Genomic DNA, 111590 nt, shown 5'->3' with positions numbered 1-111590 from the left:
CGCTCCGGCTCCCGGCCGGCGACGAGCCAGGCGGCGCGGGTGGGCTCGTGGCCGGGCAGGGCGGGCGGGCAGCCGAGCGCGGTGGGCTCCAGGCCGGCCGCGGCGAGGATGCCGGCGGCGCGGTCGCGGTGGCCGTCCTCGCCGACGTGCGAGCCGGCCGCGATCGCCAGCTCCTCACCCGAGCCGGGCCGCCACCCGGAGGCCAGGTACGTGGTGGCCTGCACCGGCTTGTTCGCCGAGCGGGGCAGGACCGTGCGGGTGACGTCGCCGGCCGACCAGCGCACCTCGCCGTCGGGCCCCACGACCACGACGGCACCGCGGTGCACCGACTCGAGGAACCCCGAGCGCACGACCTCCACGAGCACCGGCGCGTCCGGCCACGCGGGCGGGCCGCCGGGACGGTCGCGCGCACCAGGCGGGGTGGAGGAGGTCATCGCCCCTCGTCGGCGAGCAGGGCGGCGACGTCGGCCTCGCCGTTGCGGTACCGGCGGGCCAGCTCCCCGGCGAGCGCGTCCATCACCTGCTGCACGCCGCGGCGGCGCTCCGACAGCGCCCCCTCCGCGGCGGCGAGGGCGCGGGCGGCCCGTTCGAGGTCGGCGTCGGGGAGCGAGGCGACGTCGGAGAGGTCGACGTCCGGCGTCAGCGCGTGCACCCAGGACTCGTAGACGCCCGGCGCCGCGGGCTGCACGGTCTGGTGGCGGCCCAGGCCGTGTGCGGGGCCGCGGCCCTTCTCGGCGAGGATCTCCGGCAGCAGGTCCACCAGCGAGCGGCCGTCGTGCTCGGCCCGGCGCTGCAGCTCGCGGCGGACGATGTCGAGCCGGCCCTGCAGCAGCCGCCGCGTGTAGGAGAGGTTGACCTCCTCCTGCTCGGCCCGGCGGCGCAGCACCCGCACCTCGGACATGACGCGCTGCTCGAGGCCGTCGAGGAAGGCGGGGTCGAGCAGCTCGTCGACGGCCGCACCGCCGGCGGGGACCGGGTCGGGAGTCGTGGAGGTCACCGCCCGATGGTGGCAGACCGCACGGCGCGGACCCGGTCGCGGGCGGCGGCCCGGGTGTCGTCGAGCGCGGCCGCGTCACCACGCGCGGCGTCGTCGGGGTCGACGACGGCACGCGAGCCGCCCACGGTCAGCTCCGCGTCGGGGCGCACCGACTGCTTGACCAGCGCCAGCGCGACGACGCCGAGCTCGTGGTGGCGCACCACCGTGCCGGCACGGCCGACCTCGCGGGCACCGGAGAGCACCGGCGTGCCCGGAGTGGACAGGTCCTCGCTCACGCCGTCGAGGTGCAGCAGCACCAGCCGCCGCGGCGGGCGGCCGAGGTTGTGCACCCGGGCGACGGTCTCCTGACCCCGGTAGCAGCCCTTGGCGAGGTGGACGGCGCTGGTCAGCCACTCCAGCTCGTTGGGGATCGTGCGGTGGTCGGTGTCGACGCCGAGTCGCGGCCGGCGGGCCTCCACCCGCAGCGCCTCGTACGCGTCGAGCCCGGCGGGACCGGCACCGGCGGCGGTGAGCGCGTCGGCGCGCGCGGCGACGTCGGCGCGGGGCACCAGCAGGTCGAACGCCGTCGCACCGCCGTCGCCGAGCGGCGGCATGCGGCGCACCCAGCCACCGTCGGGCAGCGCCGCGACGGCGTGGGGCTCCCCGGGAGCCGGGAGGCCCGCGGCGGCGAGCACCTCCGGCGCACGCGGGCCGACGAGCGACAGCAGCGCCCACTCCCCGGTCACGAGGACCGGCTCGACGCGCAGCATGAAGACCATCCGCTGCAGGAAGGCGTGCAGCGCGGCGCCGGTCCCCGGCTCCACGTCGGCCCACGTGGTGCCGGCGAGCTCGGTCAGGGCCAGGTGGTGCTCCACGTGGCCGTTCGGGGACAGCACGAGCGCCTCGGTGCCGGTGCCGTCGGCGAACTGCTCGAGGTGCTGGCTGGTGAGGCTGTGCAGCCAGGTCAGACGATCGGCGCCGGTGACCGTGAGCACGTCGCGGTCGCTGCGGTCGACGACCCCGGCGCCCTCGGCGAGGAGGCGCTGCTCGCGCAGGGGGTCGCCGTGGTGGGTGGCGACGGTCGCGCCCTCGGCGACGACGGCCCCCGCTCGGGTGGCCAGCGGTGAGGTGGTGGTCATGACTGCTCCGTCACTCCTGGGGTGTCCCGGACTCTCGGCAGCGGCGGCACGTCCCCGACAGCGCGACGTGCCCCACGTCCAGGGTGAAACCCAGATCGGCGGCCAGACGTTCCGCCGCCGCCTCGAGCAGCGCAGGGTCGGCCGAGGAGATCTCCCCGCAGGAGGCGCAGACGACGTGCAGGTGCGGGTGCTCGGAGGCGTGGTAGACCGGCGCGCCCTTGCCCAGGTGGGTGTGCCAGACCAGGCCGAGGCGCTCGAGCAGCTCGAGCGTGCGGTAGACGGTCGAGGTGTCCGGCGCCGCGCCGCCGGGCCCGGCCTGCTCGCGCAGCCGCGCGCCGATGGCCTCGGGCGTGGCGTGGTCGAGCTCGGCGACGGCGGCCAGGACCTGCTGGCGCTGCGGCGTCAGCCGCAGGCCCTGGGCCCGCAGTCGCTCGGCCAGCGGGGCCGGACCGTGCTCGGTCGTCACGGAGCGAGCCTAGTTCCGGTCCCGCCGGTCGGAGCCCGGGTCGCCGTCAGTCCACGGCGCTGCGGGCGCCGGCCAGCACCCGCTGCAGGGACTCGAGGTACCGCGGCGGGATGCCGTGCTCACCACGCGGCGGCAGGAATCCGGCGACGGTCGCGCCGGTCACCTCCGCCGCGGCGGCGGCCTCGGCGCCGAGCAGGCGCACCACCGGCGCCTCACCCCACGAGCGGCTCGCCGCCAGGTGGGCCATCGCCGCGGCGCTCTCGGCCCGCTCCCCCACGCAGTCGAACGGCTTCTCGGTCGCCCAGAGCCGGCGGAACCCGTCGGCCAGCGAGGGGTCGGCGAGCGGGTTCCCGCCGAACACCTCCTCCGCCTCGGCCGGCGTCAGGAACACCGCGAACACCAGGAAGGTGAACAGGCACTTGTCGCAGTGCAGGCACCAGCGCTGCTCGGCCTGCCCGCCCACGTGCCGCTGGGTGTAGGAGCGGTTGCAGCTGAGGATGTCGGTGCGCAGCGGCAGCGCCGCGACGGCGGCGACGGTGGCCAGCTCCGACAGCTGCCGGGTCAGGCTGAAGTAGCCGGTGCCGAGCTCGGCGGCGGCCGCGGTGAACAGCCGCTCGAACGCGTGGGACTTCGAGTACTGGTGGTTCACGCTGACGCCCTCGACGGTGAGCGTCTCCTCGTCGGCGGAGCGCTCGTTGGCGAACACCACCGGGCTGTGGCCACCGAGGACGGCGACCAGCGCGGCGATCGCGGAGTTGATCGCGGTCACCGGCACGTGCCCGTTGAGGCCGCCCTGCGCGGTCCGCCCGGCCAGCAGCGGGTCGAGGCGGCGACGCACCTCGACCAGCGGGACCCCGGCGGCGCGGGCGACGTCGCGCTGGGCGCCGGTCGGGTTGATCGCCAGCGCCGTCCCGTCGGGGACGACGACGAGGGCCAGCGCGGAGTCCTTGCCGCCGCCGACGGGCAGCAGCGCGCCCCGGGTGCCGGCCGGCGGGACGGGGCCGGCCGGCCGGACCTCGGCGTCGAACGCGACGCGGTGCGGCACCGGCAGCCGGTTGACCGCGGCGAACTCCCCGAGCCCGTCGGTGTAGGCGGCCTGCGCCACGGCGAGCTGCGCGGCGGTCACCGGCCGCTCGACGACGACCCGGCCGGGCGCGGCGAGCTTGTAGTAGCTGGTGCCCATGACGAGGTGCACCAGGTCGAGGGCGGCGTCGAGCCGGTCGGCGTCCACCTCGCCGCCCAGCAGCACCGGGTCGAGGGTCAGCCGCTCGGTGAACTCGTCGTCGCCGAGGCGGTAGGTGAAGGCCGCCTCACCGGTCGCGGGGTCGAGGGAGCGGCCGGCGACGACGAAGACACCGGTGCCGGGGGCGCCGACGTCAGGACGCCCCGACACGCTCGGCGCCGGCGTCGACGAGGATCTGCTCATAGGTGGCTGCCAACTCCTCGTAGTCGCGGAAACGGTTGTAGCTCGGGGCACCGGGCGAGAGCAGGACGACGCCGCCCGGCGCGGTGGTCGCGACCGCCGTCGCCACCGCCTCGGTCAGGGACGCGGTCTCGGCCAGCCGCACCGCCGCGCCGCCGGCCTCCCGGCGGACGTCGGCGGCCAGCCGCGCCCCGGTGTCGGGGACGGTGACCAGCGCGACGGTGTCCCGTCGCTGCACCAACGTCCGCGCCAGGCCCGTGTAGTCCAGGCCGCGGTCCTGGCCTCCGGCGATGAGCGTGACCGGCCGGTCGGCCAGCGCGTCGAGCGCGGCGAGCACCGACACCGGGGTGGTGGAGAGCGTGTCGTCGACGAACGTGACGCCGTCGAGCGTGGCCACCGGGGCGAGCCGGTGCGGCAGCGCGCGGAAACCCGCGACGGCGGCGACGACGGCGTCGGCGGTGGCGGTCAGGTCGAGGCCGAGCAGCGCGCAGGCCGCCAGCGCCACCGCCACGTTGCTGAGGTTGTGCGCGCCGGGCAGGTGCACCGGCTGCGCGCGCCCCGTGAGGCCGGCGGGCAGCACCTCGGCGGGGTCGACGAGCTGCGCGGGGTCGAGGTACCGCTGCGCCAGCGGCCGCGCCTGGGCGCTGACCACGACCGAGCGCTCCGGGCAGCCGGTGAAGACGCGCAGCTTGTCGCGGAAGTAGGTCTCCTCCGACCCGTGCCAGTCCAGGTGCTCGGGCGCCAGGGAGGTGAGCGCGCCGCGGCCGGTGAAGTCCGGGACGGCGGCGGCCTGGTAGCTCGAGACCTCGACGACGAGGGTGCGGTCCCCGACGCCGTCGAGGACCGCGTCGAGCAGCGGGGTGCCGATGTTGCCGGCGTGCACGGCCGGGCGGCCGGCGGCGGTGAGGACGGCGGCGGCCAGCGCGCTCGTCGTGCTCTTGCCCTTGGTGCCGGTCACGCACAGCACCGGGACGCCCTGCGCCGCGGCCTCGGCCAGCGCGATGCCGGTGCCGGTGGTGACCAGCGTGCGGTCGGCCAGCGACCGGGCGTCCTCGCGGTAGGGGCTGATCCCGGGCGAGCGGACGACGACGTCGCAGCCGGCGAGGTCGGCGACGTCGGCGGTCGCGGCGACGCCGAGGGGCAGCGCCGCGGGGTCGACCGGGCGGCTGTCGGCGACGAGGACCCCGGCGGCCCCGGCGGCCAGGGCGGCACGGACGGCGGCCCGGCCCTCGCGGCCGTGCCCCCACACCCCCACGCGGCGGCCGGCCAGCCCGGCCAGCCGGAGGGAACGCTCCCGCGGGGGCGGTGCCGGGCGGGGGTCCACGGCGCCCACTCTACGGACCGGTCCCGTCCACGGACGGCGACGACGGGCCCGCGCCGGTAGGGTCCACGGCGGTGTGCCGGGAAGTCTGGTCGGCGGCGTCCCACCCGACCCCCCACCCCGGAGCAGCCCCGTGAACGCACCCCACGGCTCCACCCGAGTCTTCGCCCGCGGGTCCTGGACCGAGGCCCGCCGCATCGCCGCCGTCCTGCGCAGCGAGACGGTGGGCGGCGTCCTGCTGCTGATCGGCACCGTCATCGCGCTGGCGTGGGCCAACTCGCCGTGGGCCGCGGCCTACGAGGCGCTGCGCGAGGTCCGGGTGGGCCCGGCGTCGCTGCACCTGGACCTGACGCTGGGCACCTGGGCCGCCGACGGCCTCCTGGCGATCTTCTTCTTCGTCGCCGGACTCGAGCTCAAGCGCGAGTTCGTGGCCGGTGACCTGCGCGACCCGCGGCGGGCGGCGCTGCCGGTCGCCGCGGCCGTCGGCGGGATGGCCGTGCCGGCGCTGCTCTTCGTCCTGGTCAACCTCGGCGGCGGGGACGCCCTGCGCGGCTGGGCCATCCCGACGGCCACCGACATCGCCTTCGCCCTCGCCGTCCTGGCCGTGATCAGCACGCACCTGCCCAGCGCGCTGCGCACGTTCCTGCTCACCCTCGCGGTCGTCGACGACCTGCTGGCCATCACGATCATCGCGCTCTTCTACACGACGTCCCTGGCCGCCGGCTGGCTCGCCCTGGCCCTCGTGCCGCTCGCCGCCTTCGGGTTCCTGGTGCAGAAGCGGATCCGCTCGTGGTGGCTGCTGCTGCCGCTGGCGGCACTCACCTGGGTGTTCGTGCACGAGTCCGGGGTGCACGCCACCGTGGCCGGGGTGCTGCTCGCCTTCACCGTCCCGGTGGTGCGCAGCGACGCGGCCGGCGGGCCGGACGCCGGGCCCGGCCTCGCCGAGCACCTCGAGCACCGCTTCCGGCCGATCTCCGCCGGCATCGCGGTGCCGGTGTTCGCGTTCTTCGCGGCCGGCGTCACCGTGGGCGGCCTCTCCGGGCTGGTCGAGTCCCTCGGCGACCGGGTGGCCCTGGGCATCGTCGTCGGGCTGGTCGTGGGCAAGGTCGTGGGCATCGTGGGGGCCAGCTGGCTGGTCACGCGGTTCACCCGCGCCGAGTTCGCCGACGACCTCGGCTGGCCCGACCTGATCGGCGTCGCCCTGCTCGGCGGCATCGGCTTCACCGTGTCGCTGCTCATCGGCGAGCTCGCCTTCGGCCTCGGCAGCGAGCGTGACGACCACGTGAAGGTCGGCGTGCTGGTGGGCACGCTGCTGTCGGCGCTGCTGGCCGGCGTCGTGCTGCGGCTGCGCAACCGCCGGTACCGCCGCATCGAGGAGCTGGAGACGGCCGACGCCGACCTCGACGGCATCCCCGACGTCTACCAGCGCGACACCGACACGCCCGGCGGACCGGCGGCACGCCGCGGTTCCGCTGACGGCTGAAGAACGTCGTTGCCGAGCCCGGAACGGCGTCGTACCGTCGAGGTACACGAGAGGGGAGGTGGTCCGAACAATTGAATTCTTATCGGACTCGTGAGGTGGCTGTCCGCTAGCCGCCGTCCAGATGGGCCGCCCGTTCGGAGTGGAATCCGAGCGGAGGCACTCTTCGCCCGTCCGTCGCACGGCGGCGAGCGAGAACCGGACAGTCACCCGACCCCCGGGCCGCCGACACTTGTCCAGTCGGCCCGCGCGCAGCCTCCCGTACCGGGTGGGCGCCGCGGAACAGCCCGGGGGTTGTCCGTTCTCCGGGGAGGGAGCAGCGGCCGTGTCGACCGCTGGGCGCACCGCGCCGGCCGGCCGCTGGATCGCCGACGCCGTCCGCACCGCTCCCCCTGACACCGTCGCGGCGCTCGTGCCGGCCGGCTTCGCCGCCCACGCCCGCGTGTTCCACCCCGCCGTCCGCTACGACGGCGACGACGACGTCCACGTCCGCTGGGACGAGGTGGCCGCGGCCAACGGGACGACGCCGCACCGGCTGATGCAGTGGCCGGGCATCACCGGCTCCTGGGAGTACCTCGGCGAGGCCGACCAGCCCGGGGTGTGGAACGACGCCCCCGCCGAGGGGCACCTGGCCGCGCACGTCGCGCGCGAGGTCGCCGCGGTGCTGGCCCGGCACACCACCAGCCCGGCCGAGTGCTGGTTCGGCTGGGACGACGGCGGCGCCGCCGACCTCCCCCGCCTCACGCTCCCCCGCACCGACCTGCTGCTCGTCCGCGGCCCCGTGCAGCACGCCGCGGTGAACTTCGCCCCCGAGCCGCAGGAGCAGAGCGCCGCCCTGTGGTGGCCGGCCGACCGGGCCTGGTGCGTGGTCACCGACCCCGCGCTGACCAGCACCTACGTCGGTGCCGGCGTGGCCGCCGTCGACGCCCTGCTCGCCAGCCGGCTCGAGGTCGCCCCCGCTCTCCCCGGCGACCCGGTGACGCCCGACAGCGACCCGGTCAACGTCGTCGACCGCCTCGCCTGACACCCTGCCGGCAGCCGGCCGGGCACTCAGGCCCGGGACGCCACGGGAGCACCCGCCGTCGCGGCGAGGACCTCGTCCCACGGGGTGGCGGTCAGGCCGAACGTCTCGGTGGTCGCCGTGGCGTCCAGGACGTACTCCTGGTCGAACTGGTGCCGGATGTCGACGATCTCGCGCATCCTCGGCGCGACCAGGCCGATCGCCGACAGCGCGGCCCACGGCAGCCCGCTCACCGGGACCGGCGGCCGGCCCATCGCGGCGGCCAGCTCGGTCAGCGCCTGGCGCTGGGACCGCGGCGGACTGCTCGGCACGTGCCAGGCCCGCCCCAGTGCCCGCTCGTCGGTGCCGAGCACGGCCAGCGTCGCGGCGACGTCGGGCAGGTAGCTCCAGCTGCGCGGCACGTCCGGGTCGCCCACCACCCACGCCCGCCGGCCGCGGCGCAGCGTGTCCAGCTGCCGCACCAGGTGCGAGTGCGCGGGCGGGACCTGCGGGCCGACGAAGTCACCGGCGCGCGCCTCGGTCATCCTGATCCGGCCGGCCTCGTGGGCGGCCAGCGCGTCGCGCCACATCGCCAGCCGGACCCGGCCCTTGGTGTCGGTGGCCGCCAGCGGGCTCTCCGGCGTCATCGGCCCGCTCGGGCGGCCGTAGACGTAGAGGTTGCCCATCGTCACCAGCACCGCGCCGGTGCGCTCGGCGGCGGTCAGCAGGGCGGCCGCGACGGGCGGCCAGTCGGTGGCCCACCGGTGGTACTCGGGGTTGACGGCGTTGTAGAGCGCCGCGGCACCGGTGGCCGCGCGGGTCAGTGCGGCGGCGTCGGCGGCGTCGACCCGGACGTGCTCGACCGCGTCGGTGGAGACGCCGCCGCTGCGCGACAGGACCCGCACCCGGTGTCCCCGCGCGGCCAGCAGCTCCGCCGTCGTCGTGCCGACCGGCCCCTTGCCCACGATCACGTGCAGTGCCATGACGACTCCTCGTCCTCTCGACGAGAGCGGTGCTCTCGTTCGAGTACGACGATCTCGCCGAGTGGCCGCCATGTCAAGAGCAGTGCTCACAGTTGCGTGCACTGCTCTCGACAGGTCATCATCGACGGGTGCCCACCGCCCGGGAACGCGTCCGCGCCGAGCTGACCACCGAGATCGCCGACGCCGCCCGCCGTCAGCTGGCCGAGGTCGGGGCCGCGGCGCTGTCGCTGCGGGCGGTGGCCCGCGAGGTGGGGATGGCCTCGTCGGCGGTGTACCGGTACTTCCCCAGCCGCGACGACCTGCTGACCCGGCTGATCATCGACGGCTACGACGCCATCGGCGCGGCGGTCGAGGCGGCCGACGACACCGCCGCGCCGCCGGAGGAGCGCTGGTCGGCCGTGTGCTCCGCCGTCCGCGACTGGGCGCGCGCCCACCCGCACGAGTACGCGCTGCTCTACGGCTCCCCCGTGCCCGGCTACGTCGCGCCCCGCGACACCGTCCCGGCGGCGTCGCGGGTCGGGATCGTCCTCGGCCGGATCCTCGGCGACGCCGCCCGCGCCGGCCGGCTCACCGGCGACGGCGGCGGCCGCGAGCCCGGGCTGCTCGGCGACGCCGCCGTCGAGGTCCTCGGCCAGGGGCACCCCGCCGTCGACGACGCCGTCCGGGTGCGCGCCCTGCTCGCGTGGAGCGCGCTGTTCGGCACGGTCAGCTTCGAGCTGTTCGGGCAGCTGGTGGGGTCGGTGGAGGACGGCGACCGCTACTTCGCCCTGGTGACGGCCGAGCTGGCCCGCCTGGTCGGGTTCCGCCCCGCCTAGAGCTGCGCGAGCTCGTCCTCGAGGTCGTCGAGCCCCAGCGAGCCCTGCGACAGGGCGGCCATGTGCCACGCCTTGAGGTCGAAGTCCGCGCCGCGGGCCCGCTGCGCGGCGGCACGGCCGGCCAGCCAGGCGCGCTCGCCGAGCTTGTAGCTGATCGCCTGCCCGGGCAGGCCGAGGTAGCGCACGATCTCGCTGTCGAGGAACGCCGGGTCGCTGCCCAGGTGCTCGCCGGCGAACGCGCGCGCCAGCTCCGGCGTCCACGGCTGCCCGCGGTGCCCGGCCAGCACGCCCTCGGCGTCGCCGGGGACCGGCAGCCGCAGGTGCATGCCGATGTCGACGACCACCCGGATCGCGCGCAGCTGCTGGGCGTCGAGGTAGCCCATCCGGGCGCCCGGCTCGGTGAGGTACCCCAGCTCGTCCATGAGCCGCTCGGCGTAGAGCGCCCAGCCCTCGACGTTGGCGCTGACCGAGCCCAGCGACGTCTGGTAGGTCGACAGGTCACCGGAGACGTACGCCCACTGCGCGAGCTGCAGGTGGTGGCCGGGGACGCCCTCGTGGTACCAGATCGAGACGAGGTCCCACAGCGGGAAGCGCTCGCGGCCCAGGGTGGGCAGCCAGGTGCGGCCCGGTCGGGAGAAGTCCTGCGCGGGGCGGGTGTAGTACGGCGCCGCGGCGCTGCCGGGCGGCGCGATCATCGCCTCGACCCGGCGCACCGGCTCGGCGAGGTCGAAGTGCGTGCCGTCGAGGGCGGAGATCGCCTCGTCCATCATCGCCTGCAGCCGCTGCCGGATCGCCTCCACGCCGTCGACCGCGGGACCGTGCTCGTCGAGCCAGGCCATGGCCTCCTTCGGCGTCGAGCCCGGCCGCAGCGCCCCGGCCTCCGCTCGCTGCTCGGCCAGCAGCCGCCGGTGCTCCTCCCAGCCCCACGCGTAGGCCTCCTCCAGGCCCTGGCCGGCGCCGAGGTCGGAGCCGTTCCAGCGGCGGGCGGCGAGCGCGTACCGGTCCCGGCCGACGGCGTCGGGGGTGCCCTCGGCCTGCGGGAGGTAGGTGTCGCGGAGGAAGTCGCGCACCTCGGCGACGGCGTCGTCGGCCTCCCTGGCGGCGGACTCGAGGTCCCCGCGCAGCGCGTCGGGCCCCGAGCCGGCCAGGCCGCCGAAGAACGGGCCGCTCAGCCACTCGCCGAGCTGCCCGACGACGGTGGACACCTGGCGCGGCGCGGCGAACACCCCCCGCCGCGCCCCCTCGCGCAGGGTGTCGAGGTAGCCGCGGTAGGCCCCGGGCACCCGGGCCATGCGCCGTGCCACGACCGCCCAGTCGTCCTCGGTGGCGGTCGGCATGAGGAGGAAGACCTGGCGGATCGAGTGCACGGGGCTGAAGAGGTTCGACAGCGCGCGGAGGCCCTCACCGGCCTCGTGGGCGGCGAGCTCGGCGCCCAGCCGCTCGCGGAGCAGCCGGGCGCAGCGGCGCTCGACGGCGTCGTCGGCCAGCGCGGGGTCGGCGGCCGTGACGGCGTCGAGCTCGGCCAGGGTCCGCCGGGCGAGGTCGGCCTCGGCCTCCAGGCCCGCCGGGCTCGGGTCGGGCAGCCGGTCGTCGCCGGGCCGCGTGCCGAGCATGGTGGCGACGATCGGGTCGAGGTCGGCCACGGCGTCGACGTAGCGGTCGGCCGTCCGGCGCGGCGTGTCCACCGAGCCGCCCACCGGGACGCTCACCGGAGCCGCTCCAGCCGGGCCGACATCGTGGGCCGCAGCGGGGTGTCGGCACCCGCCCGGTCGATGGCGTACATGAGCGCCCCCTCGACGATCCCGTAGAGCCGCACGGCGCGGGTGGTCTCCGGCGCGTCGGGCGTGCGCGCCACGACGTCGCTGGTCAGCTCCCAGCTCGTGGTCGTCCGCGCCCGCCCGACGTAGAGCTCGATCAGCCCGTCGGGGCTGGTCACCAGCAGCTCGACGTCGTCCTCGCCGCGCGGCCGCCAGAAGCCGGACTCGCGGACGGCGGGGCCCTCGACCCGGCCGTCGCCCCCGATCAGCCAGGTGCGGGACTCGTAGGCGAGGAAGTCGCGGCCGTCGTGGGCGAAACGGGCCCACTGGCCGAAGCGCCGGTCACCGGCGTCCCCGCCGGCGAGGACCCCCTCGCCGTGCCACTCCCCGAGCAGGGGCAGCAGCGACAGCAGGCCGTGCGCCACCTCGGGTCCCGAGCGGACGTCGACGGTGTCGGCGACGGGCAGGTCGGTCGGGCCGGTCACCGGCCGGCGTCCCGGGGAGGCATGCCCCTCACGCTAGTCAGCCGTGCCGGTGGCCCGCGGCCCCGGTGGTCAGCGGCCCGGTGGTCAGCGGCCCGGTGGTCAGCGGCCGCGCGGGCCGCGGCGGGACCGCTCCCGGCGGGGACGCCGCCCCGGCCGGGTCAGCCGCCCGACGGCGACGAGACAGGCGAGCGCCGCCAGCGCGGCGAGCGCGACCAGGACCCACGCGGCGACCACGCCGACACGGTAGGCGGGCACCCCGGCAGCGGCGGCCGGACCCGCCGGGACGGGAGGATGGGGCCGTGCCGTTCACGGGAAGCCACCCCGCCGCGGTGCTGCCGTTCCTGCGGACCGGCCTGCCGGCGTCGGCGCTGGTGGCCGGGAGCCTGGCGCCCGACCTGCCCCTCTACCTGCCGGGCGGGCCGGACTGGCCCACGCACGGCCTGCTCGCGGTGGTCACCCTCGACGTCGTCCTCGGCGCCGCGCTGTGGACGGTGTGGCACGGCCTGCTCGCCCGGCCGGCCCTGGCCGCCGCGCCGGCCGGGCTGCGCCGCCGCGTGTCCGCACCCCCGGGGCTGCGCGGGCGCCTCCGTTCGCCGCGGGCGGCGGGCTCCGTCCTCGCCGGCCTGGCCGTGGGGGCGGCCACCCACGTCGGCTGGGACCAGTTCACCCACTGGTGGGGCTGGGGCACGCGGCACGTGCCCGCGCTGAGCGCCCCGGTGGGCAGCGCGCTCGGTGAGGACTGGTACGGCTACGACGTCGCCCAGCACGCCAGCACGGTGCTGGGTGCGGCCGTCCTCGCCGGGTGGCTGGTCGCCTGGTGGCGCCGGACGCCGTCGCGGCCCGGCGACCTGCGCGACACCGCCTGGGCGGTGTGGGCCGGGCTGCTGGCGCTGGGTGCGGTCGCCGGCGTCACGGCCGCCACGGGTGCGCCCGACGTGCTGCAGGCGGGCTTCCTCGGGGCGACGGCGGGTGGTGCGGCGATGGCCGTGGCCGCCGGGCTGGGCGCCGTCGCGTGGCACGCCGCCCGACACCGCCGCGGCCGGGTCCCGCTCAGGTCTCCTCGGGGTCCGGACCCCGCACGGCCCGCCCGCCGTCGACCGGGAGGACCGCCCCGCTGACGAACGCCGGGGCGCCGGACAGGAGGAAGGGCACCACGTCGGCGACCTCCTCCCGGGGTGCCCACCCGCCCGAGCGGGGGCAGCGCGGCCATCTGCGCCTGCGTGCGGGCGGCCAGGTCGGGGCCCTGGTCGGCCAGCAGGGCCGGTGGCGCTCGGTGTCCACCGAGACGAGCGCCACCGCGTCGACCCGGACGCCGGCCGGCCCGGCGTCGTCCGGCGGGTCCCGGTCGACCCGTCCACCCCGGCATCGTGGCCCAGGACGGACGGCAGCGCCCCTCCCGGCCGGAGCCGGGAGGGGCGCTGCCGCACCGTGCCGGTGCTAGTCCAGGACGACGGTGGTCTCGGTCAGGCCGACCTCGGCGTCGACGACGCGCTCACCGCGGCCGACGGGTGCCAGCGAGCGCAGCTTCCACTTCCCGGGGGCGGCGAAGAAGCGGAACTCGCCCTCCGGGCTGGTGACCACCTCGGCGGTGAACTCGTCGGTCTCGTCGAGCAGCCGCACGTAGGCACCGGCCACGGGGGCGCCGTCGTGCCACACCTGGCCCTGGATCACCGTCTGGGTGGTCAGGTCGATCCCGGCGAGGGCGCCGCCCTGCTTCGGGGCTCCGCACATGCTCAGGCACCCTTCTCGATCGGGACGCCGACCAGGGAGCCGTACTCGGTCCAGGAGCCGTCGTAGTTCTTGACGTTCTGCTGGCCGAGCAGCTCGCGCAGGACGAACCAGGTGTGGCTCGAGCGCTCGCCGATGCGGCAGTAGGCGATGGTGTCCTTGGACTCGTCGAGGCCGGCGTCGGCGTAGAGCCTGCGCAGCTCGTCGTCGCTCTTGAAGGTGCCGTCCTCGTTGGCCGCCTTGCTCCACGGCACGTTCACCGCGGTCGGGATGTGGCCGGGGCGCTGCGCGCCCTCCTGCGGCAGGTGCGCCGGGGCGACCAGCTTGCCGGCGAACTCGTCGGGCGAGCGGACGTCGACCAGGTTCTGCTGACCGATCGCGGCGATGACCTCGTCACGGAAGGCGCGGATGGAGGTGTCGGCCTCCTGCGCCCGGTACTGCGTGGCCGGGCGCTCGACGGCGTCGGGCGAGAGCGAGCGGCTGTCGAGCTCCCACTTCTTGCGGCCGCCGTCGAGGAGCTTGACCTGGTCGTGCCCGTAGAGCTTGAAGTACCAGTAGGCGTAGGCGGCGAACCAGTTGTTGTTGCCGCCGTAGAGCACGACGGTGTCGTCGTTGGCGATCCCCTTGGTCGACAGCAGCTGCTCGAACTGCTCGCGGTCGACGAAGTCGCGGCGCAGCGGGTCCTGCAGGTCGGTCTTCCAGTCCAGCTTGACCGCGCCCTCGATGTGGCCCTTGTCGTAGGCGCTGGTGTCCTCGTCGACCTCGACGAAGACGATGCCGGGCTGGCCGATGTGCTCCTGGGCCCAGTCGGCGGTGACGAGCACGTCGTTGCGGCTCATGGGGGGTGTTCCTCCCTGTGGTGGTGTGCGGTCGGGTCAGGCGGTGCGCGCCGGACGGACGCGGCGCACGGGTCGGATGCGGCACACGGCCCGGGCACACGTCGGCCGTGGGCGCGGGCTGTCGATCATGGGGATGGGCTCTCCGGACGGCGGTCAGGGCGCGTCTGGGCGGAGCGGGGCCGCCCTCAGGAGGCGCGACACAGGCAGCTGCCGACGCGGCACAGGTCCACTGTGCGGCGCGAGGTCAGCAGGGTGCCCACGTGACGAGGGTAACCGATCAGGACCGTGCCCCCGTGTGGGCGTCGACGAGGGCGGTGAGCTCCTGCGGCCGCGGGGCGCCGTCGCTGCGGCCCAGCAGACGGCCCTCCCGGTCGAGGTAGAGCAGCGTCGGCGTGCGGCGGACGCCGAGCGCGCGGACGGCGTCGAGGTGGCTCTCCGCGTCGACCTGGACGCAGGCCAGCCCCGGCCGGGTGGCCTGCAGGTGCTGCAGCCGGGCCCGCGTGGCCCGGCAGGGCCCGCAGAACGCGGAGGAGAACTGCACGACGGTCAGGTCGGCGTCCGCCGGCCGCACACCGAGCCCCTCGAGCACCGCGGTGGGTCCGCCCATGCCACCTCCTCGCACCGGTCCCCGGGAGAACCCCCTCGGGTCCCGGGGGCATTCCCTCAGGGCGTGCGCAGCACCGTGTCGGCGGCCTCGGCGGTCACCACGACGCCGGCGTCGCCCGGCCGGACGCCGGTCAGCCGCAGGCCGAAGGGCAGCTCGACGGGGTAGCGCAGGTCGAGCAGGCCCTCGGTCCGGTCGACGACGGAGCCCGGGACGTCGACGCCGGCCGCCTCCGCCCGGTCGACGTCGACGACGACGTCCTGCCCGTCGAGCGACACCCGGCCCACCGCGGTGAGGGGCACCGTGTACCCGAGCAGCTCGACGGTGCGCGTGACCCGCAGCCCGTCGCCCTCGCGCTGCAGCACCGTGTCGGCGCCCAGCTCGGCCGACAGCAGGGCGTAGGACAGCGTGGCGGTGCCGTCGATCCGGTCGACCGGGACCTCCCGGACGGTGCCGGAGAGCGCGTCGGACAGCGGCACGTGCACCCCGCGCAGGACGACGTCGGCGGTCGTGCCCGCGGGGCGGCCCAGGTCCTCGGCGGTCAGGGAGATGCGGACGTCGTCGTAGGTGCCCGACACGGCCTGGGTGAGGAAGGGCCAGCCGGTGACGTCGACCTCCGGCGTCCCGGCCAGGCCGCCGCCGTCGCGCAGGGCGACGGCGACCCGCTGCTCGGCGGCGCCCTCGGCGATCGGGTCGGCCACCAGCCCGGCCACCACCCCCAGCACGAGCAGGAGCGCGAGCAGGCCCAGGAGGGTGCGCACGGTCAGCCGACGGTGAGGGCGAGCAGCGCCGGCGCGCAGGCGGCCAGCGGGAGGAGCGCCTCGACCGTGACCCCGGCGGGCCACGGGACGCGGCGGCCGGCGTCGGCGAGGACGGAGGAGGCGACCGTCCCGGCGAGCGCGGCGACCAGGCCGAGCACCAGGCCGGTGGTGACCCCGGAGAGGACGTCGACGAGCTCGCCGGTGCCGCTCTCGAGCAGGGAGACGGCCATGCCGGCCGCCACCGCGGCCAGCAGCCCGGGCACCCCGCGGCCGACGCCCTCGGCGATCGCGGGACGGGGCAGCACGGCGTCGAGGACGTGCGCGGCAGCGAGGGCGGCCGCGACGACCAGCAGCGGCGAGGTGGCCGGGGAGTCGGCGTCGCCGGTCACCCCGGGCAGCAGGAGCAGCGACAGCGCGCAGGCGGCGGCCACCACGGTGGCGAGCGAGCCCAGCGAGCCGACGACGTCCGAGCGCGGGGGACGGCGCAGCATCTGGTGCACCACGGCGGCCAGCAGGGCCGGGCCCGCCACGACCAGGAGCAGCCCCGGGCCCGGGTCCTCGGCGGAGGCGACGAGGAGGTCCGCCCCGGCGGCTGCCGCGACGGCCAGCACCGCGATCCCGGCCGCCCCGGCGGGGACGAGCGCGAGCAACCACCCGACGACGAGCGCGACCTGCAGCAGGAACACCGCGGCCCCCCGGCCGGCGTCCCCAGCCACGCCGGCTCCCAGGACGACGGCTGCCGCGGCGGCGGCCCCGACGACGGCCGCCGCGAGGTGCCGACCGCGCGTGGCGGGCCGGGTCTGCAGCGCGGTGGTCACGTCGCCTCCTGCCCGCGGACGGCGGGTCCGCGCACCGGTGCCCGCTCGGACCCGATCGTCTCAGACACCCTCCGCGCGGACCGCCCCGCGCGCGGAGCCGCCCCGGCGTGTCCGCCCGTCCGGAGGACGCGCCCCGCCGGCCACCGGGCGGGCCGGAGGGCGTCGGTTATCCTGCGATCTCGGTTCGACAGCGCCGTCGACGCCCTCCCCGAGGAGACGACATGCGACTCGTGCTCATGACCGCGGCGCGTCAGGCCACCACCGAGGTGCTGCCCGCCCTCGGCCTGCTCGGCCACCAGGTGCGCGTCGTCGCACCCGAGCTGTCCAGCCTGCTCGACGGCGACTCCGGCGACGTCGTCCTGGTCGACGCCCGCCACGACCTCGTCCAGGCCCGCACGCTGTGCGGCCTGCTGTCCTCCACCGGGGTCGCCTCCGCGCTCGTCGCCGTCCTCTCCGAGGGCGGACTGGTCGCCCTGTCGGCCGACTGGGGCGTCGACGACGTCCTGCTCGACACCGCCGGGCCGGCCGAGGTCGACGCCCGGCTCAAGTGGGCCACCGCCCGCCGGCTGGCCGCCACCACCCCGGCCGACGGCGCGGACGGCGGGGTCACGCAGGCCGGCGAGCTGGTCATCGACGAGCACAGCTACTCCGCCAAGCTCCGCGGCCGCCCGCTGGACCTCACCTACAAGGAGTTCGAGCTCCTCAAGTACCTCGCGCAGCACCCCGGCCGGGTCTTCTCCCGCGCCCAGCTGCTGCAGGAGATCTGGGGCTACGACTACTTCGGCGGCACCCGCACCGTCGACGTCCACGTCCGCCGGCTGCGCGCCAAGCTCGGCACCGAGCACGAGGCGCTGATCGGCACCGTGCGCAACGTGGGCTACAAGCTCGACCAGCAGGTCGCCGACGCCACCGCGGCCGCCGCCGCGCGGGTCGCCGCCGAGCGCACCGAGCCCCTCGCCGACGGCTCCCGCAGCACCGCGCCGCTGCCCTGAGCGCACCGGCCGTCCGCGACACCCCGCGGCTCGTCCCCGCCGAGACCGCGGCCGTCCTCGCGTTGCTGCGCACCGCGGCGGCGGTCGACGGCGTCCGGCCGCTGTCGGAGGAGGCCGAGCTGCGGCTGCAGCACGGCGGCCCGGCGGGCGGGCGGGACGTGCTCGCCACCGACCCCGACGGCGTCCCCGTGGGCTACGCCCGCCTCGAGCTGGGCGACGCCGGCACGGCCGACGACGCCGAGGCCGAGCTCGTCGTCGTCCCCTCCGCGCGTGGCCGCGGGACCGGACGGGCCCTGCTGACCCGCCTGGAGGAGCTGGCCGGCCCCCGGCCGCTGCGGGTGTGGGCGCACGGCGACCTGCCGGCCGCGACCGCGCTCGCGACCGCCCGCGGTTACTCCCGGGCGCGGGTGCTGCTGCAGATGCGCCGGCCGCTGTCCGACGCCGACCTCGACCCCGGCGTGGCGCCGCCCGACGGCGTCACCGTCACCGCCTTCCGGCCCGGCCGCGACGAGCCGGCGTGGCTGCGCGTCAACGCCCGCGCCTTCGCCACCCACCCCGAGCAGGGCTCCTGGACACCCGCCGACCTCGCCCTGCGCGAGGCCGAGCCCTGGTTCGACCCGGCCGGCTTCCTGCTCGCCTGGCGGGGCGACCCCGACGGCGGCGGCACGCTGCTCGGCTCGCACTGGACGAAGGTGCACCCGCCCGGCGACGCCGGCCCGGACCCCGTCGGCGAGGTGTACGTGCTCGGCATCGACCCGGACGCCCAGGGCCTGGGTCTGGGCCGCGCGCTCACCGCCCTGGGGCTGGCGCACCTGCGCGCCGCCGGGCTGGCGCAGGTGCTGCTCTACGTCGAGGAGGACAACGTCCCGGCGGTCGCGCTCTACGAGCGGAGCGGCTTCACCCGGCACGCCGTCGACGTCTCCTGGCGGCGCGTGCCCTGAGCCGGGGCGTCCTCGGCACAACCGGCCATTTGTGCCGTACCGGTGTGCCCGACGCCACCCGAAACGCACTCGTTCACCTGCCGGACGTGACCTCGTTCTCACCCGGTCGGGAAAGGCTCCGTCGGCGTTCACCGCGCGTTCACCGGACCACCCGGGACCGGCCACCTCGGCTGCCTACCGTCCCTGTCCGTTGGTCCCCGTGTGCCCGGCATCGAGGTCCGGGTCCCTCTCCCGAAAGGCACTGAGTTGAAGCTCAGCACCAGGTCGCGCGCCGTCGCCCTCTCCGCGGCGCTCGCCGGCACCCTCTCGCTCGCTGCGTGTGGGGCGTCCAACGAGACCGAAGGAACCAGCGGCGGCAACGGCGGCGGCGGCGGGAGCGCCGCTGAGCTCAGCGGTGACCTCGTCGGTGCCGGCGCCAGCAGCCAGCAGGCGGCCATGGAGGCCTGGCAGGCCGGCTTCGAGGGCGAGTACCCCGACGTGCAGTTCAGCTACGACCCGGCCGGGTCCGGCGCGGGCCGCGAGCAGTTCATCGACGGCCGGGCCGACTTCGCCGGCTCCGACGCCGCGCTCGACGAGGAGGAGCTGACCGCCGCGCAGGAGCGCTGCGCCGGCGGCGAGGTCTTCGAGCTGCCGAACTACATCTCGCCGATCGCGGTGATCTTCAACCTCGAGGGCGTCGACTCGCTCAACCTCACGCCCGACCTGATCGCGCGCATCTTCACCGGCCAGATCACCACCTGGAACGACCCGGCGATCGCCGAGGCGAACCCGGACGCGCAGCTGCCCGACACCGGGATCACCCCCGTGCACCGCGGTGACGACTCCGGCACCACGGACAACTTCACCGACTACCTGTTCCAGACGGCGCCCGACGTGTGGACGTCCGAGCCCGACGGCGTGTGGCCGCTGCCCGGTGGCGAGGCCGCGAACGGCACCTCCGGCGTCGTCGGCGTCGTCGAGAGCACGGCCGGCGCCGTGACCTACGCCGACGCCAGCCGCGCCGGTGACCTGGGCGTGGCCAGCGTCGCCGTCGGCCAGGAGTTCGTCGCCCCGTCGGCCGAGGCCGCCGCCGCCATCGTGGAGAACTCCCCGCCCGTCGAGGGCCGCGGCGAGTACGACTTCGCGATCGAGCTCAACCGCCAGACCGAGGGCTCGGGCGAGTACCCGATCGTCCTCGTCAGCTACCACGTGGGCTGCGTCCAGTACGACGACCAGGCGGCCGCCGACAACGTCAAGGCCTTCATGTCCTACGTGATCAGCGAGGACGGCCAGGCGGCCGCTGCCGAGAACGCCGGCAACGCGCCCATCTCCGACACGCTGCGCGAGCAGGCCCAGACCGCGGTCGACGCGATCACCGCCGGCTGACACAGGGCACCACACCGGGTGGCCCGGGGCGTCGACGACGTCCCGGGCCACCCGTCCGGCCCGGCGACGGGCTCCCCCGCACCACACCGATCGACCACCCGGAGCAGCGGTGACCGCCACGAAGGCCCCGACCGAACCCCCCTCGACGCCGCGCGTCGTCCGCCGGGCGGGTGACCGCATCTTCGCCGGCAGCGCCAAGGGCTCGGGCATCTTCATCCTGCTCGTGCTGGCCGGCGTCGCCGCCTTCCTCATCAGCGAGGCGATCCCCGCCCTCACCGCCCCCGCCGAGGACATCCCCGGCGGCGAGGGCCTGGCGAGCTACATCGCCCCCCTCATCCTCGGGACGCTGCTCGGCGCCGTCCTCGCGCTGCTGGTCGCCACGCCGCTCGCGGTGGGCATCGCGCTCTTCGTCACCTACTACGCGCCCCGCCGGATCGCCGCCGGCCTGGGCTACGTCATCGACCTGCTGGCGGCCATCCCCAGCGTCGTCTACGGCTTCTGGGGCCTGGCGGTCCTCGCCCCGGCCCTCGTGCCCTTCCACGTGTGGGCCGAGGACAACCTCGGCTGGATCCCCCTGTTCGCGGGCCCGGCATCCACCAGCGGCCGCACGATGTTCACCGTCGGCCTGGTGCTCGCCGTCATGATCCTGCCGATCATCTCGGCCATCGCCCGCGAGGTGTTCAGCCAGGCCCCGGCGCTGCACCGCGAGGCCGCCCTGGCCCTCGGCGCCACACGCTGGGAGATGATCAAGATGGCGGTGCTGCCGTACGGCAAGTCCGGCGTCATCGCCGGCGCGATGCTCGGCCTGGGCCGCGCGCTGGGCGAGACGATGGCCGTGGCGATCGTGCTCTCCGGCGGTGCCGGGGCCACGCTGAACCTGATCAGCAGCTCCAACCCCTCGACGATCGCATCGAACATCGCCCTGCGGTTCCCGGAGGCGACCGGCCTGGGGATCAACACGCTGATCGCCAGCGGCCTGGTGCTGTTCGTGATCACGCTGGGGGTCAACATGCTCGCCCGCTGGATCGTCAACCGGCGCGCCGACTTCTCCGGAGCCAACTGATGAGCACCTCGACCCAGTCCCCCGTCCGGGTCGCCGAGGACCCCCGCGGGCCCATCCGCCCGCAGCGCCGGCTCCCCCGTTACGCCGCCCTCGGCCTCTACCTCGCCGGGATCGCCCTGGGCGCCGCGCTGTCGGCGCTCACCGGCTTCAGCATCGCCCTCACCGTCATCTACGGCGTCATCCTGGGCACGCTGGCCGTCTACGTCGGGGCGCGGGCCGTGGAGGGCCGTCGCAAGGCCACCGACCGGCTGGTCACCGCGCTGGTCACCACCGCGTTCGCGATCGCGATGGTCCCGCTGGTGTCGCTGGTCTACACCGTCCTCGACAAGGGCCTGGCGCGCTTCGACGCCCAGTTCTTCACCAACTCGATGTTCCGGGTCGTCGGCGAGGGTGGTGGCGCCTACCACGCCATCCTCGGCACCGTGATCATCACCGCGGTCACCGCGGTCATCTCCGTGCCCATCGGCCTGCTGACGGCGATCTACCTCGTGGAGTACGGCTCCGGGCGCCTGAAGAGGGCCATCACCTTCTTCGTCGACGTCATGACCGGCATCCCGTCGATCGTCGCCGGCCTGTTCGCCTTCGCGCTGTTCACGCTGCTCTTCGGCAACGACGTCCGGCTCGGCCTGATGGGTGCCGCGGCCCTGTCGGTGCTGATGATCCCGGTCGTCGTCCGCTCGTGCGAGGAGGTCCTCAAGCTCGTCCCCAACGAGCTGCGGGAGGCCAGCTACGCCCTGGGCGTGCCCAAGTGGCGGACGATCGTCAAGGTCGTCCTGCCGACCGCCATCGCGGGCCTCGGCACCGGCATCACCCTCGCGGTCGCCCGCGTCATCGGTGAGACGGCGCCGCTGCTCATCACCGTCGGCCTCATCACGGGTACGAACCTCAACCCGTTCGACGGACGGATGGCGACCCTCCCGGTGTTCGCCTACTACCAGCTGACGCAGCCGGGCACCGCGACCCAGGCCTTCCTCGACCGAGCCTGGACGGCGGCCCTGGTCCTCATCATCCTGGTGATGGTCCTCAACGTCGTGGCCCGCCTGATCAGCCGTCTGTTCGCCCCCAAGACCGGTCGCTGACCGACCCGACCCGGAGGATCCCCCCGTGGCCAAGCGCATCGAGGTCTCCGACCTCAACATCTACTACGGCAACTTCCTCGCCGTGGAGGGCGTCAACGTCTCCATCGAGCCGCGCAGCATCACGGCGCTGATCGGCCCCTCGGGCTGCGGGAAGTCCACCTTCCTGCGCTCGCTGAACCGGATGCACGAGGTCATCCCCGGCGCCCGCGTCGAGGGCAAGGTCGTCATGGACGGCCAGGACCTCTACGGCGCCGACACCGACCCCGTGGACGTCCGCCGGCAGATCGGGATGGTCTTCCAGCGGCCCAACCCGTTCCCGACGATGTCGATCTACGACAACGTCATCGCCGGGAACCGGCTGAACAGCAAGAAGATGAAGAAGTCCGAGTCCGACGACCTGGTGGAGCGCGCCCTGCGCGGCGCCAACCTGTGGAACGAGGTCAAGGACCGGCTCGACCGGCCCGGCTCGAGCCTGTCCGGCGGCCAGCAGCAGCGGCTGTGCATCGCCCGCGCGATCGCCGTCGAGCCCGACGTGCTGCTCATGGACGAGCCCTGTTCGGCGCTGGACCCGATCTCCACGCTGGCCATCGAGGACCTCATGGCCGAGCTCCGGGACCGCTTCACCATCGTGATCGTCACGCACAACATGCAGCAGGCGGCCCGGGTGAGCACCTCCACCGGCTTCTTCAACCTCAACGGCGTCGGGCAGCCCGGGCGGCTCATCGAGTTCAACCCGACCGAGAAGATCTTCAGCAACCCCGACCAGAAGGCCACCGAGGACTACATCTCCGGCCGCTTCGGATAGACGGGGGACGCTCCTGCCCCCGCGGCAGGGTCGTTCCAGCACGTTCGTGAGGCCGCCGCGAGTCCGCTCGCGGCGGCCTCGTCGTGTCCGCCCCGTGGAGCGGTCAGCCGCAGCGGACGGGGCCGGTGCCCGTCGCGGGGTCCGCCGGCGGAGTCGTGGTGTCGACGACGGCCGTCTCGGCCGCCGGGGCCTCGGCAACGGCGGCGGGCGCCGGGGCCGGCACCGGGACGACCTGGGTGAAGCCCGGCCCGATGACGAGCTGGACGGTGTCGCCGATGGCGTCGCTGGGCTGCAGCACCGCTCCCGGGACGGCGGCGGCGACGGTCCGCGCCGGCTCGAGGACGCCGGGCCCGTGGCGCACGACGGTCTCGTTGACCGTGCCGGTCTCGTTGCCCACCTGGCCCACCGTGAAGCCCTGCGCGCGCAGCTGGTCGGCCACGGTCGAGGCCAGCCCCTGGGTGGCGGTGCCGTTGAGGACGTCGACGGTCACCGCGGCGCTCGCCACGGTCAGCGGCTGCGGGCCCGGCGTCGTGGCCGACGGCTCGGCAGCGGGCTGCGCGGCGGGCTCGGCCGCCGCGGTGGCGGCCGCGACCTCGGCGGCGGCGAGCTCCTCGGGGACCCGGGTCTTCTGGATGACGTCGTCGAAGAGCGAGCGCACCCGCGCGCCGTCGAGCAGCACGTAGGCGTGGTCGCTGCCCGCGGGCACGTAGCCGACCTGGGCGACCGGCAGGCCGGCGCGCTGGACGGCGCCGCCCTCGAGGTCACCGAGCGCCGCCGCGAGCGTCCGCAGGTCGCCGAGCGTGGTCTGCTCGTCGACGGTCAGGGCGTCGGCGGCCCGGGTGAGGAAGCGGGTGAGCTCGGGGGTGTTGGCCAGCGTGCCGGCGCTCACGGCCGTGCGCAGGGTCGCCGACAGCAGCAGCTGGGCGCGCTCGGCGGCGGCGGCACCGGTGACGTCGGAGCCGGCGTCTCCCGGGGTCAGGTAGCGGGTCGCGCGCTCGCCGGTGAGCCGGGAGCTGCCGGCCGGCAGTGGGGCGGCGGAGGCGGCGTCGGCCGGTCCGGCGGTGGGCAGGCACACGCTCACCCCGCCGACGGCGTCGACCAGGGAGGGTAGCCGGCCGAGGTCGACGGAGAGGTAGTGGTCGACCCGCAGGCCCGACAGCTGCTGCACGGCGCGGACCATGCAGGCCGGCCCGCCGGTCAGCAGCGAGCTGGCGAACGCCTCGGACACCGCCTCGCGGACGTCGCCGTCCCCGGTCGGGCAGGCGGGGGTGTCGACCATCGCGGTCGGCGGCACGCTGACGAGCACCGCGCGCTCCTCGTCGGCGGCCACGTGCACCAGCAGGCTGGTGACCGACGCCGGCCCCTCGGTGCCGGGCAGGTCGGTGCCGACCACGAGGTAGGTGGTCGTGCCCTCCTGCCACTGGGGGGCGATGACCTCCGGCCCGTCCGGCGCGAGCGCGGCGACCCGGGCGATGTCCCGGTCGACGTAGGAGTAGAGACCCAGGTGGTAGGCGAGCGCGAGGCCGAGGACCGCGGCCAGGGCGAGGCCGGCACGGACCAGCCGCCGGCGGGCCGGGCTGCGCGGCGGGCGGGCCGTCACGGGGCGCCGGGTGCTCCCGCTGCCCGACGGCGCCGAGGGGTCGCGCCCGGGGATCGGTGGGAGCGGGGCGGGACGGCGGGACGAGCCGGCCCCCGAGGACAGCGGCGGGAACAGCGGCGTCGACGGCCGGGCACCGTCGGTCCCGGGCAGCGGCGGGACGGGGCCGGACCGGTGGACGCCGGGCAGCGGCGGCACCGGCGCCGACGGGTGGACGCCCGGCAGCGGTGGCACGGGTCCCGAGCGGTGGGTGCCCGGCAGCGGCGGGACCGGCGCCGACCGCTGGACCCCGGCCGGGCCACCGGGGACGGGCGGCAGGCCACGGCGGGCTGCGGGCGTGTCGTCGAGGGCGCGCGGTGGGCTCGGTGCCGGTGCCGGTGCCGGTGCCGGTGCCGCGGGCACCGGCGGGCGGGGACCGCGGTGCGGCGGGAGCGACTCACCGGGTTCGAGCGGGATGGGCACCTCGCCGGTGCGGCGGGCGGCGCGGCGGCCGGTGGCGTTGCCGGACCGGGCGATCAGCTGCTCGACGGTGAGCGGACCGGGTGCGTCAGGACCGCGCCCGTCGTCTCTGCCGTCCCGCCCCCGTCCCTCGCCCACCGGTGTCGACATCCCATCGTCGTCGTCCGTGTCGTCGTCCGCGCCGCAGCGCCGGGCCGTCGCTCCCCGCATGTGCAGCAGCACGCAACGATACGGCCCGCGAGCCCTCCCGAGGGGCGACGCGCGGGACGACGGCGCGGCGGACCTCCGCCCGTGCCTACCCGACCGGGTGGCCGGACAGTCCCCGGCCGGGCGACCCGCCGTCCACGGACGTAGCGTCGGCGCGTGAGGCTGCCGACGATCCCCGGTCCGTCCGACGTGTTCTCCGCCGTCGAGAGCCTGCGCGACGGCCTCGCCGAGGCGCTCGCCCTGCTGCCGCGGGTGGCGGCCGCGGTGAGCCGGTTCGAGGGCCTGCTCGACCGGGTCGACGGGGTCGTCGGCCGGGTGGAGGACCTCGTCGGGCACGCCGAGGGCACCATCGAGGCGGCCGACCGGGCCATCGGGGGCGTCGGCGAGACGCGGCACCGCGCCGACGAGGCGATCACCGCCGTCCAGGCCACCCGGCAGCGGGCCGACGACGCGATCACCGCGGTCGGACGCACGCAGGAGCGGGCCGACGGGGCCATCGACGCCGTCGGGGACACCCAGAAGCGGGCCGACGCGGCGATCTCCGCCGTGGAGGGGACACAGGTGCGGGCCGACGCTGCCATCGGCGCCGTCGGACGGACCCAGCAGAAGGCCGACGAGGCGATCGGCGCCGTCGGACGGACCCAGCAGAAGGCCGACGAGGCGATCGGCGCCGTCGGACGGACCCAGCAGAAGGCCGACGAGGCGATCGAGGCGGTCGGGCGGACCCAGCAGCGGTCGGACGCCGTCATCTCCGCCGTGCAGGGCACCCAGCAGCGGTCGGACGCCGTCATCTCCGCCGTGGAAGCCACCCAGCAGCGGTCGGACGCCGTCATCTCCGCCGTGGAAGCCACCCAGCAGCGGTCGGACGCCGTCATCACCGCCGTGCAGGCCACCCAGCAGCGGTCCGACGAGGCCATCGAGGCGGTGAGCGCCACCATCGGCCGCTCGGCCGCCGTGATCGACCGGGCCGACGGTGCGGTGGGCGCCGCGGAGGGCCTCGTCGGCCGGGTCGACCCCCTGCTGGCCGGCTACGAGGGGCCGCTGGCGCAGCTCACGCCGAGCGTCCGGCGACTGGCCGAGACGCTGGACCCGCACGAGGTCGAGGCGCTGGTCCTGCTGGCCGACCGGCTGCCGACGCTGGTCGACTCCCTGGACCAGACCGTGATCCCCGTCCTGGCCTCGCTCGAAGGCGTCGGGACCGACGTGCACGACCTGGTCGACACCATGCAGGACCTGCGGCACGTGGTGAAGGGCTTCCCCGGCTCCAAGCTCTTCCGCCGACGCGGCGCGGAGGAGATCGCGGGGAACGACAGCGCCCAGGACGACGACGAGGAGGCCCAGGAGCGCGTGGGCTCCTGAGCCTCCTCCGGGGTCGGGCCGGTCAGGTCTCGGTCGGGTACCCCAGCGCGCGGACGACGTCGCCGATCCGCTCGTAAGTCTCGCCCTCGGGCAGCCGCTCCAGCTCGGCGACGACGGCGTCGGGCGCCCGGTGGTCGAGCGCGGCCTCGACCAGCTGGGGACCGGTGTTCGGGAAGTCGGCGCGCACCAGCCAGCGCGCCAGTTCGGCGCGGGCCACGACGGCGTCCTCGGTCATGCCCACGGGGACGCCGCCGATCAGCGTGCTGTTGGGGCTGTCGCCGGTGTCCGGCTCGCCCTCGGCGACCGGCTCGACCTCGCGGAACTCCTCGGACCGCGTCGCGTGGTTGCTCTTGAGCATCCCCTGGATCTCGTGCTCGAGCTCCTCGTCGAGGCGCGGGTTGTGCTTGTTGCTGCGTGAAGACGCTCCGGCGAAGCGGTCGTCGGTCTCGCTCACGGTCTCTCCCCTCGGCGGGTGTCTACTTCTTCTTCTGCAGCGCGGAGGGCTTGTGCACCGCCGTCTTGCCGCTCTTGTCGCTCGTCACCTCGTACTGCGGGTCGTCGGAGCTGGCCCTGACCGTGCGGCCGCCGGCCTCGGTGTCCTCGGTGATCTCCTTCGTCACCGTGCCCTCGACCTTGCTGCCGTGGCTGTTCCAGGTGACGTGGTCACCCTTCTTCACGTCGTCGGCCATGCGTCCGTCCTCCCTCGCCCCGCTGGACCCACCCCCGGTGCCCGCCCCGTCGCGGGGGCACACATCGGGCCCCGGCGGCCCGGCGCACGGCTCCGGCGGTGGCCGCGCGCGACCCAGCTCACCCCCGCAGCGGGGAGCACCACCCGATCGGGCAGTGCCAGGACCTCGATCGTCACGTAGCGTTCCCGGTGACGGGGGCCCACGGAGCAAACTGCCTGCTGAGAGTCGAGCAGCGGTAACGCTCGGTGATGCCCCCCCGTCCTCGATCGCCGGCCCGGTCGACCCCATTCCCCCGGGGTCGGCCGGGTCGGCCCGCGTCGACACCCGGTCCCTAGGCTCGCGCTCGTGTCGGAGGCCGGAGATGTCCGCAGCGTCGACGTCCTCACGGTCGTGTCCGTCGCCGACGTGACCCCCTCGGTGCGCCGGGTGGTGCTCTCCGGCACCCCGGACGCCGTCGCGTCCGCCGGGCCGACGGTCAACCTGCTCGTCCCGCGCGTGGGCGACGCCGCGCCCCGCTGGCCGGCCGTGGCACGCGACGGGCGGGTGGTGTGGCCGGTCGGCGCGCACGGGGTGAGCCTGCGCAGCTACACCGCCCGGCGGCAGGACCCCGCACGCGGCGAGGTGGAGATCGACTTCGTCCTGCACGGTGACGGCCCGGCCGCGGCCTGGGCCGGGGCCGCCGCGCCCGGCGCGCTGCTGGGGGTGGCCGGCAGCGGGCCCCTCGGGGACCGGCCGGCCGGCACCGTGCTGCTCGCGGGCGACGAGACGGCGCTGCCGGCGATCGCCCGCATCCTCGGGGCGGCGGCCCCGGACGTCGTGGGCACCGCGCTGCTGGAGGTGGCCGGACCCGAGGAGGAGCAGTCGCTCGCCGCGCCGCCGGGTGTCGAGGTGCGCTGGCTGCACCGCGGCGGGACGCCGCCCGGGGAGAGCACGGTGCTGGCCGACGCCGTCGCCGCGCTCGAGCGCCCCGCCGGCGAGGACCTCTTCGCGTGGGTCGCCGCCGAGTCCGCGGCCGTGCGGGCGGTCCGCGCCGACCTGCGCGGCCGGTGGGGCCTGTCGCGGGCGCAGCACCACGCCATCGGCTACTGGCGGCGGGGCCGCGCGATGGCGCCCGCCGGCTGAGGACCGCACCCGCCAGCCGAGGACCGCGCCCGCCGGGCTGGGGACCGCGCCCACCGGGCTGGGGACCGCGCCCGCCGGGTGCGGAGGACCCTCCCGTCCAGCGTCCTCACAGGTACCGTCCAGCGGAGCAGCAGCAGTGCCGGGCACCGTGGGGACCATGACGACGGTGACCAGGCGTCCGACGGGAGACGTGGTGACGGGTACCCGCACCGCTCGAGGCACCGGCCCGGAGGCCCGCCTCCTGGTGGTCGACGACGAGCCCAACATCCGCGAGCTGCTGTCCGCGAGCCTGCGGTACGCCGGCTTCGACGTGGCGACGGCGGCCGACGGCCAGCAGGCCCTGGCACTGGCGGCGACCTTCCGCCCCGACCTGCTCGTCCTCGACGTCATGATGCCGGGGCTCGACGGCTTCGGCGTCGTGCGGCGGCTGCGCGAGAGCGGCCGGCACACGCCGGTGCTGTTCCTCACCGCGCGCGACGCCGCGGAGGACAAGGTCTCCGGCCTCACGCTCGGCGGGGACGACTACGTCACCAAGCCCTTCAGCCTCGACGAGGTGCTCGCCCGCATCCGGGCGGTGCTGCGGCGCAGCACCGGGCAGCAGCGCGCCGCCGAGAGCCCCCGGCTGACCTTCGCCGACATCGAGCTCGACGAGGAGTCGCACGAGGTCGTGAAGGCCGGCGAGGTCGTGTCGCTGTCCCCCACCGAGTTCAAGCTGCTGCGCTACCTCATGGCCAACGCCGGGCGGGTGCTGTCGAAGGCACAGATCCTCGACCACGTGTGGAACTACGACTTCAACGGCGAGGCGAACGTCGTGGAGTCCTACATCTCCTACCTGCGGCGCAAGGTCGACACCACCGAGCCGCGGCTGCTGCACACCATCCGCGGGGTCGGCTACACGCTGCGCCTGCCGCGCGGTTCGTGAGCACCTCCCCCGGCACCCCTCCCGGGACCCGCGGCGGCTCCCGGCTGCCGCGGGTCCCGCTGCGCATCACCCTCGTGGCGCTGCTGCTCGCCCTGGTCACCGTCGCCCTCGTCGTCACCGGGGTGACGGCGACGTCGCTGCTCAAGCGCTACCTGGCCGAGGAGCAGGACCAGCAGCTGCAGAGCACGCTGCGGGGGATCCTGCAGCGGGACGACCTGGTGACCGCCTGCCTGTTCGGGGGCCGGCAGCCTTCCGTCACACCCGGCAGCTACCTCGCCTGCGTCCTCCCGAGCGACGACGAACCGATCGTGCTCATCGGCCCGCCCTCCGACGACGCGCTGCCCGACCTCGACCGCGAGGACGCCGTGGCCATCGCCGCCGACTCCGGGCCAGGCGGCCCCGGCCGTCCCGGGAGGCTCCCGACCCACACCGTGCGCTCGGAGGACGGCGACACGTACTGGCGGGTCACGGCGGTGGGACTGCCCGGAGACCTCGTGCTCGTCGCGGGCGGCGACCTCGGCCGCGACGACAAGGTCATCGGCCGGCTGGTGGCCATCGAGGTCGTCGTCGGCCTGGTCGTGCTGGTGGCGCTGGGACTGGCCGGCTACGGGCTGGTGCGCAGCAGCCTGCGCCCGCTCGCCGCTGTCGAGCGGACCGCCCAGGCCATCGCCGCCGGTGACCTGTCCCAGCGGGTGCCCGCCGGGGACGGCCGCACCGAGGTGGGCCGGCTGTCGCAGGCGCTCAACGGCATGCTCACCCGCATCGAGAGCGCCTTCCGCGCCCAGAAGGCCTCCGAGGAGCAGGCGCGGGCCTCCGAGGAGCGGATGCGCCGCTTCGTCGCCGACGCCAGCCACGAGCTGCGGACGCCGCTGACGTCGATCCGCGGCTTCGCCGAGCTCTACCGGCAGGGCGCGGTCGGCAGCCCGGCGGAGACCGCGCGCCTGATGCAGCGGATCGAGAGCGAGGGCGCCCGGATGGGCGTGCTGGTCGAGGACCTGCTCCAGCTGGCGCGCCTGGACCAGCAGCGCCCGCTGTCGCTGACCCCGGTCGACCTGGCCGAGATCGCCGGCGACGCGGTGCACGACGCCCGCGCGCTCCAGCCCGACCGGCCGATCTCGCTGCACCTGGACGAGTCCCTCACCGAGGTGCCGGTGGTGCTCGGCGACGAGGCCCGCCTGCGCCAGGTCGTGGGCAACCTGGTCTCCAACGCCCTGGTGCACACCCCCCGGACGGCGCCGGTCACGGTCCGGATCGGCGAGGACACCAGTGACGGTGGCGACCGGGTGGTGGTGCGGGTGGCCGACGAGGGCCCGGGCATGGTGCCGGAGGACGCCGCGCGGGTGTTCGAGCGCTTCTACCGGGCCGACGCCTCGCGCAGCCGCGTCGCCGGCGGCACGGGCCTGGGCCTGTCGATCGTGCGCGCGCTGGTGGCCGCGCACGGCGGCGACGTCGCCCTGGACACCGCGCCCGGCCGCGGTGCCGCCTTCACCGTCCGGCTGCCCCGCTCCGGCCCGGACCTCAGCGGCCCGCCCGGCGTCCTCGCCGCCGCTCCCCCCACCGCGGCCGAGGACGGTCCCGGGGAGGCGACCGGACGGCCGGACGTACCGTCCGCGGGTGACCACTGACGACGACGGCGCCCCGTACGACCCCGACCTGATGGCGGCCGTCAGCGACCTCGGGGACGCGCTGCGCGGGCTGGTGGACGCCTCGGTGCGCACGACCGTCCCGGCCGGTGAACTGCACGAGGCCGCCGCGACGGTGCGCGCCGTCACCGCCCGGCTCGGCGCCTCGGTCCGCCCGCTCACCCGGTTGCCCGTCCTCGACGACCCGGTGCGCTTCCGGCGGGTGTTCAACCCGGTCACCGGGGTCGGCAGCGCGCTGGCGCCGCCGCTGGTGCTGCGCGAGGAGCCCGGCGGCGTCGTCGGCGAGGTGACCTTCGGCCCGGCCCACGAGGGACCGCCGGGGTTCCTGCACGGCGGGATGAGCGGCATGGTCATGGACCAGGTCCTCGGCGCGGCCACGATCCGCGCGGGCCTGTGGGGGATGACGGCGCGGCTGGAGCTCGACTACCGCCGTCCGGTCGCGCTGGGCGTCCCGGTCGTCTGCCGGGGCCGGGTGGTCGAGCACGGCGGCCGCAAGTCCCTCGTCACCGGCTCGATGGCCCTCGCCGCCGAGCCCGACCGGCCTCTGGTGGAGGCGCGGGCGGTGTTCGTGCTCCCCCGGGAGGAGCTGCGCGCGGCGTACTTCGCCGAGGTCACCGACGCCGCTGGCCGACACGCCCCGCCGTCGCGGCCCACCGACGCGACCGCGCCCGCCGCCGCGCGGGAGGACCGGCCGTGAGGGACGTCGAGGTCGCCGCGTCCGCCGCGCGGGCGGCCGCCGCGGTGCTGCTCGACCTGCGCGGCGGCGGGCTGTCCGGGCGGGCGCTCGGCGACGCCGGGGACGCGGCAGCGCAGCAGGCGATCACCGCGGTCCTCGCCGAGCACCGCCCCGACGACGTCGTCTTCAGCGAGGAGGCCGCCGACGACCGCAGCCGCCTGGAGGCCGGACGGGTGTGGATCGTCGACCCGCTCGACGGCACCCGCGAGTACGGCGAGGCCGGCCGCCCGGACTTCGCCGTCCACGTGGCGCTGTGGTCGGCCGGCGGGCTGGGCGCGGCCGCGGTGGCGCTGCCGGCCGTCGGCGAGGTGCTGGTGACCGACCCGGCGCCGCCACTGCCCCCGGCCGTGGCGCGGCCCCCGCGGATCGCCGTCAGCCGGACCCGCCCGCCGGCACAGGCGGAGGAGGCGGCGGCGGCGGTCGGCGGTGAGCTGGTGCCGCTGGGCTCGGCCGGCTGGAAGACCACGGCGGTGGTGCGCGGCGAGGTCGACGCCTACGTGCACGCCGGCGGCATGTACCAGTGGGACTCCGCCGCGCCGGTCGCCGTCGCCCTGGCCGCCGGCCTGACCGCGCTCCGGCTCGACGGGTCGCCCCTGCGCTACAACGAGCCCGACCCCTCGCTGCCCGACCTGCTGGTCTGCCGCCCGGAGCTGGCCGCCGCCCTCCTGGCCGCGGTGCGCTGACCGGCGTGCCCGACACTGGAGGGGTGACGACGACCGCCCACCGGCTCACCCAGCTGGAGACGCTCGAGGCCGAGTCCATCCACGTGATCCGCGAGGTGGCCGCCGAGCTCGAGCGCCCGGTGCTGCTGTTCTCCGGCGGCAAGGACTCCATCGTCATGCTCGAGCTGGCGCGCAAGGCCTTCGCGCCGGCCCGCATCCCGTTCCCGGTGATGCACGTCGACACCGGCCTGAACTTCCCCGACGTCCTGGAGTTCCGCGACCGCCGGGTGGCCGAGCTCGGCGTGGAGCTGGTCGTGGCCTCGGTGCCGGACGCGATGGCCCGCGGCCTGGTGCGCGAGGAGCCCAACGGCTCGCGCAACCGGATCCAGACGCCGGTGCTGCTCGAGGCGGTCGAGGAGCACGGCTTCACCGCGCTGTTCGGCGGCGCCCGCCGCGACGAGGACAAGGCCCGCGCGAAGGAGCGGGTGTTCTCCTTCCGCGACGAGTTCGGCCAGTGGGACCCGAAGAACCAGCGCCCGGAGCTGTGGGACCTCTACAACGGCCGGATCCACCTCGGCGAGTCGATCCGGGTGTTCCCGCTGTCGAACTGGACCGAGCTCGACATCTGGCAGTACATCGCCTCGGAGGACATCGCGATCCCGCCGCTGTACCTGGCGCAGGAGCGGGAGGTCGTCGAGCGGCAGGGGATGCTCTACGCCGTCAACGAGTTCGTGCGTCCCCGCGAGGGCGAGCGCGTCTTCCGGGAGACGGTGCGCTACCGCACGGTCGGCGACGCCAACCTCACCGCCGCGGTGCGTTCGGAGGCCACGACGGTCGCCGACGTCATCGCCGAGATCGCGGTGACCCGGATGACCGAGCGCGGCGCCACCCGCGGCGACGACAAGGTGAGCGACGCCGCGATGGAGGACCGGAAGAAGGAGGGCTACTTCTAGGAGGGCCTCGGTGCAGCTGCTGGTCGGCTCACCGCGGGGGCCCGGCAGGAGGGCCGCTCCAGCTCTCACCGCGCTTGCGGCGAGCCGCCACGGGGAGCCGGCGCGCCCGCGCGCGACGGTGGCGCCGGTAGCGCAGCAGCGCGACGACGGTGACGGCGAGCAGCAGGAAGCCGGCCGGCCAGCCCACCGCCTCCGGCTGGGCCACACCGAGCGCCTCGGCCGCCACGTAGCCGACCGCGTACCCGGCCACGACCACCAGCAGCACCGGCACGAGGAACACCAGCCCGCCCACCGCAGCCCCTCTCCGCGGGCCGGGTGGCCCTGCTCACACCCAGCGTCCCCTCCTCCGGCCCCGCACGCCCGCGGCACCGGCCGCTGGGGATGATGGAGGCATGGCCGAGCCCGTCGTCGACGTCCACTCCGCCGCCGCCGAGCAGGCGGCCGAGATCGCGACGGCGCGCCGGGACATCCTCCGCATCGCCACCGCGGGCTCGGTCGACGACGGCAAGAGCACGCTCATCGGGCGGCTGCTGTTCGACAGCAAGGCCGTCTTCGAGGACCAGTACGCGGCGATCGAGCGGGCCAGCCGGGGCGACTACGTGGACCTGGCGCTGCTCACCGACGGCCTGCGCGCCGAGCGGGAGCAGGGCATCACCATCGACGTCGCCTACCGCTACTTCAGCACCCCGCGGCGCACGTTCATCCTGGCCGACACCCCCGGGCACGTGCAGTACACCCGCAACATGGTCACCGGCGCCTCGACGGCGGACCTGGCGATCGTGCTGGTCGACGCCCGCAAGGGCATCCTCGAGCAGAGCCGGCGGCACGCCTACCTCGCCGCGCTGCTGCGGGTGCCGCACCTGGTGGTCGCCGTCAACAAGATGGACCTCGTCGACTGGTCGGAGGAGGCGTTCGCGGCCGTCCGCGACGAGTTCCGCGCCTTCGCCGCCAAGCTCGAGGTGCCCGACCTGACCGTCGTCCCGATCTCGGCGCTGCGCGGCGACAACGTGGTCACCCGGTCCGACGCCGCGCCCTGGTACGACGGCCCGGCGCTGCTGGAGCACCTGGAGTCCGTCGAGGTGGCCGGTGACCGCAACCTCACCGACGTCCGCTTCCCCGTCCAGTACGTCATCCGGCCGCAGTCGGACGCCTTCCACGACTACCGCGGCTACGCCGGCACGGTCGCCAGCGGCGTCCTGCGCTCCGGCGACCCGGTGCAGGTGCTGCCCAGCGGCCGGACGACGACGATCGCCGGCATCGACGGCCCGCGCGGTCCGGTGGAGGAGGCGTTCGCGCCCATGGCGGTCACCGTGCGGCTCGCCGACGACCTCGACGTCTCCCGCGGCGACCTGCTCTGCGGTCCGGAGGGGGCCCCCGAGGTCACCCAGGACCTCGACGCGCTGGTCTGCTGGATGGCCGACGAGCCGCTGCGGCCGCGGCAGCGGCTGGCGGTCAAGCACACCACCCGCAGCGTCCGGGCGGTGGTCAGGGAGGTCGTGCACCGGCTCGACGTCAACACCCTCGACCGCGAGCAGGAGGCCGGCGAGCTCGGCCTCAACGACATCGGCCGGGTGCGGCTGCGCACCACCCAGCCGCTGTTCGTCGACGACTACACGCACAACCGGGCGACCGGCCGGTTCATCCTCGTCGACGAGGCCACCAACGCGACCGTCGGCGCGGGGATGCTCGTCCCCCACTAGGAGCCGGTCGCGGGGGTGCCGCCCACCTCGTCCCGCCAGCTGTGCACGGGCGTCCACCCGAGGACCCGGCGTGCCTTCTCGCTGCTCATCAGCGCCTGGTGGCGGCCCAGTGGGCCCCGCACCGGGACGCCCGGGAAGTGCTCGGCGGCGAGCTCGGCGCTGGGCCGGCTCATCACCGTGTCGGTGTTGGCGATGACGAGGACGTCCGCACCGCGACCGGGGTGGTCCAGGGCGGCCAGGACCGCCGCGGCGCCGTCCCGGGCGTCGATGTAGGACCACGCGTTCCACCGCCGCAGCGCCGGGTCGGCGTCGAAGGACGGGAAGGCCGCGTAGTCGGCCGGCTCCATCACGTTGGAGAAGCGCAGCCCGGTGATCGACAGCTCCGGCCGCCAGCGGGCGAACTGACGCGCCATCTCCTCCTCGAGCGTCTTCGACAGCGAGTAGGACGTGGTCGGCGCGGGCCCGCAGTCCTCGTCGAGGGGCAGGTGCGGCGGCGGGGTGTCGAAGGGCAGCCCGAGCACCGTCTCGCTGGAGGCCCACACCACCGTGTCGACGCCGGCCACGCGGGCTGCGGCGAAGACGTTGTAGGTGGTCGTCACGTTCGCGGCGAACAGCGCCGCGTCGGGCCGGAGGCCGGGCGCCGGGAGGGCGGCCAGGTGGACCACGGCGTCCGGGGCCGGCCACCGGTCGTCGACCCCGGTCAGCACCCCGACGGCCTGGCCGTAGTCGGTGAGGTCGGCCCGGGTCCAGGCGACGTCGGGGCGGCCGGGCGGCACGAGGTCCACGACCGACACCCGGTGGCCGCGCCGTACGAGCAGGTCGACGACGGCGCGGCCGAGCTTGCCGCTCCCCCCGGTGACCAGGACGTGCCGGGCGGGGGCGGTCACCGGCCCCGGCCCTCGGGTGCGACGGCGGGCAGGGCGGTCATGGCTCTCCGATCCGGGTCGTCGTCACCGGTGCCACCACGGGCCGGTGCCGGGCGGTCGGCCCGCCGTCCGGGACGTGCCGGACGGCGGGCCCGTGCGTCAGGACTCGGTGTCCGGGGGTGCCGGCGTCTGGGAGGCGTCGCCGTCCCAGTCCTTGCCGGCCTGGTAGGCGTGGCCCGAGGCGCTGTCGGTCTGCTCGGCGACGGTCTGCACCATCTCCTCGTCCGACAGGCCCTCGCCGGCGGCCTCGGTGTGGCTGGTGGGCTCGCTCATTCCGTCTCCTCCGTCTGGCGGCATCGGTCCCCCCAGCCCTCCCCGGCGGGCCCGCGGGACAAACGCGACCGATCCGGGCCGGCGCTCAGCGCAGGCCGGGGCGCAGTACGAACCAGACCCGCTTGCCGCCGTCGGCGTCCTCGACGCCCCAGTCGTCGGCGATGGCGGCGACGATCTGCATGCCGCGGCCGCGCGGCTGGTCACCGCACAGCTGACCGACCACCGGGCGCACCGCGCTGCCGTCGGCGACGGCGATGCGCAGCCAGCCGTCGGAGTACTCGAGTTCCAGCGACAGCACGCTCTCGCCGCCGACGTGGTCGACCACGTTCGCCACCAGCTCGGTGACGAGCAGCTCGACGTCGGCGACGTCCTGCGGCGCCTGCCAGGCCCGCAGCAGCTCGCGCGCGAGGTGTCGCGCGGCGGGGACGCTGCGCGCGGCGGGTGGCAGGTCCACCCGTGCGGTGAGTGACGACATCGGTTCCCCCGTGACCGGCACCGGGGGCACCGAATCGGTTGTGCACTACCTATCCGGGTTCACGATGACAGCTCGGCGCGCAGGACGCAAGGCCCGTTGCATGCCAGGGCCGTTGCATGCCAGGGCCGTTGCATGTCACGCCCGTTGCATGCAACCCCCCTTCACCACGGTATCGTGCAACCGACCCCGACCGGGGACGCCGGCGAGCTGCGGGAGGACCGACCGTGACGGCAGCACCGGGGCGGACACCCGGCGGACCCGAGCCCACCGACACCGCACCGCGCGACGACGACGCACCGCCCGCCGACGACGCACCGCCCGCCGACGACGCACCGCCCGCCGACGACGCCCTGGCCGCGCTCGAGGACCTGGTCCGCGAGATCGACCGGTGTGCCGCCGAGCTGCAGCTGGCCCGCGAACGCGCCGAGCTGCTCCTGACCCGCCGCCGCACCGGCAGCGCCTGGCACGACATCGTCAGCGCCGAGGCCCGCCCGCTGGTCGTGGAACGGATCAGCACGGTGCTCTCCGGACTGGCGGGGGCCGGGTCGGCCTGGCGGAAGGCGCAGGCGCACGCGCTGCAGGACGAGCAGGTGAGCATCAACCGGATCGCCACCCTCTACGGCGTCACCCGGCAGCGGATCTCCGCCCTGCTGCGCGAGGAGCGGGCCGCTAGGCGGTGAGCGCGTCGATGGCCTTGTAGAGGCGCTGCTCCGACACCGGGCGCGGCGTGCCGATCTGCTGGGCGAACAGCCCGACGCGCAGCTCCTCGACCATCCAGCGGATCCGCGTGACCGGGTCGTCGGGTGCGCCGGTGGGCGGCACCTCGCGGCGCAGCTGCTCGTACTCGGCGGTGACCGCGGCGACCTGCTCCGTCCACAGCGCGTCGCGCGCCGCGTTGGCCGGCAGCTTCTCCAGCCGGTACGCCATCGCCTTGAGGTAGCGCACCAGGTCGGGCAGCCGCCGTCGTCCGGCGGCGGCCACGAAGCCGCGGTGCAGCAGCCCGCCCATCTGCCGGCGCAGGTCGGCGACGGCGGCCTCGGGCACCCGCCGGCCGGGCGCCGCGCCGATCGCGACGGCGACCTCGCGGGCCTGGGTCAGCACCGCCTCCACCCGCCGGACGGCGTCCTGGGTGAGCGGCAGCAGCTGCTGGCGCGCGATCGCGACCAGCGCGTCGAAGGACGCCTCGTCGCGGGGCGGCCCGCCGGCGGCGGCGACGAGCTCGTCGGCCGCGGCGTCGACGCAGTCGTCGACCAGGGCCGGGATCTCGCCGTCGGGGTTGAACTGCAGGGCCAGCCGGCTGCGCGGGCCGAGGCCCTTGACCACCTGCCGGGTCGGTGAGCCGGCCACGAGCACCAGCAGGCGGCGCGCGCCGCGCCAGCTCAGCCGGGTCGCCTCGGCCTCGGTGGACACCACGCGGACCCCGGCGGTGGCCCCCTCGTCGACCAGCGCGGGGTACGCGGTGACCACGTGGCCGCCGCGGCGGACCTCGACGGTGCGCGGCAGCTCCCCGATCGTCCACGCGGTCAGGCCGGTGCGCTCGAGGTCGGAGGCGGCGCGCGCCAGGCTCGCCCGGGCCTGCGGCGCGACCTGCGCGCGCAGCTCCCGCAGGTCCTTGCCCGTGGCCAGCGCGCGCTGCCGGTCGTCGACCACGCGGAAGGTGGCCCGCAGGTGGCCGGGCACCTGGTCCGGCTGCCAGGCATCGGGCGGGACGACGACGCCCGCGGCCCGCCGCAGCTCGCGCTCCAGCGCCGGCAGCAGCGGCTCGGTCGGGGCGACGCGCGGCAGCACCTCGCGCACGCGGTCGGGGATCGGCACGAGCGCGCGCCGCAGCTGCTTGGGCAGCGTCCGCAGCAGCGCCGTCACCAGCTCCTCCCGCAGACCCGGCACGGTGAAGGCCAGCGACTCCCCCGACGTCCGCTCGACGACGGCGTCGAGCACCGCGAGCGGGACGTCGACGGTGACGCCGTCCTCCGGCGCGCCGGGAGCGAAGGCGTAGGACAGCGGCAGGGTCAGCCCCTGGGTGAGCGGCACCTCGTCGGGGAAGTCCTCGGCGCGGACCTGCCCGGCGGCGGCCGCGTTAGTGAGCATCTCGGGCGTGAACGTGAGCAGGTCGGGGGTCTCCCGGCGCGCGGTCTTCCACCACCGGTCGAAGTGCCGGGTGGAGACGACGTCGGCCGGGACGCGGGCGTCGTAGAGCTCGAAGACGGTCTCGTCGTCGACCCGGATGTCGCGCCGGCGGGCCCGCTCCTCCAGCTCGGCCACGCGCTCGAGCGCCCGCTGGTTGTCGGCCCAGAAGCGGTGGTGCGTCGTCCACTCGCCCTGCACGAGGGCGTGCCGGATGAACAGCTCCCGGGAGACGACCGGGTCGATGGAGCCGTACTGCACGCGCCGGCCGGCGACCAGCGGGATGCCGTACAGGCTGACCCGCTCGCTGGCCACGACCGAGCCGCGCTTGGCGTCCCACCGCGGCTCGGAGTACTCCCGCTTCACCAGGTGGCCGGCCAGCCGCTCGACGTCGTCGGGGTCGACGCGGGCCACGGTGCGGGCGAACAGCCGGCTGGTCTCCACCAGCTCGGCGGCGACGACCCACCGCGGGGGCTTCTTCGCCAACGGGGTGCCGGGGGCGATGACGAAGCGGGCGCCCCGGGCGCCGAGGTACTCACGGCTGCCGCGCCGCCGGGATGCGTCCTTCCGCCCCGCGGGGTCCTCCACCTGCAGGCCCACCTGCGACAGCAGCCCGGCCAGCAGCGCGGTGTGCACGCCGCGCTCGTCGGGCTCGGCGGCCAGGTCGCCGACGGTCATGCCCAGCCGGCGGGCGGTGCCGCGCAGCTGGCCGTGCAGGTCCTGCCACTCGCGGATGCGCACGTAGTGCAGGAACTCGCGCTTGACCGTGCGCCGGAACGCGCTGCCCGACAGCGCGTCCTGCTGCTCGGCGAGGTACCGCCACAGGTTGAGGAGCGCGAGGAAGTCGGAGTGCTCGTCGGCGAAGCGGGCGTGCAGTTGGTCGGCGGCCTGCTGGTGCTCGGCGGGGCGCTCGCGGGGGTCCTGGACCGTCAGCCCCGCGGCGATGACCAGCACCTCCTCGAGCACGCCGCGCCGGTCGGCCTCGACCACCATGCGGCCCAGGCGCGGGTCCAGCGGCAGCTGGGCCAGCGCCCGGCCGGTGTCGGTGAGCCGCCCGTCCTGCAGCGCGCCGAGCTCCTCGAGCAGCGCCCGGCCGTCGGCGATCGCCCGCCGGTCCGGCGGGTCGACGAACGGGAAGTCCTCGACCGCGCCCAGGTCCAGGGCGGCCATCTGCAGCAGCACCGAGGCGAGGCTGGTGCGCAGGATCTCCGGGTCGGTGTACTCCGGCCGGCCCTCGAAGTCCTCCTCGGTGTAGAGGCGGATGGCGATGCCCTCGGCGACGCGGCCGCAGCGGCCCGAGCGCTGCCGGGCCGAGGCCTGGCTGATCGGCTCGATCGGCAGCCGCTGGACCTTCGTCCGGGCGCTGTAGCGGGAGATGCGCGCGGTGCCGGGGTCGACCACGTAGCGGATGCCCGGCACGGTCAGCGACGTCTCGGCGACGTTGGTGGCCAGCACGACACGGCGGCCGGTGTGCGGCTGGAACACCCGGTGCTGCTCGGCGACCGACAGCCGCGAGTAGAGCGGCAGCACCTCGACGCCGGGGAAGCGCTCGGTGAGGGAGTCGGCGGCGTCGCGGATCTCGCGTTCGCCGGCGAGGAACACCAGCACGTCGCCGGGACCCTCGGTGGCGAGCTCCTCGACGGCGTCGCCGATGGCGGTGACCTGGTCGCGGTCGGGGTCGGCGTCCGGGTCGTCGGGGTCGACGACGGGCCGGTAGCGGACCTCGACCGGGTAGGTGCGGCCGCTGACCTCGACGACCGGCACGTCCGCGCCGTCGACGGCGAAGTGCTTGGCGATCCGGTCGACGTCGATGGTGGCGGAGGTGATGACGACCTTGAGGTCGGGCCGCCGGGGCAGGAGCTGGGCGAGGTAGCCCAGCAGGAAGTCGATGGTGAGGCTCCGCTCGTGCGCCTCGTCGACGATGATCGTGTCGTACTGGCGCAGCAGCCGGTCGTGCGCGATCTCGGCCAGCAGGACGCCGTCGGTCATGAGCTTGACCAGGGTGCGGTCGCCGACCTGGTCGGTGAACCGGACCTTCCAGCCGACCGCCTCGCCCAGCGGGGTGTCGAGCTCCTCGGCGATCCGCTCGGCCACCGTGCGCGCGGCGATCCGGCGCGGCTGCGTGTGCCCGATCCGGCCCCGCACCCCGCGGCCGAGCTCCAGGGCGATCTTGGGCAGCTGGGTGGTCTTGCCCGAGCCGGTCTCGCCGGCGACGACCACCACCTGGGAGTCGCGCAGCGCAGCGGCGATGTCGTCGCGGCGGGCGCTGACCGGCAGCCCCTCGGGGTAGCCGATCGGGGGGAGGGCGGCGCGGCGGCGGGCGATGCGCTCCTCGGCGGCGGCGACGTCGGTGGCGATCTTCTCCAGGGCACGGGCCCGCGCGGCCTCGTCGCGCGTGCGGCGCAGGCCCTCGAGCCGCCGGCCGAGGCGGTGCTCGTCCTCCAGCGTCAGCTCGGCGAGCCGGGACCGGAGATCCGGGAGGGTCGCGGTCACGGCGGTGCTCGGCTTCCTTCCAGGGGACGGGGGCGCGGTGCTCCCGCGTCAGGATCGCACCGGGGGCCTGCGCCGTCGGGCGCCCGGGCCGGAGGGCACAACGCCCGCGGCGGCGCGACTGTTCCGGAGGACGGCGGCCGGGGTACCGGCACCGGCGGGTGCCGCTGGTCGCCCGCGTCATAAAGGTGCAGGCTGCAACTGGTTGCGTGTATTGCGCAACGGCTTGTACGATGCATCTACATCCCCTCATCCTCCCGGAGCCGTCCCATGTCCTCTCCCGCCACCGGGAGCCCGACGCTGCCCACCGGCCGGGCGGCGGAGGTCCGCAGGCTCTCCGAGCAGTTCCCGCGCTTCCTGCGCGTGCTGCACGCCTTCAAGAGCCTCGCGACGGCCGGTGACGCCCGGGAGCGCGCCGCGCTGGTGCTGCTGTTCCCGCTGACCCGGCTCGGCCCGGTGCGCCAGAGCGCGCTCGCCGAGGCCGTGCACGCCGACCCCTCCACGATCAGCCGGCACGTCGCCTGGCTCGTCGAGCAGGGGCTCGTGCAGCGCGTGGCCGACGAGAGCGACGGCCGCGCGACCCGGCTGGTGGTCACCGACGCCGGCGGCGCTGCGGTCGAGCGGCTCGCCGAGGAACGCACCGCCCAGCTCAGCGGGATGCTCGCCGGCTGGTCCGACGCCGACCTCGCTGCGCTCACCGGCCTCTTCGGACGCCTGCTCGACGACCTGACGGCAGCGCTGCCGTCCGACCCCCGTCTCCCCTCCGTTCCCCCCGTCCCGAGAGAGAAGCCATGAGCCAGAGCACGGCCCGCCCCACCGGTGGGGGCAGCGGCGCCCGCGCCGCGGCGAGCGCGCCGGACTCCTCCGGCGCGTTCACCCACCGGCAGATCCTCACGATCGTCGCCGGCCTGATGGTCGCGATGTTCCTGGCGGCGCTGGACCAGACCGTCGTGTCCACCGCCATCCGCACCATCGCCGACGACCTGCAGGGCTACGACCTGCAGGTCTGGGCGACGACGGCGTTCCTCATCACCTCGACGATCTCCACGCCGCTCTACGGCAAGCTCTCCGACATCTACGGCCGGCGGCCCTTCTACCTGTTCGCCATCACGGCGTTCGTCGTCGGCTCGGTGCTGTGCGGCATGGCCGACTCGATGTACCAGCTGGCCGCGTTCCGCGCGGTCCAGGGCATCGGCGCCGGTGGCCTGATGTCCCTGGCCCTGGCGATCATCGGCGACATCGTCCCGCCGCGGGAGCGTTCGCGGTACCAGGGCTACTTCATGGCCGTCTTCGGCGCCTCGAGCGTGCTGGGTCCGGTCATCGGCGGGTTCTTCGCCGGCCAGGCCTCGCTGCTCGGTATCACCGGCTGGCGTTGGATCTTCTACGTCAACGTGCCGCTGGGCCTGCTCGCGTTCGCCGCCGTCTTCCGGGTGCTGCACCTGCCGCACGAGCGCCGTGAGCACCGCATCGACTGGCCCGGCGCCCTGGCCCTGGTCACCTTCGTCGTGCCGCTGCTGCTCATCGCCGAGCAGGGCCGCATCTGGGGCTGGACGTCGCCCCGCGCCCTGCTCTGCTACGCCATCGGCGCCGTCGGCTTCGTCCTCTTCCTGCTCGCCGAGCGGGCCTACGGGGACGAGGCGCTCCTGCCGCTGCGGCTGTTCCGCAACCGCAGCTTCACCGTCGCCACCACGGGCAGCGTCGTGATCGGTGCGGCCATGTTCGGCGGCCTGCTGCTGCTCCCCCAGTACCTGCAGATCGTGCACGGCTCCAGCGCCACCGTCGCCGGCCTGCAGATGATCCCGCTGGTCCTCGGCATCATGATCGGCGCGATGGGCTCGGGCATCGCGATCTCCAGGACCGGCAGGTACCGGGTGTTCCCGCTGGCCGGCACGGTGCTGATGACCACAGCCCTGGTGTCGCTGTCGTTCGTCGTCGGCGCCGAGACGTCGATCTGGGCGCTGGTGCCGTTCATGGTGCTGCTCGGTGTGGGACTGGGGTTCAACTTCCAGCCCGCCGTCCTCGCCGTGCAGAACGCCGTCCCGCCGAGCCAGCTGGGCGTCGCGACCTCGTCGGTGACCTTCTTCCGGCAGATGGGTGCCACGATCGGCACCGCCGCCTTCCTCTCCGTGCTGTTCAGCCGGCTGCCGGGGGCCATCGAGGAGTCGGTCGCGACGGCGGCGGCGTCCGACCCGCGGGTCGCCGGGGCCCTGCAGAGCGGGCAGCTGCCGGTCGGCGGGGACCTGTCGGACACCTCGTTCATCCAGGCGCTGCCGTCCTACCTGGCCCTGCCGTTCAAGACCGGGTTCTCCGAGTCGATCGACCTGGTGTTCCTCATCGCCGCGTGTGCGGCGGCGATCGGCTTCCTCGTCTTCCTGTTCCTGCCGCAGCTGGCGCTCAGTGACAAGTCGGGCATCCAGGCACGTCAGGCGGCCGCCCGGCAGACCGCCGGTGCGCCCACGGGCGAGGACGCCGGCGAGCAGGTCACCCAGGCGGCCGGTGCGGCGGCGCCGACGTCGACAGCTCCCCCGGTCGGGCGCCCCGGTGACGGGGAGACCGCCACCCGGCGCTGACGGAGGGCCACCACGACGACGGGCCCTCCTCGCATCTGCGAGGAGGGCCCGTCGTCGTCTCTGCGCCGGTTGATCGCCGGACCGTTGCCGCCGACACGCGCCGACGCGCCGCGGCGGACGGCCACGCGCCGGTGATCACGACGGGTACCCGGTCGGGACCCGCCTCGGCGCCGTCAGCCGTGGGGCAGGAAGACGGCGCGCACGCAGCCGTCCTCCTTCGCCTTGAACATCTCGTACCCGCGGGCCGCGTCCTCCAGCGGCATCACGTGGGTGGCCAGGTGCTCGGTGGTCAGCTCCCCGCGGGCCATGTGCTCGAGGATCCGCGGCGTGTAGCGCTGCCCGTGCACCTGGGCGCCCCGGATGATGAGCCCCTTGTTCATGGCCGCACCGAGCGGGAACTTGTCCACCGGCCCGGCGAAGACACCCAGCACGAACACGCTGCCGCCCTTGCGGCAGGCCATGATCGCCTCGCGGACGGCCGACGGCCGGTCGGTCTGCAGCCGCAGCTGCTGCTTGACCTGGTCGTAGACGTTCTGCACCCCGGTGCTGTGCGCCTCCATGCCGACCGCCTCGATGCAGACGTCGGGCCCGCGGCCGCCGGTGCGCTCGCGCAGCTCGGCCATGACGTCGGTGGTCGAGTAGTCGATCACCTCCGCGCCCACGTGCTGCCGCACCTGCTCGAGCCGCTCGGGGAGCCGGTCGACCACGTACACCTGCTCGGCGCCCAGCAGCATCGCCGCCCGCGCGGCCATCTGCCCGACCCCGCCGGCACCCCACACGGCCACGGTGTCCCCCGGCTTCGTGCCGGCCAGGTCGGCGCCCATCCAGCCGGTGGAGACGGCGTCGGAGGCGAACAGCGCGCGGTCGTCGGAGACCTCCTCGGGGACGACGAAGGTGCCGACGTCGGCGAAGGGCACCCGGACGTACTCCGCGTGCGACCCGGCGAAGCCGCCCATCGCGTGCGAGTAGCCGAAGCACCCGCCCGGGCTCTGACCCCACAGACCCTCGGTGATCCCCGGGTTCGGGTTGCCGTTGTCGCAGAGCGAGTACAGCTCCTGCCGGCAGTACCAGCAGTTCCCGCAGGCGATGAAGGAGTTGACGACGACACGGTCGCCGACGCGGCGGTCGCGCACGCCCGAGCCGACCTCGACGACCTCCCCCATGAACTCGTGGCCGAGCACGTCGCCGACGCGCATCGCCGGGATGTACCCGCCGAGCAGGTGCAGGTCCGAGCCGCACGTCGTCGTCCGGCTGACCCGCAGGATCACGTCGCGGTCGTTGAGGATCGCGGGGTCGGGGACTGTCTCCACCGACACCTCGTTGACGCCGGTCCAGGTCGCGGCCCTCACAGCACTCCCTCCCGCGGGGCCGCAGCCGCGGCACCCTCCAGTGCGGCCCCCTGCGGGGTGGCGGCCCGCCTCCCGTGCGGCTGCGGCTCCATCCGCAGCACCTCGCCGACCTCGAGCAGCGCCTTCGACTCGCGCAGCGCGGCCCGCAGGTCGCCGACCTGCTGCTCGGTGGGTGTCCCCCGGTACCGGGCCGCGAGCTCGGCGCCGCGGTCGCCCGGCGCGGGCGTCACCCGCACCTCGACGCGGTCCCCGAGGGCGGCCAGCGGCGCGGGCAGCGACGCCGACACCTCCGCCGGGTCGCGCAGCACGGTCACCGCCCGCCAGCGCTGCGCGGCGCGCTCGGGGTCGTCGGTGGCCGACGCCTGCCCGGCACCGGGTACGCGGACGTGCTGCAGCTGCTTCAGCAGCGCCGCACCCGCTCCGCCGGCCAGGCCGGTGGCCCGTCCGATCAGCTGGTTGAGGTCCATGAGGGAGCTGCTACCCGGCCGGCACCGCGGCCTATCGTGGGCCGGTCGGGCTCGCGCCCGCTCTCCCCGCCACCGTCGCCCGTGGAGGCCGTCGTGTCCTCGCTGATCCTGTCCCGCCGCGACCTGGAGTTCCTCCTGCACGAGTGGCTGGAGGTCGAGACGCTGACCAAACGGCCGCGCTACGCCGAGCACTCCCGCGAGACCTTCGACGCGGTCATGGAGCTCGCCGAGCAGATCGCCACCGAGCACTTCGCGCCGCACAACCGGAAGGCCGACGAGAACGAGCCGCGGTTCGTCGACGGCCGGGTCGAGATGATCCCCGAGGTCGGGAAGGCCCTGGCGGTGTTCCGCGAGTCCGGGATCATGGCCGGCACCTTCGACGAGGAGTACGGCGGCATGCAGCTGCCGCAGACCGTCGGGCAGGCGGCCTTCGCCTGGTTCAAGGCGGCCAACGTCGGGACGTCGAGCTACCCGTTCCTGACCATGGGCAACGCCCGGCTGCTGCTCGCGCACGGCTCGCAGGAGCAGAAGGACACCTGGGTGCGGCCCATGCTCGAGGGCCGCTGGTTCGGCACGATGGCGCTGTCGGAGCCGCAGGCCGGGTCCTCCCTCGCCGACATCACCACCCGCGCCGAGCCGCAGGACGACGGCACCCACCGGCTCTTCGGCAACAAGATGTGGATCTCGGCCGGCGACCACGAGCTGACCGAGAACATCGTCCACCTGGTGCTGGCGAAGATCCCCGGCGGTCCGCCCGGCGTGAAGGGCATCTCGCTGTTCGTCGTCCCCAAGTACCTGCTCACCGCGGACGGGGCGGTCGGCGAGCGCAACGACGTCGTCCTGGCCGGGCTCAACCACAAGATGGGCTACCGCGGGACGACGAACACGCTGCTCAACTTCGGCGAGGGCGTGCACACACCCGGCGGGCGGGCCGGCGCGGTCGGGTACCTGGTCGGGGAGCCGCACAAGGGGCTCTCCTACATGTTCCACATGATGAACGAGGCCCGGATCGGCGTCGGGATGGGCGCCACGGTGCTCGGCTACACCGGCTACCTGCACGCGCTCGAGTACGCCCGCACCCGCACCCAGGGCCGCCCGGCGGCGGCGAAGGACCCCGCCTCGCCGATGGTGCGGCTGGTCGATCACCCCGACGTCCGCCGGATGCTGCTGGCCGCCAAGAGCTACGCGCAGGGCGGGCTGGCCCTGGGCCTCTACTGCGCGCGCCTGGTCGACGAGGAGCGGACCGCCGAGACGCAGGAGGAGCGCGACCGCGCCCACCTGCTCCTCGACACCCTCACGCCGATCGCCAAGGCCTGGCCCTCGCAGTGGGGGCCGGTGGCCGACGACCTGGCCATCCAGGTGCACGGCGGCTACGGCTACACCCGCGACTACCCGGTCGAGCAGTTCTACCGGGACAACCGGCTCAACCCGATCCACGAGGGGACCAACGGCATCCAGGCCCTGGACCTGCTCGGCCGCAAGGTGACGGTGCAGGGCGGGGCGGGCCTGGCGCTGCTGGCCGAGACGATCTCGGCGACGACGGCCCGGGCGGCCGGCACCCCGTTCGCCGACCTCGCCGCCGACGTCGACGCCGCGCTCGCCCGGCTCACCTCGGTCACCGCGACGCTGTGGGGCACCGGCGACCCGGCGCTGGCCCTGGCGAACGCCAGCGCCTACCTCGACGCCGGCGGGCACCTGGTCGTCGGGTGGCTGTGGCTGGAGCAGGCGCTGGCCACCCGCGACGAGACCAGCGACTTCCACCAGGGCAAGCGCGCCGCGGCGCGGTGGTTCCAGCGCTGGGAGCTGCCGAAGGTGCACACCTGGCTCGACCTGCTGGAGTCCCTGGACCGCACCGTGCTCGACACCCCGGAGGCCCACCTCTAGCGGGAGGGGCCCGGACACGACCGCGCCCCGTCGCTCCGGCAGGAGCGGCGGGGCGTGCGTCGTGTGCGGTGCCGCGACTAGGCGGCCCGGACGGCCTGGGCGGTCTGCGGGGCCCGCACGTGCTCGGTGGCGGAGGTGGGGGTCACGGACGCGCGGGCCGCCGCCCGCTGCTCACGCTCGTAGCGCGCCGTCGTCGAGGTGCCCATCAGGATCACCAGCCCGGTGAGGACCAGGAACCCGACGAGAGCGACAGCCGGCCACAGAACCATCTGGATGTTCCCCTTGCTCGTCTCGTGTCGTGCCGCCGGGTTGTGCCCCACGGCTCGTCGTCGGGGACTGTGTCCCCAGCTCGGGGCCGTCTCAACCGTCGCCACGTACTGTTCACCTGACGGCCCGTGACCGGTTGCACATCCGGGGCAGGCCGATGGCCCGGAGCGGTGCAGGCGGTGCCCGCATGGTGTCATCGGCACGTGTCCGCTGGTGCCGAGGCCTCGCCGTCCGGTACCGCCACACCGTCGCGCCCGACGCGTCCGGCGCTCCTGGTCCTCACGCTGTCACTCGCCGTCACCACGCTGTCGTTGCTGCAGAGCCTCGTGGTGCCCGTCCTGGGGCCGATCGGCGAGCAGCTCGGCGTCTCGCCCGCGGCGGCCGGCTGGGTGCTGACGGCCAACCTGCTGGCCGCCGCCGTCCTGACCCCGGTGCTCGGCCGGCTCGGCGACATCCACGGCGAACGACCCGTCGTGCTCGGGATCCTCGCGGCCGTCGCCGTCGGCACCCTGCTGGCGATCGTCACCCGCTCGCTGCCGCTGCTGCTGGTGGCCCGGGTGCTGCAGGGCTCCTCCTACGGGCTGTTCCCCCTCTCGATCAGCCTGCTGCGCCGGGAGCTCCCGCCGGAGCGGCTCAGTGTCGCGATGTCGATCGTCAGCAGCACCCTCGGCGTCGGCGGCGTCGTCGGCCTGGTGGCAGCCGGGCTGCTCACCGGCGACGGCGGCGACTACCACCGCCCGTTCTGGATCGGCCTCGGCGTCACGCTGGTGTCGCTCGCGCTGGGCGCCGTCACGCTCCCCCGCCGCGCGGTGACGGTCACCGGCCGGGTCGACTGGGCCGGCGCCGTGCTGCTCGGGATCGGCCTGGTGCTCCTGCTGCTGCCGGTCTCGCAGGGCAACGGGTGGGGCTGGACCTCGCCGGCCACGCTCGGCTGCGCGGCCGGGGCGGTCGCCGTCCTGACCGGCTGGGTGCTGTTCCAGCAGCGGCGGGCCGAGCCGCTGGTGCGCCCGGCACTGCTGGCCGACCCGCGGATGCTCGTGCCGAACCTGGCGGGGCTGGCGACCGGGGTGGGCCTGTTCGTCTCCTTCCTCGCCGTCATGCAGTACGTGCAGACGCCGCCGGACGCCGCGGGCTACGGGTTCGGCGCGCCGGTGCTGGAGGCCGCCGTCGTGTACCTGCTGCCCGGCGGCGTGCTGGGCATCGCGCTCGCGCCGGTGGCCGGGCGGGTGGTCGACCGGATCGGCCCGCTGCTCACGCTGCTCAGCGGGTCGGTCGCCGGGGTGGCCGGCTTCGTCGTGCTCGCGGCCGGGCGGGCCGAGCCGTCCCTGGTCGTGGTGGCCGGCCTGCTGACGCAGGCGTGGGTGACGGTGGCCTACGCGGCGCTGCCCGCGCTGGTCGTGTCGGCGGTGCGCAGCAGCGAGACCGGGGTGGCCAACGCGGTGAACTCGATCGCCCGCGCGGTGGGCCAGGCGGTCGGCAGCACGGTCACGGTCGCCCTGCTCGCCGCGACGCTCGACCCGGCGACCGGCTTCCCGCGCGCCGCGGCCTTCACCGCCGTGTCCCTGCTCGGTGCCGGCGCGGCCCTGGTGGTGGTGCTGGTCAGCGCGGGCGGCATGGTCCGGGCCGGGCGCCGGGGCCCGCGCGACAGCGGGCACACGGCCGACGGGGGGACGGCCGGCGCGGAGCGGGCGACGGCCTGCGCCGGGGAGTGGTCCCCGGTGTCGGGGATCCGCTGACCTGACGCGCCCGGGTGATCACGCCGGTGCATGGAACGGGACCGTCCGGGGCACTGATCACCCCGGTACACCCGCCCCCAGCCCCGGAGGACCCCGATGGCACGTCCCCAAGGCTCACGCGCCGCGAGCACCGAGGCGTCCAAGCCGACGCGCTTCTCCGGCAACAGCACCGGTGACCCGGCGCCGCACGACGACAAGGTCAACTCGACCCGCTTCGACAACGCCCCCAAGGGGCACGACCGCACGCCCACGGCGATGGGCACGGTCAAGAGGACCCTCAAGGAGTTCAGCGAGGACAACCTCACCGACTGGGCGGCCGCGCTGACCTACTACGGCGTCCTCGCGCTGTTCCCGGCGATCATCGCGCTGGTGTCGATCGTCGGGCTGCTGACCACGCCCGAGCAGCTCACCACCGCGCTGACGACCGTGGTGCCGGGGCAGGCGGCGAACACCGTCGGCCCGGTCATCGAGCAGATCGCCGGCAACCAGAGCACCGCCGGCCTCGGCCTCGTCATCGGTCTCGCCGCTGCCATCTGGTCGGCCTCCGGCTACGTGGGCGCCTTCACCCGCGCGGCCAACGTCGTCTACGAGACGCCCGAGGGCCGCAAGGTCTGGAAGCTCAAGCCGCTGCAGCTGCTCGTCACCCTGGTCGGCGTCCTGTTCGCCGCCCTGATCGTCCTGATGCTGGCTCTCAGCGGTCCGGTCGTCGACGCCGTCGGCGAGGCCATCGGCCTGGGCAGCACCGCCCTGACCGTGTGGAACGTCGTCAAGTGGCCGGTGATCCTCGTGATCCTCGCGCTGATGATCGCCGTCCTCTACTACTCGACGCCGAACGTCAAGCTGCGCGGCTTCAAGTGGGTCAGCCCGGGTGCGGGCGTGGCCATCCTCGTCGCGATCGTCGCCTCGGCCGCGTTCGCCTTCTACGTGGGCAACTTCGGCAGCTACAACAAGACCTACGGCGCGCTGGCCGGCGTCGTCGTCTTCCTGATCTGGTTCTGGCTGATCAACCTGGCGCTGCTCTTCGGCATCGAGTTCGACTCCGAGATGGAGCGGACGAAGGAGATGAAGGAGGGCGTCCCGGCGGCCGAGAAGGAGATCCAGCTCGACGCCCGCGCCGAGCCCAAGGACCGCAACACCAACTAGCGGTCCGGCCCGCAGGGGCCACCGACACGGCAGCGGCCCCCTCCCACAACCGGGAGGGGGCCGCTGCCGTGTGCTCAGCGGGAGGTGGGCGGGCGGTCGCCGCGGCGCGCGGGCGGGGTGCGCTCGACCAGCCCGGCGAGGACGGCCAGCCCCCGGCTCACCGCCTCGCCGACCGGCACCAGCCGCGCCGGCGCCCGCCGGACCCCGGCGTCGACGGCGTCGCGGCTGCGGTCGAGCAGGGACAGCGGCAGCGCCGACAGGGCGTTGCCCGGCGGGCGGCGCGAGACCGTGGGGTGCGGCCGGGTGGGCGAGATCCGCCGGACCAGGTCCCACCGGCGGCCCAGGCGGCGGAGCTCGGCGACGTCGAGGTGCTCCTGCAGCCGCGGAAAGAGCACGTCCTCCTCCTCCCGGACGTCGGCCTGCAGCGCCTCGACCAGCCGGGCGAGCAGGGCCGGCCGCTGCGGGTCGTCGAGCCCGCCCCGCTCGAGCGCGGCGACCAGCTCGTTGACCTCCTGGTGCTCCTCCTCGATCTGCAGGGTGATCGCCTCGCCGTCGGGCAGGACCCGGCGCACCACCGGCCAGATCACCGTCTCCTCGGCGAAGGCGTGGCTGAACACCAGGCGGTCGATGCGGGTGAGCACCTCCTCCTGCGTGCGGCCGGTGCTGCCGTCGAGATCCTGCAGCAGGCGGTCGAGCTCGACGTGGTCCTTGCGCTGGCGCACCAGCACGCTGCCGGGCCCGCCGAGCTCCTCCTCGGTCTGGTCGGCGATGGATCGGGGCACGGGGACTCCTCGGGTGGTGCGGACGGAACCGTCCGTCCCTTGCCCGCCGGCGGTCCCGGCCACACCGGTTGCCCCGGCGGCCGGGGGGTAGGTCGATCCCACGGGACAGCGGTGTCCCGCCCGGTGAGGAGGCAGTCCCATGGCCGACCGGCCCCCCGTCACGTCGGACTTCTACGACCTCGAGGCGCTGCTCGACGAGCAGGACCGCGCGGCGCTGCACCGCGTCCGCACGTTCATGGACGAGCAGGTCGAGCCGATCATCAACGAGTGGTGGACGCGGGCGCAGTTCCCCCGCCACCTCATCCCCGGCCTGGCCGAGCTCGGCATCGCCGGCGCCCAGTACTCCGGGTACGGGTCCCCGGGCCGCTCCTCGCTGTTCGACGGCATGGTCTCCATGGAGCTCGGCCGCGGCGACCCGTCGGTGGCCACCTTCATGGGCGTCCACGGCGGCCTGGCGATGGGCACGCTGCACCTGTGCGCCTCCGAGGAGCAGAAGGAGCGCTGGCTGCCGGCGATGTCCCGGATGGACCTCATCGGCGCGTTCGGCCTCACCGAGCCCGACCACGGGTCCGACGTCGCCCGCGGCCTGCAGACGACGGCCCGCCGCGACGGCGACACGTGGGTGCTCGACGGGCAGAAGAAGTGGATCGGCAACGGCAGCTTCGCCGACCTGGTGGTCATCTGGGCGCGCGACGTGGAGACCGACCGGGTGCTCGGGTTCGTCGTCGAGACGCCGGCCCCTGGCTTCAGCGCCGTCGACCTCGAGGACAAGATCGCCCTGCGCGCGGTGCAGAACGCCCTCATCACCCTCGACGGCGTCCGGGTGCCGGAGGAGGACCGGCTGCAGAACGCCAACAGCTTCCGCGACACCGCGAACGTGCTGCGTGCGACCCGGGTGAGCGTGGCGTGGTCGGCGGTCGGGTGCTCGCGCGGCGCCTACGAGCACGCGCTGCGCTACGCGATGGAGCGCGAGCAGTTCGGCCGGCCGATCGCCTCGTTCCAGCTGGTGCAGGACCTGCTGTTCCGGATGCTCGGCAACATCACCGCCTCGGCCGCGCTGTGCGCCCGTGCCTCCCAGCTGCAGGACTGCGGGATGCTGCGCGACGAGCACGCCTCGATGGCCAAGGGGTACTCGACGATGCGCATGCGCGAGACGGTCGGCTGGGCCCGGGAGCTGATGGGCGGCAACGGGATCCTGCTGGAGAACCACGTCGGCCGGTTCGTCGCCGACGCCGAGGCGATCTACTCCTACGAGGGCACCCGCGAGGTCAACAGCCTCATCGTCGGCCGCGCGGTCACCGGCACGAGCGCCCTGACCTGAGGGACCCCTCTGCAGGGGCCGTCATCGGCCGTCCCACCAGCGCAGCGCCGCGTCGCGTGGCGAGAGCCCGTCCACGGCGACGGCGCGGTTGAGCGTGATCAGGTCGATCGTCGTCAGCTGGGCGCTGACCGCGTCCAGCGCGGCCGCCAGCCGGGGGCCGGCCTCCTCGGCCACCTCGGTCCGGACGACCGGCACCACGTTCTCGCGCGGCTGAAGCGCCCGGTCGTCACGCAGCAGCAGCAGGGCGGCGTCGGTGAGCCGGGCGTCGGTCGTCTCCAGCATGCCGACGTCGACCTGCCCGCTGAGCAGCGCCTCCACGGTGGCCGACCGCGACGGCATGTTGCGCACCTCGGCGAACTCGATGCCGTAGACCTCCTGCAGCCCCGGCAGGCAGAACCGCCGCTCGGCGCACTCGGGCGGGCCGCCGAAGACCAGCCCGGGCGCCACCGCGGCGAGCTGGGACAGCGTCGTCATGCCGTGCTGCTCGGCGAGGTCGGTGAGCACGACGAACCCGTTCTGGTCCTCCGCCTCGGCGGCGGCGAGCACGGTCAGCCCCCGGGGCTCCAGGGCCGCCGCGAGCAGCCCGCGGAGCGGGTCGGGCTCCGGCTCCTCCCCGGCCCCGGCGGCCACGAACTCCGCGGCCGCCCCGAGGTACTCGACGACGACGTCGACCACGCCCTGCTCCAGCGCCGGGAACACCACCTCGCGGGTGCCGATGCCGTGCTGCACCGTCACCTCGAACCCGGCCCGCCGCAGCGCCTCGGCGTAGACCTCGGCCAGCGTCTGGTTCTCGGGGAAGTCGTAGGAGGCGATGCGGACCCCCGGGTCCGGCGGCGGGCCGGGATCCGCGGGGACGCCGGCACAGCCGCACAGCACCGCTGCGACGACGAGGGACACGAGCAACGGACGACGACGCATCGCGGACCCTCCGTGCAGGAGGTGGCACCACCGGGTCAGGACTGGCGCGGGCACGGCCACGCTAGTCCCCGCCGGGGACCGGGTCGATGGTCGCGGCGGCGCATCGGGTGGAGCATCCAGCGCCATGGCGGCCACGACGCGGGCCCCGGCGTCACAGGCGCGAGCTGCGGCGCCCGCAGCGCACGCTCCGGCGGGAGGTCGGGTCCAGCGTCCGGACCCCCCGCCGCTTCACCGCGTCGGCAGCCGGCGCCGGCCCTCGGGTGAGCCGCCGCCCCTCCCCCGGCACCTCAACGCCTCGGGCAAGTGGTGGCTGGCGCTCAGCGGCGCCGTGCTCGTCAGCTGGGTCGTCGTCGTCCTCACGCACAGCGTGGCGTTCTTCGACCTCGTCGACACCCGGGTCCTGCAGGGCCTCGCCTCGGTCCGCTCCCCACTGCTGACCGACGTCGCCGAGGTGGCCGGGGTGCTCGGCACCGGCCGCGCCATCCACGTGCTGTGGCTGGTGAACCTGCTGGTCCTGGTCGTGTCCCGTCGCTGGCGGCACCTGTTCGTCTGGATCGGCGTCGGGCTGCTGGTGACCAACACCGCGACCGCGCTGTCCCACGCGCTGCAGCGGCCGCGGCCCTACGAGGTCGAGGTGCTCGGCACCTGGTCGGGCTTCTCGATGCCGTCGGTGCCGATGACGGTCCTGGCGACGTTCCTCATCGGCAGCCTGTACTCGCTGGTGCCCGCCGGTCGCCTCCGCGACGCCGGCAAGTGGGTCGTGTGGGGGCTGCTGCTGGTCACCGCGTCCTCGCGGCTCTACCTGGCCCAGGACCACCCCACCGACGTCCTCGCCGGCGTCGTCCTGGGTGTCGCCGCCCCGCTCGCCGCCTTCCGGATGCTGACCCCGAACGAGGTCTACCCCGTCACCTACCGGCGCGGCAGCCCGGCCCACCTCGACGTCTCGGGCGCCCGCGGGGAGGCCGTCGTCCGTGCCCTGCGCGACCAGCTCGGCCTGGTGGCGACCTCGGTGACCCCCTTCGGCCTGGCCGGCTCGGGCGGCTCCACGCCGCTGCGGATCACCGTCGAGGCAGCCGACGACGCCGGGCAGGAGGAGAGCTACGTCTTCGGCAAGCTCTACGCCGTCACGCACCTGCGCTCCGACCGCTGGTTCAAGCTGGGCCGCACGCTGCTCTACGGCCGGCTGGAGGACGAGAAGCCGTACCACAGCGTGCGCCGGCTGGTGCAGTACGAGGACTACGTGCTGCGCCTGCTCCACGACGCCGGGCTGCCGGTGCCGCACCCCCTGGGGATCGTCGAGATCACCCCGGAGCGGGAGTACCTGCTGGTCACCGAGTTCCTCCAGGGCGCGCGCGAGATCGGCGACCCCGAGGCCGTCGTCGACGACGCGGTGATCGACCAGGGCCTGGCCGTCGTCCGGCGGATGTGGGAGATCGGCATGGCCCACCGCGACGTCAAGCCGGCCAACGTGCTTGTACGCGACGGCACGCTGTTCCTCATCGACTCGGCCTTCGCCGAGGTGCGGCCCAGCCCGTGGCGGCAGGCCGTGGACCTGGCCAACATGCTGCTGGTCCTCGCGCTGCGCACCGACGCCGCCCGGGTCCTCGCCCGGGCCCGCCTGCAGTTCTCCGACGAGGAGCTCGCCGAGGCCTTCGCCGCCACGCGCGGCCTGACCATGCCCTCCCAGCTGCGCCGGATGCTGCGGGCGCAGGGCCGCGACCTGCACGAGGACTTCCTGGCCCTGCTGCCCTACCGCCTGCCCCCGGTGCGGATCCAGCGGTGGTCCTGGCGCCGCGCGGGGCTGTGCCTGGTCACCGCGCTGGCCCTCGCCGTCCTGCTCGCGGTCACCGTCGGCCTGCTCGGGTCGCCGCTGTGACCGCCGTCCGGCGCGCGGCCGTCACCGCGCTGGTGGGCGTCCCGCTGCTCGCGGCCGGCTGCGGCGCCGGCGCCGCGGGGACGATCGGCGCGGTGCCGGCGTGCGCGACCGGTGACGACGCGCGGGCGGCCAACGCGGTCGTGCTGATGGCGCAGGCGGTGCCGACGGCGACCTGGGTCCCGTGCGTGGAGAGCGTGCCGGTGGGCTGGACCTTCGCCGGCCTGGAGGCGCAGACCGGCTCGGCCCGGTTCTGGCTGGACTCCGACCGCGACGGCGTGCACGCCATCGAGGTGCGGCTGACCGCCGGCTGCGACACCGACGGCGCCACCGAGATCCCCAGCGAGCGCGACGGCCTCCGCCGCTTCGAGCGGGTGACCCAGGTGACGCCGCAGTACCTGGGCCGTCGCCACTACGTCTTCCCCGGCGGGTGCGTGACGGTGGTCTTCCGGCTCTCCGGGGACAACCGCGGTGAGCCGCTCGCCCTGGCGACCCAGAGCCTGGGCGTCCTCGGCCGGGAGGAGCTGGCCGCGCAGGTGCACGAGGAGAGCGGCGGGCGTCTGCAGCTCGACCCGCCGGCCGCCGACGCCGCCGAGGGGGACCCGCCGTGACCGCCGTCGCCCCCCAGGCCCCGCCCGCCCGGCCGCCGCGGCGGACCCCGCTGTGGCGCCGGGTGCTGACACCGGTGCTGTCCCTCGCACTCGTCGGGGGCGTCTTCTTCTGGTTCCTGCCGCAGTTCACCAGCCTGTCCGACGTCCGGTCCGCGGTGCTGTCGATGTCGTGGTCGGAGCTGGCGCTGCTGGGTGCCGTCACGGTGTGGAACCTCGCGACGTACCAGTTCGTGATGGTCGCGACCATGCCGGCGCTGCGGCTGCGCGAGGCGACGGTCTCCACGCTGACCACCACCGCCGTCTCCAACACCGTGGTGGGCGGCGCGGCGATCTCCCTCGGGCTGACCTACTCGATGAACTCCTCGTGGGGCTTCTCGCGGTCCCGGACGTCGGTCTCGCTGCTGCTGTCGGGGCTGTGGAACAACTTCGCCAAGCTCGCCCTCCCGGTGCTCGCCCTCGCCCTGCTGGCCCTCTCCGCCACCCCCACCACCGGCCGGGTGGTGGCCGGGCTGGCCGGCATCGCCGGCCTGCTGGTGGCCGTGGTCCTGCTCGGCTTGCTGCTGCGCAGCCGGGAGAGCGCAGCCCGGATCGGCCGGGGCGCGGGCCGGGTGGCGTCGGCCGTCATCCGGCCCCTCGGCCGGCCGCCGGTGTCGGGCTGGGACCGGGCGACGACGAAGTTCCGCGACCGGACGGCGCTGCTGCTGCGCGCCCGATGGCACTGGCTGACGCTGGCGACCGTCGTCAGCCAGCTGTCGCTGTTCGCGGTGCTGCTCGTGGCGCTGCGCGCGGTGGGCGTGGACGCCGGCGAGGTGGGCACGGTGGAGGCGCTGGCGGTCTTCGCCTTCGCCCGGCTGCTCACCGCGGTGCCCTTCACCCCGGGCGGCCTCGGCGTCATCGAGCTGGCACTGATCACCGGCCTGGCCGCGGCCGGCGGCGACCGGGCACTCGTGGCCGCGGCCGTCCTGGTCTTCCGGGGCCTGACCTACGTGCTGCCCATCCCCCTGGGCGTGGGCACCTACCTGTTCTGGCGGCACAACCGCTCGTGGCGGCGGGAGCCGAACTCCGCACCGCGCACGGAGCTGGTGCCGGAGACCACGTGAGGGGCCGCGCGGACACCCGTCCGCGCGCCCCCGTGCGGCGGGCCCGCGACGTCGTCCCCGCGCTGGTCGGCGCGCTGGTGCTCGTGCTGGCCGCGCTGCCGGTCGAGCGGACGTCGGTGCCCGCGGCCGAGGCGGCGGTGTTCCGGGCGGTCAACGGCGTCGACGTGCTGCTGTTCGTCCTCGTCTGGCCGGTCATGCAGCTGGGCAACGTCCTGGTGGTCCCGGCGAGCGCGCTGGTCGCCGCCGCGCTGCGCCGCTGGCGGCTCGCGGCGGGGCTGCTGCTCGCCGGCGCCGGCACCTACCTGGCGGCGAAGGCCGTCAAGGACGTCGTGGTGCGCGGCCGGCCCGACGGGCTGCTCGCCGACGTCGTCGTCCGCGGTGCCGCCGCCCAGGGCCGCGGGTTCCTCTCCGGGCACGCCGCCGTCGCCGTCACCGTGCTGACCGTCGCCTGGCCGTGGCTGGGGCGCCGGGGCCGGGTCGCCGGGGTCGCCCTGGCGGCGGCGGTGTGCCTGGCGCGGGTGCACGTCGCGGCGCACCTGCCGCTGGACGTGGTCGGAGGTGTCGGGCTCGGGCTGCTGGTCGGCTCACTGGTGCTGCTCCTCGTCGGCCGGCCGCGCTGATGCTGGTCGACGTGCGCCGCGGCCTGCGGGTGAGCGCGGTCCTGCTGTCCGGTGCCGTCATCGTCGGCGTGCTCGTGGCGCTGCCGGCCACCCGCCCGGCGGTGCAGGCCGTGGACGACGCGGTGTGGCGGTGGGTGGGCGGCCTGCGCAACGACCCGGCCGACGCGGTGGCGGTAGGGCTGTCCTGGCTGGGCGGCGTGTGGGTCAACTGGCCGCTGCGGGTGGCCGCGGCGCTGCTCATCGCCGTGCGGCGGCACTGGGTGCGCCTGCTGGCGTTCACGCTGGCCGTCGTCACCAGCGAGGCCGCGATCGGCCCGGGCAAGGCGGCGTTCGACCGTCCGCGCCCGCCGGGGTCGCTGATCGAGACCTCGGCGGCGTCCTTCCCCTCCGGGCACGCCATCGCGGGGGCGGTGACCGCCGTCGGACTGGTGCTGGTGCTCGCCCCGCCGGGACCGGCCCGGTGGCGCTGGGAGGTGTGGGCGGTGGTGTTCTCCACCGTCATGGCGCTCTCGCGCGTCTACCTGCGCGCGCACTGGCTGTCCGACACCGTCGCGGGGGCGCTGCTGGGCGCCGGCCTGGCGCTGGGCTGGCCCGCGGTGGTGACCGCCGTGCGCGACCGCCGCGCCCGCCGGCACGAGCAGGCCGGCGGGCCGGGACCGCCCCCGTGACCCCCTGCCCCCTGCCGGACGCCGGGACCTGTGCTTGAGTGAAGCGGGTCACAGGATCCGACGACGACCAGGAGTCCGGATGACCACCACCGCGCCGCGCAGAGACCGCGACACCCCCCGCCCCCGGCCGGCCGCCGCGCCCGACGGCAGCGCCGAGGAGGCGGCCGGCGATGCCGTCATGGGGCTCGACATGGTGCTCGTCGACGCCGCCCGCGGGCCGCTGCGGCGCATGGTGCCGCCGGCCCGCACCCTCGCCGCCCTCGGCACGGCGCTGGCCCGCCACCCCGAGGTCGTGGTCCGGCGCGGCGGCGAGCTGGTGCGGGAGGTGGGACGGATCGCCGTCGGCCGCTCGGAGATCGCGCCCTCGCCCAAGGACCGCCGCTTCGCCGACCCGGCCTGGTCGGGCAACCCGCTGCTCAAGCGGACGATGCAGGCGCACATCGCCGCGGCGCAGGTCGCCGCGGGACTGATCGAGGACGCCGACCTCGACTGGCAGGACGACGAGCGGATCCGCTTCGCCCTGACCAACGTCGTCGACGCGCTGGCCCCCAGCAACGTGCCGTTCCTCAACCCGCTGGCGCTCAAGGCGGTCATCGACACCGGCGGCCGCAGCGCCGTCACCGGGCTGCGCCGGTTCGTCTCCGACGTGACGTCCCCGCCGCGCGTCCCCACGATGGTCGAGCCGGACGCCTTCACCGTCGGCGAGGACCTCGCCGTCACCCCGGGAGCGGTGGTGCTCCGGACGCCGGTGTTCGAGCTGCTGCAGTACCGGCCGAGCACCCCGACGGTGCGCCAGGTCCCGCTGGTGATCGTGCCGCCGACGATCAACAAGTTCTACGTCACCGACCTCGCGCCCGGCCGCAGCATCGTCGAGCACTACGTCGCCGCCGGGCACCAGGTGTTCATGATCAGCTGGCGCAACCCCGACGAGCGGCACGCCGAGTGGGGGCTGGACACCTACGGCCAGGCCGTCCTCGACGCCGCCGACGCCGCGCGGCGGATCACCGGTAGCGAGCACACCGCGTTCCAGGGCTTCTGCTCGGGCGGGATCATCCTGTCCATGGTGCTGGCCCACCTGGCCGCCACCGAGGGCCTGGACCGGGTGGCCGCCGCCAGCTTCGCCGTCACCGTCCTCGACTGGGGCCGGGCCGGCACGATCGGCGCGCTCATGGACGAGGAGGCGGTCCGGGACGCGACGGAGCGGTCGCGGAAGAAGGGCTATCTCGACGGCGCCATGCTGGCCGAGGTGTTCGCCTGGCTGCGACCCAACGACCTGGTGTGGAACTACTGGGTCAACAACTACCTGCAGGGCAAGACGCCGCCGGCCTTCGACATCCTCTTCTGGAACGCCGATACGACGCGGATGAGCGCGGCGCTGCACCGCGACTTCATCGACGTCGCCATCGGCAACCAGCTCACCGAGCCCGGGCGGGCGACCATGCTCGGCACGCCGGTCGACCTCTCGACCATCGACGTGGACACCTACGTCACCGCCGGGATCGCCGACCACATCTGCCCGTGGCAGTCCTGCTACCGCACCACCCAGCTGGTGGGCGGCCGGAGCCGGTTCGTGCTCTCCACGGCCGGCCACATCGCCTCGCTGGTCAACCCGCCGACCAACCCGAAGGCGTCGTTCCAGGTCGCACCGGAGACGCCGGCCGACCCCGAGAAGTGGCTGGCGAACGCGCACAAGGAGAAGGGCTCGTGGTGGCCGGACTTCGCCGCCTGGCTGGCCGAGCGCGCCGGCGAGGAGGTGCCGGCTCCGGAGTCCCTGGGCAGCGCGGAGCTGCCGGTGCTGGGCGACGCCCCGGGGACCTATGTCTTCGACAAGTGAACCGCAGCCCCGCCGGGGCCGCGCGGACACCGTCCGGACGCTGACCGCCGGCGGCCGGACGCTGCGGGTGGCCGAGCGGCGCGGCGACGGGTCGCGTCCCCCGCTGGTGCTGATGAACGGCATCGGCGCCAGCCTCGAGGTGCTGCAGCCCCTCGTCGACGCGCTCGACCCCCGCCGCACCGTCGTCCGCTTCGACGTCCCCGGCGTGGGCGGCTCGCCCCCGCCCGTCGTGCCGTACGTGCTGGCCACGCTGACGCCGGTGGTGTCGGGGCTGCTGCGCCGCCTCGGCCACGACGACGAGGTCGACGTCCTCGGGCTGTCGTGGGGCGGGGGCCTGGCCCAGCACTTCGCCGTCCAGCACCGCCGCCGGTGCCGCCGGCTGGTGCTGGCGGCCACCGGCACCGGGTCGCTGATGGTGCCCGCCTCGCCACGGGTCCTCTCGCACATGCTCACGCCGCGGCGGCACCGCGACCCCGGCTACGCCACGCGGATCGCCGGCGAGCTCTACGGCGGCAGCGTGCGGACCGACCCGGCGCGGGCGGCGCGGACGCTGCACGCGCACAGCCGGCTGGGCCCGCGGCGCGGCTACTACTACCAGCTGGCCGCGTCGGCGGGCTGGAGCAGCCTGCCGTTCCTGTCGCTCATCCGGCAGCCCACGCTGGTGCTCTCCGGCGACGACGACCCGATCATCCCGTCGGTCAACGCCCGCATCCTGGCCCGCGGCATCCCGCGCGCCCGGCTGCACCTCTACGGCGGCGGCCACCTCGCGCTGGTCACCGAGGCCCCCGAGCTCGCCCCGGTGGTCGACGGCTTCCTCGACGAAGCGGGCTGAGCCCCCTCAGCGCCGCAGACCGCAGGCGTCCCCGCCGTCGGTGAAGCCCTGCCGGAAGGCGTCGACGAGCTCGAAGCCCGACGGCCCCGAGCCGGGGACGACGGCCGGGCCGGTCGCGTACCGCAGCAGGACGACGGCGGCCTCGTCGACGTCCCCCGGCGCGAGCCGCAGCCGCGTGCCCGTCAGGTGGCCCAGGTGCATCTCCCGGGCCAGCCACCCGGCGACGCACACCGCGGCCCTGACCGCGGCGGGGTCGTCGACCGGGAGGCCGAGCTGCCCGCGGACGGCCAGGGCGTAGGGCAGGGCGAGCAGCGTCGTCACCGCGAAGTCGCCGACGTCGTCGTGGGCCGGCCGGAGCAGACCGGCGGAGTCGTAGCGGACCGACCCGTCGGCGGGGCAGAGGTACAGGTCCAGCGCCTCCCCGGCTGCCGGGCAGGGCAGGCCGCCGACGGAGCGGACGGCGGGCTCGCGGAGCCGGCCCCCGAGCGGGGCGGTGCCGGGGAAGCCGGTGGTGAGCGCCCGCCGCCAGAAGGTCGCCAGGAGGTCGTCGGTACCGGCGACCATCTCGCGGTGGGACCGGTCGCCGCCGTCGGACGGGTCGGCCGCCCGCTCGGTGTAGACCCGGGACCGGTCGAAGGCGGCGCACGTCCGTGGCCCCTCGGCGTAGCCCTCCTGGAACGCGGAGAGCTGGTCGAACAGCGAGCCGTGCGCATCGGGGTCGTCGGGCGCGGTGCCGGCGGCGTCGCCGAAGTACAGGTAGCCGAGCAGGTAGGGGTCGAGCTCCTCCTCGCGGACGGTGACGTGCGCGGCGGAGCCGTCGGCGACCCACCGGGTCCAGGCGCCGGCGAAGCACTCGGCCTGGGTCTCGGCGACGATCGAGGGGGCGTCGATCCCGGCGTGCGCCTGGACGGCGTGGGCGATCTCGTGCGCCATGATCTCGGCGACCATGAACGGGCCGTACTCGTCGGCCAGGCCCGCCACCCAGGCCCGGTCGTAGACCACGACGTCGTCCTCGCCGCAGTAGTAGGCGTTCCCGGCCAGGTCGGCGACGTCCTCGCCGAAGCAGCCGCCGTCGGGCAGGTCGCCGGGGTCGGTCTCGTCCGGGTCGACGGACCAGAAGCCGCCGTCGATCGCGCCGAGGTCCCCGCCGAAGAGCTCGGGGAAGGTCCGTTCCCACCAGGTGAGGACGTCGGCGATGGCGTTGCGGGCGATCCGGTCGGTGTCGTCGCCGGGGTCGGCCAGGTGCACGCGGACGTCGGCGTCGGTGGCGTCGGTGCGCGGGCCGCCGGGCGGGAACGCGGTGCCGGCGATGACCGTCGCGCAGCCGCTGAGCGCCGGCCCGGCCGTCAGGCCCGCGGCGAGCAGCGCGACGACACGACGCGGGACGCGCACGGCAGCCCCCCTCCGGTCGGGCGGAGCGCGCGGGCGGCGTCCGGGGCGGACGGCAGGAGGCTGCCCGGCCGGGCGGTGCGGGTCAACCGGGACACGCGCCGCCCCCGTCGGCTCAGGACGTGGCCGCGGCCTGCGGCGTCCCGGCCGGCCGCGGCGCCGGGAGCGCGGGCGGGGTCGCCGGCCGCAGCAGGGCCCCGGCCGCCTCCGCCGGCAGCGGACGGTGGAGGAGGTAGCCCTGTGCGTGGTCGCACCCCTGCTCGCGCAGGCGCTCGAGCTGCTCGGGCTCCTCCACCCCCTCGGCCACCACGTCCAGCCCGAAGGTGTGCGCGGCCCGGATGACCAGCGCCACCAGCTCCCGCTGACCCGGGTCCGGTGACGTGACGAAACTGCGGTCGATCTTGAGGGTGTCGACCGGCATCTGCCGCAGCTGCCCGATGGAGGTGTAGCCGGTGCCGAAGTCGTCGATCGCGATCGCCACCCCCAGCGCCCGCAGCTCCGCGAGGTGGGTCAGGGCGACCGGATCGTCGACGAGGACGGTCTCGGTGACCTCGAGGACGAGCAGGTGCGGCGGCAGCCCGGAGGCGGCCAGCGCCCCGGCCACGTCGGCCACGACCCGGCGGTCGGTCAGGTGCCGGCCCGACACGTTGACCGCCATGGTCGGCTCCGGCGCCCCGGGCGGCGGGGTCGTCCGCGCCCGCCAGGCGGCGAGCTGGCGGGTCGCCTCGTGCAGCACCCACCGGTCCACGTCGCAGATGAGCGAGGACGCCTCGGCGACGGGGATGAACTGGTCGGGCGGGACGGGGACGCCGTCGCGCTCCCACCGCAGCAGCGCCTCGAAGCCGTGCAGCCGCCCGCCGGCGACGTCGACGACCGGCTGGTAGACCAGCCGCATCCCGCCGCCGTCGAGCGCCGCGGCGATCGCCGCCTCGGTCTCGGCGCGCGCGGCCAGCTGGCGGCGCAGCGTCTCGTCGAAGATCTCGGCGCGGCCGCGGCCGTGCTGCTTGGCGCGGGAGGCCGCGGTCCCGGCCTCGGCGAAGAGCACGTCGGCGTCCGCGCCGCCGTCCCGGCCGACCGCGACCCCGATGCTGGCGCCGACCCGCACCCGCCCACCGGGGACGTCGACGGGCTCACCGATGCCGGCGATGAGCCGGTGGGCGAGGTCCATGAGGTCGCGCTCGGCGCGGACGGGCTCGACCAGGACGACGAACTCGTCCCCGCCCAGGCGGCAGACGACGTCGCCCGGGCGCACCAGGGACCGCAGGCGGGCGGCGACCTCGCGCAGCACCGTGTCACCGGCGGCGTGGCCGTGCCCGTCGTTGACCGCCTTGAAGCCGTCGAGGTCGACGAACAGCAGACCGGTCATGGCGCCCGACCGGCGGGCGCGGTGCAGCGCGGAGGTGACCAGCGTCAGGGCCTGCGTCCGGTTGGGCAGCTCGGTGAGCGGGTCGTGCGTGGCCTGGTGCGCGAGGGCGAACTGCAGGTCCTCGCGCTGGCGGACCGAGGTCACGATCTGCCGGATGGAGGCGTGCACGACCTCGCCGAGCGGGCCGGGCAGCGGCTGCTCGAGCAGGGCGTCGCCGAGGTCGCCGCGGGCGACGGCCTGCGCCTGGTCCTGGATCCGGCGCAGCCCCCCGACGGCCTCCCCGAGCGCGGCGGACACGGTGCGGACCTCCCGCGGCCCGAGGACCTCCACCTCCACCAGCTCACCGCGGCTGATCTGGGTGGCCTGGCCGGCGAGCAGGCCCAGCGAGCGGGCCACCGTGCGGCCCAGCCACCAGGCGCCCAGCGCGGACGCCGCCAGCAGCCCGATCCCGAGGGCGAGGGTGCTGCGCAGGTCGTCGGCAGCCTCCTCCCGGTCGGCGGCGGCCAGCGAGAGCACGCTGTCGACGGCGGTGTCGACCAGCTCCCCGAGCATCGCGTCGCGGTCGCTGCTGCGGAAGAGGACGTCGGTCATCCGGTCGATGTCGGTGACGAACACGACCGGGTCGTCGGAGGGGGTGAGCAGGGCGTCCATCTCGGCCATCAGCTCCGACCGCTCCACCCGCTCCCAGGCGGCGCGCAGGGACTCCTGCGACAGCTCCCCCATCTGCCGCTTGGCGTCGGTGTAGGACAGCCAGCCGGTCTCCCACGCCAGCCGCGCCCCGATCAGGGTGTTGTCGGTGGCGAACAGGGAGCCGAGGTACAGCGGCATCTGCCGGGCGGCGTCCTGTGCCAGCTGGGCGACGGTCTGCACGTCCTGGACGGCGCGCACCGTCCGGGCCGGCACGCCCTCGGAGACGGCGGCCGAGGCGGCGGCCCGCTCGGCGGTCATCACCTCGTTGGAGACGCCCATGTAGCCCAGGTACATCCGGTTGAGACCCAGCTCCCCCGCGTCGATGCGCGTGCGCAGCCGGGACAGCGTCTCGCCCACCCGCGCGGCGACGTCGGCGCCGAGGGAGCCGGCGGGGACCGCGGCCAGGGCCCCGTCGGTGACGGCCCGGGCGTCGGTGACGGTGGCCAGCGCGATGCCGCGCGCCCCACCCAGCACGACCGGCGAGACGCCGAGCTCGTCGGCGGCCGCCGGGTCGTCGATCACCGCCAGCGCCAGCGCGGGCAGGATCTCCTGCTCGGCGGCCGCGCGGACGGCGTCGAGCTGGGCCACCGTGCGGATCGCGTCCTCCGCGCGGGCGGCGCTGCCGACCTGGGCACCCCGCGTGACGACGACGAGCGTGGCCAGGACGCCCACCCCGACCAGCGGGACGGCGACGAGGGCGGTGAGGTACCACCACAGTGCGACGCCGCGCCGCTTCGTCCGGGTCGTGGGGTCAGCCGTCATGACCGTTCCGTCGGCCCGCCCCGCGGCGACCTTGACCGCTCGGCACCGCTATCCCGCCGAGGGGTGAGTGCGGATCGCGGTGACCAGGGAGCAGCCGGCGTCGCCGAACCCCTGGACCACGAAGCCGAACTGCACGAGCAGGGTCTGCAGGGTCTCGTTCATCGTCCGCTGCACGGCGGTGTCGAGCGCGGCGCCGCGCACCTGCTGGACGCTCATCCGGTCGTGCTGGCGCCAGCTGACCAGGATGCCGCCGTGCAGCGGCTCCGGGGTCAGGCAGACCCCGCCCGACGGCGCCCCGCCCTCGGCCGCGCCGCAGTCGTGCAGCGGCAGACCGGCCTCGACCAGCGCCGCGGTCACCTCGACCGCCAGCGTGGTGAGCGCGTCCTCGTCGGTGAGCAGCTCGTCCCAGTCGTCGGCGAGCCGGTCGAGCTGCTCGCCGAGCTGGGCCAGCCAGGCCCGGTCCTGGGCCGAGGGGCGCCGGGCGACGGTGCCGTCCTCGCGGAGGGTGCCGTGGACGGCCCGGGCGTCCTCCTCGATCCCGCAGGCCAGGGCCACCCACTCGGCCTCGACCCGGTCGCCGAAGGGGCCCGCGAGCGCAGCCGGGGCCGAGCGGTCGCCCTCCCCGTCGACGAGGTACCAGGCGGCCGGCGCGCCGGCGTCGGCGATCCGCCGGCCCGCGGGGTGCGCGGTCGGGGCGGGAGCCGGGTGCGGCGCCAGGCCGACGGCGGCACGGGCCGCGGGCGCGGCGGCGGACGGGCCGTCCGCGGGGACGGTGCCCGGCACCGGGACGTCGGCGCGCGCCCGGGCGAGGTCGCCGCCCGCCGGCGCGCCGGCGTCGGCGGGGACGGGGGCGGGCGCCTGCTGCTGCGCCCGGACCCGGTTGCGCTCGAACTCGTAGCGGGCGGTCGAGGCCCGGCCGAGCACGACGACCAGGGCGGCCGCCGCGACGAAGCCGACCACCGCGACCACGGGCCAGAGGAGGACCGGCGCGGTCACCAGGCGCACCAGGAGCGCTGGGGGCCGGAGCCCCAGTCGGCGGCGCGGCGGACCCAGCCCCGGACGACGGCGACGGCGTCGGCCGGCCGGAGGACGGCGGCGGGCTCGTCGTCGCGGACGTCGGCGGAGGGCTCGAGGCCGAGCAGGTCGAGGAGGTCGGCGATGCCCAGCCCGTCGTCGGTGGCGAGCGGGGTGTGCAGGGACGGTGCCGGTGGTGCGGGCGCGCTCACGGTGGGTTCCTCCCGTACGGACGTCCCGGCCGGGGAAGTGCCGGGGACGTGCAGAGCATCGGGTCTGGCGGGCCGCGATCCGGCCGGTTCGCGGCACCCGCGGCGGCGGCGTCATGCGATCGTTGTGTCCGCCCTGGTCAGGGGCCGGTCACCGGCTCCTGCGGTCGCCGTCATGTCGATTCGCGGTCAGCGTCCCCGCGTGGCGGGCCGCGGGAGGCGCGTGGTCACGCCGGACGGCCCTGCCGCCGCGGCGTGTCGGCGGTCAGCCGAGGGAGGTGGTCCTGTACGGCGCGCCGGACCGGTCGTACGTCGTCCACCCGCCGGTCTGCCGGCCGGCGTCGGAGGTGCCCGAGCGCAGCAGGGTGCCGTCGAGCCGGAACCACTCCCGGTAGCCGTGCGGCTGTCCGCCCTCGACGGGACCGCGGGCGCGCAGCGACCCGTCGCGGTGCCGCTCCTCGTGGATCCCGTCGCCGTGGATCCCGTCGCCGTGGATCCCGTCGCCGTGGATCCCGTCGCCGGGGAGCGCGGCCTCGGGCATGCGCGCTGAACCTGCCACGGGGTACCGCCCCCGGGAACGCCACAGGGACGCCGTCGGGGTCGACGGCGTCCCTGGGGACGTGCGGGACGGCCTCCCCGCGGGGAGGTCCTCCTCCTACTCGGCGTAGCGGACGACGTGCCCGCCGGCCTCGCCGCCGAGCGGCGTGACGTCGAGGCCGCGCAGCCACAGCACGTCGGCCAGCGCGCGGTTCATGACGGCCTGGATGGAGATGTCGGCGACCAGGCCGTGCACCTGCTCGACGCTCATCCGGTCGTGCTGACGCCAGCCGACGACGACGCCGTCGAGGCCGGGCTCGGCGCTCAGGCACGCGCCGCCGAGCGCGCTGCCGGCGCCGGCGGCGTCCCACAGCGGGAGGCCGGCCTCGGTGAGCGCCGCCGCGACCTCGACGACCAGGGTGGCCAGCGGGTCCTCGGCGTCGAGGGCGGCGTCCCAGTCATCGGGGAGCCGGTCGAGCTGGTCGCCGAGGTGCGCCAGCCACGCCAGCTCCTGCGGCGAGGGCCGGCGGTGCAGCCCGCCGTCGGGCCGGCGCAGCCCGTACACGGGGCGCAGGCTGCAGCCCGGGTCCGCCTCGTGCCCGGCCGCGGCCCACGCCGCACCGGCGCGGTCCGGGAAGGGACCCTCCACCGGCAGGCCGGGGCCCGACCCGTCCTCGCTCACCAACCACCAGCCCAGACGTGCCTCGCCGTCGAGCCGGACCTCACTGCTGCGCAGAACCACCGTGCCCACCGTTCGTCCCGTCCATGGGGCCGTCGAGGGGAAGTGCGACGGCGACCGGACCGCCGGGGAAGGGCGGTGCGGATGGCAGAAAGGTAGGGCTGCGCGACCCGCGCGACGCCGCCGTGCGACACCTCCGGTACACGGCGTTCCCGGATCGTTGCGAAGGCCATCCGCCGAGCCGGTGACCGGCTTCTCCAACCGCCCACATGTCGACCGTTCCGTGCGCCCGCGAGCGTGGGGATGTGCCGAACCCGGACGGCGACCCGGTTTCGGCTCAACGCCCCGGCGCGTCCGGCGGGAGGACGGACGGCACGCAGGACCGACCCGTCCGGTCCCCGGGGTGGACGGGCGGGCGGGCCGTGCGCAGGATGGCGGTGCCCGGCCGTACCGAGCGGTACCGGTGCCGGGGACGGCGAGGAGGACGACGGGATGGCAGCGCGCAGTGCGGTCCGCTGGGCCGCGACGCACGGGGTGATGCGACTGGCGATCCGCGCCCGGGCCCGCGCCGGCAACCCCGACGCCGAGGTGCTGCGCGACCCCGCCGTCCGGGAGGACCCGTTCGCGCACTACGAGCGGCTGCGCTCGTCCCGGCCGCTGGTCGGCGGCGCGTTCTCGAAGATCAGCGTCCACCACGCCGTCTGCACCGAGGTGCTGCGCAGCCCCGACTTCGGCCAGATCGGCGGCGCCCGCGCCGAGGGCCTGCCGCCGGTGCTGCGGACGGCGCTCCGGCTGGCCGGCCCGCGCCCGAGCGTCGGGCCGATCGACCCGCCGTCGATGCTCGCCGTCGACCCGCCGGAGCACGCCCGCTACCGCCGGCTGGTCAGCCGCGCGTTCAGCGCCCGCGCCGTCGCGCGGCTGCGCGAGCGCACCCGGGCGATCGCCGACGAGCTGCTCGACGACCTCGAGCGCGAGGCGGCCGCCTCCGGCGGGCGGGTCGACCTCGTCGCCCGCTACGCGAGCCTGCTGCCGGTCACGGTCATCTCGGAGGTGCTCGGCGTCCCGGTGTCGATGCGCGAGCAGTTCCTCGCCTGGGGCGACGCCGCCACGCCCAGCCTCGACATGGGCCTGGACTGGCGCACGCACCGCAGCGTCGAGCGCAGCCTCGGCGAGCTCGACGCGTGGTTCCGCGGCCACCTGCGGCGGCTGCGCCGCGAGCCCGGGGACGACCTGCTGTCCGCGCTGGTCACCGCTGCCGCCGAGGACGAGGACGGCCTCACCGAGCAGGAGCTGCTGTCCACCGCGCTGCTGGTGTTCGGCGCCGGGTTCGAGACGACGGTGAACCTCATCGGCAACGGCGCCGAGCGGCTGTTCGCCTCCCCCGACCAGCGCCGGCTGCTCGCCGGGGACCCGTCGCTGTGGCCCAACGTCGTCGACGAGGTCCTGCGGGTCGAGTCGCCGGTGCAGCGGACCGGCCGGCGCGCGCTGCGGGACACCACCGTGGCCGGCGTCCCGGTGCGCCGCGGCGACATGGTGATCCTCGTGCTGGCCGCGGCCAACCGCGACCCGCTGGTGTTCCCCGACCCGTCCGTCTTCGACGTCACGCGGGCCAACGCCCGCGACCACGTCGCCTTCTCCAGCGGCATCCACTTCTGCCTGGGCGCGGCCCTGGCGCGCATGGAGGGCGAGGTCGCGCTGCAGGCGCTGTTCGAGCGCTTCCGGCACCTCGCTCCGGCCGGCCCGGCGCGCCGTCGCGGCACGATCATCCTGCGCGGCCACGCCTCCCTGCCGGTGACGCTCGGCCCGGCCGCGCCGGCGGTCCCGCACGTCTCCGCCTGAGGCCCCTCCCGCGGCGGCGCGATCTGCGCGACCATCGGCCCGACGAGCGGAGGTCCCCGTGTCCGGCAGCGCAGCACAGGTCGTCGACGACGTCGCCCGGAGCCGCTTCGAGGTGCTCGTGGACGGCGAGGTCGCCGGGTTCGCCGAGTACCGGCGGACGCCGACGTCGGTGTCGTTCACCCACACGGTGATCGAGCCGGCGTACGAGGGCCGCGGGCTGGGCTCGGTGCTCGCCCGCCGGGCACTGGACGCCACCCGCGAGTCCGGGGCGCAGGTGCTCCCGTACTGCCCGTTCATCCGCGCCTGGATCGCCCGCCACCCCGAGTACCTCGACCTCGTCCCGGCCGGGCGCCGGGCGCAGTTCCACCTGCCCGCGGCCGGCGACCGGCCCGCGCCCGACCCGAGGGAACCCGCGCGATGACCGAGACCCGCGACCTGACGGCCCTCGCGGCCGAGCGCGACCGCATCCGCGCCGCGCACCTCAGGCCGGCCGGCGAGCGGCCGGCCTCCACCGCCCGCGGCCTGCACCACACCGCCCTCATCAGCAGCGACGTCGAGCGCACCGTCCGGTTCGTCCAGGACGTGCTCGGCTTCCCGCTGACCGAGCTGGTCGAGAACCGCGACTACCCCGGCTCCTCGCACTTCTTCTTCGACATCGGCCACGGCAACCTGCTGGCCTACTTCGACTTCCCCGGCCTCGACCTCGGCCCCTACGCCGAGGTGCTCGGCGGCCTGCACCACATGGCGATCAGCGTCGAGCCGGAGCGCTGGCAGGAGCTGGTGCGGCGGCTCACCGACGCCGGCGTGCCGCACGAGGTGCACAGCGGCGTCTCGGTCTACTTCCGCGACCCCGACGGCGCCCGCATCGAGCTCATCGCCGACCCCCTCGGCGAGATGTACGGCTCCACGGTGCTCTGACCGCTCAGACCACCGCGGGCGCGGGGACCCGGACGGCGTCGGGGAAGGACCGGTCGCCGAACAGGACGTGCCGGGCCGCGGCACGCCCCGGCGGCGTGCGCAGCAGCGCGAAGGCCGCGGTCGCCATGGCAGGCGTGCGCACCTGCGCCAGGCCCCGGCGCAGCGCCAGCCGCCCCCGGAACGAGGTGCGCAGCGCCGCGCCGTCGTAGTGCGCGAGCACGTCGGGCCGGCCGGTGCGCAGGGCCTCGTCGAGGACGTCGGCGGCGTGGTCGGACAGCCGCAGGCAGGGGTCGAGGCCGCCGGCGGTGAGCGGGGAGACCGCGCCCGCCGCGTCGCCCACGAGCAGCCCGTCGGCGCAGGCGATCCGGCGCAGCAGCCCGCCGACGGGGATGGGGCCGCCGCGCAGCTCGACGTCCTCGGGCGGATCGCCGGCGGGCAGCCCGGGCGCGGCGGCGCGGAACCGCCGGACGGCGCGGCGCAGCCCGTCGGGGAAGCGGTCGGCGTAGCCGGCGACGCCGACGTGCGCGTGCTCGCCGTCGTTGACGACCCACGCCAGGTAGCCGGGCGCCAGCGAGGGGTCGAGCACGCAGTGGAAGGCCGGCGGGCCGTCGACGCCCGGCACCGCGAAGACCTCCTCCGCGCCGACGAGCAGACGGGTGTTGCGGTCGAGGCCGAGGTCGCGGGCCACCCGGGAGCGGGTGCCGTCGGCGCCGACGACGAAGCGGGCCCGCACGCCCAGCGGCCCGTCCGGGCCGCTGAGCAGGCTGACGCCGTCGCGGCGGCCGGCGTACCGGGTGCCCAGGGCGATCCGCACGCCGGCGTCGGCGGCGGTGCGGGCGGCGGCCGCGTACAGCGGCCCCATGTCGCCGACGCGGTACTCGTCGCGGTCGCTGTCGAGGACGACCGGGCGGTCGAGCCGCGGCGGGTAGAGCACCGTGCGCCGGATGGGCGGGCCGAGGTGCTCGGCGGGCAGCGGGAAGTCGTCGAGGGTCTTGCGGACGAAGATCCCGGTGGTGCGGATGGCGCCGGTGAGCGTGGTCCGGCGGTCGGCCAGCAGGACGTCGTGGCCCCGCCGGGCGAGCTGGGTGGCGGTGTGCAGCCCGGCCAGGCCGGCGCCCACGACGAGGACGTCGGCGTTCACCGGACGTCCGAGCGGGACAGCCGGAGCCAGCCGAGCAGGAGGGCGCCGGCGGCCCACGCGAGCAGCACCGTCACCGACGACGCCCGGGACATGCCCGGGAGCTCGCCGCCGAAGAGCAGGTACGCCGCCCCGGAGCCGGGCAGCGCCTCGGCGACGGAGGTGGCCCACGCGAGGCCGAACTGCGGCAGGACGAGCGGCAGGACCAGCACCAGCAGGAAGACCGCGACGAGCGCCCCCGCGGTGCTGCGCAGGAGGAACCCGAGCCCCGCCCCGAGCGCGGCGCCGGCCGCCACGACCAGGGCGACGGTGCCGAGCGCGTCGAGGCCCTCGCCCACCGGCAGCGTGAGGTCCGGGTGCGCCGTGTGCGCCGCCAGGGCGGAGGCCAGGACGAGCACGACCCCGGCCGCCGTCGCCGTCGCGACCGCGACCCCCGCGCGGGCGAGGAGGAGGACGCCGCGGCGGGGCGTCCACTGCAGGGCGGGGACGATGCCGCCGGTGGCGTGGTCGGAGGTGACCGCGGTCAGCGCCAGGCCGAACAGCGCGAACTGGGCCGGCATGACGAACACGGTCACGCCTGCCCAGACCGGGTCCCCGCCGGACTGCGCCGGGTCCCCCGCCGACTCGACGCCGGCGACGGTCCCGAGGCCGACGAGCACGACCGCGGCCGCCAGCAGGAACCACCAGCTCGTCCGGACCGTCCACAGCCGCGTCCACTCCGCCGCGCAGGTGCGGGCGAGGAGGCGCGGGAGCGGCACGCGGGCGGCACCGGCCGTCCGGGTCGCCGTCACCGGTCCGCTCCGGTCGGGACCGGGTCCTGCCCGGCGAACTCCACGCTGCCGGCGGTGAGCGCCAGGTAGGCCTCCTCGAGGGACTGCTGGACGTCGGAGAGGTGGTGCAGCGGGACGCGCACGGAGTCGGCGACCTCGCCGACGTCCTCGGCGGACAGGCCCTGCACCTGCAGCTCGGCGTCCCCGACCTCCTCGACGGTGGCCCCGCGCCGCCGGAGTGCGGGGGCGAGCAGGTCGGGCCGGACGCACCGGACGCGGACTCGGCGGCCCCCGAGGCCGCGCAGCAGCTCCTCGGTCGTCGTGTCGGCGACGAGGCGGCCGCGCCCGACGACGACGAGCCGCTCGGCGGTCTGCTCGACCTCGCTGAGCAGGTGGCTGGAGACGAGGACGGTGCGGCCCTCGTCGGCGAGCCGGCGCAGCAGCCCGCGGATCCAGCGGACGCCGTCGAGGTCGAGCCCGTTGACCGGCTCGTCGAAGAGCAGGACCCCGGGGTCGCCGAGCAGCGCCGCCGCGATGCCGAGGCGCTGCCGCATCCCGAGCGAGTAGCCGCCGATGCGGCGGCGCGCGGCGGCGCCCAGGCCGGCCTGCTCGACCACCTCGTCGACGCGGCGCAGCGGCAGGCCGTTGGTGCGGGCGGCGATGCGCAGGTGGGCACGTCCGGTGCGGCCGGGGTGGACGGCGCCGGGGTCGAGCAGCGCGCCGACCTCGCGCAGCGGCTCGTCCAGCGCCGCGTAGGGGCGCCCGTTGACCAGCGCCGTCCCCGCCGTCGGGCGGTCCAGGCCGAGCACCGCCCGCATCGTCGTGGACTTGCCGGCCCCGTTGGGTCCGAGGAAGCCGGTGACCTTCCCCGGCTCGACGTCGAAGGTCAGGTCGTCGACGGCCAGGACCGTGCCGTAGCGCTTGGTGAGACCCCGGACGGCGATCACCGGTGCGCCTCCTGCGGGGCGTGCGGCGCGTCCTGCTCGTCGGGGACCCACTCGAGCAGGTCGCCGGGCTGGCAGTCCAGCACCCGGCACATGGCCTCCAGCGTGCTGAACCGGACGGCCTTGGCCCGGCCGTTCTTGAGCACGGCCACGTTCGCCGGGGTGAGCCCGACGCGCTCGGCGAACTCCCCGACGCTCATCTTGCGGCGGGCGAGCTCGACGTCGATGCGGACGACGATCGGCATCAGATGACCGACTCCAGGTCGGTGCGCAGCGACGTGGCCTGCCGCAGGAGGGCCCGCATGACCACCATGAGGAGCCCCACCACGGCGCCGACGAGCAGCAGCACCAGCAGGATCGCCGTCAGCGCGGCGTCGTCGCTGACCTCGTCGACGATGAAGTAGTAGGAGCAGACGAAGGTGCCCAGGAGCATCACCCAGCCGGTGGCCATCGCCGCCACGATGGCGTTCACCCACGGCAGGGCGTCGGCGCTGAAGATGCGGTCGTGCGTGACGAGCGTCAGCAGCTGCCAGGTGCAGGCGATGACGGCCTGGACGCACAGCAGCGCCAGCACCGACGCCGCCAGCATCACCGCCTGCACGACCGACTGCTCGAGGGACGGGCCGGCGATGTCCGGGACCATCCGCGGCACGGCCCACACCTGGGCGGCCACCAGGGCCGCGAACACCGACACCAGCAGGACCCGGAGGGGCAGCACCACGCGGCGCACCAGCGACATGCATCGACTCTCGCGTGACATCTATCGAATGTCAATCGACCACGCGGTGGAGTGATCCGCCGTGCCACCCGCCCCTGGTGTGTCGTGTGCCACAGCTGAACCTTGAGGTTCCGTAAGTATCCCCGGAGCGCCAGGGTGGTGCCCATGGGTCAGGACACGCCGTTCCTCCGGATCGCCGGCCAGCTCGACCGGGTCGCCGACGCCCTCGCCCTGTCGCCGAACGGCCTGCCGCAGCGCCTGGTGACGGCGCTGGGGGCCGAGTAGCCTCCGCTGGACCGGCACGTCGCCGACCTCGTCGACCGGCCGCTGGCGGCTCCGGCGCAGGAGTTCCTGCTGGCCCTCCGGTGGCTGCTCCAGCGGGCCCTCGACGGCGGGAGCCACCGCGCCACGTTCGCGACCATGCGCCGCGAGCAGGTGCAGGCCTACCTCCGCGACGTCCTGCGCCTGCGCGCGGAGGCCGCCACCCACGTCGAGACGGCGTAGCCCCGGCGACGGGCGCGACGGGTCACGGCCACCCGGTCGGGCGCGGGACACCGCGGCAGGACGACCGACGCCCGCCGCCGGGCCGGCTCGTCCGGTGATCACGTCGCGGGGACGCACTACGGTCCCGACGAGCGGTCGCCGGACACGAGCGGAAGGAGCTGCCCGTGCTGACACAGGTGGCGGAGGGCGTGCAGGTCCACCGGAGCGAGCTGCTCCAGAACAACACCGTCGTCGTGCGCGGCCGGACCGGCGTGCTGCTCGTCGACCCCGGGATCACGAACGACGAGATGGCCTGCCTCGCGAGCGACCTGTCCGCTCTGGGCCAGCACGTCGTGGCGGGCTTCGCGACGCATCCCGACTGGGACCACGTGCTCTGGCACGCCGCCCTCGGCGACGCGCCCCGTCACGGCACGGCCCGCTGTGCGGACTCCGTGCGAGATCTGCTGTCGGAGGCGGACTGGAGGGCCCGCGTCGTCGAGGGGCTGCCGCCGGAGATCGCCGAGGAGGTCCCGCTGGACTCGTTCGGCCTCGTCACCGGTCTGCCCGCCGGAACAGCCGAGATCCCCTGGGACGGCCCTCGAGTCCGGATCATCGAGCACCCGGCGCACGCCCCGGGCCACGCGGCGCTGCTGATCGCCGAACGCAGGGTCCTCGTCGCCGGCGACATGCTCTCCGACGTCCTGATCCCGATGCTCGACGATCCGGACGTGGACGGCACCAGCGACCCGGTGGAGGACTACCTCGTCGGACTGGAGGTGCTCGAGGGCGTGGCGGGCGACGTCGACGTCGTCGTCCCCGGCCACGGGTCCGTCGGCGGAGCCGGTCAGGTGCACGCACGGATCACGCTGGACCGCGCGTACGTGGAGGCCCTGCGGGACGGCCGGACACCCGACGATCCGCGCATCGGCCCCTCGGCCAGGCCCGGCTGGGAGTGGGTGGGCGACCTGCACGACGGGCAGGCCGAGAGCCTGGCCCGGAGGAGCGGGCGCGACGGGACCCGGGGATAGCGATCCGCCCGGCCGCTGTCGTGCGTCCGCCGGTCCCGGGCCCGGCGGTGACACGTCAGCCGACCCCGCGGATCAGCAGCAGCCGCAGTCGCAGGTCTCGTCGCAGTCGCAGTCGGACGTCATCTCGCGCACGTGGGATCACCTCCTCCCGCTGGTGGGCACCACACGCCGGGGCTCGGCGGCGGACAGTCGGCGGAGGGCAGCGCATCGGCCATGGCCGCCATCTCCGCCCGGAGGGCGACCAGCCGCGCGATCTCCGCGTCGACCTCGGCCAGTCGACGGCGCAGCAGGTCCTCGGCCGGCTCGCACGGACACGTCCCGGTGTCCCGGACGGCGAGGAGAGCGCGGATGTCGGCGAGGCGCAGGCCGAGCCGCTGGGCGCCCTGGATGAACCGCAGCCGTTCGACGGCGTCGTCGCCATACGTCCGGTACCCCGCCGGAGTGCGCGACGGCGGGTGCAGGAGACCGGTGCGCTCGTAGTAGCGGACGGTGTCCGGTGCCACGCCGACGGCGGCGGCCAGCTCGGCCACACGGAGTCCCCGGCGCTGCGTGGTGGTCATGCGGCGGACGCTAGACCTGGGAGTGCGGTCCAAGGTCAACCTGCGGCGACCATGAATCCGTGACCGGCCCCACCCTCCGTTCACCCGAGCGACAGCGATCCTTTACACAGTGACGCTCATCTATAAGATGGTCATCGATACCATGACCGTCGATGCATTCCGATCGAGGAGACACCGTGGCCGACCCGGGCTTCGCCTGCTGCACACCATTGACCGGCACGGCCATGTCCAGTGAGCAGGCCGAACAGGTCGCTCCGCTGCTCAAGGCGCTGGCCGATCCGGTCCGGCTGCGGCTGGTCAGCCTCATCGCGTCCGCCGACGGCAGGGAAGCCTGCGTGTGCGACCTCAACGAGGCCTTCGACCTCACCCAGGCGACGATCAGCCACCACCTCAAGGTGCTGCACTCCGCGGGGATCCTCGACCGCGAGAAGCGCGGCGTGTGGGTCTACTACGCCGTCCGGGCCGAAGCGCTCACCGCCGTGGCGAACCTCTTCACCTCCCCGGCTCTCGCCGGTGCGGACGCATGAGCGACACCGTCGGCGAGGTCGCTCGCTCCGGCACCAGCCTCGAGGCCCCGGTCCTCCAGCGGCTCTCTCCCCTCGACCGGTTCCTGCCGGTGTGGATCATCGCCGCGATGGCCGCCGGCCTGCTGCTCGGTCGGCTGATCCCCCGCCTGGACGACGCCCTCGACGCCGTCCGGATCGGGAACGTCAGCCTGCCCATCGCGATCGGGCTGCTGCTGATGATGTACCCGGTGCTGGCGAAGGTCCGGTACTCCGAGCTCGACCGGGTCACCGGCGACCGCCGTCTGGTGGGCGCCAGCCTGGCGCTGAACTGGCTGGTCGGCCCCGCGCTGATGTTCGCCCTGGCCTGGCTGCTGCTGCCCGACCTGCCCGAGTACCGCACCGGGTTGATCATCGTCGGGCTCGCCCGGTGCATCGCGATGGTGCTGATCTGGAACGACCTGTCCTGCGGCGACCGCGAGGCCGCAGCCGTCCTGGTAGCGATCAACTCGGTTTTCCAGATCGTCGCCTTCGCCGCGCTCGGCTGGTTCTACCTGCAGGTACTCCCAGGCTGGCTGGGCCTGTCGACGACGTCCGCCGAGTTCAGCGTCTGGGCGATCGTGCTGTCGGTGCTGGTCTTCCTCGGCATCCCGCTGCTCGCCGGCTTCCTCACCCGCACCCTCGGCGAGCGGGCCCGTGGCCGCGAGCACTACGAGACGCAGGTCCTGCCGCGTATCGGGCCGATCGCGCTCTACGGGCTGCTGTTCACGATCGTCATGCTCTTCGCGCTGCAGGGCGACGCCATCACGTCCAACCCCTGGGACGTCGTCCGGATCGCGCTGCCGCTGCTGGCCTACTTCGCCCTCATGTTCGGCGGGAGCTTCCTGCTCGGCATGCGGTTGGGCCTCGGCTACGCCAAGACCGCGACGCTGGCCTTCACCGCCGCCGGCAACAACTTCGAGCTGGCCATCGCGGTGGCGATCGGCACCTTCGGCGTCACCTCCGGCCAGGCGCTCGCCGGCGTCGTCGGCCCGCTCATCGAGGTCCCCGTCCTGGTGGCCCTCGTCTACGTCTCCCTCTGGGCCGCCCGCCGCTGGTTCCCCGGCGACCCCACCGTCCCCACCGTCCCCGCTGCCATCAGGAGTGCGCGATGACCGCCGACCACAAGGCGCTGCCCGGCTTGCTGACCCCCGAGGCGACGCCGCACCGCCTGGCCGACCACCTGGCCACCCGCTTCGCCGGGGTCTTCACCCGCGAGACGATCGACCGCTACGTCTTCGAGTCCTACACCGCCCTGGGGCGCACCGCGAAGGTCACCACCCACCTGCCGGTGCTGGCCGAGCGCTTCGCCGTCGAGCGCCTCACCGCGCTCGCCCAAGCCATGGGCGCCATCGAGACCGACACCTGCGAGGTCCTCTTCGTCTGCGTCCACAACGCCGGGCGCTCGCAGATGGCCGCCGCACTCATGGCCCACCACGGCGGCGACCGGGTACACGTCCGCTCGGCCGGCTCGCAGCCCACCGCCAGCATCGACGACGCCGTCATCGAGGCCATGGCCGAGGTCGGCATCGACCTGGGCGCAGAGTTCCCCAAGCCGCTCACCGACGACGTCGTCCGAGCCGCCGACGTGGTCGTGACCATGGGCTGCGGCGACGCGTGCCCGGTCTATCCCGGCAAGCGTTACCTCGACTGGCAGGTCCGCGACCCGGCCGGCCTGTCCGTGGGCGAGGTCCGTGCCATCCGCGCCGACATCGACGCCCGCGTGCGCACCCTGCTCGCCGAACTCCACCCCGCCACCGCCGCGCACTGAGCGCGTCCCGACTCCCGAGAGGCTCCCGTGCCCGACAAGCCCAGCGTCCTGTTCGTCTGCGTCCACAACGCCGGCCGCTCCCAGATGGCCGCCGGTTGGCTGCGCCACCTCGCCAGCGACGCCGTCGAGGTCCGCTCGGCCGGCTCGATGCCCGGCGACCGGATCAACCCGTCAGCGGTGCAGGCCATGGCCGAGGTCGGCATCGACATCACCGACCAGCGCCCCAAGGTCCTCACCACCGAGGCCGTCGAGGCCTCCGACGTCGTCATCACCATGGGCTGCGGCGACGCGTGTCCGATCTTCCCGGGTAAGCGGTATCTGGACTGGGCGCTCGAGGACCCCGCAGGCAAGGGCGTCGAGTCCGTGCGGCCCATCCGCGACGAGATCGAGACCCGCATCCGCGGCCTGCTGACCGAGCTGCAGGTCGAGCCCGCCACGTCCCGGTGAGCGAGCGCCCCAGGGTCTTGTTCGTCTGCGTGAGGAACGCCGGCAAGTCCCAGATGGCGGCCGGGCTGATGTCCGACTACGTCGGCGACGCCGTCGAGGTGTCCTCTGCCGGCACCAAGGCTGGAACATCGCTCAACGAGCTCTCGGTCCAGTCTCTCGCCGAGGTGGGCGTCGACCTCTCCGCGGAGCAGCCGAAGGCTCTCACCGAGCAGATGGTCCGGGACGCCGACGTCGTCATCATCCTCGGCCGGGAGGCTCACGCGGCGCCGGTCGAAAGCACCCGGGTCGAGCAGTGGATCACCGACGAGCCCTCCGAGCGGGGCATCGACGGCATCGAGCGCATGCGCCTCGTGCGCGACGACATCGCCGCGCACGTTCGCAGACTCGCCTTCGACCTCGGGGTCACCCTCGACGGGTGACCGGGGCGCTCGCGAGCCGCCGTCCTGCGCCCCAGGCCAGCACGGCGGCCGCGAGGACACCGGCCGCCAGGAGCCCGAAGGCCGCCGCGTAGCTGCCGAGCGCCTCGGCCAGAGCAGTGCCCGCCCAGGGGGCCAGTGCGGTCGCCGCGGTGATCGGCGCCGCGAAGTACCCGGACAGGGTGCCGTAACGGGCGGTGCCCCAGCGGTCGGCGACCGCGGTGGCCTGCAGCAGCGTGCACGCCCCGCGCACGGCGCCGAGGGCGATGGCCGCGGCGACGAGCGCGACCGGCGGGCCGGGGAGCACACCGAGCAGCCCGATGGTGAGCGCCGAGGCACCGATGAGGCCGACGGTCCGCCCGGTCGGGGTGGTGCGGGCACTGAGCGGCCCGTAGACGACGCGGCCGAGGAGCTGCCCGGCGCCCAGCAGGCCGAGGGTCGTGGCCGCCAGGGACGTCGAGAGCCCCCGCCCGGTGAGCAGCGGGATCACCGTCAGGCTCGCGGCGTAGAGCCCGAACGCCGTCAGCGTCAGCGCCGCGGACAGCGCCAGGAACTGGCCGCTGCGCACCTCCGCCGGCACCCGGGAGCGCCGGCGGCCCGCGGAGCTCTCCCGGTGGTCGACCCGGGTCCAGGGCGACGTGAGCGTGGTGGCGTGCACGGGGATCGTCACCACGGCCAGCACGCCGGCGAGCACCAGGTAGGCCCCGCGCCAGCCCAGTGCCTCGACCAGCGCGTGGGTCAACGGCGCGAACAGCGTGCTGGCCAGGCCCGCGACGAGGGTCAGCGTGGTGAGCGCCCGGACCCGCCGGTCGCCGTACCAGCGGGTGAGGGCCGCGAAGGCGGCCTGGTAGAAGACCGCGGACATCGCCGCCCCCGCGACCAGCCAGGCCGCCAGGAACGTCGGGTAGGTCGGCGCCAGCGCGATCCCCACGGTCGCGGGGACCGCCAGCACCGAGCCGGCCGTCATCACCGGCCGCGGCCCGAGGAGGTCCAGCCAGCGCCCGACCGGGATCCCGGCCAGCGCCGAGACGACCAGGCCGGCCGAGAAGGCCGCCGTGGCCGCGGTGGCCGACCAGCCGGTGTCGGCGGTGATCGCCGCGAGGGCCACGGGGAAGGCGTAGTAGAGGACGCCCCAGCTGGTGATCTGGGTGATGCAGAGGCCGACCAGGGCCCGCCGTGGCGGGCGCCGGGGATCCCCGGCGCCCGCCACGGCGGTGGAGCCGACGGCTCGCTGCTCAGCCGCCATGCGAGGACGGCGACACCGGCACCGGTGCGGCGCCGCAGCAGCCGGCCGTCGGTGACGGCTCCTCGGCCGAGTAGCCGTGCTCCGAGCCGGTCGCGAAGCCCACTCCCCCGGTGCCACAGCTCGCCGCCTCGGCGGCCTCGCGGTCACCCAGGTCGGTGGAGCACACCCCGGTCTCGGGCAGCGCGAGCTCGACGCGCGCGGCGGCGTCGGTGTCGCCGGCGAGGGCAGCGGCGATGGAACGGACCTGTTCGTAGCCGGTGGCCAGCAGGAACGTCGGCGCGCGGCCGTAGGACTTCGTGCCCACGACGTAGAAGCCCTCGTCCGGGTGCGCCAGGAGGGCCTCGCCGTGCGGCGGGACGGTGCCGCAGGAGTGGAGGTTGGGGTCGATCAGCGGTGCCAGCGCCGCCGGCGCCTCGACGGCGGGGTCGAGGTCGAGGCGGACCTCGCGCAGCATCTCCAGGTCCGGGCGGAAGCCCGTGGCAGCCACCACGGTGTCGACCTCGAGGCGCACGGCAGCGCCGTCGCGGGCCGTGCCGGTGACGGTCACCCGGCCGGTGCCGTCGTCGGGAGGCGTCAGCGACGTCATCGTGAACTCGCGGACGAGCGTGATCGCGCCGCCGGCCACCGCAGCCCTCAGCGACGAACCGAGCAGGCCACGGGCGGGCAGTCCGTCGGCATCTCCCCCGCCGTAGAGGCGAGCCGGCGAGCGGCCGCGGATGGCCCAGGTGACCTCGGTGCCCGGCTCCTCCTCCTGCAGTCGCACGAGGGCCAGCAGCGTGTTGGCCGCTGAGTGGCCCATGCCGACGACGAGGGTGTGGCGCCCGGCGAAGCGCTTGCGGTCGGCACCCAGGACGTCGGGCAGCGGACCGGCCAGCCACGTGCCGACCCGGTCCTCACCGATCGCCGGCAGGCCTGCCGCGCCGAGGGGGTTCGGCCTCCCCCACGTCCCGGAGGCGTCGAGGACGGCGCGGGCGAGGACGTCGACGACCTGGCCGTCGCGCACCGTGCGCACGACGTAGGGCCGCCCCGCGCGGCCGACGGTGCGGGTCTTGTCGACGCCCTGACGGCTGACCGCGAGCACCCGGGTGCCGGTCCGGATGCGCCCGGCGAGCTGGGGCGTGGCCGCCAGCGGAGCCAGGTAGGACTCGACCAGCTCGGTGCCGGTCGGCAGAACGTCGGCAGCGGGCGACTCCCAGCCCTGGGCCTCGAGCAGGCGCAGCGCCGCCGCGTCGACGTCGTACTCCCACGGCGAGAAGAGGCGGACGTGGCCCCACTCCCGGACGGCGGCACCGACCTGGTCCCCGGCCTCCAGGACCAGCGGGTCGAGCCCGCGCTCCAGCAGGTGTGCGGCCGCAGCCAACCCCACCGGGCCGGCTCCGATCACCACGACCGGGAGGTGCGTGTCCGCTGTCATGCTGTCCATCCCCTCGACGTATCGATGTCCGTCTATGGGCTCAACGTAACAGCGAGCGCTGTTGACGGCAATGGACGAGTGTCATACTGGTCGACGTGCGCCAGGACCTCGACGTCCGACTCCTCGATCCGGACCCCTCCACCGCCGCCGACCGGGCGCGCCTCCTGGCCCCCCAGCTCAAGGCCCTCTCCGACGCCAACCGGCTGCACCTGGTGCTGCTGCTCGCCGAGGGCTCGCGCTCCGTCCGCGAGCTCACCGAGCTCAGCGGCATGAGCCAGACCCTCGTCAGCCACCACCTCACCCCCCTCCGGGAGCAGGGGCTCGTCACCGTGACGCCGAGGGGCCGGAGCAACGTCTACGCCCTGTGCTGCGAGGCCCTCGCCGGACCCGTAAAGCTGCTCGCCACGCTCGCCTCGCTGACGCCGGAGGGCGCGGACGCCTGCTGCAGCGACTGAGCAGCCGGCGCACCGGCACGGGCGGACCAGGTGGCTCGGTGCACGCCGCCCACCTGCACGTCCACGGTGGGCCCCGTGGGGATCGAACCCACAACCCGCGGATTGAAAGTCCCATCTCGGACATGTCGAACGGTGCCGCATGATGACGTTTGCCCAGCTCGCAGCCGCCACGCATGTCGCGGGCTCGTGCCCAGTCACACTGATTGCCGCGCCGTACGCGACCACAGTGCGACCACTACCGACGTACTGTCGGCGACGCTGATCCGGTCGCACTGGCCGCCAGACTCAGCGCGCCTGAGCTTGACCGACGCTCCTCTGCCTGGCTCGCCGGCACACCATGCGTCGATCCCCCACCCAACCGGTCACGCTCCGTGACAGCAGCCCGCGCTCTGGCGTGTCTGTCCAGGCGGGTGTCTGCTCCTGATCGTGAAGGTGACGGCGAGCGAGGAGACGAAGCCGCGGGCCGGCTTCACCGACCGGGACGAGGGTCGGCCGACGGCCGAGAGCGTGGGCGAACGGCTGCTGGGTGCCTTGCTCGACCGGGTGCACCTGATCGCACCCCGGCTGGCCGGCCAGCTCATCGCGCAGGAGGCGCGGACCGCCGGGGCCACCGACGTCAGCATCCACCTGCAGGACCTCGCGCAGCTGACGCTGCGGCCGCTGACCGGGCCGGGCCTAGTTGGCGATCCGCTCCCCATCGCCGACAGCCTGGCCGGGCAGGCGTTCAGCAGCGAGCAATCGGTCGAGGAACCGCTCCCCGACGGCTCGGTCCGGCTGCACCTGCCGATGCTGGACGGGTCAGACCGGCTAGGGGTGCTCGGCCTGACGCTCCCCCGACTAGACGACCACGACCGGCAGCTCGCCCAGCGACTGGCCGGCCTGGTGGCGGACATGATCGTGACCAACGACAACTACACCGACGCGTTCTTTCGGGTGCGGACCGTCGGGCCGCTGACCCTGTCCGCGCACATGCAGTGGCAGACCCTGCCGCCGCTGTCGATGATCACCCCGGACGTCGACCTCGGGGGGATCCTGGAGCCGGCCTACGAGGTCGGTGGCGACAGCTTCGACTACGCATTCAACGACCACGTGCTGCACGTGGCCGTGTTCGACGCGATGGGCCACGGCCTGGAGGCCGCGACGATGGCCACCGTCATCATCGCCGCCTACCGGCACGGGCGGCTGGCCGGGCTCCCGCTGACCGAGCTGTACCCGGCGATGGACGCAGCGGTGGCCACCTCCTTCCCAGGGCGTTTCGCGACCGCTCAGCTCGGTCGGCTGGACACCGAGACGGGGGTGCTCAGCTGGGTCAACGCCGGGCACCCGCCCGCGATGTGGGTACGGGGCAGCCGGGTGATCGGCGAGCTCACCGGTCCGGTCAGCCGGCCGGTCGGCTTCGGCACCGGCACCCCTGTCGTACAGACGGCTCAACTGGAGCCCGGGGACCGGGTGCTGTTCTTCACCGACGGGGTGGTCGAGGAGCGGCTAACCGGCGGGGAGCAGTTCGGCGAGGAGCGATTGCGGGACCTCATCGAGCAGACGACCGCGGCCGACTTGACCTGCGCGGAGTCAGTGCGGCGGCTCTCGCACGCGCTGATGGCTGCGCGCTCCGGCCGCACCAGTGACGACGCCTCGCTCCTCCTCCTGGAGTGGAAGCGCCCACCCCGGGAGGACGAGCTCGACCGCGACATCCCCGAGGCGACCCCGACCGGCTGATGCGCAGCCGGTGGCCCGCCGCCAGGGGAACGCCCCTCCCCCCTCGACAAGCTGTGTCTGTCCGGTGCCAATGTCATGGGTCTACCCACGGCACCGCCGAGCAAGGGATCCGTAATCCCTCGCTCAGAGGAGGCGGCCGGGCTCGAGGCACGGACCCCCTGAAGCGCATCCGCCTACGAGGGGCCGTGCCGGTGCCGGTCAGCTGTCGCGGCGGCCGTTGAGCCAGGCGACCATCGCGGGGTCGCGGTGGTCGAAGAACAGGCTGGCACCGGTGTCCAGCGTCGCGATGCGGGCCATCTGCTCGTCGGTGAGCTCGACGTCGAAGACGTCGAGGTTCTCGGCCATGCGCTCGGGCCGGACGGACTTGGGGATGGCGACCACGCCGCGCTGGGTGAGCCACCGCAGGACGACCTGGGCGACGGACTTGCCGTGGGCCTCACCGATCTCGCGCAGCGTCGCGTTGGTGAACAGGTCGTTCTTGCCCTCGGCGAACCCACCCCAGGACTGGATCTGCACGCCGTGCTCACGCATGAGTTCCTGGTCGGCGGTGCGCTGGAAGAACGGGTGGGTCTCGATCTGGTCGACGGCCGGGGTGATCTCAGTGTTGAGGATGAGGTCGACCAGCCGGTCGGGGTAGAAGTTGGAGACCCCGATGGCCCGGGCCAGGCCCTGCCGGTTGAGCTCCTCCATCGCGCGCCACTCGGTGTAGTAGTCACCGAGGGGCTGGTGGATCAGGTACAGGTCGACGTAGTCCAGCCCGAGGCGCTGCAGCGAGGCGTCGAAGGCCCGCCGGGTGTTGTTCGCGTCCGCCTGGATCCACAGCTTGGTGGTGACGAACAGTTCCTCGCGGGGGATGCCGCTGACGGCGATGGCGCGGCCGACGGCCTCCTCGTTGACGTAGGCGGCGGCGGTGTCGATGTGCCGGTAGCCGGCGGCCAGGGCGTCGGTGACGGCCTGCTCGGTGTCCTCCGGCGGGATCTGGAAGACGCCGAAGCCGAGGATCGGCATCTGCACGCCGTTGTTCAGCGTGACCTGGGGAGTCGGTGCGGTCATGGTGATGGGTTCCCTTCGTGCTGGGGTGTGGCCCGGGTCAGGGCCGGGGGATGCGCGGCGGGCGGTGGCGTCCGCCGGGGTGCTGACCGGTGGCGCTGGTCAGGTGTCAGCGGTCGATCCACCGCTGCATGTGCTCCGGGTAGCGCTCGCCGTGGACGTCGACCCGGTCGGCCGCCGCGGTGATCTCCTGCAGGTCGGCGGCGGTGAGCTCGACGTCGGCGGCGGCGGTGTTCTCCCGCATGCGGTGGGTCTTCGTGGTGCCCGGGATGGGCACGATCCACGGCTGCTGGGCCAGCAGCCAGGCCAGGGCGACCTGCGCGGGCGTCAGGCCCGTGCGGGCGGCGATGGTCGACAGCAGGTCGACGAGGGCCTGGTTGGCCAGGCGGGCTTGCTCGGTGAACCGCGGGAGGGTGTTGCGCAGGTCGGAGTCGGCGAAGGACGTCGAGCTGTCGATGGCGCCGGTGAGGAAGCCCTTGCCGAGCGGGCTGAAGGGGACGAAGCCGATGCCGAGTTCGGCCAGCGTGGGCAGGATCTCGGCCTCGGGCTCGCGCCACCACAGGGAGTACTCGCTCTGCAGCGCGGTGACCGGCTGTACCGCGTGGGCGCGGCGGATGGTGTCCACGCCGGCCTCGGACAGGCCGAAGTGCTTGACCTTGCCGGCGGTGATGAGGTCCTTGACCGCGCCGGCGACGTCCTCGATGGGCACAGCGGGGTCGACGCGGTGTTGGTAGAGCAGGTCGATGCTGTCCACGTTCAGCCGGCGCAGGGAGTCCTCGACGGTGGCGCGGATGTGCTGCGGCCGGCTGTCGAGACCGGTGGAGCGGCTGCCGTCGAAGGAGAAGCCGAACTTGGTGGCGATGACCACCTGCCCGCGCACCGGCGCCAGTGCCTGTCCGACGAGTTCCTCGTTGGTGAACGGGCCGTAGATCTGAGCGGTGTCGAAGAAGGTGATGCCGGCGTCGACGGCGTCCCGGATGAGCGCGATGCCGTCCTGCGGGTCGACCGGCGGGCCGTAGCCGTGGCTCAGGCCCATGCAGCCGAGACCGAGCGCGGACACCTGGAGTCCGCTGGCGCCGAGCGTGCGCGTGTTCATGCTGTTCTCCTCGCGGGCTGGTTCCAGGGTGGAGGGCAGGGATGGCCGGGCTTCCCCGGTGTCCGGCGGGCGGCCTCCGGGAGGCGGAGCTCCGGGAGGCCGCGGCTCACAGCGCCTGGTTGGTCGGGCGGAGCAGGATCTCGTTGAGCGTCAGGTGCTTGGGGCGCTCGACCGCGAACGCGATGACCTCGGCGACGTCCTCGGCGGTGACCGGCACCGTGTCGTAGGCGGCGGTGACGCCCTCACGGGTCTGGGCGTGGGTGATGTGGGTCGGCAGCTCGGTGGCGACCGCCCCGGGCTCGATGACCATGACGCGGATGTCGGGCTGCAGCTCCTGGCGCAGCGACTCCGACCAGCCGCCCAGGCCCCACTTGGTGGCGGCGTAGACGCTGTTGCCGGGGCGGGCGGTCCGCCCGGCCACGGAGGAGATGTTGACCAGGTCGCCGCCGCCGTCGCGCAGCTGGCCGAGGAACACCTCGGTCGCGGTGATCGCGCCGAGCAGGTTGACCTCGACCATGCGCGTGAAGTCCTCGCGCTGCTCGGGGATGAACGGGCCCAGCAGCATGATGCCGGCGTTGTTGACCAGCACGTCGGCACCGCCGAGCTCGTCGGCGACCCGCGCCGCGGCGGCGACGAGGGAGTCGCGGTCGGTCACGTCGGCGGCGATGGCGATCGCGCCGTCGCCGAGCTCGGCGGCCAGTGCCTCGATCCGCTCGACGCGGCGGGCCAGCAGCGCGACGCGGTAGCCCTTCGCGGCCAGCGCGCGGGCGGTGGCCGCACCGATGCCCGAGGACGCGCCGGTGATGACCGCGACGCGGCCGGTGGACGGGGTGCTCATGGACAACTCCGGGAACTCGTGGGGACTGGGGCGCATCCGCGACCTCGGAGGACCTCGCTGGGTGCGTCGTGAGCTCCACGATGCGCGCCTGTCCGCGGGTGTGTGAGGCCCTGTGTGAGGGGGACCGACAGGACCCCTCACCTCCGGCCCGCGGCGCCTACCGTCGATCTCCGAACCCGTCCCCGCGGCGGCCCGGCGCCGCCGTCGGGGCATGCGCGACCAGCGAGAAGGAGTCCGGAACCGTGGACGCCGCAGCGGACATCGCCGAGTTCCTGGCCAGCCGTCGCGCGCGGATCACCCCGGAGCAGGCCGGGCTCCCGACGTACGGCCAGCGGCGGGTGACCGGGCTGCGCCGCGAGGAGATCGCGGCGCTGGCCGGAGTCAGTGCCGACTACTACCGGCGGCTGGAGCGCGGGCAGGTGAGCGGCGTGTCCGAGCAGGTCCTCGACGCGCTGGCGCGGGCGTTGCAACTCGACGACGCCGAGCGCACGCACCTGTTCGACCTCATCCGCGCCACCAGCCCGGTCGCCCGCAGGCGGGCCCGCCCGGCCGGCCGGCGCGTCCGCCCGGTCGTGCAACGCCTGCTCGACCAGATCACGGCACCGGCGGTCGTCGCCACCGACCACGGCGACCTGCTGGCGGCCAACGCACTCGGCCGGGCCCTGTACGCGCCGGTGTTCGACAGCCGCGAGCGGCCCGCCAGCTTCGCCCGGTTCACCTTCCTCGACCCGGCCGCCGCCGACTTCTACCCCGACTGGCCCCAGCTGGCCTCCGAGCTCGTCGCCGTCCTGCGCTCCCAGGCCGGCAAGAACCCCTACGACCGAGCCCTGCAGGACCTCATCGGCGAGCTGTCCACCCGCAGCGCCGAGTTCCGCACCCGCTGGGCCGCGCACGACGTCCGGTTCCACCGCACCGGCCGCAAGCGGCTGCACCACCCGCTCGTCGGCGACCTCGACCTCAGCTACGAGACGCTCACCCTCGACGCCGACCACGGCCTGGCCATGTCGCTGTACACCGCCGAGGCCGCGTCGCCCTCCCAGCAGGCCCTGGACCTGCTGGCCAGCTGGACGGCGACTCCCGACCCGCTCGAGCAGCGCCCGGTCGGCGAGGTCCGCGGCCACTAGGCGTCGGAGCGGTCAGCCCTGTGGCACCGGAGCGAGGCCGGGTGACGGTCGCCGCGTGGTCCGAGCAGTGGCTGGCCGCGCAGACCGGCATCAAGCCCAGCACCCGCTACCGCTACGGCTCTCTCCTGCGCACCCACGTGCTGCCTCTCTGGGGCCGCTACCGGCTGGCCGACGTCACCCATGCTGAGGTCGCCGCGTGGGTCGCCTCGCTCCGCTCGAAAGCCTCCGCACCATCCACCGTCCGGCAGGCACACCGCGTCTTCTCGCTGCTGCTCGAGCTCGCCGTGCGAGACGGCCGCATCCCCGCAATCCGGCCACCCGCGTTCCCCTGCCGAGGGTGACCCACGACGAGCCGAGGTTCCTCACCCATGACCAGGTCGAGCGCCTCGCCGAGGCAGCCGGCGACGACGATGTAATCCGGCTGCTCGCCTACACCGGACTCCACTTCGGCGAGATGGCCGCGCTGAAGGTGCGCCGCGTCGACTTCCTCCGCCGACGACTGGTCATTGCCGAGTCCGCCACCGAGGTGGCGGGCAAGCTCGAGTTCGGCACGCCCAAGACGCATCAACAGCGGACGGTGCCTCTGCCGGCCGCAGCCACGGAGTCACTGGCCCGGCCGTGCGAAGGCAAGCGCGCTGACGACCTGGTGCTCACCGCGCCGAAGGGCGGTCCGCTCCGTCTGCGGAACTGGCGCCGAGAGGTGTTCGACCCCGCCGTCCGCGCAGCCGGACTGAGCGACGTCACTCCGCACGACCTGCGCCACACCGCGGCCTCCCTCGCCGTCGCCAGCGGCGCCACCGTGAAGGCCGTTCAGCGGATGCTCGGCCACGCCTCAGCGGCCATGACCCTCGACGTCTACTCCGGCCTCTTCGACGACGCTCTCGGCGATCTGGCCGCGCGAATGGACGCAGCGGCGCGGGCGGCCGCGAAATGTCGTGTGGGCGCCGTGTAGGCGCCGACCCCCGCGGAGAAGCCGCGAACCGGCAAACGTGCTGGTCAGCGTGGTGGGCCCCGTGGGGATCGAACCCACAACCCGCGGATTAAAAGTCCGCTGCTCTGCCGGTTGAGCTAGAGGCCCGGCGGCTCCGATCCTCTCAGACGCGGCCGCCGGTCACCGGTGGCCGGACAGCGCGGTCAGAGCACGTCGAGGACCAGCAGGACGACGATCGTCAGCACCGCCGAGACGAGCAGCGAACCCAGGCAGCCGAGCCGGTTGGAGAAGAAGAGGAACACCCACCCGGGGTGCCCACGGCAGTCGTTCCGGAACCCCGTGTGAGCACCGTCGCCACTCCGACGGGGACGTCCACCCCATCGGGGGATCGTGGCCAACGCCGCCGACTACCTACGGTCATCCCCGGTGCGGCGCCCGACCGCGGCCCGCACGCCAGACCCCGGTCCGGCCGCCCCGTTCCCCCCGGGCCGGCCGGACCGGTCCTGTCTCCGGGGTCAGCGGCAGGCGGCGTCGACCAGCGCGAACAGCACGTCCCGCTGCGCCTGCTCCAGCGGCAGGTCCACCGGCACCTCGGCGTCCTCGCCCACCTGCACGCCGAGCAGGAACCGGTAGGGCTGCTTGACCTCGGCCAGCGCGTGCGGGTCGCAGCGCGCCATCGTGAACTCGACCGGCACCCGCAGGGACGCCGCTCCCTCCTCCAGCGTCCGCGGCAGGTCGGCCCCGGTGCCGTACAGGACGTTGCCCTCCAGCCGCGTCACCGTCACGGCACGGTCGTCGTCCCCGGTGCGGGTCAGCACCAGCGACCCGGTGGCGGCCTCGCCGTCGACGGCCAGCCCGGTGACGGTGACGCCGGCGACGGCGAGCGCGGCCCGGGCTCCGCACGTGTCGGCGTGGATCTCGGTGAGGTCCTCGGCCGCCAGCGGCACGCGCAGGACCTCACCGGCCCCGTCGGGGCGGACGACGGTCAGCCGGGCGGCCGCCGGCTCCGCGGCGCGGTCGCACACCACCTCGCCGAAGGGCGTGGGCAGGTCGATCGTCTGCCCCGGCGCGTACGCGGCGTCTACCACCCGGTCGGGCAGCGGCGCGAACCCCGGTGAGTCGATCGCGACCGAGGTGACGGTGAACGGCTCGCCGCCGGTGTCGGTGACCCGGACCTGCACCTGGCCGCCGACCGCCGCGTCGGTGCGCAGCTGCACGGCCTCGGCCTCGATCCCGGCAACGGGCGGCACGGCCGGTCCCGGGGGCGACGCGGAAGACGAGGGCGACGCGGAAGACGAGGACGGCGCGGGAGACGAGGACGGCGCGGACGCGGACGACGGCGCTCCGCCGCACGCGGCGCACAGCAGCACCGCCAGCGCGGCCGCCGTCCCCCTCATGCCGCGAGGGTAGGGCGGACCGCCCCGCTACTGGTGCCGCGCGGGCAGCCTCGCCATGACGTGCCCGGCGTCCATGCGCACCTCGAGCTTCTCCTGCGGGTTGGCCGCCGGCCCGCGCCGGGGCTCGCCCTTCTCCAGGTCGAACGCCGAGTCGTGCCACGGGCACACCAGGCAGGCACGCCCGCGCACCTCCTCGACGGTGCCCTCGTACAGCGGCCCGGCCAGGTGCGAGCAGGACCCGACGAAGACGTCGACCCGCGCACCCCGCCGGACGACGGCCAGCGGGGCCGCCACGCCGCTGCCGGTCCCGGTGCGCAGCGTGGGGCGCCCCTCGGGCAGGTCGTCGAGCGGGCCGAGGTCGATCCAGTCGGAGGTGAGGCTGCGGGCCGCCGTCGCGGCGTGCGAGGCGCCCGAGGACTGCGCGTAGGACATGTGCCCGCCGACCGCCGCCGACCCGCCGGCCACGCCGAGCCCGGCGTAGGCGAGCACCCGACCGAGCGTCCCGCGCCCCCGTGCCCGGGCGGCCAGCGAGCCGACGTAGAGGCCGAGCGCCACGGTGTTGGCCACGGCGTGCAGCGCGCCCAGGCGGCGGACGCCGATCTCCTGCTCCGACCAGTCGGCCGCGCCCGACAGCGCCGCCGGCACCGACATCGCCACGCCGGTGCCGATGAGCACGGTGGCGGCCGGCCGGAGCGGCGGGATCGCGTCGAGCAGGCCGGCGGAGGCCCAGCTGCCCACGGGAACCTGGACGAGGACCGGGTGCAGCGGGTGCCCCAGCCACGTGCCGTGGAGGGCGTCCTTGACCGCACCGGGCTTGAGCACCGCCTGGACGGCCGTGCGGGCCGGCTCGATGGCCTTGTCGAAGGTGCTCACGTCCGCGAGTCGGTCCAGGAAACCCATCAGGCTCATGCGCGGCTCCCTACCCCCGGCGGCGGGCCGTGATGCCGCGTCCGGACCCCGGACAGGCCGCCCACCAGCAGGCCGACGAGCACCGCGCCGGCCGTGTTGAGCACCGCGTCCACCGGGGAGACGACCCGGCCCAGCGGCAGCACCCACTGCAGCGTCTCGATCGCGGCGCCGGCCGCGAGGGCGGCGGGCACCAGCAGCGCCGGACGACGCAGCACCGGCCAGCGCAGGACGGCGACGGCGGCCAGCGGGGTGAGGAGCAGCAGGTTGCCCAGCAGCTGCAGCACCGTCCTCCGGGAGTCCAGCCCGGTGAGGTACCAGCGCACCTCGACGGCGGGCGAGCCCCACTCCCATCCCCCGCTCCCGGCGGGCAGCAGCGTCAGGGCGGCCACCGCGGCCAGCGCGGCGACGGCCCCGGTCGTCAGAACGGGTCGGGTGTGCATGACTGCCGAGGGTGACGCACCGCCCTGTGAGCAGGCTGGACGCGCCCGGGAGTGACCCGCTGGACACCATCCGTCCGGGGTGTCGGGGCGTATACCAGTGGCTGACAGGAAACTGTCAGGGGCACCCTGGACGCTGATCCCACTTCACCCCCGGCCCCGCCGACGAGGAGACGCCGTGACCTGCCCGTCGCTGCTGCACCGCCCCGCCGCGGGCGAACGGGCGGCCCGGGTGGTGCACTCCGACGGCGTCGTGGGGCAGTTCTCCCGGTTCGTGTTCGTGGGCGGCGTCTCCAGCGCCGTGTACGCGCTGCTGTACTGGCTGCTCAACGGCCTGGGCGACGTCCCGGCCAACGTCGTCGGGTCCGTCATCTCCTCGATGCTGGCCAACGAGATGCACCGGCGGGTCAGCTTCCACGCCGGGCAGTACGTCGGCTTCTTCACCGCCCAGTGGGAGGGCGGCGCGCTGGCCGTGCTCGGCCTGGTCGCCACGAGCCTGGCCCTGAGCTGGTTCAACTCGGTGGTCTCCGACCCCGCGATCCTCACCGAGGTCCTGGTCATCGGCGCGGTGACGGCCAGCATCGGCACCCTGCGCTTCATCGCCCTGCGCTGGGTGTTCCGGCCCCGTCCCGTCTGACACCGCCGCCGGGTTTCGTCCAGGGGTCTCCGGGGGCATGCTCGTGTGCGGGTGGTTGAACACGCAATCAGAAACCCGACCGTCCGCCCCACGAGAACCGAGGAAGACATGACCAAGATCGCCGTCATCTACTACTCCTCCACCGGGAACGTGCACCAGCTCGCGTCCGCGATCGCCGAGGGCGCCGAGGAGGCCGGCGCGGAGGTGCGGCTGCGCCGCGTGCCCGAGCTCGCCCCGCAGGAGGCCATCGACTCCAACCCGCTCTGGCGGGCGCACGTCGACGCCACCGCGAACGAGGTGCAGGAGGCCAGCCCCGCCGACATGGAGTGGGCCGACGGGTACGCCCTGGGCAGCCCCACGCGCTTCGGCACGCCCGCCGCCCAGATGAAGCAGTTCATCGACACGCTCGGCGGCCTGTGGTTCACCGGCAAGCTCGCGAACAAGGGCGCCACCGCGTTCACCAGCGCGCAGAACACCCACGGCGGCAACGAGACGACGATCCTGACGTTCTTCAACATCTTCTCGCACTTCGGTGCCGTCATCGTCCCGCCCGGCTACACCGACCCGCTGCTGTTCGAGGCCGGCGGCAACCCCTACGGCGTCTCCAACGCCTCGGGCGGCAAGTCGGCCACGGTGACCGACGCCGAGCTGGCCGCCGCCCGCTACCAGGGCCGCCGCCTGGCCGAGGTCACCGCCAAGCTGGTCGGCTGACCCCGGGGGTCCGGCGCCGGGATCAGGTGACCTGATCGTGGCGGGTCCTCCCGCACCGCCCACCGTGCGGGAGGACCCGCTGCGGTGCGGGAGGACGACCCCGACACCCACCCGTCCGGGGCAGGCTCGCGCACCGCGTCGTGGCTAGCCTCGGCGGGATGAGCGAGCCGACGCCGCCGGACCGGCCGGGTCGCCGCCGGACCGCCGTCCGCTGGCTGGCCCGCGTGGCGCTCACCGTCGCCGGCGCCCTGCTCGGCGTGGTGCTCCTCGGCCGGGTCGAGGCGCCGCTGGGCCCGTTCGACGCCACCTTCGCCCTCACCCCGTCCGGCGGGGGCGCCACGGTCGAGATCCCCCCGCTCGGCGCCCTCGACGTCGACGCCTTCGACGGTCCGCTGGGGCTGGACGTGCAGCTCACCCGGGTCGACGAGGCGCGCGTCCGGGCGCTCGTGGCCGACCCCCGCCGCATCGACGGCCTGGTCGACCAGGTCAGCGCCGACCTGCAGGACGCCGTCGTCCGGCTGGTCTGGGTCTCGGCCGCCGCCGCGGTCGGGGGTGCCGCCCTCACCTCGCTGCTCGTCCTGCGCCGCCGGCGCGAGCCGCTGCTGGCCGCCGGCCTGTCGGTGGTGCTGCTCGCCGGGACCGCGGGCCTCGGCGCGGCCACCTGGCGGCCGGAGGCGCTGTCCTCCCCCACCTACACCGGGCTGCTGGTCAACGCCACCAGCCTCATCGGCGACGCCCGCGACGCCGTGGCCCGCTTCGACGCCTACCGAGCCTCGCTGGAGGACCTCGTCGGCAACGTCAGCACGCTGTACGCGACGATCTCGAGCCTGCCCGCACCGGCCCGCGCCGACGACACCGTCGCCCTGCTGCACGTCTCCGACCTGCACCTCAACCCCGCCGGCTTCGACCTCGTGCGCCAGGTCGTCGCCCAGTTCGACGTCGACGGCGTCCTCGACACCGGCGACATCACCGACTGGGGCAGCGAGCCGGAGAACCAGCTCGTCGCCTCGATCGGGGAGCTCGGCGTGCCTTACGTCTTCATCCGCGGCAACCACGACTCCGCGATCACCGCCGGGCTGGTCGCCGCCCAGCCCGGCGCCACCGTCCTCGACGACTCGGCGACGACGGTCGCGGGGCTCACCGTCGTCGGGGCGCGCGACCCCCGCTTCACCCCCGACCAGGACGCCACCGGCGGCACCGAGTCCCTCGAGCAGACCGGCGAGGACCTGGCCGAGGTGGCCGAGGACCAGCCCGAGCCGCCGGCCATCGCGATGGTCCACGACCCGGAGCAGGCGCCCCCGCTGGACGGCGTCGTGCCGCTGGTGCTGGCCGGGCACACGCACGAGCGCGAGGTCGACCAACTCGACGGCGGGACGCTGCTGATGGTGCAGGGCTCCACCGGCGGCGCGGGCCTGCGGGCGCTGCAGGGCGAGTACCCCGAGCCGCTGACCTGCACGGTCCTCTACCTCGCCCCCGGCACCGGCGAGCTGGTCGCCTACGACGACATCACCCTCGGCGGCCTCGGCGAGACCGAGGTGACCATCGTGCGGTCGGTCGCGCCCGGCGCCGCGGCGGCCGGCGGGGCGGGCGGGGACACGGGGGACGGCACCGGCGCCGGCACCCCGGCCTCCCCGACGGAGTGACCTCCCCGTCCTACGCTCGCCGCCATGCACCAGACGTCACGCACCCGCCTGGCCGCCGGCCTCCTCGCCGGCTCGCTGGCCCTCGTCCCCCTCGCCGGCTGCTCGTTCACCTCGAACGGCTTCTCGTGCTCCGGGTCCTCCTGCACCGTCACGCTGGACGGGGAGGGCAGCGAGGTCGAGATCCTCGGCCAGACGGTGACGCTCGGCGGGGTCCAGGACGGCCGGGCCACCATCAGCGTCGGCGGGGCCAGCGTCTCCTGCGGGGAGGGCGAGAGCGTCACCGCCGGCCCGCTGGCCCTGGAGTGCACCAGCGTCACCGACGGCGGCGTCGAGCTGCGCGCCAGCCTCAACTAGCGGCGTCGGCCACCTCGACGACGACACGCGCCGGGTCCTGCAGCGCGTAGACGCGGAACGGCGCCTCGGCGCGGGTGCCGACGAAGGCCACCGTCGTCCCCTCGAACGTGGCGTCGAAGACCACCTCGGTGACGTTCGCGGTGCCCTGGCCCGGCAGCGGGTCGGGGCCCGCGTACTCCTCGACGCCGGTGTCGAACGGGTAGCCGGCGCCGGTCACGGTCACCTGCAGGACCGCCTCGCCGGCCACCTCGACCACGTCGCCGCGGCCCTGGGAGCTGGCGACGTCGACGTAGCGGACGTCCCAGCCCGGCGTCCCGGTGCCGCCGACCTGGAACACCACCCGGTCGAACCCGTCGTGGCGGCCGGTGCGGATGTCGGTGACGGTCACCAGGGCGCCGGCAGAGGCCTCGGCGGTGTCGGCAGCCGTGTCGGCGGGGAACGGGGGTGCGGCCGTGCCGGTGTCCCCGGCGGTGTCCCCGTCGGCGCCACCGGTCGCGTCCCCGCCGCCGCCCTCGTCGCCGGCCGTCCCGGTGGGCCCGGCCGGGCTCGGCGTGCTGTCGGGGGCCGACGTCGCCGTGGACGACGACGAGGCCGGTGCCGTCCCGCCGCCGCACCCGGCGAGCAGCAGGCAGGCGGTCAGCGCGGCGGAGACGGGCAGGAGGGCACGGCGGGTCACGCGGGGATCGTGACAGCCGGGACCCCCGGGTCCGGGGAGCGGCGCGCGGTGCCCGACGCTCCGGGACCGGGGTGGTGTCGGAGCCGCCGCCGGGGCCATGTATCGTTCTCCCTGCCCCCGGCGAGCACGAGCCCCCATCGTCTAGCGGTCCAGGACGCCGCCCTTTCAAGGCGGTAGCACGGGTTCGAACCCCGTTGGGGGCACGCACCACAACAGCAAGGCCCTGTAGCGCAGTTGGTTAGCGCGCCGCCCTGTCACGGCGGAGGTCGCGGGTTCGAGTCCCGTCAGGGTCGCTCTCCGGTGGAGACACCGGGAGGGGCAGGTAGCTCAGTCGGTACGAGCGCTCGCCTGAAAAGCGAGAGGTCGGCGGTTCGACCCCGCCCCTGCCCACACACTCCCCCGAGCCCGCGGCCGTCCGCCCGGGTCGGTCCCCGCACGGCGTAACGTGTAGGTGTCGGTCCCCTCTCGCGCACCCGCTCCCGCGGTGCCGGATCCGGCGGACCACCAGCCCGCCCTCCGGGGCGGAGTCAGGCGCCCGTGATGTCCTCCTCGCCGTCCCCCACCACCGCACCCCCGACCACCTGCGCCGCCTGCCCGCACCCCGCGGCGGGTCACGACGCCATCGGCCGGCGGTTCTGCACCGCCACCGTCGACGCCTCGCTCAGCCGCGGGTGCATCTGCCGGTGACCACCCGGGGCGTCCCCGGCCGGACCGGGACGCCCCTACCCTGCCGCGGTGGTCATCGAGCGCCGTGACCCGGCATCCGACCCCGTCCTCGCCGCCCGCCTGCTCGAGGTCCAGCACGCCGCCTACGCCGTCGAGGCGCGGCTGATCGGCGACGACCGCATCCCGCCGCTGTCCGAGGACGTCGCCGCGCTCGTCGCCGCGGGCCTGGACTGGCTGGTGGCCACCGACGGCGGCGTCGTCCTCGGGGTGCTCGGCCGGCGGGACGACGGGGAGGCCGTCGACATCGACCGGCTGGTCGTCGACCCCGCTGTCGCCCGCCGCGGCGTCGGCCGGGCTCTCGTCGCCGCCGTCCTCGCCGACGCCGGCGGCCGCCGGGTGACCGTCTCCACCGGCCGCGGCAACGCGCCCGCCCGCCACCTCTACGCACGGGCGGGCTTCCGGGAGACCGGCGAGCGGGAGGTGCTGCCCGGGCTGTGGGTGGTCGACCTGGTGTCCGGCCGGCCGCCGGCAGGGTCCCGCCGCGGGCGTGCCGGCGGTGGGGAGTAGGAGGTCCGTCTAGACGCCGACGCCCCGGTCGGCGAGCACCTGCTCGTACACCTGCCCGTGCACCGCCTGCACCGCTTCGCGCTGCCCGGCGCGCCACGCCCGGTCGGCCGGCCGCGGCATCGGCCGGGTCAGCGCCGCCCCGAGCGCCGCGCCGAGCGACACCGGGTCGAAGCCGGAGGCCTCGTCGTTGCCGTAGACCACGACGTCGCACCACTGGTCGGCGAACCAGCCGCAGCTGGGGGCGACCACCCGGGTGCCCACGTCGCGGCAGATCTCCAGATCCCGCGAGTGCGTGCCGCAGCGCTCCGGCAGCACGGCCACGTGCAGCTCCTGCAGCTGCCGGGCCCAGTGCGCCGGGTCGCGGGTCACGACCTCGAGCCCCTCGGCGCCGGTCAGCTGCGACCCGCCGGGCAGCCGCTGCCCCGGCTCGAGGAACACCCGCAGCCGGCCACCCCCCGACACCGCGCCGGACAGCGCGGCGCGGACGAGGGCCGCGGGGTCGGGCACCGCCACGCCGGGCAGGCCCGGGGCCAGGCCGACGAGGCCGCGCTCGGCGCCGGTGGCCGGGTCGGGCTCGGCGACCGACGGGTGGGCGACGACGATCGCCGTCCGGCCGAAGCGCTCGGCGATCTCGTCGGCGGCACCCGGCGTCAGCGTGAACACGACCTCGGCCGTGGCCAGCAGCGCGGCCAGGTGCGCGTCGTGGCGGTGCCGGGTGGGCTGCGCCGGGTCGCGCAGCTGGTGCACGGTGACCACCAGCGGCACGCCGGTGCGCCGCAGCGCCTCGGTCCAGCTGACGACCTCGTCCTCGGGCAGGTGCCCGTAGCCGGTGTGCACGTGGACGACGTCGACCCGGTGCGCCCAGGCGGTCAGGTAGGCGGGGTCCAGCCACGGGCTCGGGTCGTGCTCGGGACCCATCCGCACCGCGTTCCCGGGCAGCACGGCCTCGACGTAGGGGTCGCGGTGCGGGATCGTGGCCACGCGCACGCGGGCGCGGGACGCTGACGGCGGTAGGGCGTGGACCACGCGGACGAGCACTCCTCCTGCGGCCGAGCACTGCGACAGCAGGGCGGCGCTCCTCGATGAACTCCGGCCGCCCGGTTACCCGAGGACGGTGCCGCACAACCGTGTGCGACCTCACCCGGTGGCCCGCATCACTCCTGCGGGTGTCCGCCCCGCCCCTCGCGGGCAGCCGCGTAGGCCGGAGCACGGAAGCGGGCCATCGGCCCGTCGGCGACCAGGCCCGGCGGCGGGTTGCGCACCGCGTCGAAGCGCACGTCCGGGTCGACCTCCCCCGCCGGGGCACCGAGCTCCAGCCGGCCGAAGGGCACCCACTCCCCCAGGGCCCCGCGCGCCACGAGGAGCGTGAACGCCGTCCCCGGGGCGTCGGCGGCCAAGGGCCCGGGGTCGGACGGGATGCGCGCCGGTGTCTCCGGGACGGCGGCCAGCCGCAGCGTCCCCGCCGCCGACCGGTAGCCCATGATCGACGAGTACGCGGCCGCGGCGTCCACGCGCGGCACGGGGAGGAAGCGGGTCCACCGGCCCCGGCCGGTCGTCGACAGCAGCAGGTCCACGGGCCGGTCGCCGTCGGGGAGCCGCACGGCGAGGCCGAGGAGGTCCGGCAGCGGGGCCGGCAGGCCCGCTCCGCGGGAGAGCCGGACGACGGCGGCCTCGCGGGCCGGGCCGGTCAGCCAGGGCACGCCCCAGTCCGGCACCGCGCCGGTGCGGACGACGGCGGCGCCGAGGACGGCACCCCGCGGGTGCATGGGCTTGCCCGGGCGCCGGCGCGCCAGGGTGCCCAGCGGCACGGCCGCCGCCCGTCCGGCCAGCCGCGCCAGGTCCGTCATCCCCTCCTCGTACCCGTGCGCCACTTCCGCGGAACTGCACGGTGCACGTCCGCGGAGGTGCACGCGCCGACGCTCCGGGGACACGCCCGGGGTGGGCAGGACCTGCCGGACTCCCGCGCGATGTCCGTCGTTCCTTGCCCTGTGGTGGGGACCGGTCCGCTGCTTACCGTCTGTGAGTGCTCACGACGCTCCTGGTCATCGGCGGGGTCCTCCTCGGCCTCCTCGCGCTGCTCGCCCTGATCGTCAGCCTGAGCGCCCGGCCCGCGACCCGCACCGGCCGCGCCCCGGGCTGGGTGGCCGACGCCGGCCGGCCGCACCCCGACGCGTGGTCGCCGCTGACCGGCACGACCACCACGGAGATCCCCACGGTCCGCTGACCGTCCCCTGATCCGCCGTCCCGGCGGCTGCGTCCAGCGCGCCGCCGGGACGAGTCGTCCCCGCCTCCGGGACCCACCTCCGGGACCCGCGTCAGGTCGTCCCGAGCTCGGCGGCGCGCTCGCCCACCATCACCGCCGTCGCCGCCGGGCCGCGGGTCGGCACCTCCGGCAGCACCGACGTGTCGGCCACCCGCAGGCCCTCGACGCCCCGCACCCGCAGGTGCTGGTCCACCACGGCGCCGGGGTCGCCCTCGGGTCCCATGCGGGCGCTGCCGGCCAGGTGCACCGTGGTCGTCAGGTGCGCGGCGATCCAGCCGTCGAGGGCCGGGTCGTCGGCGAGGACGCCGTCGGCCGGCTCCGGGCGGGCCGCGACCAGCGGCGCCAGCGCGCGGGTGCACAGCAGCGCGGCGGCCAGCCGCACCGCCTCCCGGAGCCGCCTGCGGTCGGCCGCGGTGGCGAGGTAGCGGTGCTCGATGCGGGGCGCGGCGGCCGGGTCGGCGGAGACCAGCGACAGCCGGCCGCGGCTCTCCTGCCGGTAGAGCCCGGCCGCGACCGACAGCGTGCGGAGGTCGCCCCCGCCGCCGGGGACGACGGCGCCCCACGGCCGCAGCCAGGGCAGCACCTCGAGGTCGCCCGGCACCGGCGAGTCCGACGACGTCGCGTGGAGGACGCCGTGCAGCGGCAGCGGCCGGTCGCCCGCCGGCGGGTCCTCCACCGGCACCCACGGCAGGTACACGAGCGGATGGTCGGAGAGCCCCGCACCCACACCCGGCGCGTCGACGACGACGTCGACGCCGTGCGCCCGCAGGTGCGCGGCCGGGCCGATGCCCGACAGCAACAGCAGGTGCGGCGAGCCGACCGCACCGGCGGCCAGCACCACCTCCGCGGCGCGCACCGGGCCGGCGTCGGTGTCGACGCCCACGGCCCGGCCGCGCTGCACCAGCACGCGGTGCACCCGCACGCCGCCGCGCACGGTCAGCCCCGGCGAACCGCGCCGCGGCGAGAGGTAGGCCATCGCGGTGTTGACCCGCAGACCGCCGTCGACGGTGAGGGGTACCGGTCCGTAGCCGGGCGGGCCGCCGGCGTTCTTGTCCGGCTCGTCCGGGACGCCGAGCTCCGCGGCCGCGGCCGCGAACGCGTCGCCGAGGGGGGACGCCCCGGCCGGCCGGGTGACCGGCAGCGGGCCGCCGGCGCCGTGGCCCGGGCGGTCGCCGTACTGCCGGTCGTCCTCCAGGCGGCACCAGGCCGGCAGCGTCGCCGTCAGGCTCCACAGGTCGTTGCCCGCGGCGGCCCAGCCGGCGTGGTCGGCGGGGGTGGCCCGCACGAAGTAGCCGCCGTTGACGGCGCTCGACCCGCCGACCACCCGCCCGCGTGGCAGCGGCGCGGTGCGGCCCGGGGTGAGCTCGGTGGTGAGCGCCCAGTTGGCCGGGTGCCCGGGGACGGTCGCCGCGAGGGTGGCGGCGTCGCGCAGGTCGGCCGGGAAGTCCGCGGGCCGGGCATGGTCGGCGCCGGCCTCCAGCAGCAGCACCCGGCGGCCGGCGTCGGCCAGCCGCGCGGCCAGGGCGCACCCCGAGGACCCCGCCCCCACCACGACGACGTCCCAGTCGCCGCTCACAGCCCGAGCGCCTCCGGCAGGTCGAGCCGGCGCACCTTGCCGGTGGAGGTGCGCGGCAGCTCGCCCACGCGGTGCAGGCTCTTGGGCCGCTTGGCCGGGGCGAGCCGCTCGCGGGCCCAGGCGCCCAGCTCGGCCGGGTCGGCGACGCCCACGTAGGCGGCGACCACCCGCTGACCCCACTCCTCGTCGGGGACGCCGACCACCGCGCTCTCCAGCACGCCGGGGTGCGCGTCGAGGACGGCCTCGACCTCGGCCGGGTAGACGTTGACCCCGCCGGAGATGACCAGGTCCTCCCGGCGGCCGTCGAGCCACACGGTGCCGTCGGCGTCGACCCGGCCGAGGTCGCCGACGGTGACCCGGTCGCCACGCCAGGCCGCCGCCGTCTTCTCCGGTGCCCGCCAGTACTCGAAGCGCGCCCAGCGCGGCACCGTGCACCACAGCTGGCCGCGCTCGTCGGTCTCCAGCCGCCGTCCCGGCCGCGCGCGGCCGACGCTGCCGGGGCGCGCCAGCCAGTCCTCCGGCGCGCAGACGGTGAACTGCGCCTCGGTGGAGCCGTAGAACTCCCAGACGCTGCCCGTCGGCAGCGCGTCGAGCGCCGCCCGCTTTAGCGGCTCCGGGCAGGGCGCACCGGCGTGCACCAGCCGGCGGAACGACGACCAGTCGACGTCGTCGCGGGCGAGCAGCCGGCGCAGGTGGGTGGGCACGCAGAACGTCGTCGTGGGGGCGAGCGTGCTGACCACCGCCGCGGCCCGGGCGGCGTCGAACGGGCCGGGCAGCAGCACCTCGCCGCCGGCCAGGAGCGTGGAGACGGCGAAGCGCAGCGGCGCGGAGTGGTGCAGCGGGGAGAGGACGAGGTGCCGGTCGGCGGCGGTGAACCCCCAGAGGTCGATCTCCTCGGCGGCCAGCGCCCGTGCGTCGTCCTCGGCCAGCACCCCCGACCACACGCCCTTGCGGCGGCCCGTGGTGCCCGACGTGTAGTGCACGGGCCGGGCCAGCGGCACGTCGGCGAGGTCGGCCTCGTCGGTGCCCGTGAGCAGGGCGGCGGGGTCGGCGTCGAGGGCCGGGTCGGCGTCGGCGGCCAGCGCGGCCCGCTCGGCCGCCGGGAGGGCGGGGTCGAGGACGACGGGGACGACCCCGGTGCGCAGCGCCCCCGTCACGACGGCCAGCAGGGCCGGGGACGACGCGGCCGACAGCAGCAGCCGGTCGCCGGCGCGCAGCCCGGCCGAGCGCAGCGCCGCCGCGGCCCGCCGCTGGTCGCGCTCGGCGTCGGCGGCCCGGACGACGGCGACGCCCTCGGTCACGGCAGCCCCACCCGGTCGCCGTCGAGCTCGACGTGCCCCTCGGCGGCGAGCTTGGCCAGCGTGGCGCGGGTCGACTGCGCGGCCGCCGGCCACAGCGCCCGGGGCACCTCGGCGTAGACGTCGGCCACCAGCGCGTCGACGGTGCCCGCCCCGCGCACCAGCGACGCCAGCAGCTGTGACTCCCGGAAGGCGCGGTGCGCCAGGTAGTAGTCGAGGACGGCGCCCGGGTCCTCGGTCAGCTCGGGCCCGTGCCCGCAGTACAGCGCGCTGGGGCCCAGGTCGTGCACGCGGCGCAGCGACTCCAGGTAGGCGACGACGTCGCCCTCGGGGTGCGTCACCACCGACGTGCCACGGCCGAGCACGTGGTCGCCCACCAGCACCGCCCCGGACTCCAGCCGGAAGGCCAGGTGGTCGGCGGTGTGCCCGGGCGTGGGGACGACGCCGAGCACGGTGCCGGCCAGCCCCAGCCGCTCGCCGGCCCCGAGGACCCGCCCGCCCGGGCCCGCCACGGCCGCGTCGGCCGCGGCCACCTGCGCCCCGAACCGGGCGCCCCACGGCAGGGCGGCCTCGGCGTGGTCGCCGTGGTGGTGGGTGACCAGGACGGCGACGCAGCGCGCGTCGCGGGCGGCCAGGGCCTCCTCCACCGCGGCCAGGTGGGCGGGGTCGTCGGGCCCGGGGTCGACGACGACGGCCCGCCCGCTGCCGGGTGCGCCGACGAGGTAGGTGTTGGTGCCGTCGAGGGTCATCCCCGACGGGTTGGGTGCCAGCACGCGGGTGACCAGGGGCTCCAGCTCCGCCGTCCGGGGGAGGCTGCCGGGGGCGGGGAGGTCCCAGGTGGCACGGGGGTCTGCCGGGGCGCGCACGTCCGGCACGGTAGCCGCGCGGCGGGGCGGGCCGCCTGCCCGGCGGTTAGCCTCGGCGCATGCGCTCCCTGACGTCCCGGTCCCGATCCGGTCTGGTCGCCGCGGCCGCCGCCGTCCTGCTCACCGCCTGTAGCGGCGGCGGCCCCGAGGCCGAGGAGGCGGCCGAGTCGACCAGCGCCGACACCAGCAGCTCGAGCGCGTCGGCGTCGGGGACGACGAGCGAGGAGAGCAGCTCGGCCCCCGCGCCGAGTACCAGCGACGACCCCGCCGTCGCCCAGTTCTGCGCCCAGGCCGCCTCGTTCAACGAGCTCGGCAACCAGCTGACCAGCGCCACCCCCGAGCAGCTGCCGCCCCTGCTGCAGCAGGCCGCCGGCGCCTTCGACAGCGTCCAGCCGCCGGCCGAGATCGCGTCGGCGTGGCAGGCCGTGGGTGACGCGGTGCAGGCGTTCGCCGACACCGCCGGCTCCGTCGACGTCACCACCCCCGAGGGCCAGACGCAGCTGCAGGGCGCCGCCCAGCAGTTCGTCTCGGTCGCCAACGGCCCCGACGGCACCGCCGTCCAGGAGTTCGGCGCCGCCAACTGCGGCACCGGCACCCCGGCGCCCACCACCTGAGGGACGGACCCCCTGCAGGGTCCCGCCGCGAGCACGAGTGACGGGGCAGGGGTCCTCCCTCAGCAGCCGCCGATGCTCACCCCGCGGCCGCGCAGCCACGCCACCGGGTCGACCTGCCCGCCGTGCAGGGACCCCGACGGGTGCACCTCGAAGTGCAGGTGCGGGCCGGTGGACTGGCCCCGGTTGCCGACCTCGGCGATCAGCTCGCCGGCGGTGACGCGCTCGCCCTTGCGGACGTACTCGGCGTTGACGTGGCCGTACACGGTCACCGCGCCGTCGTCGCCCCGGATGTAGACGGCCAGGCCGAACCCGGTGGCCGGGCCGGTGCGGGCCACCGTGCCGGAGGCGGCGGCGTAGATCGGCGTCCCGATCGGGGCGGCGATGTCCACGCCGCCGTGCAGGGTCCCCCAGCGGAAGCCGAAGCAGCTCGACGTCCGGCCGGAGGTCGGCTTGACGTACGCGCCCGACCCGCCGGACGACCCGGCCGACCCGGCCGACGTCCCGGCCGCGGAGCCCCCGGAGCTGCTCTCCGAGGCGGCGGCCCGGCGCGCGGCCGCGGCCAGGGCGGCGGCCTCCTCCGCGGCGCGGGCGGCCGCGGCTGCGGCGGCGGCCTCCTCAGCCGCCTTCTGCTGCTGCCACTGGGCGTAGGCGTCGCGGGCGCCCTGCAGCTCCAGCAGGCGGATCTGGGCGTCCTGCAGCTGCTGGTCGAGGGCGGCCTTGTCGGCCTCGGCGGCGGCGACGGCGTCCTGCTGCGCGGCGACCTGCGCGTCGGCGGTGGCCTTGGCGGCGGCGGCCTGCTCCTCGGCCTCGGCCATCTGGTCGCGGGTGACGCGGGCCGAGGACTCGGCGTTGGCCTGCCGGACCCGCGCGATCTCGAGCTCCTCGAGGGCGTCGACCTGGATCTCGCCGACGTACTCGAGCATCGCGGCCCGCTGCACCAGCTCGCCGGGCCCGGCGGAGTCCAGCAGCGCGGCCGCGGTCGTGAGGGTGCTGCCGTTGACGTAGCTGTCCCGGGCGTAGCCGCCGATGCGGCCGATCGCCGCGTCGACGGCGGCGGTGGCGGCCTCGAGGTCGGCGGCGGCCTGGTCGGCGGCGGCCTGCGCCATCTGCAGGGCCTCCTCGGCGGCCATGTAGGCGGTGCCGGCCGCCTCGGCCTGCAGCCCCAGCCGCTCGAGCTCGGTCTGGGCCAGCGCGACCTCGGCCTGCAGCCGGCCGACCTCGGCGGCGGCGGCCTCCTTCTCGGCCTCCGCGCCGGCGAGCTGCTCGTCGGTCGGGTTGGGCGGCGGCTCGGGCACGGCCAGCGCCGGCCCGGCGGTCCCGAGCAGGACCGCGCCGGTGAGCAGGCCGGCCAGCGCGGCACGCACCGAACGGCGGTGCGTGCGGGCCGCGGCGGGACGACCGGGGGGTCGCCGGCCGGATCGGCTCTGCGGCATCGAGCGCTCCCTGGGGAAGAGGGGGTGGTCGTGGTGACGGGCACCAGCGTCGCACCGGTCACCACACGTCACCGGCGCACCACGCGGCACAGGACGCAACCGTGACCCCACGGCACCGTCACCCACATCCGTCACAACACTTGTCGACACGGGGAGCGCGGTCCTTGAGCCCCGCCGCCCGCGTGTCGGGCGCATCACAGACGCCGGCGGGTCGCGCTCTAGGGTGGTCGCCCGTGGACGTCCTCGCCTCCGGTGCCGAACAGGTGGTCTTCTGCTCCGACCCGGGCTCCGGCCTGCGGGCGGTGATCGCGATCCACTCGACCGCCCTGGGCCCTGCCCTCGGCGGGACGCGGTTCCACCCCTACGCCACCGAGGACGAGGCGGTCGCCGACGCCCTGCGCCTGGCCCGCGCGATGACCTACAAGAACAGCCTCGCCGGCCTGGACCTCGGCGGTGGCAAGGCCGTGGTCATCGGCGACCCGCGCACCGACAAGCGCGAGGACCTGCTGCGCGCCTACGGCCGGTTCGTCGAGGCGCTCGGTGGGCGGTACCTCACCGCCTGCGACGTGGGCACGACCAACGCCGACCTCGACCTGGTCGCCCGCGAGACGCGCTTCGCCCACGGCCGCTCGGAGGTCAACGGCGGCTGCGGCGACTCCTCCGTGCTCACCGCCTTCGGCGTCTTCCAGGGGATGCGCGCGGCCGCGCAGCACCGCTGGGGCACGCCGTCGCTCTCCGGCCGCACGGTCGCCGTCGCCGGCGTCGGCAAGGTGGGCAGCTGGCTCGTCGACCGGCTGGTGGCCGACGGCGCCGACGTCGTGGTCACCGACGTCGACCCCGCCGCCGTGGCGCGGGTGAGGGCGCGGCACCCCGGCGTCGAGGTCGCGGCCGACACCGCCGCGCTGGTGCGCACCCCGGCCGACGTCTACGCGCCGTGCGCGCTCGGCGGCGCGCTCGACGACGAGACCGTGGCCGCGCTGTCGGCCGAGGTGGTCTGCGGCGGGGCGAACAACCAGCTGGCCCACGAGGGCGTCTCCGACCAGCTCACCCGCCGCGGGATCCTCTACGCGCCGGACTACCTGGTGAACGCCGGCGGCGTCATCCAGGTCGAGGACGAGCGGCACGGGTTCTCCTTCGCCCGCGCCGAGGCCAGGGCCGCGGGCATCTTCGACGTCGCCCTCCGGGTGTTCGAGACGGCCGCCGCCGAGGGGGTCTCCCCCGCCGCCGCGGCCGACCGGCTCGCCGAGGAGCGCATCCGTTCCGTGGGCCGGCTGGCCGGCATCCGCCTGCCGCGCTGACCCCACCCCGGCGGCGGGGTGGCGCGTACCACGCCACGGTCGGGGGACCGCGGGGGGAGGACCCGTGCCCGCGACCGGCTCGTGTCGTAGTCTTGCTCAAGACACAGTCACTCAGTCGGGGTCGCCACGCGGGCCGTCCAGCCCGTGAGCTGGGCTCCCGTTCTCCGTTATGAGGGGGTCGAGCCGATGGGGCGCGGCCGAGCGAAGGCCAAGCAGACACGCGTGGCCCGTGAGCTCAAGTACAGCTCACCCAACACCGACCTCTCCGCGCTGCAGCGCGAGCTGGCCGGGTCTCCGTCGACGTACACCGCTCCGGCGGCCAAGGACGACGACGAGGACGACGACGAGTACACCGACCGGTGGGCGGACGACGCCGACGACGACGACTGGGCGGCCAGTCGCTGACCGCCGGCCGTAGCACCGCCGACGCCTGATCGGCCCCGGTCCAAAGGCTCGCCCCGAGCTCGCGAGGGGTGAGGGGGACCGGGGTCCTTCGTCAGCGGTAGCTGCCCACCAGCCGGGCGCCGGTGTGCCCGGTGGCCGGCTCGCCGGTGCCCACGGTGCCGGCGACCCACGCGGGGACACCGCGGTCGGTGAGCAGGCCGACGGCGCGGTCGGCCACGGCCGCGTCGACGACGGCGACCATGCCGACGCCGCAGTTGAACGCCCGCTCCGACTCCGCCCGCGGGACGCCGTGCTCCTCGAGCAGGGACACCGCGGCCGGGAGCGCCCAGGTGCCGCGGTCCAGGACGGCCGTCAGCCCGCCGGGGACGACCCGCGCGGTGTTGCCGGCCAGCCCGCCGCCGGTGATGTGCGCGAAGGCGTGCACGCCCTCGACCCCCAGCTCGCCGACCAGCGCGAGGCAGTCGCGCGCGTAGACGCGGGTGGGCTCGAGCAGCACCTCGCCCAGCGGCCGGTCCAGCCCGGCCGGGGTGCCGGTGAGGTCCAGCCCCGCGGCGGAGACCACGCGGCGGACCAGGGAGTAGCCGTTGGAGTGGAACCCGCTGGCGGCCATCGCCACGACGGCGTCGCCGTCGCGCACCCGCTCGGGGCCGAGGACGGCGTCGGCCTCGACGACGCCCACGGCGGTGGCGGCGAGGTCGTACTCGTCGGCGTCCATGAGGTCGCCGTGCTCGGCGGTCTCCCCGCCGACCAACGCGGCCCCGGCCTGCTCGCAGCCGGCCGCGATCCCGGTGACGATCGCGGCGATCCGCTCGGGGACGACCTTCCCGCAGGCCACGTAGTCCTGGAGGAACAGCGGCTCGGCGCCGCAGGCCACCAGGTCGTCGACGACCATGGCGACCAGGTCGATGCCCACGGTGTCGTGCCGGTCCAGCTGCCGCGCGAGGGCGATCTTGGTGCCGACGCCGTCGGTGGAGGAGGCCAGCAGCGGGCGCCGGTAGCGCGCGGTGTCGAGGGCGAACAGCCCGGCGAAGCCGCCGAGCCCGCCGACGACCTCCGGGCGGCGGGTGCGTTCCACCGCCGTCCGCATGAGGGTGACGGCGCGCTCACCGGCGTCGATGTCGACGCCGGACTCCGCGTAGGTGAACCCGCCGGCGCTCACGGACGCCGCAGGGCGTCGTCGGCACCGCCGGGCACCGTGGGGCTGCCGGCCTGCTGCCCGGTCCAGCCGCTGACCGCCCGCTCCGCCTCGGACACCTTCGGCATGGGCGTGCGGCCGATGCCCTCCAGCACGTGCTTGCCGACCACGCCCGCGTCGCCGAGCGGGATCGGGTACTGGCCGGTGAAGCACGCGGTGCACAGCCGGGTCGCCGGCTGCTCGGTGGCGGCGATGAGCCCCTGCTCGGAGACGTAGCCCAGCGAGTCGGCGTTGATGGAGGCGCGCACGCCGTCGACGTCGAGGCCGTTGGCGACGAGCTCGGCACGGCTGGCGAAGTCGATGCCGTAGAAGCACGGCCACTTCACCGGGGGTGAGGAGATGCGCACGTGCACCTCGAGGGCACCGGCCTCGCGGAGCATGCGGATGAGCGCGCGCTGGGTGTTGCCGCGCACGATCGAGTCGTCGACGACGACCAGCCGCTTGCCGCGGATGACGTCGCGCAGCGGGTTGAGCTTCAGCCGGATGCCCAGCTGGCGGATGGTCTGGCTGGGCTGGATGAAGGTGCGCCCGACGTAGGAGTTCTTGACCAGGCCCAGCCCGTAGGGGATGCCCGACGCCTCGGCGTACCCGACCGCGGCCGGGGTGCCCGACTCCGGGACGGGGATGACCAGGTCGGCGTCGGCGGGGTGCTCCCGCGCCAGCCGCCGGCCGATCTCGACGCGGGCGGCGTGCACCCCGCGGCCGCCGATCGTGGTGTCGGGGCGGGCCAGGTAGACGTACTCGAAGACGCAGCCCTTGGGCTCGGCGGGCGCGAAGTGCTGGCTGCGCAGGCCGTTCTCGTCGATCGCCAGCAGCTCGCCGGGCTCGACCTCGCGGACGACGGAGGCACCGACGATGTCGAGGGCCGCGGTCTCGCTGGCGACCACCCAGCCGCGCTCGAGGCGGCCGAGCACCAGCGGGCGCACGCCCTGCGGGTCGCGGGCGGCGTAGAGGGTGTCCTCGTCCATGAAGGTGAGGCTGAACGCGCCGCGCAGCTGCGGCAGCACCTCCATGGCCGCGGCCTCGACGCTCATGTCCGGGCGGGCGGCGATCAGCGAGGTGACCAGGTCGGAGTCGGTCGTGGCGGCGAAGGCGCCGGGGACCCCGGCGTCGGCGGCGCGGCTGGCCAGCTCCTGGGTGTTGACCAGGTTGCCGTTGTGGCACAGCGCCAGGCCGGTGCCGGCGTCGGTCGTGCGGAACGTCGGCTGGGCGTTCTCCCACGTCGAGGATCCGGTGGTCGAGTACCGGGTGTGGCCGACGGCGAGGTGGCCGCGCAGGCTGCCGAGGGTGGACTCGTCGAAGACCTGGCTGACCAGCCCGAGGTCCTTGTAGACGACCACGGAGGCCCCGTCGGACACCGCGATCCCGGCCGCCTCCTGACCGCGGTGCTGGAGGGCGTACAGGCCGAAGTAGGTCAGCTTCGCGACCTCCTCCCCCGGCGCCCAGACCCCGAAGACGCCACAGGCGTCCTGGGGACCGGGAGCAGAGGGGTCGAGGGCGTGCGTCAGCCGTCCGTCACCGCGAGGCACACCCCCGAGCCTACCGGCGGTCGGGGGTCCTGCCGGGTGGCGCGCACCACCCGGCGGTGCGCCGGCGGGAACCCCACCCGGGGTCCGGCGCGTTGACCTGCGGTAGGTGGAGAGGAGCCCCCCATGCCCGCCGACCGTCCCGACCCCAGCGAGTTCCTCGACATGGCCCAGCGGATGCTCCGCGGGCTGTTCGAGTCCCCCCGCGGCGACTCCGCCCGCGACGACGACCCGTGGGCGCGGGCGACCGACCGCCCCTCGGCTCCGTGGGAGCGCCGTCGCGAGCCGAGTGCCGAGGAGCGGCGCGAGAACCTCACGTTCGCCCTCGCCACCCGTGCGGTCGAGGCGCTGGAGGACCTCGCGCTCAACGTCGCCGCGATCCGCCAGCGCCTGGAGCGCACGACACCGCCGGAGACCACCCCCGGGACGCCGCCGGAGACCACCCCGGAAACCGGCGGCGCGACCACGACCGGGGACGGCGCGGACCGGGCCTGAGCCCGGCGGCCGACACCGGCCGGGCGCCCGCTACTGCACGGTGCCGAGCTCGGCGGAGATCCTGGTGTCCTCGCCGTGGCCGGTGTGCACCACGGTGTCGCCGTGCAGGGTCAGCAGCCGGCTGCGGATGGACCGCACGATCGTCGGGTGGTCGCTGAAGCTGCGGCCGGTCGCGCCCGGGCCGCCGTGGAACAGCGTGTCGCCGGTGAACACCGCCGCGAGGTCGGGGGCGTGCAGACAGGTGCTGCCCGGGCTGTGACCGGGGGTGTGCAGCGCGGTCAGCGAGGTGCCGGCCACACGGAACCGGGTCCCCTCCGCCAGCGCCTCGTCCGGCAGCGCGTCGGGATGGACCATCTCCCACAGCATCCGGTCGGCCAGGTGCATCCAGACCGGCGCGCCGGTGGCCGCGCGCAGGTCGACCGCCGCGGTGACGTGGTCGTTGTGCCCGTGGGTGAGCACGATCGCGGTGACCTTCCGTCCGCCGACGGCCTCGACGATCGGCTCGGCACGGTGCGGGGCGTCGATGACGAGCACCTCGTCGTCGTTGCCGACCAGCCAGACGTTGTTGTCGACGTCGAAGTCCTGACCGTCGAGGCTGAACACCCCGCTGATCACGGCCTTCTCGATGCGGGCGGTCACTTCTCGAGCACGACCACCGAGCGCAGGACCTCGCCCCGGTGCATCTTCTCGAACGCGGCCTCGACGTCGTCGAGGCCGACGGTCTCGGTGACGAAGTCCGCCAGCGGGAAGCGGCCCTGCCGGTACAGGTCGGCCAGCATCGGGAAGTCGCGGGAGGGCAGGCAGTCGCCGTACCAGGAGGACTTCAGCGCCCCGCCGCGGCCGAACAGCTCGATCATCGGCAGGGTGAGCTGCATGTCGGGGGTGGGGACGCCGACCAGCACGACCCGCCCGGCGAGGTCGCGGGCGTAGAAGGCCTGGGTGAACACCTCCGGGCGGCCGACGGCGTCGATGGCGACGTCGACACCGAAGCCGCCGGTGAAGCCCCTGATCGCCTCGACCGGGTCGCTCTGCCGGGAGTTGACCGTGTGGGTGGCGCCGAACTGCCGCGCCCACTGCAGCTTCCGGTCGTCGACGTCGACGGCGACGATCGTCGTCGCCCCGGCTAGCTTCGCGCCGGCGATCGCGGCATCGCCGACCCCGCCGCAGCCGAACACCGCCACCGACTCCCCCCGCTGCACGCCGCCGGTGTTGATCGCCGCGCCGACGCCGGCCATCACGCCGCAGCCGAGCAGTCCGGCGGCGGTGGCCGGGGTCTCGGGGTCGACCTTCGTGCACTGACCGGAGTGCACCAGCGTCTTCTCCACGAACGCGCCGATGCCCAGCGCCGGGGACAGCTCGGTGCCGTCGGCCAGCGTCATCTG

At 75.4% G+C, this 111590-nt stretch carries 116 protein-coding genes and 4 tRNA genes (1 of these 120 running past the window's edge); 60 read left to right on the top strand and 60 right to left on the bottom strand.

The window, feature by feature from the left end:
• The 6 genes in view from BM165_RS09030 to murD are tightly spaced (at most 46 nt apart) and all read right to left on the bottom strand, a layout consistent with a single transcriptional unit that may run on beyond the window.
• Window positions 1–434: the beginning of an asparaginase gene (locus tag BM165_RS09030; protein WP_083427204.1), read on the bottom strand. The gene continues 580 nt to the left of window position 1, outside the view; only the first 434 of its 1014 coding nucleotides appear in the window; it begins with the start codon at window positions 432–434; its stop codon lies beyond the left edge, outside the window.
• On the bottom strand, window positions 431–997 hold the full coding sequence (locus BM165_RS09025) for an RsiG family protein (protein WP_075013218.1): 567 nt from the start codon (window positions 995–997) through the stop codon (window positions 431–433). The genes BM165_RS09030 and BM165_RS09025 overlap by 4 nt, the downstream gene beginning before the upstream one ends.
• A complete protein-coding gene (locus BM165_RS09020; protein WP_075013217.1) occupies window positions 994–2115 on the bottom strand; it encodes a CAF17-like 4Fe-4S cluster assembly/insertion protein YgfZ in 1122 nt (373 codons plus the stop codon). Before BM165_RS09020 ends, BM165_RS09025 begins: the two co-directional genes overlap by 4 nt.
• Before the next feature lie 10 nt (window positions 2116–2125).
• Window positions 2126–2581, bottom strand: coding sequence for a Fur family transcriptional regulator (locus BM165_RS09015; RefSeq protein ID WP_075013216.1), 456 nt, complete (start codon window positions 2579–2581; stop codon window positions 2126–2128).
• A gap of 46 nt (window positions 2582–2627) precedes the next feature.
• Window positions 2628–4007, bottom strand: coding sequence for a MurL-like N-terminal domain-containing (locus tag BM165_RS09010; protein ID WP_177225157.1), 1380 nt, complete (start codon window positions 4005–4007; stop codon window positions 2628–2630).
• Window positions 3958–5328, bottom strand: a complete 1371-nt coding sequence (gene murD / locus BM165_RS09005; protein ID WP_075013481.1) for a UDP-N-acetylmuramoyl-L-alanine--D-glutamate ligase — start codon at window positions 5326–5328, stop codon at window positions 3958–3960. Before murD ends, BM165_RS09010 begins: the two co-directional genes overlap by 50 nt.
• A 130-nt stretch (window positions 5329–5458) precedes the next feature.
• Here murD and nhaA point away from each other — a divergent pair, with 130 nt between their 5' ends.
• Together nhaA and BM165_RS08995 are read left to right on the top strand one after the other, a co-directional pair.
• Entirely contained in the window at window positions 5459–6808 is a 1350-nt protein-coding gene (nhaA, locus tag BM165_RS09000; protein WP_075013214.1) for a Na+/H+ antiporter NhaA, read from the top strand.
• 322 nt (window positions 6809–7130) lie between these two features.
• Window positions 7131–7829 carry a hypothetical protein gene (locus BM165_RS08995; protein WP_075013213.1) on the top strand — a complete coding sequence of 233 codons (699 nt, stop codon included), beginning with the start codon at window positions 7131–7133 and terminating at the stop codon, window positions 7827–7829.
• Window positions 7830–7855: 26 nt separating this feature from the next.
• Here BM165_RS08995 and BM165_RS08990 read toward each other — a convergent pair whose 3' ends face one another.
• The gene (locus BM165_RS08990) at window positions 7856–8788 is read right to left on the bottom strand and encodes an NAD-dependent epimerase/dehydratase family protein (RefSeq protein WP_075013212.1); all 933 of its coding nucleotides are present in this window, start codon (window positions 8786–8788) and stop codon (window positions 7856–7858) included.
• A gap of 128 nt (window positions 8789–8916) precedes the next feature.
• On the opposite strand from BM165_RS08990, the gene BM165_RS08985 reads away from it, so the two are divergent.
• Window positions 8917–9603 (top strand): TetR/AcrR family transcriptional regulator, encoded by a 687-nt coding sequence (locus BM165_RS08985; protein WP_075013211.1) that lies wholly within the window; start codon window positions 8917–8919, stop codon window positions 9601–9603.
• On the opposite strand, the gene BM165_RS08980 is transcribed toward BM165_RS08985, so the two are convergent.
• From BM165_RS08980 to BM165_RS26055, 3 genes are all read right to left on the bottom strand, one after another.
• Window positions 9600–11312 (bottom strand): DUF885 domain-containing protein, encoded by a 1713-nt coding sequence (locus BM165_RS08980; RefSeq protein ID WP_143108095.1) that lies wholly within the window; start codon window positions 11310–11312, stop codon window positions 9600–9602. The two genes, BM165_RS08985 and BM165_RS08980, sit on opposite strands and share 4 nt — an antisense overlap.
• A complete protein-coding gene (locus BM165_RS08975; RefSeq protein WP_075013210.1) occupies window positions 11309–11845 on the bottom strand; it encodes a heme-binding beta-barrel domain-containing protein in 537 nt (178 codons plus the stop codon). The genes BM165_RS08980 and BM165_RS08975 overlap by 4 nt, the downstream gene beginning before the upstream one ends.
• A 99-nt stretch (window positions 11846–11944) precedes the next feature.
• Window positions 11945–12079 carry a hypothetical protein gene (locus BM165_RS26055; protein ID WP_280140697.1) on the bottom strand — a complete coding sequence of 45 codons (135 nt, stop codon included), beginning with the start codon at window positions 12077–12079 and terminating at the stop codon, window positions 11945–11947.
• A gap of 65 nt (window positions 12080–12144) precedes the next feature.
• Here BM165_RS26055 and BM165_RS08970 point away from each other — a divergent pair, with 65 nt between their 5' ends.
• Window positions 12145–12963, top strand: coding sequence for a DUF4184 family protein (locus BM165_RS08970; RefSeq protein WP_075013209.1), 819 nt, complete (start codon window positions 12145–12147; stop codon window positions 12961–12963).
• 319 nt (window positions 12964–13282) lie between these two features.
• Here BM165_RS08970 and BM165_RS08960 read toward each other — a convergent pair whose 3' ends face one another.
• The 5 genes from BM165_RS08960 to BM165_RS25165 all read right to left on the bottom strand — a co-directional run bounded on the left by BM165_RS08960 (window position 13283) and on the right by BM165_RS25165 (window position 16595).
• The gene (locus tag BM165_RS08960; protein ID WP_075013207.1) at window positions 13283–13576 is read right to left on the bottom strand and encodes a DUF1416 domain-containing protein; all 294 of its coding nucleotides are present in this window, start codon (window positions 13574–13576) and stop codon (window positions 13283–13285) included.
• A gap of 2 nt (window positions 13577–13578) precedes the next feature.
• The gene (locus tag BM165_RS08955) at window positions 13579–14412 is read right to left on the bottom strand and encodes a sulfurtransferase (protein WP_075013206.1); all 834 of its coding nucleotides are present in this window, start codon (window positions 14410–14412) and stop codon (window positions 13579–13581) included.
• 277 nt (window positions 14413–14689) lie between these two features.
• Window positions 14690–15019 carry a thioredoxin family protein gene (locus BM165_RS08950; protein WP_075013205.1) on the bottom strand — a complete coding sequence of 110 codons (330 nt, stop codon included), beginning with the start codon at window positions 15017–15019 and terminating at the stop codon, window positions 14690–14692.
• Window positions 15020–15075: 56 nt separating this feature from the next.
• Entirely contained in the window at window positions 15076–15777 is a 702-nt protein-coding gene (locus BM165_RS08945; RefSeq protein WP_075013204.1) for an LmeA family phospholipid-binding protein, read from the bottom strand.
• A gap of 2 nt (window positions 15778–15779) precedes the next feature.
• Window positions 15780–16595 (bottom strand): hypothetical protein, encoded by an 816-nt coding sequence (locus BM165_RS25165; RefSeq protein WP_075013203.1) that lies wholly within the window; start codon window positions 16593–16595, stop codon window positions 15780–15782.
• 221 nt (window positions 16596–16816) lie between these two features.
• Between BM165_RS25165 and BM165_RS25160 the strand changes: the two genes are divergently transcribed.
• From BM165_RS25160 to pstB, 6 genes are all read left to right on the top strand, one after another.
• A complete protein-coding gene (locus BM165_RS25160) occupies window positions 16817–17587 on the top strand; it encodes a winged helix-turn-helix transcriptional regulator (protein ID WP_075013202.1) in 771 nt (256 codons plus the stop codon).
• A complete protein-coding gene (gene mshD, locus BM165_RS25155; protein WP_075013479.1) occupies window positions 17584–18528 on the top strand; it encodes a mycothiol synthase in 945 nt (314 codons plus the stop codon). Before BM165_RS25160 ends, mshD begins: the two co-directional genes overlap by 4 nt.
• Before the next feature lie 246 nt (window positions 18529–18774).
• Entirely contained in the window at window positions 18775–19893 is a 1119-nt protein-coding gene (pstS, locus tag BM165_RS08925) for a phosphate ABC transporter substrate-binding protein PstS (protein WP_075013201.1), read from the top strand.
• Window positions 19894–20002: 109 nt separating this feature from the next.
• Window positions 20003–20956, top strand: coding sequence for a phosphate ABC transporter permease subunit PstC (gene pstC / locus BM165_RS08920; protein ID WP_075013200.1), 954 nt, complete (start codon window positions 20003–20005; stop codon window positions 20954–20956).
• Window positions 20956–22035 (top strand): phosphate ABC transporter permease PstA, encoded by a 1080-nt coding sequence (gene pstA, locus BM165_RS08915; protein ID WP_075013199.1) that lies wholly within the window; start codon window positions 20956–20958, stop codon window positions 22033–22035. Before pstC ends, pstA begins: the two co-directional genes overlap by 1 nt.
• 25 nt (window positions 22036–22060) lie before the next feature.
• Window positions 22061–22840 carry a phosphate ABC transporter ATP-binding protein PstB gene (gene pstB / locus BM165_RS08910; RefSeq protein WP_075013198.1) on the top strand — a complete coding sequence of 260 codons (780 nt, stop codon included), beginning with the start codon at window positions 22061–22063 and terminating at the stop codon, window positions 22838–22840.
• A 103-nt stretch (window positions 22841–22943) separates the two neighbouring features.
• On the opposite strand, the gene BM165_RS08905 is transcribed toward pstB, so the two are convergent.
• Complete coding sequence (locus BM165_RS08905) at window positions 22944–25046, bottom strand: LCP family glycopolymer transferase (RefSeq protein ID WP_083427240.1); 2103 nt, start codon at window positions 25044–25046, stop codon at window positions 22944–22946.
• Between the two features lie 213 nt (window positions 25047–25259).
• Here BM165_RS08905 and BM165_RS24730 point away from each other — a divergent pair, with 213 nt between their 5' ends.
• Entirely contained in the window at window positions 25260–26462 is a 1203-nt protein-coding gene (locus BM165_RS24730) for a coiled-coil domain-containing protein (RefSeq protein ID WP_075013196.1), read from the top strand.
• A gap of 22 nt (window positions 26463–26484) precedes the next feature.
• Here BM165_RS24730 and BM165_RS08895 read toward each other — a convergent pair whose 3' ends face one another.
• A complete protein-coding gene (locus BM165_RS08895) occupies window positions 26485–26916 on the bottom strand; it encodes a DUF2795 domain-containing protein (RefSeq protein WP_075013195.1) in 432 nt (143 codons plus the stop codon).
• Window positions 26917–26938: 22 nt separating this feature from the next.
• Window positions 26939–27151 carry a hypervirulence associated TUDOR domain-containing protein gene (locus BM165_RS08890; RefSeq protein WP_075013194.1) on the bottom strand — a complete coding sequence of 71 codons (213 nt, stop codon included), beginning with the start codon at window positions 27149–27151 and terminating at the stop codon, window positions 26939–26941.
• Window positions 27152–27496: 345 nt separating this feature from the next.
• Between BM165_RS08890 and BM165_RS08885 the strand changes: the two genes are divergently transcribed.
• The 6 genes from BM165_RS08885 (at window position 27497) to cysD (ending at window position 33189) form a co-directional block, all read left to right on the top strand.
• On the top strand, window positions 27497–28273 hold the full coding sequence (locus tag BM165_RS08885; RefSeq protein ID WP_075013193.1) for a siderophore-interacting protein: 777 nt from the start codon (window positions 27497–27499) through the stop codon (window positions 28271–28273).
• A gap of 193 nt (window positions 28274–28466) precedes the next feature.
• Complete coding sequence (locus BM165_RS08880; protein WP_075013478.1) at window positions 28467–29195, top strand: response regulator transcription factor; 729 nt, start codon at window positions 28467–28469, stop codon at window positions 29193–29195.
• Complete coding sequence (locus BM165_RS08875; RefSeq protein ID WP_075013192.1) at window positions 29192–30820, top strand: sensor histidine kinase; 1629 nt, start codon at window positions 29192–29194, stop codon at window positions 30818–30820. The genes BM165_RS08880 and BM165_RS08875 overlap by 4 nt, the downstream gene beginning before the upstream one ends.
• On the top strand, window positions 30810–31535 hold the full coding sequence (locus BM165_RS08870) for a PaaI family thioesterase (protein WP_075013191.1): 726 nt from the start codon (window positions 30810–30812) through the stop codon (window positions 31533–31535). Before BM165_RS08875 ends, BM165_RS08870 begins: the two co-directional genes overlap by 11 nt.
• Window positions 31532–32257: an inositol monophosphatase family protein gene (locus tag BM165_RS08865; protein ID WP_075013190.1), complete on the top strand. Its 726-nt coding sequence runs from the start codon at window positions 31532–31534 to the stop codon at window positions 32255–32257. The genes BM165_RS08870 and BM165_RS08865 overlap by 4 nt, the downstream gene beginning before the upstream one ends.
• Before the next feature lie 23 nt (window positions 32258–32280).
• A complete protein-coding gene (gene cysD / locus BM165_RS08860; protein WP_075013189.1) occupies window positions 32281–33189 on the top strand; it encodes a sulfate adenylyltransferase subunit CysD in 909 nt (302 codons plus the stop codon).
• A gap of 28 nt (window positions 33190–33217) precedes the next feature.
• On the opposite strand, the gene BM165_RS08855 is transcribed toward cysD, so the two are convergent.
• Window positions 33218–33481 (bottom strand): hypothetical protein, encoded by a 264-nt coding sequence (locus BM165_RS08855; RefSeq protein WP_075013188.1) that lies wholly within the window; start codon window positions 33479–33481, stop codon window positions 33218–33220.
• 100 nt (window positions 33482–33581) lie between these two features.
• On the opposite strand from BM165_RS08855, the gene BM165_RS08850 reads away from it, so the two are divergent.
• Window positions 33582–34889, top strand: a complete 1308-nt coding sequence (locus BM165_RS08850; protein ID WP_075013187.1) for a sulfate adenylyltransferase subunit 1 — start codon at window positions 33582–33584, stop codon at window positions 34887–34889.
• On the opposite strand, the gene BM165_RS08845 is transcribed toward BM165_RS08850, so the two are convergent.
• From BM165_RS08845 to BM165_RS08840, 3 genes are all read right to left on the bottom strand, one after another.
• Entirely contained in the window at window positions 34886–35776 is an 891-nt protein-coding gene (locus BM165_RS08845) for an NAD-dependent epimerase/dehydratase family protein (protein WP_075013186.1), read from the bottom strand. The genes BM165_RS08850 and BM165_RS08845 overlap by 4 nt on opposite strands.
• A 138-nt stretch (window positions 35777–35914) precedes the next feature.
• Complete coding sequence (locus BM165_RS24725; protein WP_177225156.1) at window positions 35915–36088, bottom strand: hypothetical protein; 174 nt, start codon at window positions 36086–36088, stop codon at window positions 35915–35917.
• Window positions 36089–36173: 85 nt separating this feature from the next.
• Window positions 36174–36542, bottom strand: a complete 369-nt coding sequence (locus BM165_RS08840; RefSeq protein ID WP_244274145.1) for an ATP-binding protein — start codon at window positions 36540–36542, stop codon at window positions 36174–36176.
• A 245-nt stretch (window positions 36543–36787) separates the two neighbouring features.
• Here BM165_RS08840 and BM165_RS08835 point away from each other — a divergent pair, with 245 nt between their 5' ends.
• Window positions 36788–37243: a hypothetical protein gene (locus BM165_RS08835; RefSeq protein WP_244274144.1), complete on the top strand. Its 456-nt coding sequence runs from the start codon at window positions 36788–36790 to the stop codon at window positions 37241–37243.
• On the opposite strand, the gene hrpA is transcribed toward BM165_RS08835, so the two are convergent.
• On the bottom strand, window positions 37233–41180 hold the full coding sequence (gene hrpA / locus BM165_RS08830) for an ATP-dependent RNA helicase HrpA (protein ID WP_075013185.1): 3948 nt from the start codon (window positions 41178–41180) through the stop codon (window positions 37233–37235). The genes BM165_RS08835 and hrpA overlap by 11 nt on opposite strands.
• 267 nt (window positions 41181–41447) lie before the next feature.
• Here hrpA and BM165_RS08825 point away from each other — a divergent pair, with 267 nt between their 5' ends.
• Both BM165_RS08825 and BM165_RS08820 read left to right on the top strand, forming a co-directional pair.
• Entirely contained in the window at window positions 41448–41972 is a 525-nt protein-coding gene (locus tag BM165_RS08825) for a MarR family winged helix-turn-helix transcriptional regulator (protein ID WP_075013184.1), read from the top strand.
• Window positions 41969–43747 (top strand): MDR family MFS transporter, encoded by a 1779-nt coding sequence (locus BM165_RS08820; protein ID WP_075013183.1) that lies wholly within the window; start codon window positions 41969–41971, stop codon window positions 43745–43747. Before BM165_RS08825 ends, BM165_RS08820 begins: the two co-directional genes overlap by 4 nt.
• A gap of 173 nt (window positions 43748–43920) precedes the next feature.
• Here the strand turns inward: BM165_RS08820 and BM165_RS08815 are convergent, their stop codons facing one another.
• Both BM165_RS08815 and BM165_RS08810 read right to left on the bottom strand, forming a co-directional pair.
• The gene (locus BM165_RS08815; RefSeq protein ID WP_075013182.1) at window positions 43921–45096 is read right to left on the bottom strand and encodes a zinc-dependent alcohol dehydrogenase; all 1176 of its coding nucleotides are present in this window, start codon (window positions 45094–45096) and stop codon (window positions 43921–43923) included.
• Window positions 45093–45563, bottom strand: a complete 471-nt coding sequence (locus BM165_RS08810) for a hypothetical protein (protein ID WP_075013181.1) — start codon at window positions 45561–45563, stop codon at window positions 45093–45095. Before BM165_RS08810 ends, BM165_RS08815 begins: the two co-directional genes overlap by 4 nt.
• A 93-nt stretch (window positions 45564–45656) precedes the next feature.
• Between BM165_RS08810 and BM165_RS08805 the strand changes: the two genes are divergently transcribed.
• Window positions 45657–47447 carry an acyl-CoA dehydrogenase gene (locus BM165_RS08805; RefSeq protein ID WP_075013475.1) on the top strand — a complete coding sequence of 597 codons (1791 nt, stop codon included), beginning with the start codon at window positions 45657–45659 and terminating at the stop codon, window positions 47445–47447.
• A gap of 77 nt (window positions 47448–47524) precedes the next feature.
• Here BM165_RS08805 and BM165_RS08800 read toward each other — a convergent pair whose 3' ends face one another.
• Window positions 47525–47716: a hypothetical protein gene (locus tag BM165_RS08800; protein ID WP_075013474.1), complete on the bottom strand. Its 192-nt coding sequence runs from the start codon at window positions 47714–47716 to the stop codon at window positions 47525–47527.
• A 201-nt stretch (window positions 47717–47917) separates the two neighbouring features.
• On the opposite strand from BM165_RS08800, the gene BM165_RS08795 reads away from it, so the two are divergent.
• Entirely contained in the window at window positions 47918–49450 is a 1533-nt protein-coding gene (locus BM165_RS08795; RefSeq protein WP_083427201.1) for an MFS transporter, read from the top strand.
• Between the two features lie 96 nt (window positions 49451–49546).
• Window positions 49547–50593 carry a YihY/virulence factor BrkB family protein gene (locus BM165_RS08790; RefSeq protein ID WP_075013180.1) on the top strand — a complete coding sequence of 349 codons (1047 nt, stop codon included), beginning with the start codon at window positions 49547–49549 and terminating at the stop codon, window positions 50591–50593.
• A 74-nt stretch (window positions 50594–50667) separates the two neighbouring features.
• On the opposite strand, the gene BM165_RS08785 is transcribed toward BM165_RS08790, so the two are convergent.
• On the bottom strand, window positions 50668–51375 hold the full coding sequence (locus BM165_RS08785) for a hemerythrin domain-containing protein (protein WP_075013179.1): 708 nt from the start codon (window positions 51373–51375) through the stop codon (window positions 50668–50670).
• A gap of 139 nt (window positions 51376–51514) precedes the next feature.
• On the opposite strand from BM165_RS08785, the gene BM165_RS08780 reads away from it, so the two are divergent.
• Complete coding sequence (locus BM165_RS08780; RefSeq protein ID WP_075013178.1) at window positions 51515–52696, top strand: acyl-CoA dehydrogenase family protein; 1182 nt, start codon at window positions 51515–51517, stop codon at window positions 52694–52696.
• Between the two features lie 21 nt (window positions 52697–52717).
• On the opposite strand, the gene BM165_RS08775 is transcribed toward BM165_RS08780, so the two are convergent.
• Window positions 52718–53614, bottom strand: coding sequence for an ABC transporter substrate-binding protein (locus BM165_RS08775; protein WP_075013177.1), 897 nt, complete (start codon window positions 53612–53614; stop codon window positions 52718–52720).
• 328 nt (window positions 53615–53942) lie between these two features.
• On the opposite strand from BM165_RS08775, the gene BM165_RS08770 reads away from it, so the two are divergent.
• The 7 genes from BM165_RS08770 to phaZ all read left to right on the top strand — a co-directional run bounded on the left by BM165_RS08770 (window position 53943) and on the right by phaZ (window position 61152).
• Window positions 53943–55490, top strand: a complete 1548-nt coding sequence (locus BM165_RS08770; RefSeq protein WP_244274143.1) for a phosphatase PAP2 family protein — start codon at window positions 53943–53945, stop codon at window positions 55488–55490.
• Window positions 55487–56098 carry a hypothetical protein gene (locus BM165_RS08765; protein ID WP_244274142.1) on the top strand — a complete coding sequence of 204 codons (612 nt, stop codon included), beginning with the start codon at window positions 55487–55489 and terminating at the stop codon, window positions 56096–56098. Before BM165_RS08770 ends, BM165_RS08765 begins: the two co-directional genes overlap by 4 nt.
• Window positions 56095–57198 carry a lysylphosphatidylglycerol synthase transmembrane domain-containing protein gene (locus BM165_RS08760; RefSeq protein WP_075013176.1) on the top strand — a complete coding sequence of 368 codons (1104 nt, stop codon included), beginning with the start codon at window positions 56095–56097 and terminating at the stop codon, window positions 57196–57198. The genes BM165_RS08765 and BM165_RS08760 overlap by 4 nt, the downstream gene beginning before the upstream one ends.
• Window positions 57195–57818 (top strand): phosphatase PAP2 family protein, encoded by a 624-nt coding sequence (locus BM165_RS08755; protein ID WP_143108094.1) that lies wholly within the window; start codon window positions 57195–57197, stop codon window positions 57816–57818. Before BM165_RS08760 ends, BM165_RS08755 begins: the two co-directional genes overlap by 4 nt.
• Complete coding sequence (locus BM165_RS08750; protein ID WP_075013174.1) at window positions 57818–58486, top strand: phosphatase PAP2 family protein; 669 nt, start codon at window positions 57818–57820, stop codon at window positions 58484–58486. Before BM165_RS08755 ends, BM165_RS08750 begins: the two co-directional genes overlap by 1 nt.
• A gap of 79 nt (window positions 58487–58565) precedes the next feature.
• Window positions 58566–60320 carry a PHA/PHB synthase family protein gene (locus tag BM165_RS08745; RefSeq protein ID WP_083427199.1) on the top strand — a complete coding sequence of 585 codons (1755 nt, stop codon included), beginning with the start codon at window positions 58566–58568 and terminating at the stop codon, window positions 60318–60320.
• A complete protein-coding gene (gene phaZ / locus BM165_RS08740; RefSeq protein WP_075013173.1) occupies window positions 60304–61152 on the top strand; it encodes a poly(3-hydroxyalkanoate) depolymerase in 849 nt (282 codons plus the stop codon). The genes BM165_RS08745 and phaZ overlap by 17 nt, the downstream gene beginning before the upstream one ends.
• 6 nt (window positions 61153–61158) lie before the next feature.
• Here the strand turns inward: phaZ and BM165_RS08735 are convergent, their stop codons facing one another.
• The 6 genes from BM165_RS08735 to BM165_RS08710 all read right to left on the bottom strand — a co-directional run bounded on the left by BM165_RS08735 (window position 61159) and on the right by BM165_RS08710 (window position 67870).
• Window positions 61159–62544, bottom strand: coding sequence for a neutral zinc metallopeptidase (locus BM165_RS08735; RefSeq protein ID WP_075013172.1), 1386 nt, complete (start codon window positions 62542–62544; stop codon window positions 61159–61161).
• Window positions 62545–62656: 112 nt separating this feature from the next.
• Complete coding sequence (locus BM165_RS08730; protein ID WP_075013171.1) at window positions 62657–65359, bottom strand: putative bifunctional diguanylate cyclase/phosphodiesterase; 2703 nt, start codon at window positions 65357–65359, stop codon at window positions 62657–62659.
• Window positions 65360–65407: 48 nt separating this feature from the next.
• Window positions 65408–66355: a hypothetical protein gene (locus BM165_RS08725; RefSeq protein ID WP_075013470.1), complete on the bottom strand. Its 948-nt coding sequence runs from the start codon at window positions 66353–66355 to the stop codon at window positions 65408–65410.
• Window positions 66352–66585: a hypothetical protein gene (locus tag BM165_RS24720; protein ID WP_075013170.1), complete on the bottom strand. Its 234-nt coding sequence runs from the start codon at window positions 66583–66585 to the stop codon at window positions 66352–66354. The genes BM165_RS08725 and BM165_RS24720 overlap by 4 nt, the downstream gene beginning before the upstream one ends.
• A 262-nt stretch (window positions 66586–66847) precedes the next feature.
• Window positions 66848–67123: a toxin-antitoxin system YwqK family antitoxin gene (locus tag BM165_RS08715; protein ID WP_208976695.1), complete on the bottom strand. Its 276-nt coding sequence runs from the start codon at window positions 67121–67123 to the stop codon at window positions 66848–66850.
• 114 nt (window positions 67124–67237) lie between these two features.
• Window positions 67238–67870 (bottom strand): hypothetical protein, encoded by a 633-nt coding sequence (locus BM165_RS08710; RefSeq protein WP_075013169.1) that lies wholly within the window; start codon window positions 67868–67870, stop codon window positions 67238–67240.
• A gap of 420 nt (window positions 67871–68290) precedes the next feature.
• On the opposite strand from BM165_RS08710, the gene BM165_RS08705 reads away from it, so the two are divergent.
• The 3 genes from BM165_RS08705 to BM165_RS08695 are packed head-to-tail and all read left to right on the top strand — an operon-like array spanning window position 68291 to window position 70555.
• A complete protein-coding gene (locus BM165_RS08705) occupies window positions 68291–69637 on the top strand; it encodes a cytochrome P450 (RefSeq protein ID WP_075013168.1) in 1347 nt (448 codons plus the stop codon).
• Window positions 69638–69695: 58 nt separating this feature from the next.
• Complete coding sequence (locus BM165_RS08700; protein ID WP_075013167.1) at window positions 69696–70058, top strand: GNAT family N-acetyltransferase; 363 nt, start codon at window positions 69696–69698, stop codon at window positions 70056–70058.
• The gene (locus BM165_RS08695) at window positions 70055–70555 is read left to right on the top strand and encodes a VOC family protein (protein ID WP_075013166.1); all 501 of its coding nucleotides are present in this window, start codon (window positions 70055–70057) and stop codon (window positions 70553–70555) included. Before BM165_RS08700 ends, BM165_RS08695 begins: the two co-directional genes overlap by 4 nt.
• Before the next feature lie 4 nt (window positions 70556–70559).
• Here BM165_RS08695 and BM165_RS08690 read toward each other — a convergent pair whose 3' ends face one another.
• From BM165_RS08690 to BM165_RS08670, 5 genes are read right to left on the bottom strand one after another with little or no spacing between them, the layout of a single operon-like run.
• The gene (locus tag BM165_RS08690; protein WP_143108093.1) at window positions 70560–71696 is read right to left on the bottom strand and encodes an NAD(P)/FAD-dependent oxidoreductase; all 1137 of its coding nucleotides are present in this window, start codon (window positions 71694–71696) and stop codon (window positions 70560–70562) included.
• Window positions 71693–72484: a hypothetical protein gene (locus BM165_RS08685; RefSeq protein WP_075013165.1), complete on the bottom strand. Its 792-nt coding sequence runs from the start codon at window positions 72482–72484 to the stop codon at window positions 71693–71695. Before BM165_RS08685 ends, BM165_RS08690 begins: the two co-directional genes overlap by 4 nt.
• Complete coding sequence (locus BM165_RS08680; protein ID WP_075013164.1) at window positions 72481–73410, bottom strand: ABC transporter ATP-binding protein; 930 nt, start codon at window positions 73408–73410, stop codon at window positions 72481–72483. Before BM165_RS08680 ends, BM165_RS08685 begins: the two co-directional genes overlap by 4 nt.
• Window positions 73407–73652, bottom strand: a complete 246-nt coding sequence (locus BM165_RS08675) for a helix-turn-helix domain-containing protein (RefSeq protein ID WP_075013163.1) — start codon at window positions 73650–73652, stop codon at window positions 73407–73409. Before BM165_RS08675 ends, BM165_RS08680 begins: the two co-directional genes overlap by 4 nt.
• Entirely contained in the window at window positions 73652–74146 is a 495-nt protein-coding gene (locus BM165_RS08670) for a DUF2975 domain-containing protein (RefSeq protein ID WP_075013162.1), read from the bottom strand. The genes BM165_RS08675 and BM165_RS08670 overlap by 1 nt, the downstream gene beginning before the upstream one ends.
• Before the next feature lie 647 nt (window positions 74147–74793).
• On the opposite strand from BM165_RS08670, the gene BM165_RS08665 reads away from it, so the two are divergent.
• On the top strand, window positions 74794–75636 hold the full coding sequence (locus BM165_RS08665; RefSeq protein ID WP_075013161.1) for an MBL fold metallo-hydrolase: 843 nt from the start codon (window positions 74794–74796) through the stop codon (window positions 75634–75636).
• A gap of 119 nt (window positions 75637–75755) precedes the next feature.
• Here the strand turns inward: BM165_RS08665 and BM165_RS08660 are convergent, their stop codons facing one another.
• Window positions 75756–76196, bottom strand: a complete 441-nt coding sequence (locus tag BM165_RS08660) for a heavy metal-responsive transcriptional regulator (protein WP_075013160.1) — start codon at window positions 76194–76196, stop codon at window positions 75756–75758.
• Between the two features lie 176 nt (window positions 76197–76372).
• Here BM165_RS08660 and BM165_RS08655 point away from each other — a divergent pair, with 176 nt between their 5' ends.
• From BM165_RS08655 to BM165_RS08635, 5 genes are read left to right on the top strand one after another with little or no spacing between them, the layout of a single operon-like run.
• The gene (locus tag BM165_RS08655) at window positions 76373–76723 is read left to right on the top strand and encodes an ArsR/SmtB family transcription factor (RefSeq protein ID WP_244274141.1); all 351 of its coding nucleotides are present in this window, start codon (window positions 76373–76375) and stop codon (window positions 76721–76723) included.
• Complete coding sequence (arsB, locus tag BM165_RS08650; protein WP_075013158.1) at window positions 76720–77853, top strand: ACR3 family arsenite efflux transporter; 1134 nt, start codon at window positions 76720–76722, stop codon at window positions 77851–77853. The genes BM165_RS08655 and arsB overlap by 4 nt, the downstream gene beginning before the upstream one ends.
• Entirely contained in the window at window positions 77850–78509 is a 660-nt protein-coding gene (locus BM165_RS08645) for an arsenate reductase ArsC (protein ID WP_075013157.1), read from the top strand. The genes arsB and BM165_RS08645 overlap by 4 nt, the downstream gene beginning before the upstream one ends.
• A 27-nt stretch (window positions 78510–78536) precedes the next feature.
• On the top strand, window positions 78537–78956 hold the full coding sequence (locus BM165_RS08640; RefSeq protein ID WP_075013156.1) for an arsenate reductase ArsC: 420 nt from the start codon (window positions 78537–78539) through the stop codon (window positions 78954–78956).
• On the top strand, window positions 78953–79375 hold the full coding sequence (locus tag BM165_RS08635; RefSeq protein ID WP_075013155.1) for an arsenate-mycothiol transferase ArsC: 423 nt from the start codon (window positions 78953–78955) through the stop codon (window positions 79373–79375). The genes BM165_RS08640 and BM165_RS08635 overlap by 4 nt, the downstream gene beginning before the upstream one ends.
• Here the strand turns inward: BM165_RS08635 and BM165_RS08630 are convergent.
• Complete coding sequence (locus tag BM165_RS08630) at window positions 79359–80618, bottom strand: MFS transporter (RefSeq protein ID WP_075013154.1); 1260 nt, start codon at window positions 80616–80618, stop codon at window positions 79359–79361. The two genes, BM165_RS08635 and BM165_RS08630, sit on opposite strands and share 17 nt — an antisense overlap.
• Complete coding sequence (locus BM165_RS08625) at window positions 80608–82032, bottom strand: FAD-dependent oxidoreductase (RefSeq protein ID WP_075013467.1); 1425 nt, start codon at window positions 82030–82032, stop codon at window positions 80608–80610. The genes BM165_RS08630 and BM165_RS08625 overlap by 11 nt, the downstream gene beginning before the upstream one ends.
• Before the next feature lie 95 nt (window positions 82033–82127).
• Here BM165_RS08625 and BM165_RS08620 point away from each other — a divergent pair, with 95 nt between their 5' ends.
• Both BM165_RS08620 and BM165_RS08615 read left to right on the top strand, forming a co-directional pair.
• The gene (locus tag BM165_RS08620) at window positions 82128–82487 is read left to right on the top strand and encodes an ArsR/SmtB family transcription factor (protein WP_075013153.1); all 360 of its coding nucleotides are present in this window, start codon (window positions 82128–82130) and stop codon (window positions 82485–82487) included.
• Window positions 82488–82913: 426 nt separating this feature from the next.
• Window positions 82914–84203 carry a PP2C family protein-serine/threonine phosphatase gene (locus tag BM165_RS08615; protein WP_244274140.1) on the top strand — a complete coding sequence of 430 codons (1290 nt, stop codon included), beginning with the start codon at window positions 82914–82916 and terminating at the stop codon, window positions 84201–84203.
• A gap of 198 nt (window positions 84204–84401) precedes the next feature.
• Here the strand turns inward: BM165_RS08615 and BM165_RS08610 are convergent, their stop codons facing one another.
• The 3 genes from BM165_RS08610 to BM165_RS08600 form a co-directional block, all read right to left on the bottom strand.
• Window positions 84402–85256, bottom strand: a complete 855-nt coding sequence (locus tag BM165_RS08610; protein ID WP_075013151.1) for an aldo/keto reductase — start codon at window positions 85254–85256, stop codon at window positions 84402–84404.
• A 106-nt stretch (window positions 85257–85362) separates the two neighbouring features.
• Complete coding sequence (locus tag BM165_RS08605; protein WP_075013150.1) at window positions 85363–86349, bottom strand: aldo/keto reductase; 987 nt, start codon at window positions 86347–86349, stop codon at window positions 85363–85365.
• Window positions 86350–86455: 106 nt separating this feature from the next.
• Window positions 86456–87187 carry an SDR family oxidoreductase gene (locus tag BM165_RS08600; protein WP_075013149.1) on the bottom strand — a complete coding sequence of 244 codons (732 nt, stop codon included), beginning with the start codon at window positions 87185–87187 and terminating at the stop codon, window positions 86456–86458.
• Window positions 87188–87429: 242 nt separating this feature from the next.
• Between BM165_RS08600 and BM165_RS08595 the strand changes: the two genes are divergently transcribed.
• Genes BM165_RS08595 through BM165_RS25615 form a run of 3 tightly spaced genes read left to right on the top strand, consistent with a single transcriptional unit; the run spans window position 87430 to window position 89263 of the window.
• Window positions 87430–88311, top strand: a complete 882-nt coding sequence (locus tag BM165_RS08595; protein WP_075013148.1) for a helix-turn-helix transcriptional regulator — start codon at window positions 87430–87432, stop codon at window positions 88309–88311.
• 41 nt (window positions 88312–88352) lie between these two features.
• The gene (locus BM165_RS25620) at window positions 88353–88652 is read left to right on the top strand and encodes a tyrosine-type recombinase/integrase (protein ID WP_244274139.1); all 300 of its coding nucleotides are present in this window, start codon (window positions 88353–88355) and stop codon (window positions 88650–88652) included.
• Complete coding sequence (locus BM165_RS25615) at window positions 88649–89263, top strand: tyrosine-type recombinase/integrase (protein ID WP_244274138.1); 615 nt, start codon at window positions 88649–88651, stop codon at window positions 89261–89263. The genes BM165_RS25620 and BM165_RS25615 overlap by 4 nt, the downstream gene beginning before the upstream one ends.
• 50 nt (window positions 89264–89313) lie before the next feature.
• Here the strand turns inward: BM165_RS25615 and BM165_RS08585 are convergent.
• The 4 genes from BM165_RS08585 to BM165_RS08565 all read right to left on the bottom strand — a co-directional run bounded on the left by BM165_RS08585 (window position 89314) and on the right by BM165_RS08565 (window position 91988).
• A tRNA-Lys gene (locus BM165_RS08585) sits at window positions 89314–89389 on the bottom strand.
• Window positions 89390–89757: 368 nt separating this feature from the next.
• Window positions 89758–90492: a hypothetical protein gene (locus tag BM165_RS08575; protein WP_075013146.1), complete on the bottom strand. Its 735-nt coding sequence runs from the start codon at window positions 90490–90492 to the stop codon at window positions 89758–89760.
• 174 nt (window positions 90493–90666) lie between these two features.
• Window positions 90667–91548 carry a Rieske (2Fe-2S) protein gene (locus BM165_RS08570; protein ID WP_075013145.1) on the bottom strand — a complete coding sequence of 294 codons (882 nt, stop codon included), beginning with the start codon at window positions 91546–91548 and terminating at the stop codon, window positions 90667–90669.
• Window positions 91545–91988, bottom strand: coding sequence for a VanZ family protein (locus tag BM165_RS08565; protein WP_075013144.1), 444 nt, complete (start codon window positions 91986–91988; stop codon window positions 91545–91547). Before BM165_RS08565 ends, BM165_RS08570 begins: the two co-directional genes overlap by 4 nt.
• A 175-nt stretch (window positions 91989–92163) precedes the next feature.
• Here BM165_RS08565 and BM165_RS08560 point away from each other — a divergent pair, with 175 nt between their 5' ends.
• The 4 genes from BM165_RS08560 to BM165_RS08545 all read left to right on the top strand — a co-directional run bounded on the left by BM165_RS08560 (window position 92164) and on the right by BM165_RS08545 (window position 95330).
• Window positions 92164–92622 carry a GtrA family protein gene (locus BM165_RS08560; protein ID WP_075013143.1) on the top strand — a complete coding sequence of 153 codons (459 nt, stop codon included), beginning with the start codon at window positions 92164–92166 and terminating at the stop codon, window positions 92620–92622.
• Window positions 92623–92730: 108 nt separating this feature from the next.
• Entirely contained in the window at window positions 92731–93333 is a 603-nt protein-coding gene (gene wrbA / locus BM165_RS08555) for an NAD(P)H:quinone oxidoreductase (RefSeq protein ID WP_075013142.1), read from the top strand.
• Window positions 93334–93491: 158 nt separating this feature from the next.
• Entirely contained in the window at window positions 93492–94976 is a 1485-nt protein-coding gene (locus BM165_RS08550; RefSeq protein WP_075013141.1) for a metallophosphoesterase, read from the top strand.
• Window positions 94977–95000: 24 nt separating this feature from the next.
• The gene (locus tag BM165_RS08545) at window positions 95001–95330 is read left to right on the top strand and encodes a hypothetical protein (RefSeq protein ID WP_075013140.1); all 330 of its coding nucleotides are present in this window, start codon (window positions 95001–95003) and stop codon (window positions 95328–95330) included.
• Here BM165_RS08545 and BM165_RS08540 read toward each other — a convergent pair.
• A complete protein-coding gene (locus tag BM165_RS08540) occupies window positions 95323–96006 on the bottom strand; it encodes an AMIN-like domain-containing (lipo)protein (RefSeq protein ID WP_208976694.1) in 684 nt (227 codons plus the stop codon). The genes BM165_RS08545 and BM165_RS08540 overlap by 8 nt on opposite strands.
• A 130-nt stretch (window positions 96007–96136) precedes the next feature.
• Here BM165_RS08540 and BM165_RS08535 point away from each other — a divergent pair.
• The 5 genes from BM165_RS08535 to BM165_RS08515 all read left to right on the top strand — a co-directional run bounded on the left by BM165_RS08535 (window position 96137) and on the right by BM165_RS08515 (window position 97239).
• Window positions 96137–96209, top strand: a tRNA-Glu gene (locus tag BM165_RS08535).
• A 16-nt stretch (window positions 96210–96225) separates the two neighbouring features.
• Window positions 96226–96299: transfer RNA gene (locus tag BM165_RS08530), tRNA-Asp, on the top strand.
• Window positions 96300–96322: 23 nt separating this feature from the next.
• Window positions 96323–96396: transfer RNA gene (locus tag BM165_RS08525), tRNA-Phe, on the top strand.
• Window positions 96397–96546: 150 nt separating this feature from the next.
• The gene (locus BM165_RS24715) at window positions 96547–96693 is read left to right on the top strand and encodes an RGCVC family protein (RefSeq protein WP_177225155.1); all 147 of its coding nucleotides are present in this window, start codon (window positions 96547–96549) and stop codon (window positions 96691–96693) included.
• A 48-nt stretch (window positions 96694–96741) separates the two neighbouring features.
• Window positions 96742–97239, top strand: a complete 498-nt coding sequence (locus BM165_RS08515; RefSeq protein ID WP_075013139.1) for a GNAT family N-acetyltransferase — start codon at window positions 96742–96744, stop codon at window positions 97237–97239.
• A 9-nt stretch (window positions 97240–97248) separates the two neighbouring features.
• Here BM165_RS08515 and BM165_RS08510 read toward each other — a convergent pair whose 3' ends face one another.
• Both BM165_RS08510 and BM165_RS08505 read right to left on the bottom strand, forming a co-directional pair.
• Window positions 97249–98226, bottom strand: a complete 978-nt coding sequence (locus BM165_RS08510; protein ID WP_432276812.1) for a glycosyltransferase — start codon at window positions 98224–98226, stop codon at window positions 97249–97251.
• 167 nt (window positions 98227–98393) lie between these two features.
• The gene (locus BM165_RS08505; RefSeq protein ID WP_075013465.1) at window positions 98394–99086 is read right to left on the bottom strand and encodes a phosphodiesterase; all 693 of its coding nucleotides are present in this window, start codon (window positions 99084–99086) and stop codon (window positions 98394–98396) included.
• A gap of 176 nt (window positions 99087–99262) precedes the next feature.
• Here BM165_RS08505 and BM165_RS08500 point away from each other — a divergent pair, with 176 nt between their 5' ends.
• On the top strand, window positions 99263–99463 hold the full coding sequence (locus tag BM165_RS08500; protein WP_075013137.1) for a hypothetical protein: 201 nt from the start codon (window positions 99263–99265) through the stop codon (window positions 99461–99463).
• A gap of 91 nt (window positions 99464–99554) precedes the next feature.
• On the opposite strand, the gene mftG is transcribed toward BM165_RS08500, so the two are convergent.
• Genes mftG through BM165_RS08485 form a run of 3 tightly spaced genes read right to left on the bottom strand, consistent with a single transcriptional unit; the run spans window position 99555 to window position 103242 of the window.
• The gene (gene mftG, locus BM165_RS08495; RefSeq protein ID WP_075013136.1) at window positions 99555–101078 is read right to left on the bottom strand and encodes a mycofactocin dehydrogenase MftG; all 1524 of its coding nucleotides are present in this window, start codon (window positions 101076–101078) and stop codon (window positions 99555–99557) included.
• A complete protein-coding gene (locus BM165_RS08490; RefSeq protein WP_244274136.1) occupies window positions 101075–102379 on the bottom strand; it encodes a class I adenylate-forming enzyme family protein in 1305 nt (434 codons plus the stop codon). The genes mftG and BM165_RS08490 overlap by 4 nt, the downstream gene beginning before the upstream one ends.
• Window positions 102376–103242, bottom strand: a complete 867-nt coding sequence (locus BM165_RS08485) for an MBL fold metallo-hydrolase (protein WP_075013134.1) — start codon at window positions 103240–103242, stop codon at window positions 102376–102378. Before BM165_RS08485 ends, BM165_RS08490 begins: the two co-directional genes overlap by 4 nt.
• A 59-nt stretch (window positions 103243–103301) precedes the next feature.
• On the opposite strand from BM165_RS08485, the gene BM165_RS08480 reads away from it, so the two are divergent.
• The gene (locus BM165_RS08480; RefSeq protein WP_075013133.1) at window positions 103302–103856 is read left to right on the top strand and encodes a hypothetical protein; all 555 of its coding nucleotides are present in this window, start codon (window positions 103302–103304) and stop codon (window positions 103854–103856) included.
• A 59-nt stretch (window positions 103857–103915) separates the two neighbouring features.
• Here BM165_RS08480 and BM165_RS08475 read toward each other — a convergent pair whose 3' ends face one another.
• Complete coding sequence (locus BM165_RS08475; protein ID WP_244274135.1) at window positions 103916–105220, bottom strand: peptidoglycan DD-metalloendopeptidase family protein; 1305 nt, start codon at window positions 105218–105220, stop codon at window positions 103916–103918.
• Between the two features lie 302 nt (window positions 105221–105522).
• On the opposite strand from BM165_RS08475, the gene BM165_RS08470 reads away from it, so the two are divergent.
• Window positions 105523–106587 (top strand): Glu/Leu/Phe/Val family dehydrogenase, encoded by a 1065-nt coding sequence (locus BM165_RS08470; protein WP_075013131.1) that lies wholly within the window; start codon window positions 105523–105525, stop codon window positions 106585–106587.
• A gap of 186 nt (window positions 106588–106773) precedes the next feature.
• Entirely contained in the window at window positions 106774–106992 is a 219-nt protein-coding gene (locus BM165_RS08465; protein WP_075013130.1) for a DUF3073 domain-containing protein, read from the top strand.
• Between the two features lie 91 nt (window positions 106993–107083).
• On the opposite strand, the gene purM is transcribed toward BM165_RS08465, so the two are convergent.
• Together purM and purF are read right to left on the bottom strand one after the other, a co-directional pair.
• The gene (purM, locus tag BM165_RS08460) at window positions 107084–108151 is read right to left on the bottom strand and encodes a phosphoribosylformylglycinamidine cyclo-ligase (protein ID WP_075013129.1); all 1068 of its coding nucleotides are present in this window, start codon (window positions 108149–108151) and stop codon (window positions 107084–107086) included.
• Window positions 108148–109716, bottom strand: coding sequence for an amidophosphoribosyltransferase (gene purF, locus BM165_RS08455; protein WP_075013128.1), 1569 nt, complete (start codon window positions 109714–109716; stop codon window positions 108148–108150). The genes purM and purF overlap by 4 nt, the downstream gene beginning before the upstream one ends.
• Window positions 109717–109839: 123 nt before the next feature.
• On the opposite strand from purF, the gene BM165_RS08450 reads away from it, so the two are divergent.
• Window positions 109840–110208, top strand: coding sequence for a hypothetical protein (locus BM165_RS08450; RefSeq protein ID WP_075013127.1), 369 nt, complete (start codon window positions 109840–109842; stop codon window positions 110206–110208).
• Between the two features lie 30 nt (window positions 110209–110238).
• Here the strand turns inward: BM165_RS08450 and BM165_RS08445 are convergent, their stop codons facing one another.
• Both BM165_RS08445 and BM165_RS08440 read right to left on the bottom strand, forming a co-directional pair.
• The gene (locus BM165_RS08445) at window positions 110239–110847 is read right to left on the bottom strand and encodes an MBL fold metallo-hydrolase (RefSeq protein WP_075013126.1); all 609 of its coding nucleotides are present in this window, start codon (window positions 110845–110847) and stop codon (window positions 110239–110241) included.
• A partial coding sequence (locus BM165_RS08440) for a zinc-binding dehydrogenase (RefSeq protein ID WP_075013125.1) occupies window positions 110844–111590 on the bottom strand: 747 nt, incomplete at its 5' end. The genes BM165_RS08445 and BM165_RS08440, both read right to left, overlap by 4 nt.

It is taken from the genome of Geodermatophilus obscurus (genome assembly GCF_900115395.1).
GTDB lineage: Bacteria > Actinomycetota > Actinomycetes > Mycobacteriales > Geodermatophilaceae > Geodermatophilus > Geodermatophilus obscurus_B.
This window is presented reverse-complemented; position numbering and strand designations above follow the sequence as displayed.

Excerpts from the sequence above, each read along its gene's own strand:
- BM165_RS08505 (WP_075013465.1), bottom strand. The coding sequence starts at position 99,086 with ATGACGGACCTGGCGCGGCTGGCCGGACGGGCGGCGGCCGTGCCGCTG.
- BM165_RS24725 (WP_177225156.1), bottom strand. The coding sequence starts at position 36,088 with ATGAGCGAGCCCACCAGCCACACCGAGGCCGCCGGCGAGGGCCTGTCG.
- BM165_RS08600 (WP_075013149.1), bottom strand. The coding sequence starts at position 87,187 with ATGAGCACCCCGTCCACCGGCCGCGTCGCGGTCATCACCGGCGCGTCC.
- BM165_RS08950 (WP_075013205.1), bottom strand. The coding sequence starts at position 15,019 with ATGGGCGGACCCACCGCGGTGCTCGAGGGGCTCGGTGTGCGGCCGGCG.
- BM165_RS08820 (WP_075013183.1), top strand. The coding sequence starts at position 41,969 with ATGAGCCAGAGCACGGCCCGCCCCACCGGTGGGGGCAGCGGCGCCCGC.
- BM165_RS08450 (WP_075013127.1), top strand. The coding sequence starts at position 109,840 with ATGCCCGCCGACCGTCCCGACCCCAGCGAGTTCCTCGACATGGCCCAG.
- BM165_RS08850 (WP_075013187.1), top strand. The coding sequence starts at position 33,582 with ATGGCCGAGCCCGTCGTCGACGTCCACTCCGCCGCCGCCGAGCAGGCG.
- BM165_RS08780 (WP_075013178.1), top strand. The coding sequence starts at position 51,515 with ATGGCCGACCGGCCCCCCGTCACGTCGGACTTCTACGACCTCGAGGCG.
- BM165_RS08630 (WP_075013154.1), bottom strand. The coding sequence starts at position 80,618 with ATGGCGGCTGAGCAGCGAGCCGTCGGCTCCACCGCCGTGGCGGGCGCC.
- BM165_RS09010 (WP_177225157.1), bottom strand. The coding sequence starts at position 4,007 with ATGAGCAGATCCTCGTCGACGCCGGCGCCGAGCGTGTCGGGGCGTCCT.
- BM165_RS08790 (WP_075013180.1), top strand. The coding sequence starts at position 49,547 with ATGGCACGTCCCCAAGGCTCACGCGCCGCGAGCACCGAGGCGTCCAAG.
- BM165_RS25160 (WP_075013202.1), top strand. The coding sequence starts at position 16,817 with ATGCGACTCGTGCTCATGACCGCGGCGCGTCAGGCCACCACCGAGGTG.
- BM165_RS08660 (WP_075013160.1), bottom strand. The coding sequence starts at position 76,196 with ATGACCACCACGCAGCGCCGGGGACTCCGTGTGGCCGAGCTGGCCGCC.
- BM165_RS09020 (WP_075013217.1), bottom strand. The coding sequence starts at position 2,115 with ATGACCACCACCTCACCGCTGGCCACCCGAGCGGGGGCCGTCGTCGCC.
- BM165_RS08675 (WP_075013163.1), bottom strand. The coding sequence starts at position 73,652 with ATGCCGATCGTCGTCCGCATCGACGTCGAGCTCGCCCGCCGCAAGATG.
- BM165_RS08810 (WP_075013181.1), bottom strand. The coding sequence starts at position 45,563 with ATGGACCTCAACCAGCTGATCGGACGGGCCACCGGCCTGGCCGGCGGA.
- BM165_RS08545 (WP_075013140.1), top strand. The coding sequence starts at position 95,001 with ATGCACCAGACGTCACGCACCCGCCTGGCCGCCGGCCTCCTCGCCGGC.
- arsB (WP_075013158.1), top strand. The coding sequence starts at position 76,720 with ATGAGCGACACCGTCGGCGAGGTCGCTCGCTCCGGCACCAGCCTCGAG.
- BM165_RS08695 (WP_075013166.1), top strand. The coding sequence starts at position 70,055 with ATGACCGAGACCCGCGACCTGACGGCCCTCGCGGCCGAGCGCGACCGC.
- BM165_RS08610 (WP_075013151.1), bottom strand. The coding sequence starts at position 85,256 with ATGACCGCACCGACTCCCCAGGTCACGCTGAACAACGGCGTGCAGATG.
- BM165_RS24715 (WP_177225155.1), top strand. The coding sequence starts at position 96,547 with ATGTCCTCCTCGCCGTCCCCCACCACCGCACCCCCGACCACCTGCGCC.
- BM165_RS08730 (WP_075013171.1), bottom strand. The coding sequence starts at position 65,359 with ATGACGGCTGACCCCACGACCCGGACGAAGCGGCGCGGCGTCGCACTG.
- BM165_RS08465 (WP_075013130.1), top strand. The coding sequence starts at position 106,774 with ATGGGGCGCGGCCGAGCGAAGGCCAAGCAGACACGCGTGGCCCGTGAG.
- BM165_RS08800 (WP_075013474.1), bottom strand. The coding sequence starts at position 47,716 with ATGGTTCTGTGGCCGGCTGTCGCTCTCGTCGGGTTCCTGGTCCTCACC.
- wrbA (WP_075013142.1), top strand. The coding sequence starts at position 92,731 with ATGACCAAGATCGCCGTCATCTACTACTCCTCCACCGGGAACGTGCAC.
- BM165_RS08825 (WP_075013184.1), top strand. The coding sequence starts at position 41,448 with ATGTCCTCTCCCGCCACCGGGAGCCCGACGCTGCCCACCGGCCGGGCG.
- BM165_RS08905 (WP_083427240.1), bottom strand. The coding sequence starts at position 25,046 with ATGTCGACACCGGTGGGCGAGGGACGGGGGCGGGACGGCAGAGACGAC.
- pstA (WP_075013199.1), top strand. The coding sequence starts at position 20,956 with ATGAGCACCTCGACCCAGTCCCCCGTCCGGGTCGCCGAGGACCCCCGC.
- BM165_RS08960 (WP_075013207.1), bottom strand. The coding sequence starts at position 13,576 with ATGTGCGGAGCCCCGAAGCAGGGCGGCGCCCTCGCCGGGATCGACCTG.
- BM165_RS08745 (WP_083427199.1), top strand. The coding sequence starts at position 58,566 with ATGACCACCACCGCGCCGCGCAGAGACCGCGACACCCCCCGCCCCCGG.
- BM165_RS08775 (WP_075013177.1), bottom strand. The coding sequence starts at position 53,614 with ATGCGTCGTCGTCCGTTGCTCGTGTCCCTCGTCGTCGCAGCGGTGCTG.
- BM165_RS08955 (WP_075013206.1), bottom strand. The coding sequence starts at position 14,412 with ATGAGCCGCAACGACGTGCTCGTCACCGCCGACTGGGCCCAGGAGCAC.
- BM165_RS08890 (WP_075013194.1), bottom strand. The coding sequence starts at position 27,151 with ATGGCCGACGACGTGAAGAAGGGTGACCACGTCACCTGGAACAGCCAC.
- BM165_RS08565 (WP_075013144.1), bottom strand. The coding sequence starts at position 91,988 with ATGCACACCCGACCCGTTCTGACGACCGGGGCCGTCGCCGCGCTGGCC.
- BM165_RS08605 (WP_075013150.1), bottom strand. The coding sequence starts at position 86,349 with ATGAACACGCGCACGCTCGGCGCCAGCGGACTCCAGGTGTCCGCGCTC.
- BM165_RS08990 (WP_075013212.1), bottom strand. The coding sequence starts at position 8,788 with ATGGCACTGCACGTGATCGTGGGCAAGGGGCCGGTCGGCACGACGACG.
- phaZ (WP_075013173.1), top strand. The coding sequence starts at position 60,304 with ATGTCTTCGACAAGTGAACCGCAGCCCCGCCGGGGCCGCGCGGACACC.
- BM165_RS08550 (WP_075013141.1), top strand. The coding sequence starts at position 93,492 with ATGAGCGAGCCGACGCCGCCGGACCGGCCGGGTCGCCGCCGGACCGCC.
- BM165_RS08480 (WP_075013133.1), top strand. The coding sequence starts at position 103,302 with ATGCGCTCCCTGACGTCCCGGTCCCGATCCGGTCTGGTCGCCGCGGCC.
- BM165_RS08670 (WP_075013162.1), bottom strand. The coding sequence starts at position 74,146 with ATGTCGCTGGTGCGCCGCGTGGTGCTGCCCCTCCGGGTCCTGCTGGTG.
- BM165_RS08625 (WP_075013467.1), bottom strand. The coding sequence starts at position 82,032 with ATGACAGCGGACACGCACCTCCCGGTCGTGGTGATCGGAGCCGGCCCG.
- BM165_RS08705 (WP_075013168.1), top strand. The coding sequence starts at position 68,291 with ATGGCAGCGCGCAGTGCGGTCCGCTGGGCCGCGACGCACGGGGTGATG.
- BM165_RS08570 (WP_075013145.1), bottom strand. The coding sequence starts at position 91,548 with ATGAGCCTGATGGGTTTCCTGGACCGACTCGCGGACGTGAGCACCTTC.
- BM165_RS08750 (WP_075013174.1), top strand. The coding sequence starts at position 57,818 with ATGCTGGTCGACGTGCGCCGCGGCCTGCGGGTGAGCGCGGTCCTGCTG.
- BM165_RS08715 (WP_208976695.1), bottom strand. The coding sequence starts at position 67,123 with ATGCCCGAGGCCGCGCTCCCCGGCGACGGGATCCACGGCGACGGGATC.
- BM165_RS08645 (WP_075013157.1), top strand. The coding sequence starts at position 77,850 with ATGACCGCCGACCACAAGGCGCTGCCCGGCTTGCTGACCCCCGAGGCG.